This window comes from Enterobacter sp. 186315, assembly GCF_053290175.1.
Genome location: NZ_JBPTTK010000005.1, coordinates 55,702 through 171,044, shown reverse-complemented (window position 1 = coordinate 171,044; position 115,343 = coordinate 55,702). Strand labels below are relative to the sequence as shown.

The window sequence follows — 115,343 nt, the reverse complement described above, 5'->3', positions numbered from 1 at the left end:
GCCAATCAGGTCAGAGGCGTTCTGGGAATCTGCAAGCAAACGCGCGGCGGTACTGGTCGCCCCTTTCGTTGATAGTGCAAACACCGATGACCCGCTCGGCTGACGGCTGGTGAAGGCATCGGCGTGGATAGACACAAACAGGTCTGCGCGCTGTTTTTGCGCCTTCGCGACGCGCACCTTCAGCGGAATGAAGATATCTTCGTTACGCGTCATGTAGGCGCGCATATTGCCTTCTCTGTCGATAAGGGCCTTCAGGCGACGCGCGATTTGCAGCACCACGTCTTTTTCGCGCGTGTGGTACTTCCCGACCGCACCGGAGTCCTCCCCGCCGTGCCCGGGATCGAGCATGATCACGATTGGGCGATCGCGCCCGGCTTTGCCCGGCTTCGGGCCGCTTTGCGCTGGCGGAACCTGGCGCTGAAGATCCCCTTTGTTGTAATCCTCAAGCAGCGCCAGCAGCGGATCCTGAATATCCGTGGCGTTTGACGGATAGAGATCCATCACCAGACGCTCTTTAAACGTCGCGACGGGCGCAAGGGCGAACAGCTGCGGCTTAACGTTCTGCTTAAGCTCAAACACCATTCGCACGGTCTGCGGATCAAACTGCCCGACGCGGGCGGATTTGATAAAGGGATCGTCGCCACGGATCTGTGCGCTCATTCCCTTCAGGACGGAGTTCAGGTTAACACCTTCGAGATCGACCACGACGCGTTCCGGGTTACTCAGGGCAAATTGCTTATATTTCAGCACCCGATTGGATTCTACCGTCACGCGCGTATAGGTCGACGACGGCCAGACACGCACCGCGACCACCTGGCTGACGGCAGCGAATGCAACCTGACTGACGCTAAGCAACCACATTGCCCCGGCACCCTGTAACAGGCGGCGGCGGCTTATTGCTGATTTGGATCCCGACATGCTTCTCCCGAGCAAGAAATCAAATTGATATTCAAAAAGGCCAAATGACCGAAAACTTTAACGAATGACGCATAAACTGTCATCTATAAAAGGGTAAACATTCGCGGCTTAACGCACAGATAACTTATCTTTTTCTGTGCTTCGCAGAAAATTTAGGCTTGCACGCGCGGCGTTAATCGAATAAAAATACAGAAATTACGAATAAACATTCATTAAGGTTGTGTCATGGTGAAGGAACGTAGAACCGAACTGGTCCAGGGATTCCGCCATTCTGTTCCCTATATCAACGCCCATCGGGGAAAAACCTTTGTCATCATGCTGGGCGGTGAGGCCATCGAGCATGAAAACTTTTCCAGTATTGTCAACGACATAGGCCTGCTGCACAGCCTGGGCATTCGCCTGGTCGTGGTCTACGGCGCTCGTCCGCAAATCGATGCCAATCTGGAAGCGCATCACCATGAACCGATTTATCACAAAAATACCCGCGTAACCGATGCCAAAACGCTCGAACTGGTCAAGCAGGCCGCCGGGCTGTTGCAGCTGGATATTACCGCGCGCCTGTCAATGAGCCTCAACAACACCCCGCTTCAGGGGGCGCACATTAACGTGGTCAGCGGCAACTTCATTATCGCCCAGCCCCTCGGCGTGGACGACGGCGTGGACTATTGCCACAGCGGGCGTATTCGTCGTATCGATGAAGAGGCGATCCACCGCCAGCTGGACAGCGGCGCCATTGTGCTGATGGGGCCGGTGGCGGTTTCCGTAACGGGCGAAAGCTTTAACCTCACCTCCGAAGAGATCGCCACCCAGCTGGCAATCAAGCTTAAGGCGGAAAAGATGATTGGCTTTTGCTCCTCTCAGGGCGTGGTCAACGATGAAGGAGTGATCGTGCCGGAACTCTTCCCGAACGAGGCCCAGGCGCGAGTTGAAGCGCTCGAAGCCGAAGGCGATTACTACTCCGGTACGGTGCGTTTTCTGCGTGGGGCGGTAAAAGCCTGCCGCAGCGGCGTGCGCCGTAGCCACCTGATCAGTTACCAGGAAGACGGCGCGCTGTTGCAGGAATTATTCTCCCGCGACGGTATCGGCACGCAGATCGTGATGGAGAGCGCCGAGCAGATCCGTCGCGCTACCATCAACGATATTGGCGGCATTCTGGAGCTTATTCGTCCGCTGGAGCAGCAGGGCATTCTGGTTCGCCGCTCCCGCGAGCAGCTGGAAATGGAGATCGACAAATTCACCATCATTGAGCGCGACAACCTGACCATTGCCTGCGCCGCTCTGTATCCGTTCCCTGAAGAGAAGATCGGTGAAATGGCCTGCGTTGCCGTTCATCCGGACTATCGCAGCTCGTCGCGCGGTGAGATGCTGCTTGAGCGCGTGGCCGCCCAGGCGCGTCAGATTGGGCTTAGCAAGCTGTTCGTGCTCACCACGCGCAGCATTCACTGGTTCCAGGAACGCGGGTTTACGCCGGTGGACATTGATTCGCTGCCGGAAAGCAAAAAAGAGATGTACAACTATCAGCGCCGCTCAAAGGTGCTGATGGCCGACCTGGGATAATGTGCAGCCCTCACCTTTGCGTGAGGGCTGTTGCCTATTGCGCTTCGAAAATAGCGCTTAGTCCGCTGCGCCGCTCCGTTCGGGTGGCAATCGCCTGCACCAGAATACGTTCATCGGCGTACAGCGAGAGCCGCTGACGCGCGCGGGTAATGGCGGTGTAAATCAGTTCACGGGTGACGACCGGTGAAAGCTGCGTTGGCAGGATCAGCGCCGCATGGTTGAACTCAGAGCCCTGCGATTTATGCACCGTCATCGCCCACGCCGTATCGTGCTCCGGCAGACGGCTTGGCTGGACGGACTTCACGCTGCCATCCGGCATCAGGAACCACGCGCGCAGCCCCTGCCCCCTGTCGAGCGCGATACCAATATCACCGTTAAACAGCCCCAGCGCGCTATCGTTACGCGAGATCATCACCGGACGCCCCTCATACCAGCGGGCGTGCTGCGCACGGGTGATCCTGCGCTTTTGCAGCATAACCTGCTCAAGGCGTTCATTAAGGCCAGCCACCCCAAACGGGCCTTCTCTCAGGGCGCACAGAAGCTGATAGTCACCGAACGCGGCAATCACCTGCTCCGGCGCGCTTTGCTGCTGCACGCTCGTCAGAAAATGGTGATACCCCGCGAGGGCATCATCGAGCATGGCCTGATACTCTTCCCCGCTTTGCAGCGATTTTTTCTCGATATCGGCAAACGCGCCGCTAAACACGGTACGCGTCGCGTTGCGATCGCCCCGGTTAACGGCGGCGGCAAGCTGACCAATCCCGGAATCACTGCCAAAACGGTAGCTTTTTTGCAGCAGACAAAGGCTGTCGCGCAGCGCGCCCGCCAGGGGATTATCGTTGCCTTCCAGCGCGCATCCGGTCAGGCGCGCTAGCTCCTGCGCACGGCTTGCGGTGTAGCCCAGGCTTGCGTAGGTGCAGATATCCCCCAGCACCGCCCCGGCCTCAACGGAGGCGAGCTGATCGCGATCGCCCAGGAAGATTACGCGCGCATGGTCGGGCAGTGCCTCGATCAGGCGCGACATCATGGTGAGGTCGATCATTGACGCTTCGTCCACCACCAGCACGTCCAGATGCAGCGGATTACCGGCATGGTAGCGCAGGCGCTGGCTCCCGGGCTGTGCGCCAAGCAGGCGGTGTAGGGTGCTGGCTTCTTTCGGAAACAGCGCGAGCTGGGCGTCAGTGAGCGGCAGCTGCTGTATCGCGCCGCCTAAGGATTCGGTCAGACGCGCCGCAGCCTTTCCGGTCGGTGCCGCCAGGCGAATGCGGCAGCGCTGCTCACCTGAAAGCTGGATCAGCGCGGCGAGCAGTTTCGCCACCGTGGTTGTTTTTCCGGTGCCCGGTCCGCCCGAGATCACCGATATTCGCCGCGTCAGCGCCACGGCCGCCGCCACCTTTTGCCAGTCAACGGCCTCCTGCGAGGTAAACAGGCCGTCCAGCGTTTGCCGAACCCGCGTTTCATCGCAGGGGAGCGGCGCGTTGGCTTCGCTAAAATAGCGCGCCACGGTAAGCTCGTAGCGCCACAGACGGTTCAGGTAAAGCCGCCCGGCGGTCATAATCAGCGGCGTCGGGGTGCCGTCGTGGCTGACGGCGGGTGAATGCATGAAAACGGTATGCCAGTCCACCTCGCCCAGCAGATCAAAGCAGGGCTGAAGCGCAGACGGGGTTTTCTCATCGCAGACCAGACGCGAAAGCGGCAGGCAGACGTGCCCTTCTCCCGCATCCCTGCTGAGAATGGCCGCCGCAAGCATCACCGCGGGTTCTTCATTAGCAATCGTCAGCGCGAACTGCACGTCAATCTGGCGAAGCTGGCGCTGTTCGACGGCCTCAAGCAGCAGTTTCTGCATCGTCATACCGGCTCCTCCGTGCACATAGCAAATAGGTTATCCATTTTTTCAATCAGCGCCACGTCAGGGCGGGTGCTGAAAATACCCGACTGCGGATCGCTGGCATCCACGCCGCGCAGGAACAGGTAGATCACGCCGCCGAAATGGGTGTCATAGTCGTAGTCCGCAATGCGATGACGCAGGTAGCGGTGCAGCGCGAGAGTATAGAGCTGATACTGCAAATCGTAACGATGGGACTGCATCGCGCCAGCCATTGCCTGCTGCGTGTAGGCCTCGCTGGTTTCGCCCAGCCAGTTCGATTTGTAATCCAGCAGGTAGTAGCGCCCGTTATGGCGGAAGATAAGGTCGATAAAGCCCTTCAGCATCCCCTGAACCTGGCGGAAATTGAGCGGCGGCGCACCGGCAGAGAGCGGATCGTGGGCGCGGATAATGGCATCCAGCGCCTCCGCCTTAAGCGGGCTGGCGATGGGGAGGTAAAACTCCATCTCAACCTGCTTGTCTTTCGCCGTAAGCTGGTTCAGCGAGATGCCTTGCGGGGTCAGCGGCGCCTGCAAAATGGCGCTAATCCAGTCGGTCAGCACCGGCTGCCAGGACTCTTCGTAACCGCCCTTTTGCAGCATCTCCAGCACCCAGTCCGCCGAAACGGGCTGGGTAAAATCAAGCTCTTCGAACAGGCTGTGTAAAAACGTGCCGGGCGATGCCCCGCGCGGGAACTGGTGCGGCGTGAGCGCGGGTTCTGGCAGAATTTCACCCACCCCTGATGCATCGACGTCGAGCTTAGGCATCAGATCCAGCGCGATAGTCTGACCGTGCTGCTGCAAACCGGAATAGCTGGTGACGCGCCAGTCATCGACAAGGGTTCGGACGATCCTGCGCGCATCTAAATCCGGATCGCGCTGCTCGGGTATGTCCCAGCGCTGGCTATCCGGCTCGCCGGGGATGTGAAGCGCAACGTGCTCGCCGCACAGGGCATCCAGGCACTGGCGTAATCCGGCGGCGTCTTTCGGTTCGCCCTGCTGGATAAGCCGCCCCAGCGCGCTCAGGTGGAAGTCGGTCTCCCCGGCTTTTTCGCCCCGCCGACGGAACAGCGGCGCAACGCCCAGGCTGCAATGCCAGACGGAGCGGGTTAAGGCCACGTAGAGCAGACGCAAATCCTCCGCCAGACGCTCGGCTTCCGCCAGCTCCACGCTGGTATCGGCCTTACTGAGATCGAGCACCGCCTCGAAGGAGTCGCGATCGTGGTAAAACGCCTGGTCCTGCGCGCGGTAGTTGGCGATAAAGGGCAGCCAGACCAGCGGGTATTCCAGCCCTTTCGATTTGTGGATGGTGACAATCTGCACCAGGTGCTTGTCGCTCTCCAGGCGCATCTGCTGGCTTGATGAGTTGCTGTTCGGATCGGCAATGTGCTGCGCCAGCCAGCGCACCAGCGCGTGTTCACTCTCAAGCTGGGTGCCCGCCTCCTGCAACAGCTCGCTGATATGCAGAATATCGGTGATGCGCCGCTCCCCGCCTGGGGTTGCGAGCATATTTTCCGCAATACGCCGGTGGGCCATCAGCTCGCGCAGCATTGCCATCACGCCGCGTTTTTGCCAGCGCTCGCGATAATGGACAAACTCTTCAACCACCTTGTCCCAGGCGATCTCGTCATTATTAAGTAAATCGATATCCCGGGCGTTGAGCCCCAGCATCGAGCTTGCCAGCGCGCTGCGAAGCGTGCTTTCCCGCTCGGGTGATAGCACGGCCTGTAACAGCCAGAGCATCTCCTGGGCCTCCAGCGTGTCGAAAACGCTGTCGCGGTTCGACAGATAGACCGAGGGGATATTCAGCAAGGTCAGCGCATCGCGGATCAGCGCCGCTTCCTGACGGCTTCGCACCAGCACCGTGATATCCGAGGCCTTAACCGGGGAGGATTTATCCCCTTTCCACAGCAGCGCCTCACCGCGCGCACCGGCGCTAAGCCAGTCACGAATTTGCGCGGCGCAGTGCTGCGCCATCGCATTCTGGTAGTCGGCCACGCCGCAGCCTTCCCCTTCCAGCAGCCAGAAGCGCATGGCAGGCTGAAGCTCGCCGTTAAATTCAAAACGCAGATCGCTGTTTCGCGGCGCGGACTTCACCGGTAAAAAGGGAATCTCCCGGAACATAAAGGCGGCATCCATGCGCTCAAACAGCGCATTGACGCTGGCAACCATGCCGGGGGAGGAGCGCCAGTTGGTGTCGAGCGTGTAGTGCGCTTCAACCTCGCTGCGGGCCTTCATATAGGTGAAAATATCCGCGCCGCGGAAGGCGTAAATCGCCTGCTTCGGATCGCCAATCAGCAGTAGCGCCGTATCCGGCTGTTTGTGCCAGATGCGGCGGAAAATGCGGTATTGCTGGGGATCGGTATCCTGAAATTCGTCAATCATCGCCACCGGAAAACGGGTGCGGATAGCGCTTGCCAGGGCTTCACCGTTTTCACTGCGCAGCGCCGCGTCGAGGCGGCTCAGCATGTCGTCAAATCCCAGCTCGCCGCGACGGCGTTTTTCACGCGCCACGGTTTCGCGGATCTCCGCCATTGCGCGGGCGATCATCAGGTCGTTAAGCGTTAACGGCTCGTCCAGCAGGGCCTCGATGTCAACGAACAGCGGGTGCTCAGGAACAATCCCATCGGGTTTAGTTCGCTCGGTGAGGAAACGCTGGGAAAACTTCTCCAGCGCATCCGGCAGCTGATAGCCGCGAGTCTCTTCCTGCGCCCAGGCGCTGATCTTGTCGATCCACTTGCCCTGGTTGCCACGGTTGAATTTTTTCCTGTCGATGCCGGAGTTTTCGAGGATCGAGGCTATCTCGTCGACTGACGCGTTCCACTTTTGCTTCAGGGTCGCAATTTTGGCGACAATTTTTTCATGCCGCGAGGCGAGCGTTTCGTCAGCCGGAGGCGGTGATTTGATCGTCGGCGCTTCGCCCTGCAAATAGCGGTCAATCGCCCGCAGGAGATCTTCCGGGCCTTTCCATAACGCATGAACAGCTTCGGCAATATCGCGCGGCAGCGGGTAGCAATGGCGACGCCAGAAATCGGCGCAGGCCTGATAGCGCAGCTCGGATTCATCTTCGATGAGCTGGAGTTCAAACAGCATGCCGGATTCAAACGCGTTGAGGCTCAGCATTCGCTGGCAGAAACCGTGGATGGTGAAGACGGCGGCTTCATCCATCTGCCGTTCCGCCAGCAGCAGCCACTGGGCCGCCTGCTGTTTATCGGCAATTTCGTCAAGAAGGCGTGCGTAGAGAGGGTTATCCGTGCTCTGGCGCAGGCAGGCGATGCGCAGTTCATGGATATTGGCGCGAATACGGCCGCGCAGCTCGGCGGTGGCGGCTTCGGTGAAGGTCACCACCAGCAGCTCTTCCACGCTCAAGGGGCGTGAAAACGCCGCGTTTCCCCCCAGCCCCAGCAGCAGGCGAAGATAAAGCGCGGCAATGGTGAAGGTCTTTCCCGTTCCCGCTGAGGCTTCAATCAATCGTTCACCCTGTAACGGTAAACGTAAGGGATCAAGGGACTCAGCGGTATCGGTCATTCTTTCTTACTCCAGGGCATAGATTGCTGCAATGCACTGACGCTCTTCAAGACTTTCCAGCCGTTCGGATCGACGTATTCCGCTTTTCCGTTCTGGCTGCCGGAAACCTGCGACAGGATCGCGATCCCCTGCGGCTTAATTACCGCCTGATGGAAGAAATCGGCCACTTTCTGAGGCGTCAGCTGTTTTATTTCGGCCACTACTTTATCACGCGAATCGAAACGCATATTACCGCGATCGAAATCTTTGCTCAGCTGCGACGCCTCTTCACCCAGCGTCTGCGGCGCCTGCATAACCTGTGCGATAACGGCCTGCTGGATCTGGGCGAACTCTTCTGGCTTCATCGCGCGCAGTTTGGCTTCTGCCTGCGGGAAGAAGGCCTGATAGCGCTGCCAGAGATAGGCTGGCTGTTTGTCGCTGCTTTGCAGCAGGAAACCTAACCCCCACTGGCGCCCCACGTTCATCGAGAAGGCAAAGACCGCATAGCCAAGCTGCTCTTCGGTACGCAGCTGGTTATAGAACCACGGCTGGATAATCTGCCCGAGCACGGCGCTTTGGGCAGAGCTGGCAAATTCGTCGTACCCTGTCGGGACGAAGACAGCGGCCAGCGCGGAATCGGTGCTGGTGCCCGCCTTTTCAAAAATCACGTTCTGCTGTTTTTCCACCAGAACGTCCTGGTTACGACACCACTCATCTCCCTTTGAACCCAGCTGGGTACGCACGTTCTGCGCCAGCGTTTTGGCCTGTTCTTCATTCATATTCCCGACAATCAGGAACTCAGGGCGGGTGTTCGTTTTCAGTGAATTACGGTAGTCCAGCACCTCTTTCAGGGAAATTGACGGCAGAAGCGCGCGTCTGTCTTCACGCTGGAAATAGGGGATCTGCGACACCATTTGCGCAGGCATGATGGCCTGATCGTAGGCTTTGCCCTTCTCCGCCGAGTCCATCATCTGCGCGTACCAGGATTTGGCCTGCTCAAGCTGCTCTTCGGTTGGGGTGTAGCTGAAATAGCCCTCAAGCAGTGCCTGGAACAGCTGCGGCAGACGCTGGGTATAGCCGTTGGCGTTAACCATCAGCCCGTTATTGGCGTTGGTTGAGAAGCTAATGCCCCCGACTGCCGCCTGGTTGCTGAGCTGATCCAGCGCGATACCGGCCAGGTAGTCATTGAGCGCGAACAGCACCTGGTTTTTAGCGCTGTCCATCGCCTTAGGGTTGCGCAGCACAACGCTGACGTCCGCTTTTGGCTCGCTCGCAAAATAGCGGCTTGGGGCATAGACCACGCGCAGGGTGGGTTCATCCACAATAAGTTCCGGATGCGGATAGGCCTTTGCGGGCTTAATCAGCGAGAAATCATCCGGGATGTAGGGGTTCAGCTCTGGCAGCTTAAGGGCGATCTCGCCCGCTTTTTTCTGCCAGTCCGCGAAGGTTTGCTCGCTGATTTTATCGACCTGATACGGCGCGTCGACGAAGTAGGCCGTTTTGTTATGCGGCTCGTTCGGGCTGATGTACCAGACGCGCGCATTCTGCGGGGTCATCATCGCCAGACGCGCTTTTACCGCTTCGGCGTCGTAGTGGTCAGCGATATTGACCGCATCCAGGGTATGTTCCACCGGAACGCGGATCATGGTGTCGGCCAGCCACTCCACGTAGTCCATATCGCGGGTGATAGAGGGATAGCGGAAATCGAGATCCAGCACGTGCGCCAGCTCGTCGAAATAGCGTTTGTCGATGCCTTTGTCGCGCAGTAGCGACAGGTAGCTGAAGATGGCCGCGACCACTTCATCGCGGTGCGCCAGCCCTTTATCGGTCAGGGTGGCGGAAATCGCCAGCACGCCGCTGTTTCCGTTCACTACCGGGTCAGAGTCAGCGCGAATACCTTCCACCAGCCCCTGATTTTGCAGCCAGTCGGACAGCGTACCGGGACTGCGGTTACCGATAAGATAGGTGACCAGTTCATCGGTCTTGCTGCGGAACTGCGCCGTGTTGTTATCAATGCGGAATTCGACGCGCAATACTTTTCGCGGCAGAGCGGGCACGTAATGAATAACGATGCCTTTTTGCGCGTCGGTCACTACCGGCACGTCGATTTTCGGCACGGAAATGTTTTTATTCGGAACGCGGCCAAAGGTCTGCGCAGCCATGTTCGCCAGCTCTGGCAGCGGTTTGTTGCTGTAGATGACCGCTTTCATCAGGTTGGCCGAGTAGTATTTATCGCGAAACGCGTGCAGGGCATCCAGCACCGGGCTGTTGGGCTTGTCGCTCAGCGTTTCCAGATTACCGCCCGAGAAACGGGAGCCGGGGTGCGCCGGGTTGATGGTTTCAGCGCTGACCTGCGCCATACGCATTCCGTCACGGGTACGCGCCATCGTCAGCTCGGCGTTGACGGCGTTACGCTCGCGATCGGCATATTTTTTATCGAGAAGCGGTGCGGCGATGGCGTCCGCGAGGCGGTCAACCGCCCCTGCCAGCGCATCGTTTTCCACTTCAAGGTAAAACGCGGTGCGGTAAGGCGCGGTGCTGGCGTTGTGGCTGCCGCCGTGCATTTTCAGGAATTCGGACAGGCTATCCGGCTGCGGGTACTTTTTAGAACCCATCAGCGTCATATGTTCAAGATAGTGAGCAAGCCCCGGATGGGCTTCAGGATCTTCAAGCGACCCCACCGGCACCACCAGCGCGGAGAGCGATTTCACCGCCTGCGGATCGGAAACCAGCAGCACGGTCATCCCGTTATCCAGGCGAACGGCCTGATATTGGCGGGTATCTTTTTCGCTCTTACGGATAGTTTCCTGAATGGGTTGCCAACCGGAATCTGCCTGAGTGACGGGAGCCCAAAGGGCGACAAACAAAACTAACGCTTTGAAGAAGGTGCTGCCTGGCATTACGACCTCTTTATCACGGCTACATCATTAACAAAACTGTGTGCTGGACGCGCCAGCATCTCTTTCTTTGGTACATCAGTCCGTGATAAGCAGTGCATAATAATTGAACACCAAAATATGCGCAATTTTTATACAGACATCAGGACTGATTAAATCTGAACAACGGTAACAGGTAGCGTTGTGCTTCTACCGTGATAGCGGTGAAGTATTCTGGCTCAAGCGTTCGCCATAAACGTTGATACCAGACATCTTCCCCTTCGCCGCGCACTATCATGTTCCCTTCATAGGCCTGTACAAACTTGCTGCGCGCTTTTTGCAGCGTGGCGTCGTCAGTTAACATCGCATCATTCTGCGCGTCATAACAGGCTTTTATCCATGCCCCCCCACTTTCCGGGAGGAGCAGCAACGGTTTGTTCATCCCTTTCAGATAGCCATCAACGTAGAGTGACAGATATCCCCGCGCCTGTTCGGCATCCATCGACGGGAAGCGCCATTCGCCGTCTTTACGCACAAATAACCGGCTCTCCCCTTCGTTGCCGCCTGCACAGTAGACAAGGTGTTCGAGCCAGAGTTGCAAACCTTGTGAAACGCTGAGCATCGACGGTCGCCAGCGCAGCAGTCCATCTTCCTGCACCTGCGAAAGCCAGCCCGTCAGGTGGACACCGTTGCAGTCGAGATCGATCTCAATGCTTTTGCCCGGCTGACGGCATTCAATGACCCGCCCGGCAAGCGCCGTCATCTCCTGGCACTGCGCATCCCAGGTGATTTCGCCAAAGGCGCCATACGGCAGCAAGCCTGCCGCGCGATAGCGGCGGAAAAGCATACTGGCATCTTCCTGTTCAACCAGCGCGTTGAGCAGCTGCATATTGAGCTTGTAGCGTTCAAGCCCGTCCAGCGTAAACGGCTCTGAGTCAGGTATTTCGCTCTCTTCGGATCGGAAATTGACCTGTAGGCGCTGCTGGAAAAATGCCCGTACCGGATGTGCCCAAAAGCGCTGAAGCTGTTCAAAAGTCAGCGTATCGTAAGTGCGCGCCTCCAGCTCCTGCATAAAATCGGAGTGCGCGGCCCCCTCTTTCTTCGCCGCGGGCAGCCATTCACGGGCATAGCTTTGATGTTCGGTATCGGCATAGTTCACCGGGTCGAACGGCATTCGGGTGTGGCAGCAGGTGATATGGTCTTTAACCCGCTGCTCGGACTCATCGCAGTTAAGAAGCTCATCGCCGGGCAGATAGTGGCTCTGCCCGATATAGTCCACCAGCTCCTGCACCAGCACGGAGGGGAAGCGTTCGCTGTTGTCCTGAATAGAGCGACCGATATAGCTGATATAGAGCTTGCTCTGGGCTGAAATCAGCGCCTCCAGGAACAGATATCGGTCGTCATCACGACGGCTGCGATCCCCGCGTTTTGGCTGAGCGCTCATCAGGTCAAAACCAAGCGGTGCCAGCGCGCGCGGGTAAACGCCATCGTTCATGCCAAGCAGACAGACCACTTTGAACGGAATAGAACGCATGGGCATCAGGGTACAAATATTGACCGGCCCCGCGAGGAAGCGCTGGCTGATACGCTCCTGATCGAGTCTCAGGGTCAGTTCGTCGCGCAAAAGCGACAGCGGAACCTCGTCGGTATAGTGCGAGCCTACGCCTTCATCCACAATGGCCTGCCACTGCTTTTCAATCAGCGCCATCGCGGCTTCTGTTTCACTGTCCGGCAGGAAAAAGTCATTGAGCATTTCGCGGCAGACGGGCAGCCACGCCTCAAGCGGACGCGGCTGCATCAGCTCGCGCCGCCAGCGGTTAAGCTGCATGAGCAACGAGGCGAGATGGCCCACCAGTTCAGCAATTAAGCCGCTGGACTCGTCATAAGGCAGCACCTCATTCCATTCGCCCTGACTGCTTTCCATGGCGTAGCCCAGCAGCATACGCGTCAGGCCAAACTGCCAGGTGTGCTGCCCCGTAGGCGGAAGTTCGAACTCCTGCACGTTGTCGTCATCAATACCCCAGCGCACGCCGGACTCGTTAACCCACTGGCGCAGGTAGCGCAGCCCCTCTTCGTTGATATCAAATCGCGCGGCAAGGACCGGGACATCCAGCAGAGCCAGTACGTCTTCAGAGATAAAGCGGCTGTCCGGCAGGGAGAGCAGGCTGACAAAAGCCTGTAACGCCGGGTGAGACTGGCGTGCACGACGGTCGGAAATGGCATACGGCAGATAACGATCCCCCGTTGCGCTACCGAACACCGCCTGGATAAACGGGCTATAGCTGTCGATATCCGCAACCATCACCACAATATCGCGCGGCGTCAGGCCCGGATCGTCCTGCAACATCGCCAGCAGGCGGTCGTGGAGGATCTCAACCTCACGCTGCGGGCTGTGGCAGACGTGAATAATCACGCTGCGATCGTCCGGATCCAGCCTCCTTTTACCGTCGCTACATTCAAATTCTTTGGCCGTCACGCCCATCACCGCACGGTTTTCCAGATCCAGAATATCCAGCTGAATGTTGTGCAGCAGGCTGTCAGGCGTAATTTCGGCAAACGCGTCCACGTCCCCTTCGCCTGAGGAGGTGATATCCGAGAGCATATGGATATAGTCGCGCCCGAGCTTGCCCCAGGAGGCCAGCAGCGGGTTCGGCAGATCCTGGATCCCCTGTTCATCGAAAAGCTGCGCGGCGGTTTCGCTGTCTTTAAACAGCGGCACGGAGCGCTCTTCAAAGAGGCGTTTTCGCTGGCGCGTCACCAGCCGTGAAAGCCAGCGCGCATCCTGAATATCCCCCCAGTAATGTCGGCAGGGATTGGTAAAAAGAATGTGGATATCAATATGTTTGCCCAGCGCTTCCAGCGCCTTCAGGTAAACAGGGGGCAGCGCAGAGATGCCGCAGATAAAGACGCGCGGCGGCAACCCTGCCGGTGTTTCAGAGGCGGTTTCCAGAACAGAGATGAATTTGTCGTATAAGTTTGCACGGTGCCACTGCGGCTGCCCCAGCGCTTCGGTGTGCTCAACCAGCGCTTTCCACAGCGGCGCCTGCCAAATTTGCGCTTCCGGCAGGCCTTCAACAAGCTCGCCCGCCTCCCAGCGCGTTAGCCAGTCAGGCCGATAAACCAGATACTGGTCATAGAGATCGGCGGTACGTGACGCCAGCTGGAACAGCTTTCGTTTGTCGCTATCGTCATTTAGGTAGTGGCGCAGCATGGCGAACTCATCGCGCGGGAGCATACCCGGCAGCAGCGACATCAGCTTCCAGCTCATGCTCTGCTTGTTGAACGCGCTCTGCTTAGGAATGTCCGGCAGCACGCGCACAAACATGTCCCAGATAAAGCTCGCGGGCAGCGGGAACGCGATATTCGCTGCGATGCCAAACTTCTGCGACAGGGACATTTGCAGCCACTGCGCCATACCGGTACTTTGCACCAGCACCATTTCTGGCTCAAAAGGATCGCTAAGACGCTCTCGCTCAACGATAAATTCCATCAGCGCTTCCAGCACGTCCAGACGATTTGAGTGGTAGACCCGTAACATAAACGCTCCCGACTAGCGGCTAACCGGGCAGTGCAAACGAGCGATCTCGCCGCGCTGCCCCAGAGGAGAAATAATAATAACCGTGATGCTGACACATCCGGCCTGCATTGTCTGCACCCTGTTGACCTGCCAGCCCGCTGGCAATGACCCGGGGTCGAGCTGAGACTGATTCCACGCGTGGTGCCACAGCTGACGAGACTGGTTTAGCGTGGTGGAACGTAGCGCCAGCGCGCGGTAATAACCGGAAAGCGCCGTCACGATGGCCACCAGCAGCACCATCGCCAGCAGCACCTCCACCAGGCTAAACCCTTGTTCTCTTTTCACGGCAGCAGACATAACGCATTTTCCTTTAGCGGGCAGAAATCGCTCCAGCCATGGGGCGAGAAGTGAAGTTCCCCCTCGGTAATATGTCCCGTGCGCCACAGCAGCAGGTCGTTGCGCCCGGCTATCAGCAGCGCTTTTCCCTCTTCCAGCAGCCGTAGGCAGACCCGCGACAGCGGCGTGAATTGCCTGCACTGGATATTAGGCTTTAGCGACCAGCGCTGAACTTTGCCCCACTCCAGGGCGGACTGGACAGCGGCCTGTTCCACAATGGCGGAACGCTCGCTCCTGACCAGGGCGCTAAAGGTGTCGAGCTGCTGGTTAAGCCCGGTTAACAGCATACTGCCGAGCACCAGCAACAGCAGAACCATCGCGAGTGACGACATGCCGCGCTGCCGGTTCACAGGTTAAACCCCGTTACCGAATGGCGAGCCGCATAAGTGGCCGCACTCTCGGCATTGCGTGCGGCAGCCAGCTCGATGAACAGTTCCGGGGCAAAGCCCGGACGTTCTGATTTGCTCACAGCAAAGCGCTGCACAACAAGCCTGTCGGGATCGGTGAGTTTCTCCCACCCTTTTCCCTCGCAGGAGGTCGCCCCGCGCAGCAACTCCAGCGAGCCTGACGCCAGGCGAAGGCCGGTGCTGTCGTTTTCCGACGCCGATGCGTCCCACAGGCCATTGCTGTTTGCATCCCAACGTACTATTACGCAGCTTCCCTCTCTGCCAATCAGCAGTCCTTCTCCCTGGCAGCTACCTGCACAGTATCCGGCGCGCTGGAGCTGCTTACCCAGAGAGAAAAGGCGCTGCCAGACCTCCTCTTCCAGCTCCTGGTTTCCGGACAGCACGAGCACGGAGCGCTGCATCGCGGGCAAAAAGCGCGAGGTGCTTAGCAATAAAATGCTGCCAATCACCATAGCTATCAGCACCTCGATCAGCGAAAAACCCCTCTGTTTTAGCGGCACAGGTTACCTCCTGCGGTATTGCACACTCTGATACGTCCGGCGTTTGAAACCACCACCAGCCACTCTCCGGCGCGGCTATGCACCCGCACCCTGCCAGCCCATGCGGTATCCCGTAGCCCGTAAAATCCGAGCGACGGGGTGACATCACTGACGGTGACCTCTGGCCAAAGCGGTTTCATGACGAAACGGCTGTTCGCCCGACAGTTCAGCGCCGTAGAGCTAACAAGGCATCCCTCTTCCAGCCAGGCAATTTTATGGTCCCGGTTATGCCTGTTGGCATCGTTACGCAGGAACACCAGGTAATCGCGCACCTGGCAGGCGGTTTGCCGTAAACGCTGCTGCTGTTGCCAGCGGTTCCAGCTATACAGCCCTGTCGTGCCAAGAATGACTACCAGTGAAATAGCCACCAGCGTTTCAACGAGCGTAAAGCCTCTCTCTTTTTTCATGGCCGGAGTGTGACGAAGTGAAGCGGGGCTGGCGAGTCAGAAAACGACATCTTACGAGGCGCCTTCCAGTGAAAGTGCGTCGTTGCACAGCGTTGCAAAAATGCTGGAAACAGGCTCGATAAACGGAACGGAGGGCAAAAAAAACCGGCGCTAAGAAGCACCGGTTATGTCAGGATTTCGCGTATCAGATAGCGACTGGCGCTTTGATACCCGGATGCGGGTCGTAACCCTCGATCTCAAAATCGTCAAAACGATAATCGAAGATAGAGTCCGGTTTGCGTTTAATAACCAGCTTCGGCAAGGCGCGAGGTTCGCGGGTCAGCTGAAGGTGCGTCTGTTCCATGTGGTTGCTGTAAAGGTGGGTGTCGCCACCCGTCCAGACGAAATCGCCCACGTCCAGATCGCACTGCTGCGCCATCATATGTACCAGCAGCGCGTAGCTGGCGATGTTAAACGGCAGGCCCAGGAAGACATCGCAGGAACGCTGATAGAGCTGGCAGGAGAGTTTGCCGTCCGCAACGTAGAACTGGAAGAAGGCATGGCACGGCGCCAGCGCCATCTTATCCAGTTCACCGACGTTCCACGCTGAAACGATGATACGGCGAGAGTCCGGATCATTTTTCAGCTGGTTTACCACGGTCGTGATTTGATCGATATGACGACCGTCTGGCGTTGGCCACGCACGCCATTGCTTACCGTAAACCGGGCCCAGATTGCCGTTTTCATCTGCCCACTCGTCCCAGATAGAGACATTGTTTTCATGCAGATACGCGACGTTAGTATCACCTTGCAGGAACCAGAGCAGTTCATGAATGATCGAGCGCAAATGGCAGCGCTTTGTTGTCACCAGAGGGAAGCCTTCTTGCAGATTGAAGCGCATCTGGTGGCCAAAAATGGAGAGCGTACCCGTACCGGTACGGTCGTTTTTCGGCGTGCCCTCATCGAGCACTTTTTTCATCAGTTCAAGATACTGTTTCATGGTTCCTCAGGAAAGTTGTTGCTGTGGACGACGACGATACGCCCAAATCATCATAATGGCACCCGCGACAATCATCGGGATAGACAGGATCTGCCCCATGCTGATGTACTGAACCCACTCGCCGGTAAACTGCGCATCCGGCTGACGGAAGAACTCAACGATGATACGGAACGCACCGTAGCCGATCAGGAACAGACCGGATACCGCCCCCATTGGGCGTGGCTTGCGGATAAACAGATTCAGGATGATGAACAGCACGACGCCTTCCAGTGCCAGCTCATAAAGCTGGGACATGTGGCGCGGCAGTACGCCGTAGGTGTCGAAAATCGACTGCCATTCCGGGTGAGAAGGCAGCAGCGCCAGATCTTCCGCGCGGGAGCCTGGGAAGAGCATGGTAAATGACACGCTCGGATCAACGCGTCCCCACAGTTCGCCGTTGATAAAGTTACCCAGACGCCCGGCACCCAGCCCGAACGGGATCAGCGGCGCAATGAAATCAGCCACCTGGAAGAAGTTGCGTTTAGTGCGTTTGGCGAAAATCACCATCACCAGGATCACACCAATCAGGCCGCCGTGGAAGGACATGCCGCCGTCCCAGACGCGGAACAGATAGAGCGGATCGCTCAAGAAGACAGGGAAGTTGTAGAACAGCACGTAGCCAATACGACCGCCGAGGAATACGCCGAGGAAGCCTGCATACAGCAGGTTTTCCACTTCGTTCTTCGTCCAGCCGCTGCCAGGACGACTGGCACGACGACCAGCAAGCCACATGGCAAAGATGAAGCCCACCAGATACATCAAACCGTACCAGTGAAGCGCAACGGGTCCAATAGAGAAAATGACCGGATCAAATTCCGGAAAATGCAGATAACCACTGTTCATCTGTCACCACAAGATGTTGTTATTCCGCTGAAAGTGGACAGCGGGAGACATGCGTCCCTGCCGCTGGCAGGTGCTCCAAAGTTGCGAATCATAGCATAAGCCAGAAGCTGCGGGGGCGCCTGAGATGTAAAAGATGTGTATAAGGTTTTATGTGCGCGGATGCCCTCACCCCGGCCCTCTTCCAGAGAAAGAGGGCGAAAGGCGATTATCGACCACCGCGGATCAGGCCACCCATACCGCGTCGTTCCATAAACGCCGCGACCTGGTGACGAACCTCGGTTGCCAGCTGCGCCTCAAGACTTCGGGCCGCCAGCTCTCTGGCATCCTCAAAATCAATATGGCGCAACAGGTATTTAACACGCGCCACGGAGCGACCGTTCATCGACAGATGGCGGAATCCAAGACCGATAAGGATCGCAACGCACATGGAGTCCCCGGCCATTTCGCCGCACAGGCGGAGGTCTAAACCGTACTGGTCGGCTTCGCGGGCAATCATTGATAACGCGCGAAGCATGGCCGGATGCAGGCTGTCGTAGATGCTGGCGACGCGGGTGTTGTTGCGATCCACGGCCAGAATGTACTGCGTTAAATCGTTGGTGCCAACGGAGATAAAATCAACGCGATTCGCCAGCTGCGGCAGCATAAAGACCATCGACGGGACTTCGAGCATCACGCCGATACGCGGTTTAGGAATGGCGTAACCGATCATCTCTTCCACTTCGCGGCCCGCACGTTCAATCAGACGTCGCGCCTCATCGATCTCATCGATGCTGGTGACCATGGGCAGGAGAATGCTGAGGTTTCCGGTCGCCGCGTTGGCACGCAGCATAGCGCGAACCTGGATCAGGAAGATCTCAGGCTGATCGAGCGTAATGCGTATTCCACGCCAGCCGAGGCACGGATTCTCTTCGCTAATCGGCATATAGGGCAGCTGTTTGTCTGCCCCTACGTCCAGCGTGCGCAGCGTGACGGGCTTGTCGTTGAACATCTGCAACATGCCCTGATACTGGGCAACCTGCTCTTCCTCCGACGGGAAGCCGCTTTGCAGCATGAACGGAATTTCAGTGCGATAGAGGCCGATGCCGTCGATGCGGCTGCCGAGCTTTTCTTCGTGCTCGGGGCTTAAACCAGCGTTGAGCATCACTTTAACCCGCTCACCGCTTTTGAGCTGCGCGGGCAGATTAACGTCATCTTCCGCCAGCTTGCTGAGTTCATTCTCTTCGCTGATAAGACGCTGGTATTCCTGGAGCAATACCGGCTCCGGATCGACCAGCAGTTCACCGCGATAGCCGTCCACCACCAGAGTGCGGCGATGCAGCACCGACGGCTGGATATCCGCCCCCATAACCGTGGGGATCCCAAGCGCACGCACCATGATGGCGGCATGGGAGTTAGCCGCGCCGTCGCGCACCACCACACCGGCCAGTCTGTCCTGTGGAAGCTCTGCGAGCGTGGTTGCCGAAAGCTCATCGGCTACCAGCACAAAGCGTTTCGGCCAGGCGTTGGCCCCCTGAATGGTATCGTCGAGGTGGAACAGCAGACGCTGACCCAGCGCGCGAAGATCGCCTGCGCGCTCTTTCAGATAGCCATCGGTGAGCGCCGCAAACTGTTCGGCGAATTTTTCGATAACCTTTTTGACCGCCCATTCCGCTACCGCGCCTTTATCCACCTCTGCGAAGAGCTCACGGCGCAGACGCGCATCGGAGAGCAGGTGTGAATAGAGATCGAAAATGGCGGCAGTCTCTTTCTGCGCCCCCGCCGCGAAGCGCTTGCTGTAACGGCGAAACTCGTTTGCCGCCTCTTCCAGCGCAGCGGTAAGCCGCTCGCGCTCAAGCCCGGCATCCAGCGTTGAGGCTTCGTAGACTTGCTCCATCAGCGGCAGCGTGGCGTCCATCCAGCCCTCGGCGATGGCGACGCCCGGCGAGGCCGGAAGCGCGCGAATGCGCGTATGGCGATACTGACCAAACAGGGCGGCGAGCTGAGACTGCGAAAGGATGGCCGCCATCTGGGTTGCCAGCGTGACGAGGAAGGACTCTTCGCTTTCATCGAACTGGCGCAGCTCTCGCTGCTGGACGACCAGAACGCCTAAAAGCTGGCGGCGCTGAATAATCGGCACGCCGAGGAAGGCCCGGAAGCGCTCCTCTTTTACGTTAGGAATGTATTTAAAGCTGGGGTGTTTTTGCGCATCGGCAAGGTTGATAGGCTCGGCCAGCCGACCAACCAAGCCGACGATGCCTTCATCAAATGCGAGCGTTACGGTGCGTCCGCGTGGTTTTTTCAAACCACGGGTTGCCATCAGGTAATAGCAACGCCTGTCATGGTCGGCCAGATACACCGAGCAGACTTCGGTTTCCATCGCAAGACAGATGTCAGTCACCAGGATATTCAGCGCCTCGTTGAGGCGAGGCGCACTGGCTACTTTCTCGACTATTTCTCGCAAGCGGGTGAGCATGATTTGCGTTGCTTAACCTCTTTTACGTCGCCAGGCAGGTGCGCTTTGCGGCTTCGGAGGTGTTTCCTGAAGCGACATCACGACACTTGCGAACTCTTTCATCACCCTACGGTATACGTCGCGCTTAAACGACACGACCTGACGAACAGGATACCAATAGCTCACCCAGCGCCAGCCATCGAACTCAGGCGTACTGCTGGTTTGCATGTTGATATCTGAATCGTTGCCCACCAACTGCAACAGAAACCACTTCTGTTTCTGGCCGATACAAACCGGCTTTGTGTCCCAACGCACCAAACGTTTCGGTAACTTGTAACGCAACCAGTTGCGGGTTGAAGCCAGGATGCGAACATCTTTCCGGCTTAAACCGACCTCTTCAAACAGCTCCCGGTACATCGCTTGTTCTGGGGACTCTCCTGGATTGATCCCGCCTTGCGGGAACTGCCAGGAGTGCTGACCATATCGCCTGGCCCACATGACCTGACCTTGACGATTACAAATTACAATGCCGACGTTTGGGCGGTAGCCATCGTCATCTATCACCGGACTACCCCAAACTAAACCTTATATATGAATGATTGTTTCACACTCCAGGGAGGCGGTAAACCACTCTCTTACAGGCCTATAACCTAATAACATTTGAATAACTCACAAATATCAGTCGAGTTATAAACAGATGAGGGTCCGCAAAGGCAATTTTATTCACGTTTTCTGTGGATATAGTTGTGAAGAAGTGTGGAATTACCGATGAACAACCTTTGCGAGCGGTAAAATACCCTCGATAACACCAAAAAATAACTCTATATTAATCATAGCAATAATGCTGTTCGCACGACGTAAACTGCCAATAACGTGACGATCGTCACGCGAGAGATCGTCGAGCTGATGAAAGATCGAACAGCGTCGGTTTTATCCACAGATTGTGCCAATAAGTTAGACACAATTTGCGTAAAAATTCGATTTTCATCCCACGTCAAGGCTGTAAATTGAACCAGTAGTCGGGGTTATTCCCAGTTATCCCATTTTTCTGTGGATAACATGGTGTAAGATCCTGTTCATTGTCAGTGACCAGAATTGAACAACCTGGTTTTTACGGCATTTTGGATTCGATAAAAATGTTAAAATTACATATAAATCATATGGATGGAATATCTGTACAGAAATAGTTAAACTCTATCCACAGCGTATAAAAACTTAGCTCATTTTTTAACCAAAAGGTCATCTTCATGCATTCGCTTACGCCCCTGCTCTCTCCCCCATCCAGTGAGGAACAGCTGCTGCATCAGGCGCAGCGCCTGGCAGGTTATTCGCTGGGCGAGCTGGCGGCAATGGCTGGCCTGCCCATTCCGAACGATTTGAAACGCGATAAAGGCTGGATCGGCATGTTGCTGGAGCTGTGGTTAGGCGCGAGCGCGGGCAGTAAACCGGAGCAGGATTTCGCCGCGCTGGGCGTTGAGCTAAAAACGATCCCCATCGACAGCCAGGGTAAACCGCTGGAGACCACCTTTGTCTGCGTGGCACCGCTGACGGGCAATACCGGCGTGACCTGGGAAACCAGCCACGTGCGGCATAAGCTTAAGCGCGTGCTGTGGGTGCCGGTGGAGGGCGAGAGGCAGATCCCGCTGGCACAGCGCCGCGTGGGGGCACCGCTGCTCTGGAGTCCGGATGAAGAAGAGGATCGACAGCTTAGCCAGGACTGGGAAGAGTTAATGGATATGATTGTGCTGGGCCAGGTTGAACGTATTACCGCCCGCCACGGTGAAGTGTTGCAGATCCGCCCCAAAGCGGCCAACAGTAAGGCGCTGACGGAGGCCATTGGCGTGAAGGGTGAGCCAATCCTGACGCTGCCCCGTGGTTTTTACCTCAAAAAGAACTTTACCGGCGCCCTGCTGGCCCGACATTTCTTACTCAAAACCTAGTTTTTTAACCAAATTTGCGCAGTATCTAACATAATCACCTGGTTTTTAAGATTTTACCGCTTTCTCCTTTCGTTATAACAGGTTATTACTACACTATGATTGGATACGAGCCAGGTGAGGATGATAACGATGAAAAAATGGGCGGTGTTGATTTCTGCGGTCGGTTTAGCGTTTGCCGTGTCGGGCTGTAGTAGCGATTATGTCATGTCGACAAAGGATGGCAGGATGATCCTGACCGACGGCAAACCCGAAGTTGACGATGATACCGGGCTGGTAAGCTACCGCGACCAGCAGGGTAATAAAATGCAGATCAACCGCGACGAAGTTTCACAGATTATCGAACGATAAACAGATAAAGGTCAGTAGCTTGCTGGCCTTTTTGCTTTTTTCTCTTCCCCTTTTGCCTCCCCTCTGCCATGTTTATATTCCTTCGTCGGGGAGTTCCTGACGCCCATTGTAAAGGAAGCCGGCTATGCATTATCACCGTATCCCCCACAGCTCTCTGGAGATAAGCCAACTGGGGTTGGGCACGATGACATTTGGTGAACAAAACAGCGAAGCCGATGCCCATGCGCAACTCGATTACGCCGTCAGCCAGGGCATTAACCTGATTGACGTTGCAGAGATGTACCCTGTTCCGCCGCGCCCGGAGACACAAGGGTTAACCGAAACCTACGTCGGCAACTGGCTGGCGAAGCGCGGCAACCGTGAAAAGCTGATTGTTGCCTCGAAAGTCAGCGGCCCCGCGCGTAACAGCGACGCCGGGATCCGTCCGAACCAGGTGCTGGATCGTAAAAATATCCGCGCCGCGCTGGACGAGAGCCTCAAGCGACTGCAAACCGACTATCTCGACCTTTATCAGGTTCACTGGCCGCAGCGCCCGACCAACTGCTTCGGCAAGCTCGGCTACAGCTGGACGGATAGCGCCCCGGTGGTGACGCTGCTGGAAACGCTTGAAGCTCTGGCCGAGTGCCAGCGTGCGGGCAAAATTCGCTATATCGGCGTGTCGAACGAAACGGCGTTTGGCGTAATGCGCTATCTGCATCTGGCGGATAAGCACGATCTGCCGCGTATCGTCACCATTCAGAACCCTTACAGCCTGCTTAACCGCAGCTATGAAGTGGGCCTGGCAGAAGTGTCGCAGTATGAAGAGGTGGAATTACTGGCCTATTCCTGCCTGGGCTTTGGAACGCTGACCGGGAAATACCTGAACGGTGCGAAGCCTGCCGGCGCGCGCAACACGCTGTTCAGCCGCTTTACCCGCTACAGCGGCGAGCAGACGCAGAAGGCCGTTGCAGCCTATGTGGATATCGCGAAACGTCACGAGCTCGACCCTGCCCAGATGGCGCTGGCCTTTGTGCGCCGCCAGCCGTTCGTTGCCAGCACCCTGCTTGGCGCAACGACGATGGAACAGCTTAAGACCAACATCGAAAGCTTCCACCTGAACCTCAGCGAAGAGGTGCTGGCGGAGATTGAAGCGGTGCATCAGATTTATACTTATCCGGCACCATAATCGAGCATTGTTGCCCGGTGGCGCTGCGCTTACCGGGCCTACAGGTTCGAGAGGGCCGGGGTGAGGGCATCAGCCCGCACAGATCATCGCCGACGCTGCCAAATCCACAGCCCGGCGATCGCCAGCGCAAAGAGCGCGCCAAACCCCACGCCAATGCCCACGACCGGCACGCCCACTTTGACCGCCAGCGAGTAGAGCCCCAGCATCACCAGCATGGCGGTGTTCTCGCCCAGGTTTTGCACCGCGATGGCGTTCCCGGAGCCGACGGTCTGCTTGCCGCGATCCTGAAGCAGCGCGTTAAGCGGCACCACGAAGAATCCGCCGAGAATACCGATCAGGATCAGCAGCAAATAGGCCGGAAGCAGCGCGTGCTGCAAGGCGAAAAACAGCACCGCCACGCCAATCAAAATCCCCGCCGGCATGCAGCGCGCAATGGTGTCGAGCGTCACCAGCTTTGCCGCGGCCCCTGCGCCAGCGACAATCCCGATAGCGACCATCGCGTTAAGATAGGTTGGCGTGGCGTTATCGGTGATGCCGAGCGCGGTCGGCACCCACAGCACCAGCAGGAAACGCAGCGTCACGCCCGCCCCCCAGAACAGGCTGGTGCCCATCAGCGAAAAGCGGGTTTCCCCGTTGCGCCACAGCACGCGGCAGGCGTTGAAGAAGCTTCCGGTCATGGGGGTAAAGCGCCACGACTGCCCCGGGCGCGCCACGGCCAGCTTCGGAATAAACAGGTTGGCGATCACCGCCCCGCCGTACACCACGGCGCAAATGCCGAGCGCCGCCAGCACGTGCCAGTCGGCGAAAATGCCGCCCGCCACGGAGCCGAGCAGGATCGCCGCAATGGTGGATGACTCCATCAGGCCGTTGGCTTTGACCAGCTTATCCCCGGTGGTCAGCTCGCCCAGAATCCCGTACTTGGCCGGCGAGTAGGCCGCCGCGCCAATCCCCACCAGCGTATAGCCGATAAAGGGGTTAACGCCAAAGCAGATACTCGCCGCCCCCAGCAGCTTCAGGCTGTTGGCGAACATCATCACCCGGCCTTTCGGGAAACTGTCCGCCACCTGCCCGACGAAGGGGGCAAAAATGATGTAAGCGCCCACAAACACCATCTGGAGGATCGGCTGGCTCCAGTCGGGGTAGAACTCCGCTTTCAGCAGCGCCAGCGTGGCAAATAGCAGCGCGTTATCGCCAAACGCAGAGAGGAACTGGGCGGCAATCACCGCCATCATGCCTTTCGACCAGATTGAGGTGTTAGCGTGCGCTGACTTATGCATTTTTCTGTTCCGCCTCTTCGACCATGCTTTTCAGGGTAACGAAATCAGGTTTACCGCTGCCCAGCACCGGAAGCTGCTTCAGATAGCGAATATCGCGCGGCACGGCCAGCTCAGGAATGCCGTGCGAGCGCGCATGTTGCAATAGCTGCTCGCGCGTCAGCTCGCTGTCGGTAGTAAACAGCACCAGCGCTTCACCTTTGCTGGCGTCGCTTTTCACCGCCGTAGCGTGCATTTTCTCAGCAGATACCGCCGCGGCAAGCTGCTCGACCATCTCCAGCGACACCATCTCACCGGCAATCTTGGCGAAGCGTTTTGCGCGCCCCTGGATCTGCACAAAGCCCTGCTCGTCAAAGCGCACGATATCGCCCGTGTCGTACCAGCCGGTCTCGATTTCACCGTTAACGTTTTCAGCCGTTGGCGCTTCCAGCACGCCAGGGTGCTCCACGCGCAGATAGCCGTTCATCACGTTTGGCCCTTTGAGCTGCAAACGACCGCCCTCTTCGATGCCCGGCACCGCCATCAGGCGCGCGTCCATTCCCGGCAAAATACGGCCAACGGTGCCCGGTTTGGCCGCCATCGGCACGTTGATAGAGACCACCGGCGCACACTCCGTCACCCCGTAGCCTTCCAGAATGCGAATCCCAAACTTGTCCTGCCAGACCTGGCGGGTGCTGTCCTGAAGTTTTTCCGCGCCCGCGACCACGTAGCGCAGACGGTAGAAGTCATACGGGTTGGCGAAACGGGCATAGTGGCCGAGGAAGGTCGAGGTGCCGAACAGCACGGTGCAGTTACGGTCATAGACCAGCTCCGGCACCACGCGGTAGTGCAGCGGGCTTGGGTAGAGGAAAACCTCCGCGCCGGTCAGCAGCGGGGTAAACAGGCCAACGGTCAGGCCGAAGGAGTGGAACAGCGGCAGCGCGGACATAAAGCGATCGTTGGCCGTAAAGTCAGCGATAGTTTTGATCTGCTCGACGTTTGCCAGAATGCTCTTGTGGCTATGCACCACCCCTTTCGGGTTGCCTTCTGAACCGGAGGTAAAGAGGATAATCGCCGCATCTTCCGGCTGCTGTTTGACCTGCGCCAGACGCGGGGCCAGCAGGTGCGCGAAAATCCACAGCTTATCGGCGGCGGTCACGTCCGCTTTGAGATCTTCTAAAAATACCCAGCGCACCTGGGTCAGCTGTTCCGGCAGGTGCCACAGCTTGCCTTTATCGAGGAACTGGCGCGAGGTAAAGACGGTGTTGATTTGCGCGGCGGTGATGGCGCTGGTCAGCCCTTTGACGCCCGCCGTATAGTTCATCATCGCCGGAATACGCCCGCGCGACACGGCGCCGAAAATCACCGCCGCGCTGATCCCGGCGTTAGGCAACATCAGGCCAATCTTCTCGCCCTGCTTGCTGTACTTCTCAAGGATGCGCCCGACAAACAGCGTTTTGGTCAGCAGCTTGCGGTAGGTGTCCGGCGTGAAGTTGACGTCTTCAATGCAGTTTTTCTTCGCGCCGTAGCGGTACTGCGCCGACAGCAGCGATTCGTAGAGCGTTTCGCGCGGGCGGATCGCCATGCGCGCTTCCATCATGATCTGGTGCAGCATCTCCCCGGCGATTTTACGGCGATCGCGGGCGCGCGGCGCGTCCGGCATCGGCAGGGTCGTTGGCGGCAGAATATGCAGGGTAATTTTCGGGAACAGGCGCTGCTTCACCAGCCCCTTCAGGCGGCTGAAGTGGGTCAGCTCCGCCCCTTCAATGCGCAGGGGAACGACGGTGGCCTTTGATTTGGCGGCGACAAAGCCCGCGCCGTCGTAGATTTTCATCAGCGAGCCGGTCACCGAGATGCGCCCTTCCGGGAAGATCACCACCGGGCGCCCCTGCTCAATCAGGCGCACCAGATGCTTAATCATCATCGGTTTGGTCGGGTCGAGCGGCACAAAATCAATCAGCGGCGCCAGCCAGCGCATATACCACTGCTGGCTGATGGAGGTGTAGACCGCGAACACCGGACGCACGGGCAGAAACAGCGCCAGCAAAATGCCGTCTATAAAGGAAACGTGGTTCGGGGTGATAAGAACGCGTTCGCCGCTCAGGGCCCGGGTATCACCCGTGACGCGGATGCGAAAGAGAAGACGGAAAAGTGTACGGAAGAACCCAAAAAGCATTTCAACTCCCTTTGCCAGCCAGTGTGGGATAAACGTAAATGGTGGCAGATTACACGAGAAGTGCAGCAGGAGCGATAGCAAAAACCAGACGAAAAAAAACCTGCGCATCCGCGCAGGTTGGTGCAAGTGATGAGTACGAAATGCGTACTAAGAATTCTCACCAATCAATACCTCTGGGATCTTGATTGTGGCCGTTCGCTACAGGCTTCGCCAGCGGGAAAACGCAAGGGAATGAGCCGAAGTGCAACCAGGTGTGAATATTCTCTTTTGCTGTTACAGGTTGAACTTTAGGCAAAAAAAACCTGCGTATAAACGCAGGTTGGTGTAAATCGTGTTAATCAACCGGAGTTGATTTCACCTATCAATACCTCTGGGATCTCGACTCTATCAATCCCGCCCTTCTCTTCGCTATCGGACAATCGCAACAGCCTGAGGCAAAGTGTAACTAAAGGTTCGGATTGACATTATTCAGACACGCCTGAGCGTGTAACGATTACACGCGCGGGCCATGTGCTGCATCACGTTTGTCAGGTGTGAACAATCCCCGCCCCTTGAATGCGCGCTACTTTTCCGCAACACTAGTTCGTGTGTAAACGCTTACCCCCACTAAGAAGGTATTAAATGGCGACAATAAAGGATGTGGCTCGTCTGGCCGGTGTTTCCGTCGCGACGGTGTCGCGCGTGATTAACGACTCCCCTAAGGCCAGCGACGCATCACGCCAGGCAGTGCAAAGCGCCATGGAATCGCTCAATTACCACCCCAACGCCAACGCCCGCGCCCTCGCGCAGCAGTCGACCGAAACCGTGGGTCTGGTGGTGGGCGACGTGTCCGATCCCTTCTTCGGCGCGATGGTTAAAGCGGTGGAACAGGTGTCTTATCAGACCGGTAATTTCCTGCTGATCGGCAATGGCTATCATAACGAGCAAAAAGAGCGCCAGGCCATCGAACAGCTGATCCGCCACCGCTGCGCCGCGCTGGTGGTGCACGCCAAAATGCTGCCGGATGCCGAGCTTATCCATCTGATGAAGCAGATCCCCGGCATGGTGCTGATTAACCGCATTATTCCCGGCTACGAAAAGCGCTGCGTGGCGCTCGACGACCGCTACGGCGCGTGGCTTGCCACCCGTCACCTGATCCAGCAGGGCCATACCCGCATCGGCTACCTGTGCTCAAACCACCCGATTTCCGACGCCGAAGACCGTCTTCAGGGCTATTACGACGCGCTGCGGGAAAACAACCTGCCGTGCAACGATCGGCTAGTGGCCTACGGCGAGCCGGACGAAAGCGGCGGCGAGCAGGCCATGACCGAGCTGCTGGGACGCGGGCGCAATTTCACCGCCGTTGCCAGCTATAACGACTCGATGGCCGCCGGGGCAATGGGGGTGTTAAACGATAACGGGATTGAGGTGCCTGCGGAGATTTCGCTGATCGGTTTTGATGATGTGCTGGTGGCGCGCTACGTGCGCCCTCGCCTGACCACCGTGCGCTACCCTATCGTGACGATGGCCACCCAGGCGGCAGAGCTGGCGTTAGCGCTGGCGGATAAAAACCCGCCGCCGGACATTACGCACCTGTTCAGCCCGACGCTGGTGCGCCGTCACTCGGTGGTGCCACCCGCAGACGCCACCAGCGAATAACGGTACAGATGGACGGTTTTATCCGGGTATTCCAGCGCGTCGCCCACGTACTGCCAGCCGTAGCCTTCGTAGAAGTCGCGGCAGGCCGACCACAGATGCAGCTCGGTGTACCCGGCGCTTAGCGCATACGCCTGCACATGTTTTTGCAACTCCCCCGCCAGCCCTTTTCCGCGCGCGGCCTCATCGACGTACAGCGCCGCCAGCCACGGGCAGATGTCCTGACGCGAAATCAAATCACAGCGCCATAGCCCGACGGTGCCGAGCAGCCGGTCGCCCTTGACGGCAATAAAGGTGAGCGGCAGCGCGCCGGGCGTCTGGCTGTGGTCAACAATGCTCTGGAAAAAGGCGCGCGGCAGCCCGTCGCCAAAGGCCGTCCAGATCCAGTCAATAACCTTTTCCGCAAACTGCGGCGCGGCGTATAGCGGCAGGATGTTCACACCAGCTTCCCCTGAAAGACGGGAACGGACTCAAACAGATAACCGTCAAAGTCCGGCGCGTCTTCGTCGGACAGCTCAAGCAGGCTCTTTTTCACGTTTTCGAGATGCTGGAACATCGCCTGCCAGGCGCCCATCACGTCGCGACGACGCAGCGCGGCGAGAATGGTCTGGCGGTCGCCCAGCCATTTCAGGCGGTACGCGCGGCTGGCGATATGGACGTTAAACTGCTGCCACAGCGGGCTGCTGTCCATGTGGTGCCAGACGCTTTCGACGGTCGCCAGCAGCATCTGGTTTTGCGTAGCGCCCGCCAGCACCAGATGGAACATTTTGTTGTTGTCCTGGCTGTTGTCGTCGGCGGCAATCGCCCGCTGTTCCTGCTCGATGATGCGGCGCAGGTTGTCGATATCCGCGCGGGTCGCCATTTTGGCGGCAAAGGCGGCGATGTTGCTTTCCAGCAGCTGGCGCGCCTGCAAAATCTCAAACGGGCCCACGTCGCTGTTGAGAAAGCGCTCTTCCTCGTTTTCATGCTCTTCCGGGATGCGCATGACGTACACGCCCGATCCCTGACGGATATCCACCGTGCCCTGAAGCTCCAGCATCAGCAGCGCTTCACGCACGATGGTGCGGCTCACGCCGTAGGTTTCCGCGATGTTGCGCTCCGGCGGCAGGCGCGAGCCAACGGGATAATGTCCCTGGATAATTTGGGCGCGCAAATCCTCGCCAATTTCCTGGTACTGCTTCTTTTCCGGCAGGATGACAGCCTTATCCACGTTTTCACCTGTTTTTCAGTTAATGCGCAGGCCGGGGTCCTCCCGGCCAGTTTGTGCACTATTTTATCAGAAGGCTCACTTCCATTCATCGTCAACGCTGAGCGTCAGCACGCGTTCATCGCGCAGCTGCCTGAACCAGGCCGCCGATTTTTTGGGGCGTCGGGCGCGATTGTTTTCGAGATCGATCTCAATCAGCCCGTAGCGGTTTTTAAAAGCATTCATCGGCGATACGTTGTCGGTAAACGCCCACAGCATATAGCCGCGGCAGTTCGCCCCCTCCTCCCGCGCCAGCAGCGTGTAGTAGAGGTGCTCGCTGATAAAGTCGATGCGATAGGTGTCTTCAATCATCCCGTCGCGGTTGCGGAACTGCGCTTCGTTCTCGACGCCCATGCCGCTTTCCGCCACGAACCAGTCGATGTTGCGATAGTCGTTTTTAATCCGCATCGCCATGTCGTAGACGATGCGCGGGTAAATCTCCCAGCCGCGAGACTTATTCATCCGACGCCCCGGCAGTTCAAACGGCTCGTAGAAGTACGCCGGATGGAAAGGCGTGTCCGGGTGCCAGGCGCGGGACGGCGCTTTGACCCGGTGCGGGTAGTAAAGGTTGATCCCCAGCTCGTCGACGGTGTTGTCGGCGATCAGCGCCAGCTCGTCTTCGGTGTAGTCCCACTCAACCTGATGCTGCGCCAGCAGGGTAAACAGCTCCGGGGGATAGCGCCCGTGGACAAGCGGGTCGAGGAACACGCGGTTATAGAAGAGATCGTAAATTTCCGCCGCTTTGACGTCGTGCGGCGCGCGGGAGCGGGGATAGGTCACTTCCGGGTTGAGAATGCAGCCCACCGTTCCGCGATAGCCCTTCTCACGAAACAGCTTCACCAGCTTCGCGGTCGCCAGCACCTTGTGGTGGTTCCACTGCATCCAGGTGTGGGTGTTTTGCTCATACGGCCAGCGCAGCGCGTCCAGATAAACGCGGGTCTGCACCACAATCGGCTCGTTGAAGCTAAACCAGCGCGTCACCTTGCCGTGGTAGCGCTCGAAGACCTTTTCCGCGTAGCGCACGAACAGCTCGACCACGTGCTTCGACGCCCAGCCGCCGTAGGCGTCGAGCAGTACGCCCGGCAGCTCGTAGTGCTCCAGGCAGATCATCGGCTCGATGCCCTGACGGTGCATTTCGTCGAACAGGGCGTCGTAATAAGCGGCGTACTCTTCGTCCACCGTGACGTTTTCGTAGTCGGTTAAAAAGCGCGACCAGTTGATCGAGGTGCGGTAGTGGGTCAGCCCCGCCTGCTTCATCAGCGCCACGTCTTCCCGAAAGCGGTTGATGAAATCGGTCGCCACCGCCGGGCCGTAGCCCTCGTGCCATACGTGGCGGTCGTTTTTGTACCAGAGATCGAGCCACGAATCCTGCCCCGGCTTTTTGCCGCTCCAGCCTTCGGTCTGCCAGGCGGAGGCCGCCGCCCCCAGAATAAAATCGGGCGGAATGGTTATCTGCTTTGTGCTCATGAGTTCCTCACGCGTTGTTGGTGGCCTGTTGCAGCGCGGCCTGCTCTGCGCGGCGAGAAGCGATCTTCACAAACGGCAGATAGATAATGACCGAGGTGACGATACAGATTAGCTGCGTCACCACGGCGCCCATCGAACCGGCGGTGGAGAGCCAGGCGTTGATCAGCGGCGGCGTGGTCCAGGGCACCATCACGACCGCTTTGCCGGCGAACCCGGCGGCGGTAGCGAAGTAGCCGATGGAGCCGGTCACCAGCGGGGTGATAATGAACGGGATCGCCAGGATCGGGTTGAGCATGATCGGCATCCCAAATATCACCGGCTCGTTGATGTTAAACAGGCCCGGGCCGATGGAGAGCTTGGCGATTTCCTTCATCTCTTTGCGTTTGGTGGCGATCATCACCGCAATCAGCAGGCCGATGGTCAGCCCGGAACCGCCGATGCTCATGTACACGTCCCAGAACGGCATGGTGATGATGTTCGGCACCTCTTTGCCCTGCTCAAAGGCGCTCATGTTGACGGTAATCGCCCCCAGCAGCAGCGGCTCGCGGATAGGCTTGATCATCTGGTTGCCGTGAATACCGATCACCCAGAACAGCTGCGCCACGAACATCAGCAGCAGGATCCCCGGCAGGCTTTGCACCACGCGCTCCAGCGGCTGCTGCACCACCTGGTATACCGCATCGTAGAGGTACATCCCGGTTATCTGGTGGAAGACAAACCCGAAGGTGGCAATCACGGTGGTAGTGATGATCGCCGGGATCAGCGCCGAGAAGGACGCGGCCACGTTAGGCGGCACCGTGTCCGGCATTTTGATTTTCAGCCCCTTGCGGTTTTCCAGCCAGCAGTAAATCTCGACGGACAGAATGGCGATAAACATGCCGAGGAACAGGCTGCGGGTGTCGGAGAACTGGCGCAGCAGCACGTCTTTTACCACGTGCATTTCGCCGTCTACCAGCATCTCAACCGTGGTGGGGGTGACGCAGATAAAGCAGATCACCGCCAGCAGGCCGGGGAACAGCGACTTAATGCCGTTGATGCGCCCAAGCTCGATACCAATCAGGAACACCGCGCCGATGTTGAGAAAGTTAAGCGTGGCGTAGTTAATCGCGCTGGTTATTGGCTTTAGCGCGGCGAGGAAGGCCAGCGACTGAAAGCTCGCCAGCCCGTTTTTTGGATCCAGCACCATGTTGGAGATCAGCACCGAGAAGGCGCCCACGATGATGACCGGCATCAGAATAATAAAGGAGGACTTGATCGCCATGATGTAGCGATAGCTGTTGAATTTGGTGGCGAAACTGCCCAGAGCGTCGATCAGTTTTTCCTGCAATGCCATAGGGTAATACCTCAGTGAAGGGCTTTTATTGGAGTCGATCTACAGCCGCCTGTTATTGGCATACCAAAAATAGCTTTCAGATACAGATCGTTCTGTGATTAAGCTCCCAGTGTGGCAAGAGGTATTCCAAATCATGATTTATCACCACTTTGGTATGCCACTTGCTGCGTTTTATGCTGGTGCGCCGCACCGTTACCTGAAAGCGTGATCCTGATGGGGTTTTGCCCTCCCCGCTGCGCATAAGTGCCTGGATGTCTGTGATAAACTTCGAATGATTACGTTAAGCAGGAATTTCTAATGGCAACAATGCTGGATGTCTCATTACGCGCAGGGGTGTCGAAAGCCACCGTATCACGCGTGTTGAACGGCACAGGTCAGGTAAAAGAGAGCACGCGCAAGCAGGTGTTTAAGGCGATGGAAGAGCTGGGCTACCGGCCAAACTTTCTCGCGCGCTCGCTGGCGAACCAGACCAGCAACAGCATTGGTCTGGTGGTGTCGACGTTTGACGGTTTCTACTTTGGCCGCCTGTTGCAGCAGGCTTCCCGCCAGACGGAAACCCACGGCAAACAGCTGATCGTCACCGACGGACACGACGCCCCCGAGCAGGAAGAGATGGCGGTGCAGATGCTGGCCGACCGTAAATGCGACGCCATCGTGCTGTATACCCGCTACATGAGCGAAAAAACGATCATGAAGCTGATCCACTCCGTGCAAACCCCGCTGGTGATCATCAACCGCGAGGTGAGCCAGGCCGCGGATCGCTGCGTCTTTTTTGAACAGCAGGACGCCGCCTTCAAGGCCGTGGACTATCTGATTAGCCAGGGGCATCGGGAGATTGCCTGCATCACCGTGCCCATCCACACGCCGACCGGCAAGGCGCGCCTGATGGGCTACCGCAAGGCGCTGGAGAAGCACGGGATCGTCTGGGACGATCGCCGGGTGAAGTATGGCGACGCGGGCATGACGCGGGGTTATGAGCTGTGCCAGGAGTTTATCGCTGAAAAGGTGCCCTTCACCGCGCTGTTTGCCTGTAACGACGACATGGCGCTCGGGGCGTCGAAGGCGTTACATCAGGCCGGGCTGCGTATTCCGCAGGATATTTCGCTGTTTGGCTTTGACGATGCGCCCAGCGCGAAATGGCTGGAGCCGGGGCTCTCTTCCGTCTATTTGCCGATCGACAGCATGATCGTGACGGCTATCGATCAGGCGATCCGGCTGGCAAAAAACCAGCCGGTCGAAACGATCCCGCCCTTCACCGGCACGCTGGTATTGCGCGACTCGGTGACCACGGGGCCGTATTTCAACTCAAACTAGCTCCAGCGCGAGCAGCTCCTCGATGGTCTGGCGGCGGCGAATAAGCCGCGCCGCGCCGCGATCGAACAGCACTTCCGGCAGCAGCGGACGGCTGTTGTAGTTAGACGACATCGACGCCCCGTAGGCCCCGGTATCGTGCAGCACCAGATAATCACCCGGTTTCACCTCCGGCAGCGCGCGGGTTTCCACTTTGCCGCCCTCCTGCTGGGTGAACACGTCCCCGGATTCGCACAGCGGGCCTGCGACGACGGTCTCAATCAGCGGGGCGTGCGTCAGGTCGCGCCCGTCGCCCGCCAGCGCGCTAATGTGGTGATAGCTGCCGTACATGGCCGGGCGCATCAGATCGCTAAAGCCCGCGTCGATCAGCACAAAGTGGCGCGATCCCATCTCTTTTACGCTGCGCACCTGCGCCACCAGCACGCCGGATTCGGCGACCAGGAAGCGGCCCGGTTCGATCTCCAGCTTCACCGGATGCCCCAGATGGGCGGCGATTTTGTCGCGCGCGGCGCTCCACAGGCCGTAATAGTGATCGGTATCGATCGCCTCTTCCCCTTCGCGATACGGAACAGACAGCCCGCCACCGGCGGAGATCGCCTCCATATCCTGACCAAAGTCGATCACCTGACGCACCATCGCGCCGCACACCTGCTCCAGATGCCCGTAGTCCACGCCGGAGCCGATGTGCATATGAATGCCTACCAGCTTCAGGCTATAGCGCTGTAACACCTCAAGGGCGGCGGGCAGGTCGGCATACCAGATGCCATGCTTGCTGTTCTCACCGCCGGTATTGGTTTTTTGGCTGTGGCCGTGACCAAACCCGGGGTTAACGCGCAGCCAGACGCGGTGGCCCGGCGATACCTGGCCCAGCTGTTCCAGCATGTCCACGGAACCGGCGTTGACCGGAATATTCAGTTCGTGAACGCGCGCAAGCGTGGCGTCGTCAATCAGGTCGGCGGTAAAGACAATCGCATCGCTGTCGGCTTTGGGATCAAACCCGGCCACCAGCGCGCGTTCGATTTCCCCCAGAGACACGGAGTCCACCTTAACGCCCTGCTCGCGCATCAGGCGCAGGATATGAATATTCGAACACGCCTTCTGGGCAAAACGCACCACGTCAAACTGATGCAGCGCGGCGATCTTATCGCGAACGATCTGCGCGTCGTAAACCCACACCGGGCAGCCAAATTCGGCAGGCAGGCGCAGCAGGTTATCGGCGTTCAGGTCGGTGTCAGTCTGGTTCAGCGGGCGTGGCATGGTTTTCTCCGGGGCGTTAATTTTTTGATGATTACGCCACAGCCGCAGAAGAATAAAAAATATCGTTTTATGGCGAGTCTATGCAAAAATGATATGGCTTACTTTCACTGTCAGGTGCCCTATGCCCGCCGTTAACCTACGCCAGATCGAGATTTTTCACGCCGTGATGACTACCGGCAATCTCACCGAAGCCGCGAACATGCTGCACACCTCCCAGCCGACGGTGAGCCGCGAGCTGGCGCGTTTTGAAAAAGTGTTAGGGCTACGGCTGTTTGAAAGGGCCCGCGGCAGGCTGCACCCCACGGTGCAGGGGCTGCGCTTGTTCGAGGAGGTGCAGCGCTCCTGGTACGGCCTGGACCGGATCGTGAGCGCGGCGGAAAGCCTGCGGGAGTTTCGCCAGGGCGAGCTGTCCATCGTCTGCCTGCCGGTCTTTTCCCAGTCGTTCCTGCCGATGCTGCTCCAGCCTTTTCTGGCGCGCTATCCCGAGGTCAATCTCACCATCGTGCCGCAGGAGTCGCCGCTGCTGGAAGAGTGGCTCTCGGCGCAGCGCCACGATCTGGGGCTGACGGAAACCCTCGCCACGCCCGCCGGGACGACGCGTACGGAGCTGCTCTCGCTGGATGAAGTGTGCGTGTTGCCCGCCGGGCATCCGCTCGCCGCGAAAGCGGTGCTCACCCCGGCGGATTTCCACGGGGAAAATTACATCAGCCTGTCGCAGACCGACAGCTACCGTCAGCTGCTGGATTCACTCTTTGCCGAGCATCAGGTGAAACGCAGAATGGTGGTGGAAACCCACAGCGCTGCGTCCATTTGCGCGATGGTGCGCGCGGGCGTGGGCATTGCGGTGGTGAACCCGTTAACGGCGCTGGATTACGCCGAAAGCGGCATTGTTATCCGCCCTTTCAGCGTATCGGTTCCTTTCACCGTGAGCCTGATTCGCCCTCAGCATCGCCCGGCCTCAGCGCTGGTGGACGCCTTCAGCGAACATCTGCTGACCCACGCGCGTCAGGTGGCGCGGCGCTTGCCCGACCTGCAACAGCCTTTATGACAGCATAAACTCGACGGCGTCGGCGGCGTGAATGGCGGCGGTATCAAACACCGGGATCGGGCTGCGCTCAACGGGCACCAGCAAACCAATTTCCGTACAGCCGAAGATCACCCCTTCCGCCCCCTGCTGCGCGAGCTTCTCGATCACGCTGACGTACCAGGCGCGGGACGGCTCGCTGAAGGTGCCGAGACACAGCTCTTCAAAGATAATCTGGTTGATGCGCGCCCGGTCGGCTTCGTCCGGGATCAGGGTTTCAATGCCGAATTCGCTCGCCAGACGACCACGATAAAAGTCCTGCTCCATGGTGTAGCGGGTGCCGAGCAGCGCCACGCTTGACATGCCCGCCGCCGTAATCGCCCGCCCGGTGGCGTCGGCAATATGCAGGAAGGGTAACGCGCAGCGTGATTCAATGTGCGAGGCCACCTTGTGCATGGTGTTAGTACAGAGCAGAATGCCCTCCGCGCCAGCACGTTCCAGCCCGAGCGCGGCGTTCGCCAGTATCTCCCCGGCTTTATCCCACTCACCGCTTGCCTGGCAGGCTTCAATCTCGTGGAAGTCCACGCTGTGCAGCAGCAGGCTCGCGGAGTGCAGTCCACCGAGGCGGTGCTTTACCCCTTCGTTAATCAGGCGGTAATAAGGAATGGTTGATTCCCAGCTCATTCCACCCAACAGGCCAATCGTTTTCATGTTCTCTCCTTTACGTTTTCTCCAGTGAAGCAAACTTGTGATCCCGTTTCCAGTTCTTTGGCTCTGCGTTTCCTTTTATCCCGCCGTGATATAAATTAAATGAAACGTTGTTTTATTTAATAACAGGATCGGACTATGTTTATTTTTCACAAAGAGACCACGCTTGAGGATCTGGGCAATGGCGTGACGCGTCGCATTCTGGCGCATGACGGAAAGATGATGGCTGTTGAGGTGAATTTTGAACAAGGCGCTGTCGGCCCGCTGCATAACCATCCGCACGAGCAGCTGACCTACGTGCTGTCGGGCGAGTTTGAGTTCACCATTGGCGATGAGAAGCACGTCGTGACGGCGGGCGACACGCTGTACAAAGAGCCGCATGTCATGCACGGCTGCGTTTGCCTGAAGCCCGGTACGCTGCTTGATACCTTCACCCCGGTGCGGGAAGATTTCCTGAAATAAAAAAAGGGCGGTGCTACACCGCCCTTTTTATTTTTACTCCGTGACCGGTACCGGCAGCGGCTCGGTCAGAGGTTTGCGCATTTTCATTGCCTCGTTCAGCAACACGCCGCCGCAGGCAAACAGCCCGCCGACAATCAGCGCCAGCACCAGAATGAGTGCCTTAGACGGGCCGTCCTTTTTCACCGGCATTGACGGAGAAAGCTGGTACTTAAACGGCTCCAGCTTCACGTCCTGAACCGACAGCTTCTGAAGCTGCGCCAGGTGATACTGGCGGTTCTGGAAATCCGCATTCAGCTGCGCCACATCTTTAATCGATTTTTCAATTTGCAGCTTTTGCGCGATCCCGTCAGCGCCGAGCGCCACGGAGTAATCCGGATCGTCCTTCACCGCCTGGCCGTTGCTGTAGACCGGCTTTTTGATCCCGGCAGCGTTTGCCACCTCAAGGGAGTAATTCAGACGTTGCAGGTTGGTGTTGTGAATATTGGTGAGGCGAACCCTGTCCAGCTCCAGCTGCTGCTTTTCCATCTGCGTTTTCAGCGCCACCTGGTTGCGGATATTCTGCATGGTTTCCTGCTCAACCAGCGCCGAGATAAAGTGGATATACCCTTCCAGCACGGTCTGCGCGTCGGTAGCCGTCGGCGCCGTGAAGCTCAGCGTCCAGGAGGCGTACAGCGCCTTTTCCGCATCTTTCGCCGACGTGTTGTCCACGGCTTTCATCTGCTCGGCAATGTTGACCACCGCGCGATGCAGCTCCTGAGGATCAATATCCGCCTCTTTCAGCTGTTCCATCACGTACGGGGAGGAGGTCATGTACTCTTCCAGCAGCGACTGGGACTGGAATTTTTTGATAAACAGGTTAAAGACCTCAGGACGGGTAATTTTCACATCCACATCCAGCACCTGAAGCGCCACCATCATCTGGCGCAGCGGGTTCCACTGAGTCTGCTCCGCCGGGGTAATCACGGCTTTACTGGTCCACTTTTGCGGCAGGATAAAGGCAATCGCCAGCCCGGCAAGGCCAAAGGCGAGCATGGTGGCGAGAATGCGTTTTTTGGCCGCCAGCAGCGTATCCAGGATGCCAAGCAGGTCAATTTCTTTTAAGTCGTGTACCGGGGAGGAGTGACGGGAGAAATCCACATCCGTATTTTTTTTAAAATCCATGACTGACATAGCAATTCTTCTTTTTGGTCGCGCAGCTAATCTGCCTGAGAAATCCCTGAGGCCGTGATGATACAAGAAAGTAAGAATTATCTGAATGCCAAATACTTTGTTCTTTGGACTATCTATCAAATTTAGTAGTTAGCCAACCGGGTGCCGGGTTGATATTACTCCTCTGCACCACCCCGTTCTCCCCTGCTTTTTTGTGGTGCCAACTCCACGCAAGAAAGCCAAAACTGCCACCTTCCTCACCTTATTGAAACAGCGTTTCGACAGCGATCACATTTCCATCATTAAGCGAATGACGCGGAAACAAATCGCAATAAAATAAAATAAAACGATGTTTTAGTATTCAAGAACAACGGTTCGTGAGTTTTTAAAACCCGTAAAGCGCACGGCCATCAACCCAAAGGAAAAGAGAAATAAAACAAGAGTTAAGGATTAACTGCAACGCGTTTCATACCGAACACACCGCCTCTGGCCTTTGTAAAGGCGTGGGGTGACAGCACCACAATCGGATCCCGTTTTAAAAACCATTGATTGCCAGGTAGGTATGTATGAATGAAAACAAAATGCTGGGGCTAGCGTGGATATCACCCTACATAATCGGGTTGATAATCTTTACCGCGTTTCCCTTTGTCTCATCGTTCTTTCTCAGTTTTACCGATTACGATCTGATGAGCCCGCCGGTGTTTAACGGCATCGAAAACTATCGCTACATGTTTACAGAAGATTCTCTCTTCTGGAAATCAATGGGCGTGACCTTTGCCTACGTATTTTTGACCATTCCGTTGAAGCTCGCCTTTGCATTAGGCATTGCGTTTGTTCTGAACTTTAAATTACGCGGGATCGGCTTCTTCCGTACCGCCTACTATATTCCGTCCATCCTGGGCAGCTCGGTGGCCATTGCCGTTCTGTGGCGCGCGCTATTTGCCATTGATGGGCTGCTGAACAGCTTTATTGGCGTCTTCGGATTCGACCCGGTGAACTGGCTCGGTGAGCCTTCTCTGGCGCTGATGTCCGTGACGTTGCTGCGCGTCTGGCAGTTCGGTTCGGCGATGGTGATTTTCCTTGCCGCGCTGCAAAACGTGCCGCAGTCGCAGTATGAAGCGGCGATGATCGACGGCGCGTCCAAATGGCAGATGTTCATGAAGGTTACCGTTCCGCTGATCACCCCCGTTATCTTCTTTAACTTCATCATGCAGACCACGCAGGCGTTCCAGGAATTTACCGGCCCGTATGTCATTACCGGCGGCGGCCCGACCTATTCGACCTATCTGTTCTCGCTCTACATCTACGACACCGCGTTCAAATACTTTGATATGGGCTACGGCGCCGCGCTGGCCTGGGTTCTGTTCCTGGTCGTGGCCGTCTTCGCCGCCATCGCCTTTAAGTCTTCGAAATACTGGGTGTTCTACTCCGCCGATAAAGGAGGCAAAAATGGCTGATATCCAACAACTCTCCACGGCGAGAAGCGTTGCGGAGCGCGAAGTGGCCCGCACCCTGCGCAGAGAGAAAATCAACGCCAGCATCCGCTACGTGATTCTGCTGTTCGTGGGCCTGCTGATGCTCTATCCGCTGGTGTGGATGTTCTCGGCGTCGTTCAAACCGAACCACGAGATCTTCACCACCCTGAGCCTGTGGCCGGCACACGCTACCTGGGACGGCTTCGTGAACGGCTGGAAAACCGGGACCGAGTACAACTTCGGCCATTACATGTTGAACACCTTTAAGTATGTGATCCCGAAAGTGATCCTGACCATTATCTCCTCCACCATCGTGGCCTACGGCTTTGCCCGCTTCGAGATCCCGTGGAAGAAATTCTGGTTCGCGACGCTTATCACCACCATGCTGCTGCCAAGCACCGTCCTGCTGATCCCGCAGTACCTGATGTTCCGCGAAATGGGCATGTTGAACAGCTATATGCCGCTGTACCTGCCGCTGGCCTTCGCCACGCAGGGGTTCTTCGTCTTTATGCTGATCCAGTTCCTGCGCGGCGTCCCGCGTGACATGGAAGAGGCGGCGCAAATTGACGGCTGTAACTCCATTCAGGTGCTGTGGTACGTGGTGGTGCCGATCCTCAAACCGGCCATTATCTCCGTCGCCCTGTTCCAGTTTATGTGGTCGATGAACGACTTTATCGGGCCGCTGATTTACGTCTATAGCGTGGATAAATACCCGATTGCACTGGCTCTGAAAATGTCCATCGACGTCACCGAAGGTGCGCCGTGGAACGAAATTCTGGCAATGGCGAGCATCTCCATTCTGCCATCCATCATTGTCTTCTTCCTGGCACAGCGCTACTTCGTACAGGGCGTGACCAGCAGCGGAATTAAAGGTTAAGAGGGAAATATCATGGCTGAAGTTATTTTCAACAAACTGGAAAAGGTTTACTCCAACGGCTTCAAAGCGGTACATGCTATCGACCTGAAAATCGCTGAAGGGGAGTTCATGGTGATCGTCGGGCCATCCGGCTGCGCCAAATCCACCACCCTGCGTATGCTGGCGGGCCTGGAAACCATCAGCGGCGGCGAAGTGCGCATTGGCGACAAGATTGTGAACAACCTCGCGCCGAAAGAGCGCGGGATTGCAATGGTGTTCCAGAACTACGCGCTTTATCCGCACATGACCGTGCGTGAGAACCTGGCCTTCGGCCTGAAGCTGAGCAAGCTGCCGAAGGATCAGATTGAGTCCCAGGTGAACGAAGCGGCCAAAATTCTGGAGCTGGAAGAGCTGCTCGACCGCCTGCCGCGCCAGCTTTCCGGCGGCCAGGCGCAGCGTGTGGCGGTAGGCCGCGCGATTGTGAAAAAGCCCGACGTATTCCTGTTCGACGAACCGCTGTCCAACCTCGACGCCAAGCTGCGCGCCTCGATGCGTATTCGCATCTCGGATTTGCACAAGCAGCTGAAAAAATCCGGTAAACCGGCGACCACCGTTTACGTGACGCACGATCAGACCGAAGCGATGACCATGGGCGACCGCATCTGCGTGATGAAGCTCGGCCACATCATGCAGGTCGATACCCCGGACAACCTCTACCACAAGCCGAAGAACATGTTCGTGGCGGGCTTTATCGGCGCGCCGGAGATGAACATCCGCAAGTGTCGGCTGGTGGAAAACAACGGGCGTCTGCATATCGCCATCGGCAACGAGACCATGCCGTTAAACGCCGAAAAGCAGGAGAAAGTCGCAGCCTTTGCCGGGGAAGAGGTCTTCTACGGCGTGCGCCCGGAATTCGTATCGCTTTCCGATGAGCCGTTCGTGGACGGCGGCTGTAGCGGTGAGATGGTGCGCGTCGAAAACATGGGCCACGAGTTCTTTGTGTACCTGAAAGTCGCGGATTACGAACTGACCGCCCGAATTCCTTCCGACGAAGCTAAGCCAATGATTGATAAGGGCCTTCATCGTAAGGTGTACTTCAAGTTTGATATGAATAAGTGTCATATTTTTGACGCAAAAACTGAACAGAACATCTCTCTCTAATGGAGTTATAAAAATGAAAAAAGTGCTTTTAAGCGCAGCAATCTCCGCGACTCTGGCCCTTACCGCGTTGCCATCGATGGCGAAAGACGTTGATTTACGTATGTCCTGGTGGGGCGGCAACGGCCGCCATCAGGTGACCCTGAAAGCGCTGGAAGAGTTCCACAAGCAGAACCCGGATATCAACGTGAAGGCGGAGTACACCGGCTGGGACGGCCACCTCTCCCGTCTGACCACGCAGATTGCGGGCGGCACCGAGCCGGACGTGATGCAGACCAACTGGAACTGGCTGCCAATCTTCTCTAAAACCGGCGACGGCTTCTACGATCTGAACAAAATGAAGGACGTGATCGACTTAACCCAGTTCGATCCGAAAGAGCTGCAATCCACCACGGTGAACGGCAAGCTGAACGGGATCCCTATCTCCGTGACCGCCCGCGTCTTCTATTTTAACGACGAGACCTGGAAAAAAGCGGGCGTGGAATACCCGAAAACCTGGGACGACCTGATGGCCGCCGGGAAAACCTTCGAAAGCAAGCTCGGCAAGCAGTATTACCCGGTGGTGCTTGAGCACCAGGACACCCTGGCGCTGCTGAACTCGTACATGATCCAGAAGTACAACATCGCGGCGGTGGATGAAAAAACGAAGAAGTTCGCCTACTCCAAAGAGCAGTGGGTGGAGTTTTTCCAGACCTACAAAAAGCTGGTGGATAGCCACGTGATGCCTGATACCAAATACTATGCGTCCTTTGGTAAGAGCAACATGTACGAGATGAAGCCGTGGATCCAGGGTGAATGGGGCGGCACCTACATGTGGAACTCCACCATCAACAAGTATTCCGACAACCTGAAGCCACCGGCGAAGCTGGAGCTGGGCAACTACCCGATGCTGCCGGGCGCGACCGACGCGGGCCTGTTCTTCAAGCCGGCGCAGATGCTGTCGATTGGTAAATCCACCAAAAACCCGGAAGCGGCGGCGAAGCTGATTAACTTCCTGCTGAACAGCAAAGAGGGTGTTGATACGCTGGGCCTGGAGCGCGGCGTACCGCTGAGCAAGGCGGCGGTGCAGTTCCTGACCGAAGACGGCACCATCAAAGAGAACGATCCGTCCGTTGCGGGCCTGCGCCTGGCGCAGTCTCTGCCTGCCAAACTCTCCGTATCGCCATACTTTGACGACCCGCAGATTGTGGCGCAGTTCGGCACCTCCTTGCAGTACATCGACTACGGCCAGAAAACCGTGGAAGAGACCGCCGCCGACTTCCAGCGTCAGGCAGAGCGTATTTTGAAACGCGCGATGCGTTAACCCAAAAAGCCGGGTGGCGGCTGCGCCTTACCCGGCCTACTTGAGCCTGTGCGCCTGGTAATTATTTTGCGAGGCGCATTCCTGAATACTGAAAATGTTTCACCCTTACGCAATTAGCGCTGAACCCCGCTCGTAGAATCGAGAAAGGCCGAATGCCGACGATAGCGTCAGCGATTACAGTCACCCTCTCTTTTCTGATAGTGACGGATCGCTATGAAAGCCCGGACCAGCACAACACCGCATGATGCGGTCTTCAAACAGTTTCTCTGCCACCCCGAAACCGCCCGGGATTTTCTTGAGATACATCTCCCCTCTTCCCTGCGTTCGCTTTGCGATCTTCGGACATTAACGCTGGAATCAGGCAGCTTTATTGAGAAGGATTTGCGAGCCAGCTATTCAGATGTGCTCTGGTCACTGAAAACCACAAAAGGTGAAGGGTATATTTATATTGTGATTGAGCATCAAAGCTCACCGGACAGGCACATGGCCTTTAGGCTGATGCGATACGCGATGTCGGCTATGCAGCGTCATCTGGATGCCGGACATAAAAGGCTTCCTCTGGTCGTGCCAATGCTGTTTTATCATGGCCTGGAAAGTCCATACCCATACCCTCTGAGCTGGCTGGAGGAGTTTGACGATCCCGTTCAGGCGAGTCGGCTCTATATGGGATCGTTTCCGCTTGTCGATATCACGGTTTTCCCCGATGACGACATCATGCAGCACAGGCGAATAGCACTGCTGGAACTTATTCAAAAACACATCCGCAAGCGGGATTTGATGGAATTAATCGACCGACTCGGCGCATTAATGGTTACGGGTTGCGCTAATGACACCCAGCTCAAATCATTATTTAATTACATGATGCGATTCGGTGATGCGGCTGAATTTAGTCATTTTATTCGCCAGATTGCTGAACGTTGTTCCACACCACACAAGGAGAGGCTGATGACAATCGCGGAAAGATTAAGACTGGAAGCAAAACACCAGGAAGCGTTACGCATTGCGCAAAGCATGATTGCAGAAGGATTTGATCGCGAATGTGTGCTGAGACTGACCGGGCTTTCCGATGCTGAGCTTGTGGCTGAAAACAAGCCGGCAGCATAAAGGGTTGTTCGCACGCCCGAGAACCACGTTATCGGGCGTGCTGAACGTTACACCCCAATGTCGCGCAGCTTCTCCCCGCTCATCAACTTGCGTTCGATATGCTCCAGCGTCACGCCTTTGGTTTCCGGGATCAGCCAGAAGGTGATGCCGATAAAGGCGACGTTCAGCACCGTGTAGAGCCAGAAGGTGCCGGCTGCGCCGATGGCGTCCAGCAGGGTCAGGAAGGTGGCGCCGATGATCATGTTCGACACCCAGTTGGTGGTGGTCGAACAGGTGATGCCGAAGTCGCGGCATTTCAGCGGCTGAATTTCAGAGCACAGTATCCACACCACCGGGGCCGCGCTCATTGCGTATCCGGCGATACACATCATCGTCATCCCAACGGAGAGCCACGACAGCCCGCTCGACGCGGTGCCATTATCAAACTGCATCAGGCAGTAGCCGAGGATCAGCGTGCCGAGCGCCATTACGCTAAAGCCAATCTTCAGCGCCGGTTTGCGTCCGGCTTTATCTACGGTGAACACCGCAATAAAGGTGGCGAACATAAAGGTCAATCCGACCACGAGGGTGGCGATCATCTGCTGCTCGGTGGTGGTAAATCCGGCCATTTTGAAGATGCGCGGAGCGTAATACATGATGATGTTCATGCCCGTAAACTGCTGCATCGCCTGCAACAGCATGCCGAGGAACACCGCACGGCGCACGTTGCGGTTCACCTTAAACAGCGCCCAGCCGCCCTGCTTCAGCTTCAGGCTTTCGCGGATCTCGTTCAGCTCCTCGCGCGCTTTTTCGGAGGTATCGCGCAGCATTCGCAGTACCTCTTCCGCCTCCACATGACGTCCCTTTTGCGCCAGCCAGCGCGGGCTGTTCGGCAGGAAAATCACCAGCACGATCAGTACCAGCGCAGGCAGCGCCAGCACGCCGAGCATCGCCCGCCAGTTGCCGCTGTAGCTGAAGTACGTATCGGAGAGAAACGCCAGCACGATGCCGAGCGTCACCATCAGCTGATACATACTGATCATCTTGCCGCGCACGTTCTCGCTCGCCATTTCCGAGAGATACAGCGGCGCGGTGTACGACGCGATCCCTACCGCCACGCCAAGCAGCACGCGGGACAGCAACAGCACTTCAACGTTCGAGGCAAACGCCGAGCCAATGGAGCCGGCGACAAACAAAACCGCCCCAACCATCAGGCTGTATTTGCGCCCCAGACGGAACGAGAGCCAGCCGTTGAACAGCGCACCAATCGCCGCGCCGAGCATCATGCTGCTCACCACCCACTCCTGCAAGCGGCTGCTCAGCGTAAAGTGATCGGTGATAAACGGCAGCGCACCGGCGATCACGCCGATATCCAGCCCAAACAGCAAGCCGGCCACGGCGGCGGCGATAGAGACAAACTGGTTCATGCGTCGCGTATCGCGCAGCGCGTTGGGCATAAGGGAAGAGTCATTTATAGAGGTCATAGTTTCCTGCCTGAACAGCGAAATTCGTTCACTGAAAGTACGAGACAGGGAAAAAAAGTGTCAGGTCGTTAGGGGCGAAGATATGGATAATTTCGCTATGGCATAGCGTTATGTGATGGACATTACAATTTCAACTAACGGTAAATAATGCCCCGATTAAACTAATCACCTAATTTATAAGCATTAAATCTGTGATATGCGTCATTAATGGATTTTGAGTATGGATTTTTCATCTTATTGGATATGGATAATGGCTATTTCAGGGTAAAAAAAACCTCCGTCCGCAGACAGAGGTTCGTTAGAAACGGCAGGATTAACGCGCCAGCCAGCCGCCGTCAACCGCCACGGTGTAGCCGTTGATGTAGTCAGAAGCAGGGGACGCCAGGAACACGATCGGCCCCATCAGATCGCTCGGCAGGCCCCAGCGCCCGGCCGGGATACGGTCGAGAATTTCTGCGCTACGCTGTTCGTCCGCGCGCAGCTGCTGGGTGTTGTTGGTTGCCATGTAGCCCGGCGCAATCGCGTTGACGTTGATGTTGTGCTTCGCCCACTCGTTCGCCAGCAGACGGGTCACGCCCATCACCGCGCTTTTTGAGGCGGTGTAAGACGGGACGCGGATGCCGCCCTGGAAGGAGAGCATAGAGGCGATATTGATGATCTTGCCGCCGTTACCCTGGGCGATGAAATGCTTCGCCGCCGCCTGGGACATAAAGAAGACGCTCTTAATGTTCAGGTTCATCACGTCATCCCAGTCGCGCTCGCTGAAGTCGATCGCATCTTCACGGCGGATCAGACCCGCGTTGTTCACCAGAATATCGATATGACCGAACTCGGCTACCGCGCGCTCCAGCAGCTCGGGGATGGCGTCGATTTTACGCAGATCGGCGGTCAGGCTCAGGAAGCGGCGGCCCAGCGCGGTCACGCGCTCGATGGTTTCTGCCGGCTCAACGATGTTAATCCCGACAATATCGCATCCGGCTTCTGCCAGACCTAACGCCATGCCCTGACCCAGACCAGTGTCACAACCGGTCACCACGGCCACTTTACCTTGCAGCGAAAATGCATCCAGAATCATGTTTATTCCTTACTCTTTTCAGCCTGTCACTCACAGGCAGATAGTTGTTTAACTGCCCGCGACTAGCGCAGATCCTTAACGGCCACGTGGTCCATGTCATCAAAGACCTGGTTTTCGCCGACCATACCCCAGATAAAGGTATACGCACGGGTTCCCACGCCTGAGTGAATGGACCAGCTTGGTGAAATCACGGCCTGCTCGTTATGCATCACGATATGGCGCGTTTCCTGCGGCTGCCCCATCATGTGGAACACGCAGGCATCTTCTTCCATGTTGAAGTAGAAATAGACTTCCATGCGGCGCTCATGGGTATGGCACGGCATGGTGTTCCACAGGTTGCCCGGCTCAAGCTCGGTCAGCCCCATGCTGAGCTGGCAGGTTTCCAGCACGTCAGGAACGAAATATTTATTGATGGTGCGGCGGTTGCTGGTGAGGTTGTCGCCGAGCGTGACCGGAGCAACGTCAGCGGGCGTCACTTTTTTGGTCGGATAGGTGGTATGCGCCGGCGCGCAGTTGTAGTAGAACTTCGCGGGCTGGCTGCTGTCGATGCTGGCGAAAACGACCTCTTTCGCCCCCTTGCCGACGTACAGCGCATCGCGATGGCCAATTTCAAAACACTGGCCGTCTACGGTAATGGTGCCCGGCCCGCCGATGTTGATCGCGCCCAGCTCGCGGCGCTCCAGGAAGTAGCTCACGCCGAGCTGTTTACCCACTTCGCCTCCCACCGACACGGTTTTACTGACCGGCATAATGCCGCCCACGATGATGCGGTCGATGTGGCTGTAAACCATGGTGTAAGCGTCAGCCTCAAACACCTTCTCAACTAAAAACTCGTTGCGCAGCCCCTGAGTATCCAGCGTCTTTGCGTGCGCACTGTGGATGCTTTGTCTGATCTCCACACTACCCTCCAGAATTGATCCTGCCTTAAGGCAAAGTTGATTAACGAAACGACGTTCCGTTTTGTCGATGAGCACATAGTAGCCGCAGCAATGGGGGTTTTCAATTACATTTAAAACAGCGTTTCACTTTTTCTGGATATTAATCCCAGAAATGTAGTTTCGATCACGAATGTGGCGCATTGACGGGAGAATAACGGCGGATCCGGCGCGGAGGAAAAACAATATTCATCTTAGTAAACAAGAGATTATAAAACCTTTAAGTTTTGACCATGCAGAAAACATTCCGCGTTAAAAAACAAAGATGACATCACGCTAATCAATAAATCTTACAAATTGCGCCATCAGTCACACATATTGAAACGTTGTTTTGATAATTTAATACCCAGTTTTTAACTCATCTTTCTGGCAAACAAGGAGCACATTATGGCTAAAGGTATGCGGGTCAAGCTGAACTACGAGGTCAGCCGCGATCCGGATACGGGCGTGGAAGTGACCCGCCTGACCCCCCCGGAAGTAACCTGTCACCGCAATTACTTCTACCAGAAGTGCTTCTTTAACGACGGTAGCCATCTGCTGTTTGCCGGGGAGTTCGACGGCCACTGGAACTACTATCTGCTGGATCTGAAAAACGCCGAAGCCGTGCAGCTAACCGAAGGCGCGGGGGATAACACCTTTGGCGGCTTCCTCTCGCCGGACGACACCTCCTTCTACTATGTGAAGAACGATCGCTCGCTGCTTGAAGTGAATTTAAAGACGCTGGTCGAGCGCGAAGTGTATCGCGTGCCGGATGAGTGGGTCGGGTACGGCACATGGGTTGCCAACAGCGACTGCACCAAACTGGTGGGTATCGAAATCGCCAAAAGCGACTGGACGCCGCTCAATGACTGGAAGATATTCCACGACTTCTTCCACAAAGGGCCGCACTGCCGCCTGCTGCGCGTGGATCTGAAAACCGGCGAAAGCTCAACGATCCACGAGGAGAAAATTTGGCTCGGCCACCCGATTTACCGTCCGTTTGACGACAATACCGTCGCCTTCTGTCACGAAGGGCCGCACGACCTGGTGGACGCCCGCATGTGGCTGGTCAACGAAGACGGCAGCAACGTGCGTAAAGTGAAAGAACACGCGCCCGGCGAAAGCTGCACCCACGAGTTCTGGGTGCCGAACGGCTCCGCGCTGGTGTATGTTTCGTATCTGAAAGGCCAGCAGGGCCGCACCATCTCCCGCTACAATCCGGACACTGCGGTTAACGAAGAAGTGATGCAGATGCCAGCCTGTTCGCATCTGATGAGCAACTTTGACGGCACGATGCTGGTGGGTGACGGCTCCGGCACGCCGGTCGACGTGAAGGACACCGGCGGTTACACCATCGATAACGATCCTTATCTCTATGCCTTTGACGTGGCGAAGAAAGCGTATTTCCGCATCGCCCGTCACGATACCTCCTGGGCGACGGTGGCAAACAGCCGCCAGGTCACCCACCCGCATCCATCCTTTACCCCGGATGATACCGCGGTGCTGTTCAGTTCCGATAAAGACGGCAAGCCTGCGCTCTATATCGCGAAACTCCCCGAGCAACCTGAACTGTTGCATGCATGATTTGAGTTAGTGTTTCTGTAACTGGCCTTGCCCTCCCTCGTGGAGGGCTTTTTTTTTAGTACGGGCTTCTTAACACAAAAAAAACCGGCTCAAACGAGTCGGTTTTTTTCCCGGATGTACTGCTTATTATTTATCAGAATGAATATGCCACGCCTAAACGGAAACGGGTCTGGCGTTCGTCAGTCTCTTTCACGCCCACGTTACCCACCTCAACATACGGCGCCCAGTTTTTATCCCACTTGTACGCCAGCTTGGCATTATATTCGTTTGAGTAGTCTTTATTATTATTACGAATCATACCTTCTGAGCTTTTTGCGTAAACGTAGTTAAGCTCGGTGCGGAAATTACCCAATACCCAGCCAACCCATGCATCGCCACGGTTGACCTTGTCATCGTCTTTATTAGAGCTTGATGGATAACGGGTATATTCATAACGGTAACGCGCGGCAACGTAGAATCCATTATCGAAACTATATTGCAGATGCAAATTCGGTTTATAAATAGTACGGCTGTCATTACTCTCAATCGTAAAGGCTGGCGTCAGCGCGATATTATCCGTTGCTTTCCAGCGCCAGCTAATCTGGTCTTCATGACCGTTGCCTACCACGTCTGCGAAAGGCTGATCCGCCTTATCACCACCGGATTTCCACTTGGCTTCAACCGAAAAACCCAGCCCGTTATCAAAGCGATGGGAGACAGACACGCGGTCGGCGTTGGAGCCGCTATCGATATATTCGTGACGCAGATCGACGGTAACAGCCTGAACTGCAAAAGAGGCGCCCACCAGGGAAGCAATTGCCAGAGATTTCTTTAACATGAAAAAACCCTCAATTAAAATAACGTTTCGTTTTTATGGAACTGTAGTTTATTTTTTAAGTAACGTTATTTTAGTGACAAAGATCGTAATTATTTGTTTCATTTTTTTTGGCAAAGACGGACGTGACTTCCGTCAACAAAAACGGCAGTCAAAAGGTAAATTTCAGGAGAGAGATCACGTTAAAAGATCGCACTTAATATAATTAAGCGCGGAAGCATTCGCGTTTTGACGGAGATTTAACGTAAAAGCGTAAAGAGATCGTTCGACATGTGAAAAAAAACCTCCCGGAAGGAGGTTTTTTATTGATAAGGGGAGAAACGGTTATCGCTCGATGGCTAACGCCACCCCTTGCCCACCGCCGATACAGAGCGTCGCCAGCCCCTTGCGGGCGTTACGTTTCATCATTTCATGCACCAGCGAAACCAGAATACGACAGCCGGAGGCGCCAATAGGATGACCGAGCGCGATAGCCCCGCCGTTCACGTTCACCCGCAGCGGATCCCACTCCAGCATTTTGCCCACCGAGATCGCCTGCGCCGCAAAGGCTTCGTTCACTTCGATCAGATCGACCTCGTCAAGCTGCCAGCCTGCACGCTCCAGGCAGCGGCGGGTCGCATAGACCGGGGCGATGCCCATCAGCGCGGGATCAACCCCGACGCTGGCAAACGCCTTGATGCGCGCCAGCACGGGCAGATCCAGCTCTTCGGCTTTGCTTTCGCTCATCATCATCACGGCCGCAGCGCCGTCATTAATAGAAGAGGCGTTTCCGGCGGTGACCGAACCGAGGGTTTCAAACGCGGGATTGAGCATCGCCAGCCCTTCCGCGCTGGCATCGGTACGCGGCTGCTCGTCGGTATCGATCATCACCGAATCCCCGCTCTGACGGAGCGCGCTGACGGGGACGATTTCATCGCGGAAACGCCCGGAATCAATCGCCGCGCGGGCTTTTTGCTGCGAGCTGAGGGCGTAGGCGTCCTGCAACTCGCGGCTGATGCCATATTCACGCGCCAGGTTTTCCGCCGTCACGCCCATATGGTAATCGTTGAACGCATCCCACAGGCCGTCATGCACCAGGCTGTCGATCAGCTGGCTGTTGCCAAGCTGCGCCCCGGTGCGGCTGTCGGTCAGCACATGTGGGGCGCGGCTCATGTTTTCCTGCCCCCCGGCAATGACCACATCCGCTTCGCCGCACTGTATCGCCTGCGTGGCAAGATGCAGCGCCTTGAGGCCAGAGCCGCAGACGTCGTTGATGGTAATAGCGGACACGGTATTTGGCAGACCGCCTTTCAGCGCCGCCTGTCGCGCAGGGTTTTGCCCGGCACCCGCCGTCAGCACCTGGCCGAGGATCACCTCGTCGACTTCATGCGCGGCGATCCCGCTGCGTTCCACCAGCGCCTTCACCACCACGCTGCCTAAATCCACGGCAGAATGGCGGGATAACGCCCCCTGAAAACAGCCGATAGCCGTACGCAACGCACCCACTATAACGACATCTTTCATCACGACCTCTGGGTAAAATGACATGACGATAGTAGAGTATTGTTATCAACAATTGACGCAATTGTTTAAAAAAAGTGAGTCTTGTCACAGGATTAGCGCGCGTCCTGAAGATACTGCCGCAGCCAGCTTCCGGCGATGCCCGGCGGGGAGCGTTTATTCCATAACAGATCGATAGCAATCGATCGCGGCCATCCGGGGACGTTAAGCTGCACCAGCGATTTCGCCGCCGCAAACTCATCCACCAGCGCACAGGGCAGCGCGCACCAGCCAAAGCCCTGCACCGCCATACTCAAGAGTAACAGGTAATTCGGCGCTGACCACACCGGCCCCCGCGCCAGCGCAGGCTCGCGCTCAAGATAGGTGTTCAGCCGCAGCTCGCGCCAGCCGTGCAGTTCATCGGCTTCGGTGTGCGTTTGCCCCGCAAGGGGATGGGTCGTCGAGACATAGATCGCCATGCGGGTCTGCATGGGGAGCCGGATCGCGCCGATCCCCGTCGGGTAATTTTCGCGCGCCTCCGTCAGGCCTACCTGCGCCCTCTCCTTTTGCAGAAGATCGATCACATCCTCTTCTTCGCCAATCAGGCATTCGAATTCCGTATGGGGAAAACGCCTGTCGAACTGGTTCATGAGGTCTTCCAGCACGTCCGGGTTGAGGGTGTCGGACAGCACAAAGGTCAGCCGCGCTTCGGTTTGCGCGGTGAGCGAGACCGCCAGCTCGTCAAGGCGCGCGCTGGCGGCGAGGATCGACTGCACATAGCCCAGCACCTGCTCGCCCTGAGCGGTGAGCACCGGCTGGCGCGCCGAGCGGTCGAACAGCTCAAAGCCCAGATCGGCCTCAAGGTTGGCGACCGCCGTGCTGATGGTGGACTGACTTTTACGCAAACGCCGCGCGGCGGCAGAAAAGGATCCGGCCGCGACCGTTTCAACAAAGGCGGTGAGAGCTTCGGGAGAGTAGCGCATGATGTATCTACTTTATCGATGGATACCATCTTTTATATATCATCTTTTGCGATAAAAATAGGCCGCAACACCGCCCATTCTGGCGACTCACAGAGGTGACTATGCAACATCAGGATGCACTCCAGCGAAAACTCCCGGAGCGGATCTTCCATGCCGTCTGTTTTGAGGGCATCGCCACGGCGATTCTCGCCCCGACGGCCGCCTGGCTCATGCAACGTTCGGTGGTTGAAATGGGAGGATTGACCATTGTCCTCGCCACCACGGCGATGATCTGGAACATCATCTATAACTTCGGTTTCGACCGCTTCTGGCCCGTGCAGCGCGTCACCCGCACGGCAAAAGTCCGCGCCCTGCACGCGTTAGGATTTGAATGCGGCTTTATCGTGATTGGCGTAACCATCGTGGCCGCCGTTCTCGGCGTGACGCTGCTTCAGGCATTCACACTGGAAATAGGTTTCTTCCTGTTCTTCCTGCCCTACACCATGTTTTACAACTGGGCATACGACATGCTGCGCGCCAGAATCATCAAGCGCCGCCAGCAACGACGCGCCCTCGCAGGCTAACCCCGTCTGGCCGGACGCCCGTTCCGGCCACTCCCTCTCGAAGCAACTGCGCCCTCGACTCATAATTATGGTAAATTGCACTTCTTTTTGTTCGTTTTATAGTTGATACGTTGCTCTAATGTCGAAAATTTGGTCAAAAGAAGAGACTCTCTGGAGTTTCGCCCTCTATGGCACCGCCGTGGGCGCAGGAACCCTGTTCTTGCCCATTCAGCTCGGCTCCGCAGGCGCTATCGTCCTGTTTATTACCGCCCTTGTGGCTTATCCGCTTACCTACTGGCCGCACAAAGCGCTGGCGCAGTTTATCCTGTCCTCGAAAACCAAAGGCAACGAGGGGATCACCGGGGCCGTTACCCATTACTACGGCAAGAAGATCGGCAACCTGATCACCACGCTCTACTTTGTGGCGTTTTTTGTGGTGGTGCTGATCTACGCGGTGGCCATCACCAACTCGTTAACCGAGCAGCTGGCAAAGCGCATGACGGTCGACCTGAGCGTGCGGGTGATGGTGAGTTTTGGCGTGGTGCTGGCGCTAAACCTGATCTTCCTGATGGGCCGCCACATCACCATTAAGGTGATGGGATTCCTGGTGTTTCCGCTGATTGCCTATTTCCTGTTTGTCTCCCTGTATCTGACCGGAAGCTGGCAGCCGACGCTGTTGACCAGCCAGATGGCGTTCGATAGCCATACGCTGCACCAGGTGTGGGTGTCGATCCCGGTGATGGTTTTTGCTTTTAGCCATACCCCGATTATCTCGACGTTCGCCGTCGATCGTCGCGAGAAGTACGGTGACGCCGCGATGGGTAAATGCAAAAAAATCATGAAGGTGGCCTACCTGATCATCTGCCTGAGCGTGCTGTTCTTCGTCTTCAGCTGCCTGCTCTCGATCCCGCCGTCCTATATCGTGGCAGCAAAAGAGGAAGGGGTTACGATTCTGTCGGCGCTGTCGATGATGCCGTCATCCCCCGCCTGGCTGGGTATTTCCGGGATTGTGGTGGCGATTATCGCCATGTCGAAATCGTTCCTCGGCACCTATTTTGGCGTGATTGAAGGGGCGACCGAGATTGTGAAGTCGTCGCTGAATCAGGTTGGCGTGAAGAAAAGCCGCGCCTTTAACCGCGCGGTTTCGATTCTCGGGGTGTCGCTGATCACCTTTGCGGTGTGCTGCATCAACCCCAACGCAATCTCGATGATTTACGCCATCAGCGGACCGCTTATCGCGATGATTTTATTTATTATGCCCACGCTGTCGACGTTCCTGATCCCGTCGCTTAAGCAGTATCGTTCTATAGGGAATGTGCTGACGCTGATTGTGGGGGTGTTGTGCGTGTCGGTGATGTTTGTGGGTTGATTTGTTGAACGGGTGCGTAGTGGTTTTGTGGAATTGTTTCGTTCACCTGAGACCCGCATAAAATAATACGTTCTTTACCTGTGAACGAGATAAGGGGGCCACCGCGGCCCCCTTATCAATCCCCGCGGCCCCGCGAAAAATCGGTGCTTCGCACTGCGCTCACCTCCCGCCCTGCTGCCTGCGGTCGGCTCAACTCGACATCCTGTCTCGATTCGCCTCTGGCCGCCATCCCTGGCGTCCAGCCCTTGTCATCCGGTCTTCGGTTCGCCGATGTTGGCGGGGACTCCCCCCCACATCTCGGCATCATCATCGTCATTAAAAAAGCCGGGTGGCGGCTTTGCCTTACCCGGCCTACAAACTGCGGCGCTTTGCACACCTCGGCATCATCATCGTCATAAAAAAGCCGGGTGGCGGCTTTGCCTTACCCGGCCTACAAACTGCGGTGCTTTGCACACTTCGGCATCATCGTCGTCTTCGCCTTACCCGGCCTACAGAGGGCACGAACACGTAGGCCGGGTAAGCGTACGCGCCACCCGGCTTATGCAGGCCGCACGAAATTACCCCAGTCGCATCATGGAGCCCCCCCTCACGCCCGAATATCATCATATTCCCGCGTATTATCAAACTCGTGCTTCGCAAACGGGCACAGTGGAATAATCTTGCGGTTCTCACCGCGCATCTTCTCCACCACCTTCGCCACCAGCTGCTTGCCCACGCCCTGCCCCTTCAGGCTTGGGTCTACGTCGGTATGCTCAATAATGCTCAGATGCTCCCCGGTCGGGACAAACACAATCTCGGCAACCTGCGTGCCGTTCGCGTCGTTCACATAAAACTTGTTATGGCCTTCCAGAATTTCCATAGTTCCTCGCTTATTTTTGGCGATACTTCAGCGCACCGCTCGGGCAGGTATCAATAACACGAATAACCGTTTCGACATCCACTTCGTCCGGGATGATCCACGGCTTGCGTTTCAGGTTGAACAATTTAGCGCTGCCGCGCACGCAATTCCCTGAATGCTGGCAGATCCCGGTGTTGAAGTAGACGTCAATTTTTTCACCGGTATAGGCCCGGTATCCCGCGTCAAGTAGCTCTTTATCCATGACATTGCCTCTGTAGTTATTATGATGCTGAATGAATCATAGCCCTGTGGGATCCTGATGGCTATTGGCACAAAAAACGAAACGCCAGCTCACAACTCTGTTTTTGTCAGATTGCGCCCTACATTTCCCCATGTCAGGCTCCGCAAATATCTCTTTTATGTACTGCGCAGCAGGACTTATGAAACAAAGACTTCCTTTTCAGGTGAAGCTTTTTTTATCGCTGGTGTTCTTCTCCTGCCTGCTGCTGGCGCTGCTGGGGGCGATCCTGTTTCATTTTATCGACCGGCAGCTACACCACGATCTCGGCCAGCGCGCGCGGGTTCAGGCCAGTGAAATCGCGCTGATGCCGGGCCTGGCGGAAAACGTCGCCGCCAGAGATATCCCCGGGATCGCCCGATTAATTCAGCCGTTACGCAACGAGAGCGACGCCAGCTATATTGTGATCGGCGATACCCGTGAGCAGCACCTTTATCATTCAGAATCACCTGAACGGCTGAATTTACCGATGATTGGCGGGGATAACGCCGAGGTATTAAAAGGCAAAACCATTATTTCGGTGCGCAAAGGGGGAATTGGCGTTTCCCTGCGCAGCAAAGCGCCGATATTTAACGCACAGCATCAGGTGATCGGGATTGTCTCCGTCGGCTATCTCACCTCGTATATTGCCAATATTAACGCCCGCATTCTCTGGCAGGCCGGGTTATACGGCGCGGGTCTGTTGCTGCTGCTGTTTCTTTTCTCCTGGGTCTTCACCCGCAATCTTAAAAAACAGATGTTTCGCCTGGAGCCGAAAGATATTGCCCAGCTGGTGTTGCAGCAAAAAGCGCTGCTCGAAGCCATGTACGAGGGGATATTTGCGGTTAACGATGAAAAGCGCCTGATATTAATCAACCGCGCGGCGCGGGAGCTGCTGGATATTCACCAGAGCGAGAAAGCGCTTATCGGCAAACCGCTGGAAGAGGTTCTGCATACCCCTCCCGGCTTCTTTTCCCAGCGCTACGCCTCCGTCAGCAGCGGCAGTCACGATCAGATTGCGGTGCTGAACCACCGGGAAGTGATTGTTAACCGCGTGGCGATTGAGGTGGAGCCGGGCGTAGAAAGCGGCTGGGTCTACAGCTTCCGCGATAAAAACGACATCAACACCCTCAGCAGCCAGCTCAGCCAGATCAAGCGCTACGCCGATAACCTGCGCATCATGCGCCACGAACAGCTGAACTGGACGGCCACCCTCGTGGGGCTGTTGCAGATGAAACGTTACGACGACGCGATCCGCTATATTCAGGCCCAGTCCGACGGCGCGCAGCGGGTGCTGGACTTTGTCTCCGCCCGCTTTACCTCCCCGGCGCTGTGCGGCCTGCTGCTCGGCAAATACGTCAGCGCGCGGGAAAAAGGGGTCGAGCTGCTGTTCGACCCGGCCTGCCAGCTCAGCAAAATGCCGCTCGCCATTAACGAAACCGAGCTGATGTCGGTGATTGGCAACCTGCTGGATAACGCCGTAGATGCCACCCTGAAAGCCCCCGCCCCTGCCCCCGTTGAGCTCTATATTTCGGATCGAAATCAGGAATTACTGATTGAGATAGCCGACCGGGGCTGCGGCGTAGACGACGCCATGAAGCCGCATATTTTCAGGCAGGGGTTCACCAGTAAGCCCGACGCCGGAAATGAAATAACCGGGTCCGAGCACGGTATCGGTCTGTTTCTGGTGGCAGGATACGTTGATAAGGCGGGCGGCAGTATCGAGATTGCCGACAACGCGCCGCAAGGCACTATTTTCACCGTGTTTATTCCGTTCCAACCTTCCGTTCGACAGGGCTAAAAACATGACTACGACCCGGGCTATTGATGTCGTCATTGTTGAGGATGAGCCGCACCTCGCCGGACTGCATCGTGAGTATATTGAGCAAAACTTCCACCTGCGGGTGGTGGGGATTGCGCCGTCGCTGGAGAAGGCCCGCGAGCTGATAAGCCAGCATCGGCCGCGCCTGATCCTGCTGGATAACTATTTGCCCGACGGCAAAGGGGTGGATCTGATAGACAGCCCGCTGCTCAAGCAGTTTGAGTGCTCGGTTATCTTCATCACCGCCGCCAGCGACATGCAGACCTGTAGCCACGCCATGCGCAGCGGCGCGTTTGATTACCTGATCAAGCCGGTCTTTTTCCAGCGCCTGCACGCCTCTCTTGAGCGCTTTATGCGCTTCATTCATACCGTGCAGCAGGTGAAGGTGGTCGATCAGCACGCCCTGGATCGCCTGTTCAACCTGCCCGCGGCGGAGGCCTCTTCTGCGCCGTCGACAAAAGGGATAGACCCCAACACCCTGGAGCACATCAAACGCTTTTTCATCGACCATCCCGACAGCAACGTGTCGGTGGAAGAGGTGGTGGAACACGTGGGGATCAGCAAAACCACCGGGCGGCGCTATCTGGAATATTGCGTAGAAAGCGGATTTATCAGCATCGAAATGCTTTACGGCAATATTGGTCACCCAAGACGGCTCTACCGTAAGGTGCCGGAAAAGGGATAAGCCATTCTTCGCGGGCTAAGCGTCGCGGTTTTAATGGAGTTAATTGTCGAAATAACGCCGATTATCACACTTCCCGATCGGCGCCATTCCCACCCTATTGTCTGTTCTGACCCATCGGCTATGTTGACCATTAGTTCCTCAAATGTAACTAAAAGGTTAACTATAATGTCGAACACATTCCGAATTTCTCTGATTACCGCTACCGTACTGATCTCTTCTTCTGCAATGTCTGCTCTGCCGCAGGGGTATCCTGCGGAGTACCAAAAGGTTGTGGACGCCGCGACCAAAGAGGGCAAGGTGGTGATTTACTCCACCACCGATATCAAAGCCGCCGGGCCGCTGATCCAGGGCTTCGAAAAAACCTATCCGGGCATCAAGGTGGAATATAACGACATGAACAGCACCGAGCTGTACAACCGTTATATCAGCGAGCAGGCTTCCGGCAGCGGCAGCGGCGACGTGGTCTGGAGTTCGTCGATGGACACCGGCCTGAAGCTCGCCACCGACTATGCGATGGAGTACAAATCCCCTGAGCAAAGCCAGCTGCCAAAGTGGGCGGTGTGGAGCGATAAAGCCTACGGCACCACCTACGAGCCGGTGGTGTTTATCTACAACAAGCGCCTGATCCCGGCGGGCGACGTGCCGGACTCCCACGCGGCGCTGGCTAAGCTTATCGCCAGCCAGACCGATAAATTCAAAAACAAAGTCACGACCTACGACATCGAAAAATCCGGGCTGGGCTTTATGCTTTCCGTTGAGGATTACAAAGCCGATCCGAACTACTTCAAAACGCTGGCCGACGTCGCGAAGGGCGGCTTATCAGTGCAGTCCTCTACCGGCACCATGATGGAAAGGGTGTCGTCCGGCGAAAACCTGATCGGCTTTAACATTCTGGGCTCCTACGCCGAAGCCCGCGCGAAGACCGATCCGTCGCTCGGCATCGCCTATCCGAAGGATTACACCCTGGTGCTGTCGCGTGTCTCCTTCATCAGCCAGCAGTCGCAAAACAGCAACGCCGCGAAGCTGTGGCTGGACTATGTGCTGTCTGAAAAGGGACAAAGCATTCTGGCCAATCAGGCGGACATCCCCTCCATCCGTAACGATATCGAAGGCAAAAACGATATCGATGGCCTGACCAAAGTGCTCGGCAAGGCGCTGAAACCGATCCCGGTTGACGAGAGCCTGCTGGAATACCTGCAACCGAAAAAACGTCTGGACTACATCAAACAGTGGCGGGAAGCCGCAGGCAAATAACGCCCCGGCGCGGCGCACGCCGTCGCGCCTCTTTTCGCTGACCTGATTCTTATTCTGGGTTTCAACACCAGGGATATTCTATGAATGCAATACACAGAAAATGGCAAAGCCTGCCTCGCGCAGTGGTGGTGCTGATAACCGCTCTGGTTATCTACGTTCCCCTGTCGTTCATCGTGATCCAGAGCTTCTTGTCTGCTCCCTTTTTCGCCCCGTCTAAAGAGTGGAGCCTTGAATCATTTGGGTTCATTTTCACCGACCCTGATTTCTATAAAGCGCTCAAAAGCGGCTTTATCCTCGCCTTTGGCCTGGTGGCGATCGCCATTCCGCTGGGCGGCATTCTGGCGTTTCTGATGGTCCGTACCGACCTGCCCGGTCGCCGTCTTATTGAGCCGCTGATCCTGGTGCCCATCTTCGTGTCGCCGATGGTGCTCGGTTTTGGCTATGTGGTAGCCGCCGGGCCGGTGGGCTTTTTATCCCTGTGGGCGCAGTCGCTGATTGGCTTCGTGCCGTGGAATATCTACGACATGACCAGCATCGTGGTGATTGCCGGGTTGACCCACGTTCCGCACGCCTACCTTTATATCTCGTCGGCCCTGCGCAGCGTCGGCTCTGACGTTGAAGAGGCCGCGCGCACGGCGGGCGCCTCGCCGTTACAGGTGATGACCTCCGTCAGCCTGCCGATGGTTCGCCCGTCAATTCTGTATGCCCTGGTGCTGCTGTTCTTCCTCGGGCTGGAGGTGTTTGGCCTGATGCTGGTGCTCGGCGATCCCGAGGGCAACATGGTGCTGGCGACCTATCTGTACAAGCTCACCAACAAGCTCGGTACGCCGTCTTATCACCTGATGGCCGCCGTGGCGGTGGTGCTGATCTGTATCACCATCCCGCTGGTGATGCTCCAGCGCCGCCTGATGCGCACCGCCAACCGCTTTGTCACCGTAAAGGGCAAAGCTTCGCAGGCGCGCGCCCTGCCGCTCGGCAAATGGCGCTGGGTAGCCGGGGCGGTGGTCGCGTTCTGGCTGACAATCACCATTGGCGTTCCGCTGCTTGGCGTGGTGCTGCGCGCGTTTATCTCTAACTGGGGCGTCGGGGTGTCGGTATGGGACGAGCTCTCGCTTGATACCTTCCGCACCATCTGGGCGCAGCCCAACCTGCTGCGCGCCATCGTCAACTCGATGGCCATCGGGGTGTTTGGCGGCGCGCTGGCGGTGGTCTGCTACCTGTTCGTCGGCATTGCCATGCACCGCAAGCCGGACAACACCACCCGCTTCCTCGACTACAGCGTGCTGGTGCCGCGCGCCGTACCGGGGCTGCTCGCCGGGCTGGCGTTCCTGTGGGTCTTCCTGTTCCTGCCGATGTGGCTGGATAACGCCCTGAAATCGGGCTGGCTGTCCGGCTTCGCATGGTCTGACTGGATGCGCGAAAACCTGATTGTCTGGCTGCGCTCGTTACGCAGCACCATCTTCAGCGTCTGGCTGGCCTATACCGTGGTGTGGATGGCCTACGGCCTGCGCCTGATCTCCTCAACGCTGTTGCAGGTTGGGCCGGAGCTGGAAGAGGCCGCGCGCAGCACCGGCGCAACGCGCGGGCAGATCACCCGCCACGTCACCATTCCGCTGTCGCGTTATGGCCTGATCGGCTCGTGGCTGCTGATGTTCCTGATATTTGAACGTGAATATTCAACCGGCGTGTACCTGCTCTCTCCGGGTACGGAAACCATCGGCTCAATGCTGGTGTCGCTGTGGGCGGCAGGCGCCATTGATATCGTGGCTGCGCTCTCGTTTATTAACATCCTGCTGGTGGTGGTAGGTCTGGGAATTGCCCTTCGCTTTGGAGTCAAATTACATGATTGAATTAGCGGTCGAAAATCTGCACTTAACCTATGGCGACAACCCGGTGCTGAAAGGGGTGTCGATGAACCTGAAGCGCGGCGAAGTGGTCTCTTTACTGGGGCCATCGGGCAGCGGGAAAACCACGCTTTTGCGCGCGGTGGCGGGGCTGGAAAAACCGACGCAGGGTTCGATAGTCATCGGCAACAACCGCGTCTACGACGGCACGCCGCGCAGCGAGATCCCGGCGGAGGAGCGCAACCTGGGGCTGGTGTTCCAGTCCTACGCCCTGTGGCCGCACAAGACGGTGTTTGAAAACGTCGCCTACCCGCTCAAGCTGCGCAAAGTCCCGGCGAAAGAGATAACCGAGCGCGTGCAGGCGGTGCTCGACCAGCTGGGGCTGGGGCATCTGGGAAAACGCCATCCGTATCAGCTTTCCGGCGGACAGCAGCAGCGCGTGGCGATTGGTCGGGCGCTGGTCTACAACCCGCCGGTGATTTTGCTGGATGAACCGCTCTCCAACCTCGACGCCAAGCTGCGCGAAGAGGCACGCGTGTTCCTGCGCGAGCTGATTATCAAGCTCGGCCTGTCCGCGCTGATGGTTACCCACGATCAGAACGAGGCGATGTCCATCTCTGACCGTATTCTGCTGCTGAACAACGGCAAAATCGAACAGCAGGGCACGCCGCAGGAGATGTACGGCTCACCGAAAACGCTGTTTACCGCCGAGTTTATGGGCAGCAACAACCGCCTCCACGGCAAGGTCACGGAGATGCGCGACGGCAAAGCGCGTATCGAAGGGAAAGACTGGGTGCTCTGGGGACAGGCCGCTGAAGGGGTGCAAAACGGGCAGGAGGCCACGGTGGTGATCCGCGTTGAGCGCGTGCGCGTGGTGGACGGCCCCGGCGAGAACCAGCTTGAACTGCCGCTGCTGACCAGCATGTATCTCGGCGACCGCTGGGAATATCTGTTCCGCACGGCGGGGGATGATTTTGTCATCCGCGCCTACGGCCATGAGGTGCGCGACCCGCAGCACTGCCATCTGGCGCTGCCGGAAAAAGACGTCTGGATCTTCCCGAAAAACTAATAAAAAAGGCTGCAGATGCAGCCTTTTTTATGCCGGAAGCGGACTTATGGCGTCACGATATTGAACCAGAAATCAAAGGTATCCATATAGCTCAGCATCTCGTTGAGCTTCGCTTCGTTACCCGTAATCGTGGCCCCTCCGTTTTCCTGCGCCTGTTTAAGCGTGGTCTGCTTGAGGATGATGTTGTTCAGCGTGTCGCGGCTCAGCTTAATGGTCGCATCCGCCTCTTTTGCCTCCGCGTTGGCCGTGTGGTTCAGCACGCCATTTTCCAGCTCCAGCTTGTAGTGCCCTTCGCTGCCTAAATCGACGTTTAAGACCGCTTTGGCATTGGCGGCTCTGACGCCGTTGATATGTACGCCCAGGAAATCAAAGAACATTTCAGGCGACATCGCGCGCACCGTATCCGGGCTGGCGGTGTTTGGCGTCGGCAGCTTCTGCACGCCGTTTCGCAGCTCCTGCGCGCCGGTCAGGTAGAAGTTACGCCACGGGCCGGACTCCGCCTGATAGCCCAGCTGCTCCAGGGCATCGGCTTCAAGATTGCGCGCCGCTTTGTTGGAAGGATCGGCAAAGACCACGTTACTGACCACCTGTGCCACCCAGCGGTAGTTACCCTGCGCGTAATCCGCTTTCGCCTTCTCCAGAATGGCGCTGGCGCCGCCCATGTAGTGAACGTATTTCTTCGCCGCGTCCACCGGAGGCAGCTCGTCGAGCGTCGCCGGGTTGCCGTTGAACCAGCCGAGGTAGAACACATAGGTTGCCTTAACATCGTGGCTCACCGAGCCGTAATAGCCCCGGCTCGACCAGGACTTCGCCAACCCGTCCGGCAGCGCGAAGTTGGCGGCAATCTCGTCGCGGGTCAGCCCTTTGTTCGCCAGGCGCAGGGTCTGGTCATTGATATAGCGGTACATATCGCGCTGATTTTTCATCAGCTTCACCACGTTAGCGTTGCCCCACGTCGGCCAGTGGTGCTGGGCCATAATAATCTCGGCCTTATCGCCCCAGCGCTCAATCGCGCCGTTAATGTACTTAGACCAGGCCAGCGGATCGCGGATCTTCGCCCCGCGCAGGGAGTAGGTGTTGTGCAGCGTGTGGGTGACATCTTCCGCCGCCTCGATCATCTTCTTCTCTTCAACGTACCAGAGCATTTCGGACGGGGCTTCCGAGCCGGGTGCAAGCATGAAATCGTAGGTCAGGCCGTCAATCGTCTCTTTCTGTCCGTCCTCGGTGATGTAGTTGGTCGGCTCGATAAGCGTCACCGTCCCGGCCGAGGTGGTGGTTCCCAGCCCCGCGCCGACCTGACCCTTAGTATCCGGCTTTAACAGATTGCCGTACATGTAGCTGGCGCGGCGGCTCATGGCATTCCCCGCCATGATGTTTTCCGACACCGCTTCTTTCATAAATCCGGCGGGCGCATAGACTTTTACCTTGCCGGACTTCACGTCCGCTTCATCTACCACGCCGCGCACGCCGCCGTAGTGGTCAACGTGGCTGTGGGTATAAATCACCGCCACCACCGGGCGCTTGCCGCGGTTCTTATAGTAGAGATCCATCCCCACCTTCGCGGTTTCGGCAGAGACCAGCGGGTCGATCACCGTGATCCCCTCTTTACCCTCCATAATGGTCATGTTGGAGAGGTCGAGGTTACGGATCTGGTACACCCCGTCGGTCACTTCAAACAGGCCGCTGATGTTGATCAGCTGCGCCTGACGCCACAGGCTTGGGTTAACGGTCGCAGGGGCTTTCTGCCCCTCTTTGATGAAATCGTACTGCTGCGGATCCCAGATAACGTTGCCCTTCTCACCCTTGATGACGTCCTGCGGCAGAGCGGCGACAAAACCTTTATGGGCATTGCTAAAATCTGTTTTATCGAAGAAAGGCAGCTTACCGTAGAGTGCTTCATTGGCGGCTTTCGTTGAGGCGGTCGCCTCTTTTGCCACGTCCTGCGCCATCGCGGGCGAGGTGGATAACAGACCGGCCACGGTCATTGCGCTCACAATTAATTTCAGCTTCATAAAATCCTCTGCGGTAATAATCCCGCCGTGTGACGTATCAATACAGAAAGGTTATCACCCGCGTTTTCTCTCGCCCATTTTGATTACATTTAAAAATAAACAACTTTAATCTGAAGTCGCACTGGCGGTTACGGATAATGTTTATTCATTTTTTCTTACAGAGTAATTTTATGAACAGAATGCCTTTAAGCATCATGATATTCAGCTTATTAACATTAACCGCCTGTAGCACATCGCAACCCGATAAAGTCGAGCAGATAAACCACCTGAAAATCCCGTTGGTTTTACCGGGCGAAAAACCAACCCCGGTACAAACCTCGCACATAGCCGCACTTTATCAAACGAATAAACAGCAGATTGATAAGTTAACAACCATGGTTAAATCGGACTATTTGCAGGACGCTAACGCGAAGGAGATATTTATTCCAGACAGCCCCGTGCAGCGCGTCTATGCGTCGCTGAGCAAGCTTGAACAGCTGGATATGGTGAACCAGCAATATCTGAAGGATAAAAACAAAGCAGGACTGCAAAATATTAATATCGTATTGCAGCCGTTAATTGCGGGCTAACGTCAAAAAGCCTGACCACTCGCGCGGTCAGGCTTTTTAACAGCGGCACCATCAACGATTAATCGTGCTGGCCGAAGCGGTAGGTCAGGCCTGCGGTAACAGAACTTACGTCGCTGCTGACGCCAATCTGGTTGGCGTTACCCACGTTGCTCACCCACTGATACTCAAGACGACCCGCCCAGTTTTTGTTGAACGCATACTCCGTACCCACTGCCGCAAGCGGGCGCACGCCGGTCTCAAAACGATTGTGACCACTTACATCAGACTCTGCGCGATAGGCCATCGCCCCCGCACGACCGTAGAGATCCCAGCTGTCCGTCACCGCGTAGCTCGCCTTTAAGGACATTTGCAGACCCTGGCTCTTCATCTGCGCGCCCGCGCTGTGTTTGCCCTTGATCTGCATATTACCTAAATAATCATACCCGCCTTCAACGGCAAGCCACGGTGTTAACTGGTAGCCGGTATAAATACCGCCGCCGACGTTATCGTGATCGACATTATAGTCATTCGAACCGCCGTTGCGATCCTGTGCTTTTGATCCGGTGTTAGCATCAAAATAGTGAGACCAGCCGAATTTCGCGCCGCCGTACCAGGTGCCCGCGTCAGCGGCAGCAAAAGCCGTGGTCGCCGTGAAGGCATTAACAATAATTAATGCGACAAGTGTCTTTTTCATAGAAATACCGTTTGCTTAAATAATGAAATCACGCTGCAAACGATATCGACAAATGGTGCTAATGTTAACGCCAATCCTGTTTAATTTTAAATTTGCAATCAGAATGATTCAGGCAGATGCTTTATTTCAAGCAAATAGCCACCGCGTTTGAAGTCAATATACTCGCCCTGCTTAAGGGCAGAGAGAACGTTCAGAATACTGCTGCGGGATAATAGCGTCCGGTCCTGAATATACTCCAGAATAGTGGTACGCATTCGCGCCTCTTCCGGCAATAACATCATCTCCTGAAGATGGTTACGAATAACGGAGTAGGTTCGCTGCTGCACAACCTGGGCATCGCGATAGATCAGGTAGGCGGTATGATAGGACAACAGGGCCGCCACTTCCTCCCAGACGCCCTCCTCGGTAAACAGCGTTGCGGCACGATCCGCATCCACGCGCAGGATGGTCGATTCCGTTTCCGCCCGAAGAATATGGCCCTGCGTCGGCTGGATCATCTCCGCAATACCGAACAGATGAGGCTCATAGACCGTGACCAGCAGCAGCCCGTCCGACGCGCGCAGCAGGGAAAGCTCGCCCTGCACAAACATATACATCTGCTGGCGTCCCTTATGGGCCCAGGTGATACGCTTGCGCGGGATAAGCTTCACCTTTTCGGCAATGGGTTCGAGGATTGCAGTTAACCTTGCGATGGCCTGCTCCGGGCGGACGGGGGGCAAAATATGCATAGCGTTACCTGAATGGATAAGACACCTTCCAGTATAGATCGGATAAATAAGGCATTTGTGGGTTAAAACTGATAGCTGTAGTTCACGCTGGCAAACCACAGATGAGGCGAGTCATAGTGCCCGGCAAAGACCGCGGGCGCGTTGACGTAGGATGACTGCATGTGCAGGTACTCCACCGCCACCCCGATATTGCTCGCGGGTGTGATTTGGTACTGCGCGCCCGTCCCGAAGCGCCATTCATCCCCGGTGGGCAAGGTCATGGCCACGTCGTGCTGGTCGCGATACGGCGTGCTGTCAAACGCCACTCCGGCGTTCAGGCGCCACTTCTGCGTCGGGCGATACTGCACGCCAACAGCGCCGTGCCAGGTGTCCTTCATCCGGCTGGCGTTATCAAGCCGATGGCCTTCAACCTCAATCTGCGGCGCACCGAACTGGCTCCAGTCCTGCCAGCCCAGATCGCCCATCACCGACCACCGCGCGTTCACGTCGTGTACCACACTCAGCATAATTTGCTGAGGCGCCCGCACCTGGGCAGATATCGGCAGGCGATAGCTGCCGTGGGGCAGACGCGCTTTGCCGTCGATATCGAAATCGTAATCTGTCTGGCTGTTCCAGGTGATGCCCGCGCGGGTGCGATCGGTGAGCTGCATCAGCAGGCCCAGACGATAGCTCATGGCCCAGTCGCTGTCGCGCTGGGTGTGGTCTTCATCATTCGCATTACGGGTAAGCGAGAAAAATCCGTAGTTCAGATTCATCGACGCGCCGATGGAGAGCCGATCGTTGAGCCTGTAGGCCAGCGAGGGGCTGAGCGTCATCGCCGCCATGGTGCTCTTTTTAATCACCCCGTCACCCGCCCAGCTGCCGTAATCGATCCCCAGGCCGTAATTGCCGTACAGGCCAATTCCGGCATAAAGATTGTCGTTTACTTTCTGGCTGTAAAACGCGCTCGCGTTGGGGACGGTTTTCATCACATCCCCGGGACTTCTTTGGGCGTCATTATCTAACTGGTAATCGATAGAACCATCCATCACCTGCAAACCGCCCGTTACCATATGGTCCGGCAGACGCGTCATACCCGCGGGGTTCGTCATTATCGTCGAGGCATCCTGAGCGCGCGCGGCCTGCCCGGCTCCGGCCAGCGCGGTATCTTCAGTGCCTGTTTCATAAAAATAGAGCGCACTGGCGTGGGCATATGAGCTCGCGAGCATTCCAGCGCCTATCAGGATAACTTTTTTCATTTCTCGCCCGATAAACAAAGTTTGGGCGACAGGTATAACAGCGAAGAAATAATCCGTAAAAATAAAGAGGGTTTAATTTTAAATTTTGCAGAAGTCACCTATTAAAAATAAGAGTGAATTTAAGCTAAATATATCCTCCGTTTTGTCGATGATATCTGGAAGCATACTAATAAAAAGCAGGCGAAAGATGGCCAGTATCATCACTAACGTCAATACACTGGTAATTCAAAACACAGCATTAAAGAACAGCTCTGCGCTGCAACAGTCGATTGAACGCCTCTCCTCCGGGATGCGTATCAACAGCGCCAAAGACGATGCGGCCGGACAGGCAATTTCTAACCGCATGAACAGCCAGATAAAAGGCTTCATGCAGGCACAGCGCAACGCCAGCGACGGACGTTCAATGGCGGAAACGGCAGAAGGCGCGCTGAGCGAAATCAACCAGCGACTCCAGCGTATTCGTGAGCTGTCCGTACAGTCGTTGAGTGAGACCTATACCTTAGAAGATGCCGACAGCATTCAGGCTGAGATCAACAATAACCTGAAAGAGATCGCCCGGCTTAATTCCCAGACCACCTTTAATGGTAAAAACGTGCTCGACGGCAGCGCGGGCAACGTGCCGATTCAGGTCGGGGTAAACGACCAGGAAACGATGGGCCTCTACCTCGGTAAACCGGGTTTTAGCGTGGACGAGCTTGGGCTGACCGACCTGGTGATCCGCGGGATCAGCGGGAAAGTGACGCCAACCGACCAGCTCGTGGGCACCGCCAGCAATATCGCGCTGAACAGCCCGGGCACCACGCTGAGCTTTAACACCGCCGGCAACCCGCTGACCTCCGCCAAACTGGTGCGCAGCAGCAGCGGGATTATGTTTATTCAGGGCACCGACGCGCAGGGGAAAAACACCTACCTCACCGCGAGCTACGGGGCGTCTTACACCACGGCCACCAGCACGGCCCTGGTGAACGTTTCCGCGGTCACCGCGTCGCCGCTCTACGCGGATATCTCCACGCTGCCCTCTCGCACGGTGTCAGGACTTTCGTTTGTCGATGACAGCAACGCGCCGATGAGCGCGGACGCGCTGGTGAGCAGCAGCGGGAAATATTATATCCAGCAGGGAACGGACTATTTTGAGGCCGAACTCAGCTGGGGGCCGACCGGCACAATGCAGGCGAAAGTCACCAACCCTTCCGCGCAGACGGGGATTGCCTCACCAGCAAACGTGACCAGCACGCCTGACGTGGATTTAACGAGCATCACCCCGACCTTTCTCGACAGCAGCGGCAATGCGGCTTCTGGCGCAACCCGTCTGGTGAGAAACGGCAGTTCGTATTTCATGGAAGTGGACAATGGCGGCGGGGATTTCCGTTATTACGCGGCGTCGGTTTCCGTCAGCAGCGACGGCGGCACGCCTTCCGTCACCGTGCAGGCGAACAGCACCACGAGCAATGGATTTACCGACGTCACCACCGTCAGCGGCACGTCATACGTGACTATCGATCCGGATAAAATGCAGCTGAACTATACGGACAACGCCGGTCAGACCTTCCCGAACGTGCTCGCCCGCGACGCTGACGGTAACTATGTGATGAACCTCGGTGCCGACGGAAAAACCGCCACCCTGGTGAAGCAGACCGACGGCTCGATGCTGATCAAAACGCTGAACGGCAGCGGCGACGTGCAGATTTACTATCCCAACAGCTATACGGCTTCAACCGATGCCGCCACGGGCTGGACCACCATCAACCTGCGGGAAACCGACGAGGGGATCCGCCTGCGCAACCCGGATAATCCGCTGGCCGCCCTGGACGCCGCGATAGCCCGGGTCGATGCCCGTCGTAGCCAGCTGGGCGCGACGATGAACCGCCTGGAGTCCGCCCAGAACGTGCAGGCTGCAACGTCCACCGCGCTGAGCACCTCGCGGTCGCGTATTGAAGACGCCGACTACGCGGTAGAAGTGTCGAATATGTCTCGCGCACAGATTGTGCAGCAGGCCGGAAATTCGGTGCTGGCGAAATCGAACCATCTGCCGGATTCGGTGCTGTCGTTGTTGCAGGGGTAAATAAGAAGAGAAAACTGGAGCGGGCGAAGGGAATCGAACCCTCGTATAGAGCTTGGGAAGCTCTCGTTCTACCATTGAACTACGCCCGCTTAGGAGTGCGTAAGCATTATAGGCCTTACGCACGTTCGCACAAGCTACTTTGTGATTAACCGGCGATTAAATAACCACTTAGCACTTTGGTTTGCTCCCTTGCGCCGGGAGATAGCGCTGCGGATCGATAGCCGTCGCCTTATAGCGGATCTGGAAATGCAGCTTCACCGAGTCTGTCCCGGTGCTGCCCATCGTCGCAATCTTCTGCCCTGCCTTCACGTTCTGTCCGTTATTCACCATCATCGTGTCGTTATGCGCGTAGGCGGTGATGTAGTCCTCGCCGTGCTTGATCATGATCAGATTGCCATAACCACGCAGCTGGTTGCCGACGTAAACCACCTTTCCGGCGCCGGAGGCGTACACCGGCGTGCCGCGCGCGGCGGCGATATCGATGCCCTTATTGCCACCCTCGGAGGTGGAATACGGCACGACAACTTTACCGCTGGCAGGCCAGATCCAGCAGCGCTGTCCGACCGGCGGCCAGGAGGATTGCGGTACGGCGTAGGACGGCGTGACTTTAGCGGTTTTGCCTTTTGAGGAGGATTTTTTGCCTGAGGACGCGCCGCCGTTAATTTTCAGCTTCTGCCCCACCTCAATGGTATACGGAGGCGAAATGTTATTTAGCCGCGCCAGATCTTTCACGCTGGTGCCCGTCGTGCGGGAAATTCGATACAGCGTATCGCCGCGCTTCACGGTATAAACCGCCCCGGAATAGCTGCCCCCATCAGATGATTTGCTGCCAGAGCAGCCCGCCAGCAATAACGTTAGCGCCAGAAGGATTACGGCAGTGATGGGATTTCTCGTCAGGCTTCCTGCAAACAAAACAGATCCTCGGTCAGCGTGAATGGCGCACTATGATAGCAGCCTCAATCCTGATGCCCAACAGGAGAGGTTTACGGATAACGCCTTAAAGTCAACGGACTGTCAGTCGGGACTGTTGACGTTACGCCCTTTTCCGCTCCTGGAGCCAAACTGTTCGTATAAGAATACTGTATAATAGTACCCGTCTGCTGGCGCTGCATCCGCCCGTTTCATTCACTAAGGCAATGTACTTTGCGCCATCGGCATTCCAGGCACAGGAGCAGAGATGAGCATTCAAGAACACGTCATATTAGTCAGCAACGAGGGAAACGCGATTGGCACGCAGGAGAAATATGCCGCGCACACCACCAACACCCCGCTGCATCTCGCCTTCTCCTCCTGGCTATTCAACGACAACGGCGAATGCCTGGTTACCCGTCGGGCATTAAGCAAAAAAGCCTGGCCCGGCGTCTGGACCAACTCCGTTTGCGGACATCCGCAGTCGGGCGAAGAGATCGAACAGGCCATTATCCGCCGCTGCCGCTTTGAAGTGGGTGCAGAGATTGCCAACATCACGCCTGTCGCGCCTGAGTTTCGCTACCGCAAAACCGATCCCTCGGGGATTGTCGAAAACGAGATTTGCCCGGTTTTTGCCGCCCGCGTCAGCCAGCCGCTCGTCGTGAACAGCGATGAAGTGATGGAGTACCGCTGGATTGAACTGGAGGCGTTATTCCGCGCGCTGGACGCCACTCCGTGGGCCTTTAGCCCGTGGATGGTGATGGAAGCCACCGTCGCCCGCGACGCGCTCAGAGCCTTCGCGGCGCAATAAAAAAGCCCCTTTCGGGGCTTTTTTTACGTCTTATCGACTTACTTCACCGGACGCATCGCCGGGAACAGGATCACGTCGCGGATGGTATGGCTGTTGGTGAACAGCATGACCATACGGTCGATACCAATACCCAGACCCGCCGTTGGCGGCAGGCCGTGCTCCAGCGCGGTCACGTAGTCTTCGTCGAAGAACATCGCTTCGTCGTCGCCTGCGGCCTTCGCATCAACCTGATCCTGGAAGCGCTGCGCCTGGTCTTCTGCATCGTTCAGCTCGCTAAAGCCGTTACCGATTTCACGGCCGCCGATGAAGAATTCAAAGCGATCGGTGATTTCCGGGTTCACGTCATTACGACGCGCCAGCGGAGACACTTCTGCCGGGTATTCGGTGATGAAGGTTGGCTGAATCAGGTGCGCTTCGGCTACTTCTTCGAAGATCTCGGTCACGATACGGCCCAGACCCCAGCTCTTCTCAACTTTAATACCGATGCTTTCAGCAATAGCTTTCGCAGAGTCGAAGTTATCCAGATCCGCCATCTCGGTTTCCGGACGGTATTTCTTGATCGCTTCGCGCATGGTCAGCTTCACGAACGGCTTGCCGAAGTCGAAGACCTCTTCACCGTAAGGCACTTCGGTGGTGCCCAGAATGTCCTGCGCCAGAGTACGGAACAGGGATTCGGTCAGCTCGATCAGATCTTTGTAATCCGCGTAAGCCATATAGAGTTCCATCATGGTGAACTCTGGGTTATGACGAACGGAGATACCTTCGTTACGGAAGTTACGGTTGATTTCGAACACGCGGTCGAAACCACCGACCACCAGACGCTTCAGGTACAGTTCCGGCGCGATACGCAGGTACATGTCCAGGTCCAGGGCGTTGTGATGGGTGATGAACGGACGCGCGGATGCGCCGCCAGGGATCACCTGCATCATCGGGGTTTCTACTTCCATAAAATCGCGGTTCACCATGAACTGACGGATACCCGCCATAATCTGGGAGCGAATTTTGAAGGTCTTGCGGGATTCATCGTTAGAGATGAGATCCAGATAGCGCTGACGATAGCGCGCTTCCTGATCCTGCAAGCCGTGGAATTTGTCCGGCAGAGGGCGCAGCGCTTTGGTCAGCAGACGCAGTTCGGTACAGTGGATAGACAGCTCGCCGGTCTTGGTTTTGAACAGCTTGCCTTTGGCGCCCAGGATATCGCCCAGATCCCACTTCTTGAACTGCTCGTTGTAGATGCCTTCCGGCAGATCGTCACGAGAAACGTACAGCTGAATACGGCCGCCCACGTCCTGCAAGGTCACGAAGGAGGCTTTACCCATGATACGACGGGTCATCATACGGCCAGCAACGGACACTTCGATGTTCAGCGCTTCCAGCTCTTCGTTCTCTTTCGCGTCGAAGTCAGCGTGCAGTTGGTCTGAGGTGTGATCACGACGAAAATCGTTCGGGAACGGCACGCCCTGCTCACGCAGCGCTGCCAGCTTCTCGCGGCGGGTTTTCAGTTCGTTATTAAGATCGACTACCGCGTCAGCGCCCTGTGCTTGTTGTTCAGACATGTTGGTTCCTCATAACCCTGCTTTCAAACTTGCTTCGATAAATTGGTCCAGGCTGCCGTCCAGCACCGCCTGCGTGTTGCGGGTTTCAACCCCGGTACGCAGGTCTTTGATGCGGGAGTCATCAAGGACGTAAGAACGGATCTGGCTGCCCCAACCGATGTCAGATTTGTTGTCTTCCATCGCCTGTTTCTCAGCATTTTTCTTTTGCATTTCCAGCTCATAAAGCTTCGCTTTCATCTGCTTCATGGCCTGGTCTTTGTTCTTATGCTGGGAACGGTCGTTCTGGCATTGCGTAACCAGCCCGGTTGGAATGTGGGTAATACGCACCGCAGATTCCGTACGGTTAACGTGCTGACCACCCGCACCGGATGCGCGGTATACGTCGATACGCAGGTCCGCCGGGTTGATTTCGATATCGATATCATCGTCAACTTCCGGGTAGACAAACGCGGAACTGAAGGAGGTGTGACGACGGCCGCCGGAGTCGAACGGGCTCTTACGCACCAGGCGGTGAACGCCGGTTTCCGTGCGCAGCCAGCCGTAAGCGTAGTCGCCGATGATCTTGATGGTCACGGATTTCAGACCCGCGACTTCACCTTCAGACTCTTCGATGATTTCGGTTTTGAAGCCGCGCGCTTCAGCCCAACGCAGGTACATACGCGTCAGCATACTGGCCCAGTCCTGCGCTTCGGTGCCGCCAGAACCCGCCTGAATATCGAGATAGCAGTCAGCGCTATCGTATTCGCCGGAGAACATGCGACGGAATTCAAGCTGTGCCAGCTTCTCTTCCAGCCCGTCGAGTTCTGCTACGGCTTCGTTAAAGGTTTCTTCGTCTTCGGCTTCAACAGCCAGCTCCAGCAGACCGGAAACATCTTCCAGACCCTGAGCCATTTGATCCAGCGTGTCTACGATGGCTTCGAGAGAGGAACGCTCTTTACCCAGCGCCTGTGCGCGTTCAGGTTCGTTCCAGACGTCCGGCTGTTCCAGCTCGGCGTTTACTTCTTCAAGACGCTCTTTCTTGGCATCGTAGTCAAAGATACCCCCTAAGAACGTCGGAGCGCTCCGTGAGGTCCTGAATACGGTTTTTTACCGGATTAATTTCAAACATGGTCTGTTTTCTTTTATGGACTAGTCAAAATGCGGTGATAAGAGCGGGATTGTACCGAATCCACGCCCTTTTTTATAGAGATTACTGCCGCTAAATTGGCCAGATATTGTCGATGATGATTTGAAGGGAGCGGTTGCCGCGAAACTCGTTAATGTCCAGTTTGTACGCCAGTTCAACCTCGCGCACGCCGTTGTCCGGCCAGACTGCGGTATCAACGTTGAAGGCGATACCGTCAAGAAGCGGGCCGCCGCCGACCGGTTCCACCATCACTTTCAGATGGCGTTCACCCACAATGCGCTGTTGCAGCAGACGGAAACGCCCGTCGAACAGCGGCTCCGGGAACATCTGCCCCCACGGGCCGGCGTCGCGCAGCATCTGCGCCACTTCCATGGTCATCTCTTGCGGTGCGAGCGCGCCGTCGGACACCACTTCGCCCTGCAACAGCGCAGGGTCGATCCAGTCCGTGACCAGCTCGCCAAACAGACGCCGGAACTCGTCGAACTTCGCCTCTTCCAGCGACAGCCCCGCCGCCATCGCGTGGCCGCCGAACTTAATCATCAGGTTTGGATAGAGCGTGTCGAGGCGCTCCAGCGCGTCGCGCATGTGCAGCCCCTGAATCGAGCGGCCAGAGCCTTTCAGCGTGCCGTCGCCCGCAGGCGCAAACGCAATCACCGGACGGTGAAAACGCTCTTTGATGCGCGATGCCAGAATACCGACCACGCCCTGATGCCACTCGGGGTGATACATCGCCAGGCCGCCGGGCAGCGTGTCACCACTGCGCTCCAGCTTATCAAACAGGGTCAGGGCTTCGGCCTGCATCCCCTGTTCAATCTCTTTGCGGGTCTGGTTCAGGGCGTCCAGCTCGTTGGCCAGCACGCGCGCCTCACCGATGTTGTCGCACAGCAGCAGCGCCACGCCGACGGACATATCGTCGAGCCGCCCCGCCGCATTCAGGCGCGGGCCGAGCGCAAAGCCTAAATCGCTGGCGGCGAGCTTAAGCGGGTCGCGGTTGGCGATCTCCAGCAGCGCTTTGATGCCGGGACGGCATTTCCCGGCGCGAATGCGGCTAAGCCCCTGCCAGGTCAAAATGCGGTTGTTGGTATCGAGCGGCACCACGTCCGCCACGGTACCGAGCGCCACCAGATCGAGATACTCTGCCAGGTTCGGGATAGCAATCCCGCGCGCCTCAAACCAGCCTTTCTCCCGCAGCAGCGTGCGCAGCGCCAGCATCAGGTAAAACGCCACGCCCACGCCCGCCAGCGATTTCGACGGGAAGGCGCAGTCGCGCAGGTTCGGGTTAATGATGGCTTCAGCGGCAGGCAGGGTGTCGCCAGGCAGGTGGTGATCGGTCACCAGCACGGGGATCCCCAGCTCGTGCGCGCGATCGACGCCCGCATGGGATGAGATCCCGTTATCCACGGTCATGATCATCTGCGCGCCAAGCGCATGGGCCTGATCGACCACTTCCGGGCTCAGGCCGTAGCCGTCTTCGAAGCGGTTAGGCACCAGATACGCCACGTTATCGCAGCCCAGCGCCCGCAGGCTCAGGACGCTCAGCGCGGTGCTGGTCGCACCGTCGGCATCAAAATCGCCGACCACCACAATGCGCGTGCCTTCACGGAACGCGTTGTAGAGCATCTCGGTTGCTTTTTCGACGCCGCTCAGCTGTTGCCAGGGCAACATGCCTTTTACGCTGCGCTCAAGATCGGCAGGCGTTAACACGCCCCGGCTGGCATAAAGCCGACGCAACAGGGGCGACATATCCGCAGGAAGATCTGCGTTTTCATTGACTTCGCGACGACGGAGTTGGACTGGGGCTTTCACGCGTCTTATTTACCACCCAGCTGTTTCTGATGCGCGTCGAGGAACTCTTTCATCTCTTTCGGCCCCTGATAGCCCGGCACAACGTAGCCGTTGCTAAGCACGATAGCAGGGGTGCCGTTCACGCCAAACTGCACGCCCAGCGCGTAGTGATTGGCGATATCGATGTCGCAAGAGGCCGGCTTAACGCCTTTGCCGTTCATCGCATCATCAAAGGCCTGGTTACGGTCTTTCGCACACCAGATTGCCCTCATGTCTTTTTCAGGCTGGCTGTTCACACCCGCGCGCGGGAAGGCCAGGTAACGCACGGTGATCCCCAGCGCGTTGTAGTCTTTCATCTCTTCGTGCAGCTTGTGGCAGTAGCCGCAGGTGATGTCGGTGAAAACGGTAATAACGTGTTTTTCCTGCGCCGCTTTGTAGACGATCATCTCTTTGTCGAGCGCGTTCAGGTTTTTCATCAGCAGCTGGTTGGTGACGTTCACCGGCTGCGCGCCGCTCACGTCGTACAGTGGCCCCTGGAGGAAGTGTTTGCCATCTTCCGTGACGTAGAGCACACCGCTGTTGGTCATGACGGTTTTCATGCCCGCAACCGGGGAAGGCTGGATCTCGCTGCTGGTGACGCCGAGTTTTGCCAGCGACTGTTTGATCGCGGCATCGTCAGCATGGGCGAAACCGGTAAACGAGGCTGCCAGCAGGGTGAACAGCGCTAAAGACTTTTTCATATAGGATCCTGTTACAATTCGTCGGCACTCACGCGCGTGGGTGGTGCTGTTGGTGTAGCTGCCGCAAGCGTTCCGTCGCGACATGGGTATAAATTTGCGTCGTTGATAGATCGCTGTGTCCAAGCAGCATCTGCACCACGCGTAAATCGGCCCCGTGGTTTAACAGATGCGTCGCGAAGGCGTGACGCAAAACGTGCGGCGAAAGTTTTTCACTGTCGATACCGGCCAGTGTGGCGTAATGCTTAATGCGATGCCAGAACGTTTGTCGCGTCATCTGCTGCGCGCGCTGGCTGGGGAAAAGCACATCGATAGAAACGCCGTTTAACAGCCACGGACGACCGTGCTCCAGATACGTTTCCAGCCAGTAAACCGCCTCTTCACCCAGCGGTACCAGCCGTTCTTTGTTACCTTTACCTATCACACGCACCACGCCCTGACGCAGGCTGATATCACTCATCGTCAGCCCGACTAGCTCAGAAACACGCAGACCGGTAGCATACAATAGTTCAAGCATCGCTTTATCGCGTAACTCCAGCGGCAGGTCAACCGCGGGAGATTGTAATAATCTCTCAACTTGCGCTTCACTCAGATCTTTTGGCAGTCGCTGAGGGAGTTTCGGGGAGGCTAACAGGGCGCTGGGGTCGTCGGCGCGGATCTTTTCCCGATAGAGGTGCTGGAACAATCGCCGCATCGCGCTGAGCAACCGCGCCGAGCTGGTCGCCTTGTACCCGCCCTCTACGCGCTCTGCCAGCAATCCTTGCAGGTCGTCGCTTTGCGCGCTCTCAAGCGTCAGCCCCCGGCGCGCCAGCCACTCCACCAGCATGGTGAGGTCGCGTCGATAGGCGCTTAGCGTATTCTCCGCCAGGTTTTTCTCCAGCCAGAGCGCATCGAGAAACTGTTCAATGAGTGCGAGATCCTTTTCCACATCAGCCCCTTTGGTTCTGCAATCCGGCCATTATGCCTGATTGCCATACCTTTCTGGTACACTAGGCGCAAAGTCAAAGCAAGATTTGAGATATTTACGCGATGAATATTGGTCTTTTCTACGGTTCCAGCACCTGCTACACCGAAATGGCGGCAGAGAAAATTCGTGACATCATTGGCCCGGAACTGGTGACGTTGCACAACCTGAAAGATGACGCGGTCGCGCTCATGGAGCAGTACGACGTGTTGATCCTCGGCATTCCTACCTGGGATTTCGGTGAAATTCAGGAAGACTGGGAAGCCATCTGGGATCGGCTCGATGCCGTTAACCTCGACGGCAAAATCATTGCGATGTACGGAATGGGCGATCAGCTGGGTTACGGTGAATGGTTCCTGGACGCGCTTGGCATGCTGCACGACAAGCTCTTGCCGAAAGGGGCGTCCTTTATTGGATACTGGCCGACCGAAGGCTACGAGTTTACCAGCCCAAAACCGGTCATCGCCGACGGGCAGCTGTTTGTGGGCCTGGCGCTCGACGAAACCAACCAATACGATCTCAGCGACGAACGCCTGCAAACCTGGTGTGAACAGATCCTCGGCGAGATGGCTGAAAAGTTCAGCTAACCGCGCTTACTGCTGCGTCGGCTGTTGCAACATCATCCGACGCAGATCCCGCCACTCCGCAACATCCATGCTGTCTGCCGCCAGCCACAGGTGCTGTCGACGTCCGCCGTCTGCCCGGCGTAAACGGAGCATCATGCCTGAATTGAGCATCCAGGGCGCGCCGATAATCTCCCACTCTTTCCCCTGCCAGCGCAGGCGAGAATCCATCAGCAGTTTGATTTCACCCTGACGAGCGTTAATGCGGCGCTGGCTGCGCACGCTGTCAAACACCACGAATGAGAGCAACAGCAGCCACAGCGGGGTGTAGCTAAGCGGCCAGGGCATCAGCAAAACAAATGCCGCGACCAGCCCGTGGAGCAATAAAGACATCCACTGCGAGCGCCAGGATACGCGAAGATCAGATTGCCACAGGACCACGTTCCCGATTCCGTGTTTGAATTAATTGCACCATCCGCTGCAACTCGGTGTCGGCGGGCTTGCCGTGATTCATCAGCCAGTTGAATAAATCAGGATCGTCAGACTCAAGAAGGCGTACGAACAGGCGCTTATCGTCATCGCTTAAGCTGTCGTACTCATACTCGAAGAAAGGCATGATGGAAATATCAAGTTCACGCATACCGCGACGGCACGCCCAGTGAATACGGGCCTTGTTGTTAATATCCATGTTCTGTTTCCTGCATTACGTTTGGCACAGTGGTGTCCCGTTCGGTGTTCTTTATATCTGTCGGGAACTCTGGCTAGTGTAACGTGTTTTTGGCTGTTTCATTACTGGAATCTTGCAAACCACGAGCATGCTTCCAGAATAATCCTCAATAAGACAGGGGATTACACTATTTTGCGTGGCGCCACGCAGATCATCGTTATGGCACGAATGGCCTGCTGAAAGCGCTTGCAATGACACCAGTCTCTTTTACCATTAGGCATTATCAAAGCGTTGAGCAATTCAGGATACCACTATGGCTTTTACTCCATTTTCTCCTCGCCAGCCCGTCGCCTCCGCGCGACTGCCGCTGACGCTGATTACTCTTGATGACTGGGCGCTGGCGACACTCAAAGGTGCCGACGCCGAAAAATACCTGCAAGGCCAGGTCACCGCTGACGTCAGCCAGATGACCGAGCATCAGCACCTGCTCGCGGCGCACTGCGATCCTAAAGGCAAAATGTGGAGCAACCTGCGTCTGTTCCGCCGCCAGGACGGCTTTGCCTTAATTGAGCGCCGCAGCCTGCGTGACGCGCAGCTCACTGAACTGAAAAAGTATGCGGTGTTTTCTAAAGTCACGATTGCCGCAGACGACGAGCACGTCCTGCTGGGCGTGGCGGGTTTTCAGGCGCGTGCGGCGCTGGCGAATCTCTTCGCCGAGCTGCCGGATGCGGAGAAACAGCTGGTCAGCGAAGGCGAAACGTCCATCCTGTGGTTTGAGCATCCTGCGGAGCGTTTCCTGCTGGTGACCGATGTCGCCACCGCCGAGCGCGTTACCGAAGCGCTGCGCGGTGAAGCCCAGTTAAACAACAGCCAGCAGTGGCTGGCGCTGAACATCGAAGCTGGGCTTCCGGTGATTGACGCCGCGAACAGCGCGCAGTTCATCCCACAGGCCACCAACATCCAGGCGCTGGGCGGGATTAGCTTTAAGAAAGGCTGCTACACCGGGCAGGAGATGGTGGCGCGAGCCAAGTTCCGTGGGGCGAACAAACGCGCGCTGTGGACGCTGGCAGGCCACGCCAGCCGCGTGCCGGAAGCGGGTGAAGATCTCGAAATGAAGATGGGTGAAAACTGGCGCCGGACCGGCACCGTGCTCGCCGCCGTTCAGCTTGATGACGGCCGCCTGCTGGTGCAGGTAGTAATGAATAACGACATGGAAGCCGACAGCGTGTTCCGCGTGCGCGACGATGCCAACACCTTGAGCATTGAGCCGCTGCCGTATTCACTGGAAGAATAGTGCCGTAGATTTGTCCACCGTGCGGGCGGGTGCCCTCACCCCGCCCCTCTCCCATGGGGAGAGGGAGAAGACGGTAGGTCGGGTAAGGCGTAGGCGCCACCCGACTTAGATTTGACCCACGTACAGATAAATTGCCAGGAAATGGCACACGCTGCCGCCCAGCACAAAGCCGTGCCAGATAGCGTGGTTATAGGGGATACGCTTGCAGACGTAAAAAATCACGCCCAGCGAGTAGACCACGCCACCGACCGCCAGCAGCGTTACCCCACCCACCGAAAGCTTAATCGCCAGTTGGTACACCACAATCAGCGACAGCCAACCCATCGTCAGATAGGTCACCAGCGACAGCACCTTAAACCGGTGCGCGATGGTCAGCTTAAATAAAATGCCTATCAGCGCCAGGCTCCAGATCACGATCATAAGGCCACGCGACAGCGGTGAGTTTAACCCCACCAGCAAAAACGGCGTGTAGGTGCCTGCGATAAGAAGATAGATAGCGCAGTGGTCGAATTTCTTGAGCCAGATTTTAGCCCGCTGATGCGGGATGGCGTGATACAGGGTCGAGGCTAAAAACAGCAGGATCATACTCCCGCCGTACAGGCTGTAGCTGGTAATCGCCATCGCGCTGGCGTTGGTGTCCACCGCCTGTACCAGCAGCAAAACCAGCCCGACGATCCCAAACACCAGGCCGATGCCGTGGCTAATACTGTTGGCTATTTCCTCAGCCAGCGAATATCCCTGCGCCATTAATGGCTTACTTACCATAGGTTACTCCGGGGAAAACAGAAGATGATGATTCATCGTCTGACTATGCTAACTGAGAATGATTCCAGTGAACACATGTTAGCTAAAATAAAGTCACCGCGATTTTTCTGATTTACAATCAGCAACTTAGTTTTTCATTTCAGCTAACATTTGTTCCTTTTTACTTCAAAGACATTTAAAATCAATCACATAAAACTGGCGCTGGTCAGGATAGATTTCGGCTATCACCTGCTTGAGTTCGGCAAGCGACATATTCTCCTGATCTGCGTGTTTTTCCGTCAGCGTGTCCAGCGTAACGGTTGACGTACCGGTGACTTCGATAGTGCAAAAATAGCCGTCATCTTCATAACGGCCCACGCGCAGAACGTCCCCGCTTTTAAAGTGCGACTCGCTTTCGTCCCGAATGGTAATGGTTTTACGCCCGGCCAGAATGTCTTCCTGAAAGCGCTGAAAAAAAGTGATGTCGTTTGGCTGCATGTTATGATTCCTTCCAGGTAAAGTCTGACGAGTGAGTTTAGCCACTGTGAGTATGTTCTCCCATTCCGCCATTGCCAGCCTCAATAATCTGGAGATGATGGTCTATAACTATGTCATTAAAAACCGGGACAAAGTAACGTACATGACCATCCGTGAGCTGGCGGATGCGGCGGGAGTGTCGACCACCACTATCCTTCGGTTTTGCCGCAAACTCAACTGCGACGGCTACTCGGAATTTCGCGTGCGCTTTAAACTGTATTTAGAGCAAAACGAACCTCAGCAGGCTAATTTCGGCGCCAGCGAAATTATCAGCTTTTTTAAAAGCGTGAATAATGAAGAGTTCGATGCGTTATTAGATAGCGCGGTGGATATTATATTATCCTCAGAGCGTATTATCTTTGTGGGTGCAGGCACCTCTGGCTCGCTGGCAAAATATGGCGCGCGCTTCTTCTCGAATATTGGAAAATTCAGCAACCATATTGACGATCCCTATTTCCCGGTCACTAACGATATGGCAAAAAATGCGCTGGCCATCGTGCTTTCTGTTTCCGGTGAAACGGAAGAGATCCTGCGCTTCGCCAGCCAGTTCAGCCTGCACCACTGCAAGGTGCTCTCTATCACCAGCCACGAGCACTCCCGCCTTGCGAAGCTGGCGGACTTTAACCTTTCATGGCATGTTCCCCAAACCCGCATCGGCGGGGTCTACGATATTACCACGCAAATACCGGTTATCTATATTCTGGAGTCGCTCGGCAGAAAGCTGGCGAAGAAATTAACGGAATAAAACACCCTGTTTTTTTGATGTGACAAATTACATTTTCCGCAAATTGTTATATCGTGACATTTAAATTCGCTTTGCTAGACTCGACACCATCAGAAATACGTTGAGAATAGCAAAGATGAAAAAACTCACCTTACCAAAAGATTTTTTATGGGGTGGCGCTGTCGCCGCTCACCAGGTTGAAGGCGGCTGGAACAAAGGCGGCAAAGGGCCGAGCATTTGTGACGTGCTGACCGGCGGCGCGCACGGCGTACCGCGTGAAATCACCCAGGAGGTGATTGACGGGAAATACTACCCGAATCACGAAGCCATCGACTTTCACGGCCACTACAAAGAAGACATCAAGCTGTTTGCCGAGATGGGCTTCAAGTGCTTCCGTACCTCGATTGCCTGGACCCGCATCTTCCCGAAAGGCGACGAAACTCAGCCGAACGAAGAGGGGCTGAAGTTTTACGACGACATGTTCGACGAGCTGCTGAAGTACAACATCGAGCCGGTCATCACCCTCTCCCACTTTGAAATGCCGCTGCATCTGGTGCAGGAATACGGCGGCTGGACCAACCGCAAAGTGGTTGATTTCTTTGTGCGCTTCTCCGAAGTGGTCTTCGAGCGCTACAAAAACAAGGTCAAATACTGGATGACCTTCAACGAAATCAACAACCAGCGCAACTGGCGCGCGCCGCTGTTCGGCTACTGCTGCTCCGGCGTGGTCTACACCGAGCACGACAATCCAGAAGAAACGATGTACCAGGTGCTGCACCACCAATTTGTCGCCAGCGCCCTGGCGGTGAAGGCCGCGCGCCGCATCAACCCGGAGATGAAGGTCGGCTGTATGCTGGCGATGGTGGCGCTCTATCCGTTCTCCTGCAAACCCGAAGACGTGATGTTTGCTCAGGAATCCATGCGCGAGCGTTATGTCTTTACTGACGTCCAGCTGCGCGGCTACTACCCGTCTTACGTACTGAACGAGTGGGAGCGCCGCGGCTTCTCCATCAAAATGGAGGCAGGCGACGAGCAGATCCTGCGCGAAGGCACCTGCGACTATTTAGGCTTTAGCTACTACATGACCAACGCCGTGAAGGCGGAAGGCGGTACGGGCGATGCGATTTCCGGTTTCGAAGGCAGCGTGCCAAACCCGCACGTGAAGGCTTCGGACTGGGGCTGGCAGATTGACCCGGTTGGCCTGCGCTATTCCCTCTGCGAACTGTACGAACGTTACCAGAAGCCGCTGTTCATCGTCGAAAACGGCTTTGGCGCCTACGACAAAGTGGAAGAAGACGGCAGCATCAATGATGACTACCGCATCGACTACCTGCGCGCGCATGTGGAAGAGATGATGAAGGCGGTCACCTATGACGGCGTAGACCTGATGGGCTATACCCCGTGGGGCTGCATCGACTGCGTCTCCTTCACTACCGGTCAATACAGCAAGCGCTACGGCTTTATCTACGTGAACAAGCATGACGACGGCACGGGCGATATGTCCCGCTCCCGTAAGAAAAGCTTCGAGTGGTATAAAACCGTCATTGCCAGCAACGGCGAAACCCTGTGATATCCGGCCCTCTCCTGCAAAGGAGAGGGCAAATTCCTTTCCATCCAGACACTTCTTTACAGCTTTAGCGTTGCCAAAAAGCCCGCGCCCTATAAGATAAGCCTCGTGAATATATGAGGTAGTGATGATCAAACGACAACGCAAGGCGATTCTGCTGGTTGCCCTGGCCTGTCTGGTGGTGCTGATTTGCACCGCGCAGCGGATGGCCGGGATGCACGCGCTTGTTATGAATATCACCGCCTCCAGCCAGTCCGTTCAGCAGGAACAGGAAAACAGCGAAGCCCCGGTGACCCCGTGCGAACTCAGCGCCAAGTCGCTGATGGCGGTGCCGCCGATATTGTTTGAAGGTGCGCTGTTTGCCGTGACGCTGCTGCTGGCCCTGCTGGCAGCCAATCCGCCGCGCCGCGAGCGGCTGTGGCCCCCTCGCGTTATCTCCCCGCCCCGACTACGGGTGCATCTGCGACTATGCGTCTTCCGTGAGTGAGCATTCGCCTGACACACCAGGTTAATTCATCATTTACGGAGAAAATTTATGCTTACTGTATTCAGGCGACTGCTGGTCTGCCTGCTTTGGCTATGGCTGCCCCTCAGCCAGGCCGCCGACAGCGGCTGGCTACGCGCCGCCGATAACCCGCACGCCAGCGTCAGGCTGCGCGCGCAACCGCAAACCCCAGGCGAAACCCGCCTGCTGCTGGACGTTGCCCTTGAAAAAGGGTGGAAAACCTACTGGCGCTCGCCGGGAGAAGGCGGCGTGGCCCCCGCAATTAACTGGCATCAGCCGGTTGATGCCCTCTGGCACTGGCCCACGCCCGAACGCTTTGACGTCGCGGGGATCACCACCCAGGGCTATAGCGGCGATGTCAGTTTCCCCCTCATCCTGCGTGGCGAGGTGCCGGACACCCTGAGCGGCGTTCTGACGCTCTCCACCTGTAGCAACGTCTGCGTGTTAACCGACTACCCGTTCTCGCTGGATCTCACCGCCAGCACCGGCGGCTTTGACTACGACTACGGTCGGGCGATGGGCACGCTGCCGCTCAGCAGCGGCCTGACCTCAACCCTTAGCGCCAGCTACGCCCCCGGAAAGCTGACGGTGACGGCACAGCGCGACGCGGGCTGGCCGCAGCCTTCGCTGTTTATCGACAGCATGGACGATGTTGATTTCGGCAAACCGAGCTTCACGGTGCGCGGTGATTCGCTGGTGGCCAGCGTGCCGGTAACGGACAGCTGGGGCGAGGCCGCACCGGATCTCAGCGGAAAAAACCTGTCGCTGGTGCTGGCCGATAGCGGTCAGGCGCAGGTGTCCAGCCTGGTTATCGGGCGGGGCACGCAGGCGCCTGCGTTCTCGTTAGGCTGGGTGATATTTATGGCGCTGGCAGGCGGGCTGATCCTCAACGTGATGCCCTGCGTGCTGCCCGTGCTGGCGATGAAGCTCGGCACATTAGTGCAGAGCGAACGTCAGGGGCGCGGGCAGATTCGCAGGCAGTTTATCGCCTCGGTCGCCGGGATCGTGATGTCGTTCCTCGCGCTGGCGCTGATGATGACGGTGCTGCGTCTGGGAAATCAGGCGCTCGGCTGGGGGATCCAGTTCCAGAATCCGTGGTTTATCGCGGCGATGACGCTGGTGATGGTGCTGTTCAGCGCCAGCCTGCTGGGGTTATTTGAGTTTCGTCTTCCCTCTTCCGCCAGCACCTTCCTCGCCACGCGCGGCGGCAACGGCCTCGCGGGTCATTTCTGGCAAGGGGCGTTTGCCACCCTGCTGGCAACGCCCTGTACCGCGCCGTTCCTCGGCACGGCCGTGTCCGTTGCGCTGGCGGCGCCGTTGCCGCTGCTGTGGGGAATTTTCCTGGCGATGGGTATCGGCATGAGTCTTCCCTGGCTGCTGGTTGCGGCCTGGCCGGGGCTGGCGCAGAGGTTGCCGCGTCCGGGGCGGTGGATGAACGTCGTACGCGTCGCGCTGGGCCTGATGATGCTCGGCTCCTCCCTGTGGCTGCTCAGCCTGCTGGTGGTGCACATCGGCGCGCTGCCCGTTATCACGCTGGGCGTGATGGTCATCCTCACCCTGCTGCTGGTGACCGCCCGGCGCTACCGCTGGCAGACGGCGCTCCGGGCCGGGGCGCTCGCTATCGTCGTTGCCGCTGCGGCGGCGTTTGTAGCCTATCCCAACGACGAGAACGCCCGTCGCGATCGGGTGAACTGGCAGCCGCTCAGCGAACGGGCGATTGCCCAGGCGCTGGCAGACAACAAACGGGTCTTTGTTGACGTCACCGCCGACTGGTGCGTGACCTGTAAAGCCAATAAATACAACGTCCTGCTGCGAAGCGACGTGCAGGAGGCCCTGTCCGCACCGGATGTTGTCGCCCTGCGCGGCGACTGGAGCCGTCCTTCAGCCAGCATTAGCCAGTTCCTGACCGCGCGCGGCAGCGCTGCCGTGCCTTTTAACCAGATTTACGGACCGGGTTTACCGCAGGGCCACGTGCTGCCCGCGTTGTTAAGCCGCGAAGCGGTACTGTCCACCCTGTCCGATGCAAAAGGAAACTAATATGAGAGCCGTTATCGCCCTACTTTTGATCTCTTTATCGGCGTTCAGCTTTGCCGCACCGTCCGATGACGGATCCAGTGACCAGCTGGCTAAGCTGCTGTTTAGCGATCCCAACAGCCCAAGAACCGGCGCGAAAGAACCAAAGCTGACCATTGTCTCCTTCACGGACTATAACTGCCCCTACTGCAAGCAGTTTGACCCGATGCTGGAGAAAATCGTGCGGGAGAACCCGGACGTACAGCTCATCATTAAGCTGCTGCCCTTCAAGGGCGAAAGCTCGGTGAACGCGGCCAAAGCGGCGCTGTCGGTGTGGCAGCAGCAGCCGGATAAATTCTGGTCGCTGCATCAGCGCCTGATGATGAAAAAAGGCTATCACGATGACGCCAGCATCGCGGCCGCGCGGGTGAAGACCGGAACGGACAGCATTAAAACGGATGATAAAACGATGGACTCGCTGAAGATGAACCTGATCCTGTCGCAGGTGCTGAATATTCAGGGTACGCCGGCGACCATTATCGGCGACCAGATGGTGGCGGGCGCAATCCCTGAGGCAGATCTGGAGGCGCTGGTGAAAGAACAGCTGGCGAACGCCCGTGGTAAATAAGCTCCCGCGCCTGCTGCGCGAACTGGGCCTGTGGCTGTTAATCGGTATTGCCGTCAGCCTGGCGGTGGACTATTTCCGCCAGCCGGCGCTACCGCAGAATTTCGCCGCCGCCACGCTGCATACGCTGGACGGTCAGCCCGTCGATCTGATTGCCATGAGCGAAGAGCGCCCCCTGCTGGTTTACGTCTGGGCAACCTGGTGTGGCGTCTGCCGCTACACCACGCCATCGATAGCCGCCCTTGCCGAAGAGGGCGGCAACGTGATGTCGGTTGCGCTGCGCTCCGGCGATAGGGCGACGCTTGAGGCCTGGCTTGCGAAGAAAAAGATGGCGCTACCCACCATCAACGACGCCAGCGGAAGCCTGGCGCGTCAGTGGGACGTGCAGGTGACGCCGACGCTGGTGGTGCTCTCTCACGGAGAGGTGAAGTCGATCACCACCGGCTGGACCAGCGGCTGGGGCATGCGCCTGAGGCTCTGGCTGGCGTCGTAACGGTTATTTACCGCCCGCGAGCTCCAGGAAACTGCCGGTCACGTAGGACGCCTTGTCGCTCAGCAGCCAGACAATGGCCTGAGCGACCTCTTCCGGCTGGCCGCCGCGCTGCATGGGCAGCAGGGACTTCACCCGATCCACGCGGCCCGGCTCTCCGCCCGTTGCGTGCATCTCTGTATAGATAAATCCCGGCCGCACGCCGTTCACCCGAATGCCCTGCGCGGCAACCTCCAGCGATAGCCCGGTTGTCAGCGTATCGACCGCCCCTTTAGAGGCGGCGTAATCCACGTATTCCCCCGGCGAGCCCAGGCGCGACGCGGCGGAAGAGACGTTTACGATCGCCCCGCCCGCGCCGCCGTGCCTGTGCGACATGCGCTTAACCGCCTCGCGACAGCAGAGGAAATAGCCCGTCACGTTGGTGGCAAATACCCGGTTGATGCGCTCGGCGGACAGGTTTTCAATCGTGGATTGTTCAAACAAAATCCCGGCGTTGTTCACCAGCGCGGTAAGAGGCTCTCCTTCGCGGTCGATGCTGTCGAACATCGCCAGCACCTGCGCCTCATCGCTGATATCCGCCCGCACCGCAAAGGCCTTACCGCCCGCTTCGACGATCTGGTTGATAACCTCGGTCGCGGCCTTGATGTTGTGATGATAATTGACCGCCACGGTGTAGCCTTCGGCTGCCAGCTGTAGCGCGGTGGCTTTACCTATTCCGCGGCTAGCGCCGGTGATTAATGCGATACCCATGCTCCCTCCCAATAAAAAAGCCGGGCGGCAGCTTCGCCTAACCCGGCCTACGTTGTTACGCCAGAAAAATTACTGGTATTCGCTCATCGGCACGCAGGAGCAGAACAGGTTACGGTCGCCGTACACGTCATCAAGACGCTTCACGGTCGGCCAGTATTTGTTTGCCACACCGGCCGGGAAGACCGCCAGCTCGCGGCTGTAAGCGTGGTTCCACTCCGCCACCATTTCGTGCTGCGTGTGCGGCGCGTTCACCAGCGGGTTATCTTCCAGCGTCCACTCGCCGTTCAGAACGCGGTCGATCTCCATGCGGATCGCCAGCATCGCGTCGATAAAGCGGTCAAGCTCCACTTTGCTTTCAGACTCGGTTGGCTCCACCATCAGCGTACCCGCCACCGGGAAGGACATGGTTGGCGCGTGGAAGCCGTAATCGATCAGGCGCTTGGCAATATCCAGCTCGCTGATGCCCGTTTCCTCTTTCAGAGGACGGATATCGAGGATGCACTCGTGCGCCACGCGACCGTCGCGGCCGGTATAGAGCACCGGGAAGGCCGATTTCAGGCGCGTCGCAATGTAGTTAGCGTTGAGGATCGCCACCTGGCTTGCCTGCTTCAGCCCTTCCGCGCCCATCATGCGGATGTACATCCAGCTGATTGGCAGGATAGAGGCGCTGCCGAACGGGGCGGCAGAAACCGCGCCCTGACGGGTGAGCATTCCTTCAATCTGCACTACGCTGTGGCCCGGCACAAACGGAGCCAGGTGCGCCTTCACGCCGATAGGCCCCATGCCCGGGCCGCCGCCGCCGTGCGGGATGCAGAAGGTTTTGTGCAGGTTCAGGTGCGATACGTCCGCGCCGATAAAGCCCGGAGAGGTAATGCCCACCTGCGCGTTCATGTTCGCGCCGTCGAGGTAAACCTGACCGCCGAACTGATGCACCACTTCGCACACTTCGCGGATGGTCTCTTCGTACACGCCGTGGGTCGACGGGTAGGTGACCATGATGCAGGAGAGCTTATCGCCCGCCTGCTCCGCTTTCGCGCGCAGGTCGGCCAGATCGATGTTGCCGTTTTTATCGCAGGCCACCACCACCACTTCCATTCCCGCCATCTGGGCAGAGGCCGGGTTGGTGCCGTGCGCGGAGCTTGGGATCAGGCAGATATCGCGATGGCCTTCGTTGCGGCTCTCGTGATAGTGACGGATCGCCAGCAGGCCCGCGTATTCGCCCTGTGCGCCGGAGTTTGGCTGCATACAGAGCGCGTCGTAGCCGGTCAGCTTCACCAGCCAGTCGGAGAGCTGGTTGATCATCAGGTGATACCCTTCCGCCTGCTCTGCCGGGCAGAACGGGTGCAGCTCGGCAAATTCAGGCCAGGTAATCGGGATCATCTCTGCCGCGGCGTTCAGCTTCATGGTGCAGGAGCCCAGCGGGATCATCGCCTGGTTCAGCGCCAGATCTTTGCGCTCCAGAGAGTGCATATAGCGCATCATCTCGGTTTCGCTGTGATAGCGGTTGAACACCGGATGCGTCAGGATAGCGTCGTCGCGCAGCATGTTCGGCTGGATCGAGCGGCTGTCGTGCGCCACCTCTTTATCCAGCGCGTCAACGTCCAGACCGTGCGCATCGCCCAGCAGGACGTTAAGCAGGTTCAGGATATCGTCGCGGGTGGTGGATTCATCCAGCGTAATGCCCACGGCGTTGTGGATATCGCTGCGCAGGTTGATCTCTGCGGCATCCGCGCGCGCCAGCACGCTGGCTTTGTCTGCGACGTCAACGCACAGGGTATCGAAATAGTGTTCGTGGCGCAGCTTGAGGCCTTTCTGTTGCAGGCCGCAGGCCAGAATGTCCGCCAGACGGTGAATACGGCTGGCAATGCGCTTCAGGCCAACCGGACCGTGGAACACGGCGTACAGGCTGGCGATGTTGGCCAGCAGCACCTGAGAGGTGCAGATGTTGGAGTTCGCTTTCTCGCGGCGGATATGCTGCTCGCGCGTCTGCATCGCCATGCGCAGCGCGGTATTTCCGGCGGCATCTTTCGACACGCCAATAATACGGCCCGGCATGGAGCGTTTAAATTCATCTTTCGCCGCGAAGAACGCCGCGTGCGGGCCGCCGTAGCCCATCGGCACGCCGAAGCGCTGGGCGGAGCCAAACACAATGTCCGCGCCCTGCTTGCCCGGAGCGGTCAGCAGCACCAGCGCCATAAAGTCGGCGGCGACGCTGACGATCACCTTGCGGGATTTCAGCTCGGCAATCAGCGGGCTGTAGTCGTGAACTTCACCGGTTGTGCCAACCTGTTGCAGCAGCACGCCGAAGACGTCCTGGTGATCCAGCACCTTGTCGGCATCATCGACAATCACGTCGAAGCCGAAGGTTTCCGCACGGGTGCGCACCACGTCCAGCGTTTGCGGATGCACGTCCGCCGCCACGAAGAAGCGGTTAGCGTTTTTCAGCTTGCTGACGCGTTTTGCCATCGCCATTGCTTCGGCGGCGGCGGTCGCTTCGTCCAGCAGCGAGGCGGAGGCGATATCCAGCCCGGTCAGATCCAGCGTCACCTGCTGGAAGTTCAGCAGCGCCTCAAGACGACCCTGAGACACCTCTGGCTGATACGGCGTATACGCGGTGTACCAGCCCGGATTCTCCAGCATATTGCGCAGGATAACCGGCGGTAACTGCACGTTGGTGTAGCCCATGCCAATGTAAGACTTATAGCGCTTGTTCAGGCCCGCAATCGCCTTCAGCTCCGCCAGCGCGGCGAATTCGGTGGTGGCTTCACCCACCTGAGGCGGGGTGGCAAGCTGGATGTCTTTTGGCACTATCTGGCCGATCAGTGCGTTTAATGAATCCGCGCCAACCGTGTTCAGCATCTCCTGCTGTTGCTGAGCATCCGGCCCAATGTGACGTTCAATAAAAGCGCCACGGTTTTCAAGCTGGCTTAAAGTCTGTGTCATGAGCGATGGTTCCTGAAACGTGCAGTGAATTTTGAGTTCCCTCTCCCTCCGGGAGAGGGTTAGGGTGAGGGGAAGATGGGCACCCTCACCCCTGCCCTCTCCCAAAGGGAGAGGGGGATTAACAATTACTCGTCTTCCAGTAATGCTTCGTACGCGGTCGCATCCAGCAGCGCGGCAACCTGCGATTCGTCGCTGGCTTTGATTTTGAAGATCCAGCCTTCGCCGTAGGGCTCGCTGTTCACCAGCTCCGGGGAGTCGCTCAGCGCGTCGTTTACGGCAACAATTTCGCCGGTAATCGGTGCGTAGATGTCAGAAGCCGCCTTAACAGACTCCGCCACGGCACAGTCGTCGCCCGCGCTCACGGTCGCGCCCACTTCAGGCAGGTCAACAAACACCATGTCGCCCAGCAGCTCTTGCGCGTGCTCGGTGATCCCGACGGTGTAAGTGCCGTCCGCCTCTTTGCGCAGCCACTCGTGTTCTTTGCTGTATTTCAGTTCTGCTGGCACATTGCTCATTGAATTTCTCCTGATAAAAAATGATTAGGCGACCGGCTTACCGGCGCGAACAAAAATCGGTTTGGTCACGCGCACCGGCATTTCGCGATTGCGGATTTGCACCACCGCCGTATCGCCAATGCCCGCAGGAACGCGCGCCAGGGCAATACTGTAGCCCAGCGTCGGGGAGAACGTGCCGCTGGTGATCACGCCTTCGCGGTGATTACCGTCAGCATCGGTAAAACGTACCGGCAGCTCGCCGCGCAGCACGCCTTTCTCGATCATCACCAGCCCGACCAGCTGTTCGGTGCCCTTCTCACGCTGCATCTCCAGCGCTTCACGGCCAATAAAGTCACGGTCAGCCGGTTCCCACGCGATGGTCCAGCCCATATTCGCCGCCAGCGGGGAAACGCCCTCGTCCATCTCTTGTCCGTAGAGGTTCATGCCCGCTTCCAGACGCAGCGTATCGCGCGCGCCCAGGCCTGCTGGCTTGACGCCTGCTTCCACCAGCGCACGCCAGAAGTCGGCGGCCTTCTCGTTTGGCATCGCAATTTCATAGCCCGCTTCACCGGTGTAGCCGGTGGTGGCAATAAACAGATCGCCCGCCTGCACGCCGAAGAACGGCTTCATGCCCGCGGTGGCGCTACGCTGCTCGTCGTTGAACAGCGAAGCGGCTTTCTCCTGCGCGTTCGGCCCCTGTACGGCGATCAGCGACAGATCGTCACGCACGGTGATGTCGATGGCGAAAGGTTCAGCGTGTTGGGAAATCCAGGAGAGGTCTTTTTCGCGGGTGGCGGAGTTTACGACGAGGCGGAAGAAATCTTCGGTGAAGTAGTAGACGATGAGGTCGTCAATCACGCCGCCGGAGGCATTTAGCATCCCGGTATAGAGCGCTTTGCCCGGCGTCTTCAGTTTTGCGACGTCGTTTGCCAGCAGATAACGCAAAAACTCCCGGGTGCGGCTGCCGCGAAGGTCGACAATGGTCATGTGGGACACGTCGAACATACCGGCGTCGGTGCGTACCGCGTGATGCTCATCAATTTGCGAGCCGTAGTGCAGCGGCATCATCCAGCCGTGGAAGTCCACCATGCGGGCGCCGCATAACACGTGCTGGTCGTACAAAGGAGTCTGTTGAGCCATCTTTTCCTCGTTGAATAAGCGGGGCTGTCTTGCGTTTCATGGGCTTAAAAATCGCCACGAAACCCGGCGTCGGCATCACATCCTGACGTCGACGCAAACGTTCTCTTTTACCTGAACTTACCACCGAAACCGGCGGTTAACCATAAGGTAAAAAAGGTCATCACATTAGCTTATGACCAAAAAACGCTGAAAAGCCTACAGAGTTATTCACTGGATAAATGCGATTTACCCCGCATAAAATTAACATCATGTTCACAGAATTTAGCAGATGGTGATATTTCATCCGGAAAAACGGGCGGAATTTCCGTAACATCAAAAACGCCAGATTAGTTAATCTAATGCGAAAAATGGCGTGAAATTAGAATATTTCAAACGAGGAAAATTCCCCGGCGCAGAGGCCGGGAAATGATAGTGTGACGGGGGTCAATATTATTGCAGCCAGTCCGGGAGGTCGTTAAGACCCATCGCCTGACGAAGGAGCTGAGGTTTTACGCCCGGAAGCGTGTCGGCAAGCTTAAGACCAATATCGCGCAGCAGCTTTTTAGCCGGATTCGCCCCCGCGAACAGCTCGCGGAAGCCCTGCATTCCCGCCAGCATCACGGCGGCGCTGTGCTTACGGCTGCGCTCGTAGCGGCGCAGATAAAGATGCTGACCAATATCTTTGCCTTCGCGATGCAGACGACGCAGCTCGTCAACCAGCTCCGCCGCGTCCATAAAGCCGAGATTCACGCCCTGCCCGGCCAGCGGATGAATGGTGTGCGCCGCATCCCCCACCAGCGCCAGACGGTGCGCCGCAAACTGGCGCGCGTAGCGCCCGGTCAGCGGGAACACCAGACGGTCGCTCTCAAGTGAGCACAGCCCCAGACGATTATCAAAGGCAATGCACAGCGCCTGGTTAAAGGCCTCCGGCGTCGCCTCGTGCATCTGCTGCGCTTTCTCCGGCACTAAGGACCAGACGATAGAGCACAGGTGCGGATCGCTTAACGGCAGGAACGCCAGAATGCCGTCATTGTGGAAAATCTGCCGCGCCACGCCGCCGTGCGGCTCTTCGGTGCGGATCGTCGCGACCAGCGCGTGATGGCGATAATCCCAGTACGTCAGCGGAATATCCGCTTTGTTACGCAGCCAGGAGTTCGCGCCGTCTGCGCCAACCACCAGCCGCGCGGTGAGCATGTCGCCGCTTTGCAGGGTGATGAACGCTTCGTTTTCGCCCCACGCCACCTGCTGAATTTGCGCAGGGGCCACCAGGGTGATATCGCTACAGCTTTGCGCTTTTTGCCACAGCGCGTGGTGGATCACCGCGTTTTCAACGATATGGCCCAGATGGCTGTAGCCCATGCTTTCGTCGTCGAAGGCGATGTGGCCAAAGCTGTCTTTGTCCCACACTTCCATGCCGTGATAGCAGCTCGCGCGACGGGCAACGATATCGGACCACACGCCCAGGTGCGTCAGCAGCTTTTCGCTGGCGGCATTAATGGCCGACACGCGCAGCTCGGGCGGCGCATCCTGCGCAACGGGCTGAGGGACGTTTTGCTCAAGCACCGCCACGCGCAGGCCGCTGCCCTGTAAACCGCAGGCCAGTGCCAGCCCGACCATTCCGCCGCCGACAATGGCGACATCAACATTTTGCACGGTGTTAACTCCTTAACGCGCGACCCAACCGAGGGTCCGCTGCGCCAGCACGTCGCGTGCCGGAATGAATAATTCCATCGCCATCAGCCCGAGGTTGCGCCCCGCAACCAGCGGCGCCCAGCGGTTGGCAAACAGATGCACTAAACCATCGGTCACGCCGATGGTCGCCGCTTTATCGGCCTGACGGCGCGTCTGGTAGTGGCTCAGTACAGAATACGCGCCGCAATCCTGCTGAGTGCTCCACGCCTGCGCCAGCGATTCCGCCAGGCTCATCACGTCGCGTAGCCCCAGATTAAAGCCCTGTCCGGCAATCGGGTGCAGGGTCTGCGCGGCATTGCCCACCAGCGCCACGCGATGGGAAATCACCTGCGAGGCGGTGGTTAACGACAGGGGATACGCCGCCCGTTTGCCCGCATGGGTGATACGCCCAAGCCGCCAGCCGAAGGCTTTTTGCAGCTCAGAACAAAAACGTTCATCAGACCAGCTTAGCACGTCCTCGGCTTTATCCTGCGGATGGCACCACACCAGCGAACTGCGCCCCTGGGACATCGGCAGCATCGCCAGCGGACCGTGCTGCGTGAATCGCTCAAACGCCCGACCGTTGTGGTCGCCCGCGGTAGAAACGTTGGCAATCACCGCAACCTGCCCGTAAGGATGAGCGCGCCACTGAATGCCGCACTGGCTGCCAATCGTGGAGCGCGAGCCGTCTGCGGCAACCAGAAGCTGCCCCTCCAGAGTTGTGCCGTCTTCCAGCGTGACGCTGACCGCCTCTTCGTTGCGGGTGAAGCTTGCCACCCGCGCCGGACAGTGCAGGGTCACGCCCGGCGCGTCCTGAAGCTGTCGGAACAGGCGCAGGCCGACGTCATGCAGCTCGACAACCTGCCCGAGCGCGTCGATGCGGTAATCGTGCGCGTCGAGGGTGACAAAACCCGCATGACCGCGATCGCTGACGTGCACGGTATTAATTGGCGTGGCGCGATCGGCAATCGCCTGCCAGATGCCAATGCGCGACAGCTGCTGGCAGGTGCCCTGTGCGAGCGCGATGGCGCGGGCATCAAAGCCGGGATGATCGGTGGCATTTGGCGCGACCGCTTCGATCAGATGAACCGGAAGCTGCCCACGGGTTAAATGCGAGATAGCCAGAGCAAGCGTGGCTCCGGTCATGCCGCCGCCAACGATGATCACGCTCATGCGCGTGCCGCTGCCATCAGCGCCTCGATATCGTCCGCGTTTTTCACGACGCTCGCGGTCAGGTTTTCATTACCGGTTTCGGTAATCACGATGTCGTCTTCGATACGAATGCCGATCCCGCGATACTCCTCCGGCACGTCCGCATCCGGCGCGATATAGAGCCCCGGCTCCACGGTCAGGACCATCCCCGGCTCCAGCGGACGTGAACGATCCGGGCCATAAGCCCCGACGTCATGCACGTCCAGCCCCAGCCAGTGGCTCAGGCCATGCATAAAGAACGGACGATGCGCGTTTTCCGTAATCAGGGTATCGATATCCCCTTTCAGGATGCCCAGCTTCACCAGGCCGCTAATCATAATGCGCACCACCTCGCCGGTAACGTCCTGAATAGACGTGCCCGGACGGTAAAGCTTCAGCGAGGTTTCCAGTGATTCCAGCACGATGTCGTAAATCGCGCGCTGCGCGGGGGTGAATTTGCCGTTCACCGGGAAGGTACGGGTGATATCCCCCGCATAGCCCAGGTATTCACACCCGGCGTCGATCAGCACCAGATCGCCATCGCGCAGTTCACTTTCGTTTTCCGTGTAGTGGAGGATGCAGCCGTTCACGCCGCCGCCCACGATGGTGTTGTAGGAAGGATAGCGCGCGCCGTGACGGTTGAACTCGTGGTGAATTTCGCCTTCGAGCTGATACTCAAACATTCCGGGACGGCATTTTTCCATCGCGCGGGTATGCGCCAGCGCGCTGATCTCACCCGCGCGGCGCATCACCGCAAGCTCTTCTTCGGATTTGAACAGGCGCATTTCATGCACCACGGGACGCCAGTCGGTGAGGGTCGCCGGGGCGGTTAAATTCTGACGCGAGCCTTTGCGCAGCTTGTCGAGCGCGGTGAAGACGATCTCATCAGCGTAAGCGTATTCGCCCTGCGCGTGGTAGAGCACGTCCAGACCGTTGAGCAGCTGATACAGCTGCTGGTTGATTTCGCTAAACGCCAGGGCGCGGTCGACGCCGAGCTTTTCCGGCGCGGCCTCTTGCCCCAGGCGGCGACCAAACCAGATTTCGGCTGTGAGATCGCGCACGCGGTTGAAGATGACGCTGTGGTTGTGGGTGTCATTGCTCTTAATCAGCACCAGTACCGCTTCCGGCTCGTTAAAGCCGGTGAAGTACCAGAAATCGCTGCTTTGACGATAAGGATATTCGCTGTCGGCGCTGCGCGTGACTTCGGGCGCGGCGAAGATCAGCGCGGCGCTTCCTGGCTGCATCTGCTCCAGCAGCGCCTGACGACGGCGAGAATACTCAAGCGTAGAAATAACCATGACATCCCCTGTGCGTTGTTGTTTTTAATGTAAGGTCGGTTTTTGGACTTCCGGTGCGGTTGGCTGCGAGCGCGTGAAGGTGTCGTGGCACAGCAGTGCGGCAACACGGACGTACTCAATGATCTCTTCGAGGGACATCTCCAGCTCTTCCTGGTCTTCGTCCTCGTCGTAGCCAAGCTGCGCGATATTACGCAGATCGTCGATAGCTTCACCCGCTTCGCCGGTCACTTTATCCAGTTTAGGCTGTGATACGCCAAGCCCCAGCAGATAGTGGTTTACCCAACCCGCGAGCGCGTCGGCGCGATCGAACACGCTGACGTCATCGCCATCAGGCAGATAAAGCTGAAAAAGGAAGCCATCGTCTTCAAGCGAGTCGCTGGTCGCGGAGTGCATTTTACGCAGCGCTTCAGCAAGCTCGTGGCCAAAGGCCAGACCTTCGTTGGTCAGGTCGTGAACCAGCGGCTGCCATGAGCTGTCGCTGTTTCCGCCACACAGTATCCCACTGATCAGACCGTGCATTTCGGCAGGGGTTAATCCGACTCCCTGCTGGTTCAGGAACTGGCTGACTTCGGTGTAACCAGGCATTTCGTTCTGTATAGACATACGCATTCGTCATCAAAGGGAGGATATTCATGATATGCTACCACTTTGGACCCTGGTGATACCAGAAAAGGGCTTGTATCTTCACATCAGGGTAGCTATAGTGTCGCCCCTTCGCAGCCCCCGGGGCTGTAAGCGAAGGCAGCGCAGTCAATCAGCAGGAAGGTGGCATGTCTGCACAACCCGTCGATCTCCAGATTTTTGGCCGTTCACTGCGAGTGAATTGTCCACCTGAACAAAGGGATGCTTTGAATCAGGCTGCGGACGATTTGAATCAGCGGTTGCAAGATCTAAAAGAACGCACTAGAGTCACAAATACTGAGCAGTTGGTGTTTATCGCCGCGTTGAACATCAGCTATGAACTGACTCAGGAAAAAGCGAAGACCCGCGACTACGCGGCGAGCATGGAGCAACGTATTAAAATGCTCCAACAGACCATTGAACAGGCATTGCTTGATCAGGGTCGCAATCCCGAAAGACCGGGACCTAAGTTTGAATAACACTTCGCAGTTGACTATGGTAGAGTAACTGTGAAGACAAAATTTCTCTGAGATGTTCGCAAGCGGGCCAGTCCCCTGAGCCGATATTTCATACCACAAGAATGTGGCGCTCCATGGTTGGTGAGCATGCTCGGTTCGTCCGAGAAGCCTTAAAACTATGACGACACATTCACCTTGAACCAAGGGTTCAAGGGTTACAGCCTGCGGCGGCATCTCGGAGATTCCCTCTCTCTTCATCTACCAGCTACCATGACTCAATTTCCTGAAGTTTCTGCATCGCGACAAGAAATCCGTCAGTTAATCCGCAAACGCCGTCGCGCGTTAACCTCTGAACAGCAAACGCATTTCGCCCAACAGGCCGCTGCACGCATGATGGCCTATCCGCCCGTGGTGCTGGCCCACACTGTCGCGTTGTTTCTCTCGTTTGATGGCGAGCTTGATACCCAGCCGCTGATTGACCAACTCTGGCGTGCCGGAAAGCAGGTTTATCTCCCCGTTCTGCATCCCTTTAGCGAGGGCAATCTGTTGTTCCTGAACTACCATCCGCACAGCGAGCTGGTGGTAAATCGTCTGAAAATCACCGAGCCGAAACTCGACGTGCGCGACGTGCTTCCGCTTTCACAGCTGGATGTGCTGATCGCGCCGCTGGTGGCGTTTGATAATCAAGGCCAGCGCTTGGGCATGGGCGGCGGGTTTTATGACCGGACGCTGCAAAACTGGCAGCAGTACGGCGTGCAGCCGGTGGGCTATGCGCATGATTGTCAGCAGGTGGATATGCTGCCGGTGGAGAAATGGGATGTGCCGCTGCCTGCGGTGGTGACGCCGTCGAAGCTGTGGGAGTGGTGAAACAGGCGTGCAGCCTGATGCCCTCACCCCAGCCCTCTCCCACAGGGAGAGGGTGAAAACATAAAAAACGGTAACTACCGTTACCGTTTTGCATCTACCTCGCACAATCAGTACAGCAGACGCGCGCGAATCGTTCCTGGAATGGCCTTCATGCTTTGCAGCGCTTTCTCGGCAACCTCTTCCGTCGCTTCGATATCAATCACCACGTAACCCATCTGCGAGTTCGTTTGCAGATACTGCGCGGCAATGTTGACGCCCTGCTCGGCAAAAATCTGGTTAATGGCGGTCAGCACGCCCGGACGGTTTTCGTGGATGTGCAGCAGACGACGGCCACCGTGCAGCGGCAGAGAGACTTCCGGGAAGTTAACCGCAGAGAGCGTCGAGCCGTTGTCGGAATACTTGCTCAGTTTGCCCGCCACTTCCAGACCGATGTTCTCCTGCGCTTCCTGCGTTGAGCCGCCGATGTGCGGCGTCAGGATCACGTTGTCGAACTCGCACAGCGGAGAGGTGAACGGATCGCTGTTGGTTGCAGGCTCCGTCGGGAATACGTCGATGGCCGCGCCCGCCAGATGCTTACGCTTGAGCGCATCGCACAGCGCCGGAATGTCGACAACCGTACCGCGCGCGGCGTTGATCAGCAGTGAACCCGGCTTCATCAGCGCCAGCTCTTCTGCACCCATCATGTTTTTGGTAGAGGCATTTTCCGGCACGTGCAGGCTCACTACGTCGCTCATGTTCAGCAGGTCAGACAAATGCTGAACCTGCGTCGCATTACCCAGCGGCAGCTTGCTTTCAATATCGTAGAAGAAGACGTGCATCCCGAGAGATTCAGCCAGAATACCGAGCTGTGTGCCGATATGACCGTAGCCGATAATCCCCAGCTTTTTGCCGCGCGCTTCGAAAGAGCCAGAGGCGAGCTTGTTCCACACGCCGCGGTGCGCTTTGGCGTTGGCTTCTGGAATACCGCGGAGCAGAAGCAGCAGTTCGCCGATCACCAGCTCCGCTACGGAACGGGTGTTAGAGAACGGGGCGTTAAAGACAGGAATACCGCGTTTCGCCGCCGCATTCAGATCAACCTGGTTGGTGCCGATGCAGAAACAGCCAATCGCAACCAGCTTTTCTGCCGCAGCGATAACCTCTTCAGTCAGGTGAGTACGGGATCGCAGGCCAATGAAGTGGGCATCACGGATGGACGCTTTCAGCTCTTCAGTATCCAGCGCGCCTTTATGAAATTCGATGTTGGTGTACCCTGCCGCACGAAGGCTATCGAGCGCTTTCTGATGCACGCCTTCGACCAGCAGGAATTTAATCTTGTCTTTCTCCAGTGATACCTTTGCCATTTACCCGACCCTGTTTTTTGTCTGAACTGATGTTGTGCTGGATGTAAATCCGCTCCCGTCAACATATCAAAAAAAACTATTGCGGCAATATGAACGTTTGCGTCGGCACTCTGAAGAAAAGTCATACAGAGCGAAATGGCAGAGGAATATGCTGCGTAAAATTACGAAAGCGGCAGGATCGGCAAATGAGGCGCAAAAGCGTGACACAAGTCACCGAATTTGGCATTTCAAAATATTTTTAGCGGGGGGAGAGCTCCCCCCGTCAGATCATTTTACGATGGTTTTCACGCCGTCGGCGGTGCCAATCAGCGCCACATCCGCGCCACGGTTGGCGAATAACCCTACGGTGACTACGCCCGGAATGGCGTTAATCGCATTTTCCATCGCCACCGCGTCCAGAATCTCCAGGCCGTGTACGTCGAGGATCACGTTACCGTTATCGGTCACCACGCCCTGACGATATTCAGGACGACCGCCCAGCTTCACCAGCTGACGAGCAACGGCGCTGCGCGCCATAGGGATCACTTCCACCGGCAGCGGGAAATTACCCAGAATATCAACCTGCTTGGACGCATCCGCGATACAGATGAACTTGTCCGCAACGGAGGCGATGATCTTCTCACGCGTCAGCGCCGCGCCGCCGCCTTTGATCATCTGCATATGGCCGTTGATTTCATCCGCGCCGTCCACGTAAATCCCCAGGCGATCGACTTCGTTAAGATCGAAAACGGTAATGCCGAGGCTTTTCAGCTTTTCCGTGGAGGCATCAGAGCTGGAAACCGCGCCCTCGATCTGTCCTTTCATCGTGCCCAGTGCATCAATAAAGTGTGCCGCTGTCGAACCGGTACCTACACCAACAATGGTTCCCGGTTGCACGTACTGGAGAGCGGCCCATCCTACTGCTTTTTTCAGTTCATCCTGCGTCATGATCGTTTTGCCTGTGGTGTGAAAACTCAGGCGGCATTATAGAACACGCGAGGTGGAATTCGTCTGCCACGAAGGGAAAATTGTGTCATAGTGCAGATTAAGCAAAATTTAGGAGCCAGCCAGAGCAATGAAACGTCCGGACTACAGAACACTACAGGCACTTGATGCGGTTATTCGTGAACGAGGTTTTGAGCGCGCGGCGCAGAAGCTGTGCATTACTCAATCCGCGGTTTCACAGCGTATCAAACAGCTTGAAAACATGTTCGGGCAGCCGCTGCTGGTGCGTACCGTGCCGCCTCGTCCAACGGAGCAAGGCCAGAAGCTGCTCGCACTGCTGCGCCAGGTGGAGCTACTGGAAGATGAGTGGCTGGGCGATGAACAGACCGGCTCCACGCCGCTGCTGCTGTCGCTTGCGGTAAACGCCGACAGTCTGGCAACCTGGCTGTTACCGGCCCTTGCGCCAGTGCTGGCCGACTCCCCTATCCGTCTGAATTTACAGGTTGAAGATGAAACCCGCACCCAGGAGCGTCTGCGCCGTGGCGAAGTGGTTGGGGCGGTAAGTATCCAGCCTCAGGCGCTGCCAAGCTGCCTGGTAGATCAGCTGGGCGCGCTTGATTACCTGTTTGTCGGTTCAAAAGCCTTCGCCGAGCGCTACTTCCCGAACGGCGTAACCCGCGCCGCGCTGCTGAAAGCCCCTGCCGTAGCGTTCGATCATCTGGACGATATGCATCAGGCCTTTTTACAGCAAAACTTCGACCTGCCGCCGGGCAGCGTGCCGTGCCATATCGTGAACTCGTCGGAAGCCTTCGTGCAGCTCGCGCGTCAGGGCACCACCTGCTGCATGATCCCGCATCTGCAAATTGAGAAAGAGTTGAAAAGCGGCGAGCTGATTGATTTAACGCCGGGGCTGTATCAGCGTCGGATGCTCTACTGGCATCGCTTTGCGCCGGAAAGCCGCATGATGCGCAACGTCACCGACGCGCTGCTGGCGTTTGGTCATAAGGTGTTGAGACAGGACTAAGAAAAAAGCCGGGTGGCGAATCCGCCCTACCCGGCCTGAAGGTTATTGCGCAGGTTTAGGCTCTTCTGCTGGCGCAGGCTTTGGCTGTTCCGGAGCCGGTTTAGGCTGTTCGGCCGCTGCCGGTTTCGGCTGCTCTGCCGTTGTAGGTTCCAGCTGGAACACCACATCCACCTGATCGTCGAACTGAATCGTCGGCTGCTCGTAAGTTTCCTGAGCAGAAACCGGTGCAGCGTCGGCCTTCATCATCCGCACCATCGGGCTTGGCTGGTAGTTAGAGACATGGTAGCGCACGCTATATACCGGGCCGAGCTTGCTCTTAAAGCCAGACGCCAGCTGCTCTGCCTGATGGATCGCATCATCAATAGCCGCTTTACGCGCTTCGTCTTTGTACTTCTCCGGTTGCGCAACGCCCAGTGAGACAGAACGGATTTCGTTCAGACCCGCCTTCAGCGCGCCATCCAGCAGAGAGTTAAGCTTATCAAGCTGGCGCAGCGTCACTTCCACGGTACGTACCGCACGGTAGCCTTTCAGAATGCTTTTGCCGTTCTGATAGTCGTAATCCGGCTGAGTGCGCAGGTTCGCAGAGTTGATATCCTTTTTCGCTATGCCGTTTTGTTCGAGGAAAGAGAGATATTGCGCAACACGATTGTCTGCCTGCTTCTTGGCAGAGGCGGCGTCTTTTGCAGCCACGTTGACTTCGATTGCGAGGGTTGCCACATCCGGTACGGCGTCTACGCTGGCCGTACCTGAGGTCACAATGTGCGGGCCAGCAGGCAATTCATTTGCCTGAGCGGACACCCCACCAAAACTTACTAATGCCGCCAGGGCCATCACTTTAAACTTCACTGTCATTCCTCCATGTTGCGAAGAGTGCCCCATCAACAGGGCGCATGGCAGCAAGCTTAGCGCGTCCTGCACAATTGTCCATAAGACAAGGCTTAGTTGAGCAAACCCTGTACGTGGGAAATGCCGTCTTTCGCGAGCTGGAAAGCAATAAACCACATCACCAGGCCGACCAGCGTATTAATGATGCGCTGCGCTTTCGCGGTTCGCAAACGCGGGGCCAGCCAGGCCGCCAGAATGGCTAACCCGAAGAACCACAGGAAGGAGGCGCTCACCGTCCCCAGCGCGAACCAGCGTTTCGGCTCGACGTCCAGCTGTCCGCCAAGGCTGCCCAGCACCACGAAGGTATCAAGATACACGTGCGGGTTAAGCCAGGTAACCGCCAGCATGGTGACGATAATCTTCCAGCGCCCCTGCTTCATCACCTCGGCGCTCGCCAGCTCAATATTGCTGCTCATCGCCGTTTTCAGTGCGCCAAAGCCATACCAGAGCAGGAACGCCACGCCGCCCCAGGTCACCAGCGCCAGCAGCCACGGGGACTGCATCAGCAGCGCGCTGCCGCCGAATATTCCGGCGCAAATAAGCAGTAAATCGCTGACCGCGCACAGCAGCGCAATCATCAGATGATACTGGCGGCGAATGCCCTGATTCATAACAAACGCGTTCTGCGGGCCGAGGGGAAGGATCATGGCCGCGCCTAGGGCAAGACCTTGAAAATAATAGGATAACATCACGTCACTCTCACAAAATTGTCCTGGGCGCTGACTATACTGCGGGAACGACATTAGAGGAAATGGATAATTTTAATTGGGGATTAGCAATACTTATAAAAACAAAGCCCGGTGGCGCTAGCGCTTACCGGGCCTACGTGAAAGCAAATTATTCGGCTGCTTTCTCGCGCTTGAGATTTACGTCCATCTGCGGATACGGGAAGCTGATGCCGTTCGCGTCGAACTCACGCTTGATGCGCTCCAGCACGTCCCAGTAAACGTTTTGCAGGTCGCCGCTTTTACTCCAGATGCGCACCACAAAGTTAATGGACGACGCGCCAAGCTCGTTCAGGCGTACGGTCATTTCGCGATCTTTAAGGATACGCTCGTCGGACTGAATAATGTCGGTGATCAGCTTTTTAACCAGCTCGGTATCGGAATCATAACCGACGCCAATAATCAGCTCGTTACGACGCACCGGCTCGCGGGAAAAGTTAGTGATATTGCCGTCGATGACCTTTTTGTTAGGCACAATAACAATTTTGCCGTCCGCTGAGCGCAGCGTGGTGGAGAAAATCTGCACGTTAAGAACCGTACCGGCGGTACCGCCCAAATCAACGTATTCACCCGCGCGGAAAGGACGGAACGTGACCAGCAGTACGCCAGCCGCAAGGTTTGCCAGCGAACCCTGGAGCGCCAGACCCACGGCCAGACCGGCGGCACCGAGTACCGCGATCACCGAGGCGGTCTGCACGCCTACGCGACCCAGCGCCGCAATCAGGGTGAAGGCAATGATCCCGTAGCGTACCAGCGCTGAAAGAAAATCGGCCACCGTCGCATCAATATGACGGGAGAGCATGACGCGGTTGATGCCTCTGGATACGGTACGGGCAACAATCATACCCACTACGATGATCGCGATTGCTGCGGCAATATTCACTGCATAGCTAATCAGCAATGCCTGGTTGCGAACCAGCCAGTTACCCGCGTTATTAATGCCATCTACTACACCAAGATCTTCCATTCATCCTTCCTTATGCAAAACCAAAACACAAAAATCCATCCCCTGTGGAGACAGGCAGGTCAGTAAAGGGTAAACAAAAAGTGCCGATATTGCCAAAGAGATCACATTCTCTGGAGAGAACAGCTGATTGAAAAACCATAAAAAAAGGCCCGCATTTGCGGGCCTTATGATGCTGTCAGCAGCTCAAATTACAGAACGTCAACCGCGTTCAGCTCTTTGAATGCCTGCTCCAGACGAGTCACCATGGAAGTCTGCGCTGCGCGCAGCCATACGCGTGGATCGTAGTATTTCTTGTTCGGCTGGTCTTCGCCTTTCGGGTTGCCCAGCTGGCCTTGCAGGTAAGCTTCATTGGTTTTGTAGTATTGCAGGATACCGTCCCAGGTCGCCCATTGGGTGTCGGTATCGATGTTCATTTTCACTACGCCGTAGCTTACGGAGTCTTTGATTTCCTGAGCAGAAGAACCGGAACCGCCGTGGAAGACGAAGTTCAGGCTGTTGTGCGGCAGGTTGTGTTTCTTGGAAACGTATTCCTGAGAATCACGCAGGATAGTTGGGGTCAGAACCACGTTACCTGGTTTGTAAACGCCGTGTACGTTACCGAAGGACGCTGCAATGGTGAAGCGTGGGCTAATTTTGCTCAGCTCGGTGTAAGCGTAATCAACGTCTTCTGGCTGGGTGTACAGTGCAGAAGCGTCCATGTGGCTGTTGTCCACGCCGTCTTCTTCACCGCCGGTGCAACCCAGTTCGATTTCCAGGGTCATGTCCATTTTGGCCATGCGCGCCAGGTATTTAGAGCAGATTTCGATGTTTTCGTGCAGTGACTCTTCAGACAGGTCGATCATGTGAGAAGAGAACAGTGGCTTACCGGTTGCCGCGAAGTGTTTTTCACCCGCGTCCAGCAGACCGTCGATCCACGGCAGCAGTTTCTTCGCGCAGTGGTCAGTGTGCAGGATAACTGGAACACCGTAGTGTTCAGCCATCTGGTGTACGTGGTGCGCACCAGAGATAGCACCCAGGATTGCAGCACCCTGAGGAACGTCGGTTTTCACGCCTTTACCCGCGATGAACGCAGCGCCGCCGTTGGAGAACTGTACGATGACCGGAGCTTTAACTTTTGCAGCGGTTTCCAGTACGGCGTTAATGGAGTCAGTACCCACGCAGTTTACTGCTGGCAGGGCAAAGTTGTTCTCTTTAGCTACCTGGAACACTTTCTGAACGTCATCACCAGTGATCACGCCAGGTTTTACGAAATCAAAAATTTTAGACATGTTACGAGTCCTGTATCTTCGGCCTTGGAAAGGGGTGCGTGCCCTAAAGCGCGCTGAAAATTGGGCAGGTTACCCTGCCCTTAAATGGCTTACTTCTTAGCGCGCTCTTCGAGCATTGCTACTGCTGGCAGAACTTTGCCTTCCACGAATTCGAGGAACGCGCCGCCACCAGTGGAGATGTAGGAGATTTTGTCAGCGATACCGAACAGGTCGATAGCTGCCAGGGTGTCGCCGCCGCCTGCGATAGAGAATGCTTCGCTGTCTGCGATGGCGTTAGCAACGATTTCAGTACCTTTACGGAAGTTCGGGAATTCGAACACGCCAACCGGACCGTTCCACAGAATGGTTTTCGCATTCTTCAGGATGCCAGCCAGTTTCTCGGCAGACACGTCGCCCAGGTCCAGAATCTGCTCTTCATCTTTGATGTCGTTTACAGATTTCAGGGTTGCAGTGGCGGTTTCAGAGAACTCGGTTGCAACGCGAACGTCAGTTGGAACAGGGATATCGCAGGTGCTCAGCAGGCGCTTAGCTTCGTCAACCAGGTCTGCTTCGTACAGGGATTTACCCACGTTGTGGCCTTGAGCAGCAACGAAGGTGTTCGCGATACCACCGCCAACGATCAGCTGGTCAGCGATTTTAGACAGGGAATCCAGAACGGTCAGTTTGGTAGACACTTTAGAACCGCCAACGATAGCGACCATTGGACGTGCTGGTTCTTTCAGTGCTTTACCCAGTGCTTCCAGTTCGTCAGCCAGCAGAGGACCTGCACAAGCGACGTCTGCGAATTTACCGATACCATGGGTAGACGCCTGAGCACGGTGAGCCGTACCGAACGCATCCATTACGAACACGTCACACAGCGCAGCGTATTTTTTGGACAGGGTTTCGTCGTCTTTCTTTTCGCCTTTGTTGAAGCGAACGTTTTCCAGAACAACCAGCTCACCTTCAGCAACGTCAACGCCGTCGAGGTAATCTTTGACCAGGCGAACCGGGTTAGACAGTTTGTCTTTCAGGTAATTAACAACCGGCAGCAGAGAGAACTCTTCGTTGTATTCGCCTTCAGTCGGACGACCCAGGTGGGAGGTGACCATCACTTTTGCACCTTGCTTCAGCGCCAGTTCGATGGTTGGCAGGGAAGCACGGATACGTGCGTCGCTGGTCACTTTGCCATCTTTAACTGGTACGTTCAGATCGGCACGGATGAAAACGCGTTTACCAGCCAGATCCAGATCGGTCATCTTAATTACAGACATGGTGAATCCTCTCGTTGATTCTAAAAGTTTTGCAAGCGCAACATGCGCTCTACCTGAAACCTTTCGCGGCCATTGCTAACGTCGTGTCGATCATTCGGTTAGCAAAGCCCCATTCGTTATCACACCAGACCAGCGTCTTGATAAGGTGTGCGCCACTGACGCGCGTTTGTGTGCCATCAACAATGGCGCTGTGCGGGTCGTGGTTAAAATCCACTGAGACCAACGGTAATTCCGTATAGTCAACTATACCATGAAATGCACCCTGTGCCGCTTTTTGCAGCAACAGGTTGACTTCACAGGCTTTTACCGGTTTTTTCACCGTCACGCTAAGATCGATTGCGGTGACGTTGATGGTCGGTACGCGAACCGCAATGGCCTCAAAACGGTCGTTAAACTGGGGGAAAATTCGGGTGATCCCCGCAGCCAGTTTAGTATCAACCGGGATTATGGACTGGCTCGCTGCGCGAGTGCGTCGTAAATCAGGATGATACGCGTCGATAACCTGCTGATCGTGCATGGCGGAGTGAATCGTGGTCACGGTGCCTGATTCAATGCCGTACGCATCGTCTAGCAGTTTAATGACCGGAATAATGCAGTTGGTGGTGCAGGAGGCGTTGGAGACAATGCGGTGTTCGGCCTGTAGCTCGTGCTGGTTTACGCCGAAGACGATGGTTGCGTCGAGATCGTTACTGCCGGGATGGGAGAAGAGGACCTTTTTCGCCCCCGCTACCAGATGCGCTTCACCGTGTTCACGGTTGCCGTACACGCCGGTACAGTCGAGCACCACATCCACACCCAGTTCACGCCACGGTAGCGCCTCGATGGTGCGCTCATGCAGTACGCGAATCACATCGTCGCCGACGAAGAGCTGATCTCTTTCCTGGCGAACGTCCCAGGCAAAGCGGCCATGGCTGGTGTCATATTTCAATAAATGCGCCATGCCCGTAGCATCCGCCAGTTCATTGATTGCCACCACGGTGATTTCCGCACGACGCCCGGATTCATATAAAGCACGAACCACGTTGCGCCCGATGCGACCGAAGCCATTAATCGCTACGCGTACGGTCATAGATCTCCTGCAAAGCTATCCCTGGGTTTGAGGTGGCTGAAAGAGTAATCCAGCTACGCCCGAAGGGGAATCCTTGCTGTCACAAACTGCGATTGATTGGTCAATTGTCGAACATTTAATCGACTGAAACGCTTCAGCAAGAATAAGCGAATCGGTGAATAAAAGGAATGTCTGTCCAGATGAATAAGCTAGCTATATGACTTGCGTCACATTTTGGATGGAATAATGCCGACAAAAAAGCCGGGTGACGCGCTAGCGCTTACCCGGCCTACTTTCGTGCCATTTGTAGGCCCGGTAAGCGTAGCGCCACCGGGCAAAACAGCAATTACAGCAGTTCTTTCGCTTTCGCGACAACGTTCTCAACGGTGAAGCCGAACTCTTCGAACAGCAGCTCTGCCGGAGCAGATTCACCGAAGGTGGTCATGCCGACGATGGCGCCGTTCAGGCCCACGTATTTGAACCAGTAGTCAGCGATACCCGCTTCCACCGCCACGCGAGCGGAAACCGCTTTAGGCAGTACGGATTCACGGTAAGCCGCGTCCTGCTTGTCGAACGCATCGGTAGACGGCATGGACACCACGCGCGCCTTCACGCCTTCTGCGGTCAGTTTTTCCCATGCAGCAACGGCCAGTTCAACTTCGGAACCGGTCGCAATGAAGATGAGTTCCGGCTGGCCCGCGCAGTCTTTCAGCACGTAACCACCGCGAGCGATGTTTGCCAGCTGCTCTTCAGTACGCTCCTGCTGTGCCAGGTTCTGACGGGAGAGGATCAGCGCGGTCGGGCCGTCGTGACGCTCAACGCCGTATTTCCACGCTACCGCGGATTCAACCTGGTCACACGGACGCCATGTGCTCATGTTTGGCGTAACGCGCAGAGATGCCACCTGCTCAACCGGCTGGTGAGTCGGGCCATCTTCGCCCAGACCGATGGAGTCGTGGGTGTAGACCATCACCTGACGCTGTTTCATCAGCGCAGCCATACGCACGGCGTTGCGCGCGTACTCAACGAACATTAGGAAGGTAGAGGTGTACGGCAGGAAACCACCGTGCAGCGCGATACCGTTCGCGATAGCCGTCATACCAAATTCACGTACACCGTAATGGATGTAGTTACCGGCAGCATCTTCGTTGATTGGCTTAGAACCAGACCACAGGGTCAGGTTAGATGGCGCCAGGTCAGCGGAGCCGCCGAGGAATTCTGGCAGCAGAGGACCAAAGGCTTCGATCGCATTCTGGGACGCTTTACGGCTGGCGATTTTGGATGGGTTCGCTTGCAGTTTGGCGATGAATTCGTTCGCTTTCGCGTCGAAGTCAGACGGCATGTCGCCCTTCATACGACGGGTAAATTCAGCGGCTTCCTGCGGGAAGGCTTTCGCGTAAGCGGCAAACTTCTCGTTCCACGCAGACTCTTTCGCCTGGCCCACTTCTTTTGCATCCCACTGGGCATAGATTTCAGATGGGATTTCGAATGCAGGGTATTTCCAGCCAAGCTGCTCGCGAGTCAGCGCGATTTCCGCGTCGCCCAGCGGCGCACCGTGGGAGTCGTGTGTACCCGCTTTGTTTGGCGAGCCGAAACCGATGATGGTTTTGCACATCAGCAGGGACGGTTTGTCAGTGACGGAACGCGCTTCTTCTACTGCACGTTTAATCGAGTCAGCATCGTGGCCATCAACGCCGCGCACAACGTGCCAGCCGTAGGCTTCGAAACGCGCTGCGGTATCGTCGGTGAACCAGCCTTCAACGTGACCGTCAATGGAGATGCCGTTGTCGTCATAGAACGCAACCAGTTTGCCCAGCTTCAGGGTACCTGCCAGGGAGCACACTTCGTGAGAAATGCCTTCCATCATGCAGCCGTCGCCCATGAACGCATAGGTGAAGTGGTCAACGATGTCGTGACCCGGACGGTTGAACTGCGCAGCCAGCGTTTTTTCTGCAATCGCGAAACCAACGGCGTTAGCAATACCCTGACCCAGCGGGCCGGTGGTGGTTTCAACGCCCGCGGTGTAACCCACTTCCGGGTGACCTGGCGTTTTAGAGTGCAGCTGACGGAAGTTTTTCAGTTCTTCGATTGGCAGGTCGTAGCCAGTGAGGTGCAGCAGGCTGTAGATCAGCATAGAGCCGTGGCCGTTAGACAGGACGAAACGGTCGCGGTCAGCCCATGATGGGTTCTGCGGGTTGTGGTTCAGGAAATCACGCCACAGGACTTCGGCAATGTCAGCCATGCCCATAGGGGCGCCCGGGTGACCGGATTTGGCTTTCTGTACTGCGTCCATGCTCAGCGCACGAATAGCATTAGCAAGCTCTTTACGTGAGGACATTTTAACTCCAGATCGGACTGTTAAAGGCCATGCCCTTGACGACAGCGCGTTTTGGGCTACGCCGGAAAAAAGTGCCAACAATGTAACCCAAGCGACAAAGCATGTACATGGACCATTCTTTTGCCGCTTAAGAAATCTCTGGATCATGCTCGCAGGTTGCGCAATCTACTCGCCCGGCCTCGTGCATATTCCTTATACTTAGCCGACGCCGCCCCCTGAGCGGTGCATATTTCGGATAAAATTCAGACTAACGAGTACGGAAGCAACCTCATGAAAATGCGTGCAATAGTGCTGGCCCTGGGTACAACGCTCCTGCTGAGCGGCTGTCAGAATATGGACTCTAACGGCCTGATGACCTCCGGCGCGGAAGCTTTTCAGGCCTACTCCCTGAGCGATGCTCAGGTGAAGGCGTTGAGCGACCAGGCCTGTACAGAGATGGACGGCAAGGCGACCATCGCGCCTGCCAGCAGCACTTACGCGCAGCGTCTGAATAAGATTGCTTCCGCGCTGGGCGACAACATCAACGGTCAGGCGGTGAACTACAAGGTTTACATGGCGAAAGACGTCAACGCCTTCGCGATGGCTAACGGCTGTATCCGCGTTTACAGCGGCCTGATGGACATGATGACCGACAACGAAGTGGAAGCCGTTATCGGACACGAAATGGGCCACGTCGCGCTCGGCCACGTGAAGAAAGGGATGCAGGTGGCGCTGGGCACCAACGCGGTTCGCGCGGCGGCGGCCTCTGCCGGCGGCATCGTGGGCAGCCTGTCCCAGTCTCAGCTTGGCGACATGGGTGAAAAACTGGTCAACTCCCAGTTCTCCCAGCGTCAGGAATCCGAGGCGGATGACTACTCTTACGATCTGTTGCGCAAACGCGGCATTAATCCGGTCGGCTTAGCCACCAGCTTCGAAAAGCTGGCGAAACAGGAAGCGGGACGTCAAAGCTCGATGTTTGACGATCACCCGGCCTCTGAAGCGCGCGCACAACATATTCGCGACCGCATGACGGCAGACGGAATTAAATAATTTTGGAAGGAGGCAATTTTGCCTCCTTTTTATTTCGCATGAATTGTTAACTTAACCGCACGTATCGATAACACCTCTGCAAGCCGCGCCGCATCAGCATTTCCTTCAGAAATAATTGGTCACATAATTATTGCAATCGGTAAACTTTCCGGTAATTATTTCCCGCGCGTCATTCAAATAAATCTATTAATACAGAGATGTTCCCTCCGTGAAAAAACAATTATCGTTCGTTGCATTAAGTTTATTTGCTGCATTGCCTGCCGTTGCAAGCCAGCAATCTGACAGCCAGGGTTTTGTTAACGACAGCCATTTAGATCTGTTTTTACGTAACGCCTATATCAGCCGCGACTATCATCAGGGCCAGCAGGATAAAGCCGAATGGGGTCAGGGTATCGTTGCGACCTTTGAATCCGGCTATACCGAAGGGCTGGTCGGCTTTGGCGTGGACGGCATTGCCCAGTACGGCGTGCGTCTGGACGGCGGCCGCGGCAAGAGCGGTGCGGGCGGGATCGACTTCTTTAAACAGGAAGACGATGGCCGCGCGAAGTCCGATCTGGCGAAGTTTGGCGCTACCGCCAAAATGCGTTTCTCCAACACCGTGCTGAGCTACGGTAATCAGCGCCCCGAGCTGCCGATTATCAACGCCGACAACTCCCGCCTGCTGTTTGAAAGCTATACCGGGACGATGCTGACCTCCAAAGAGATCGACGGCCTGGAAGTAAACGCCGGTTACTTCACCGACGAACAGCGTAAAAGCGACGACCGCCACGACAGCGGCCTGAAGAGCCTCTCCTTCGGCGGCGCGAGCTACCAGTTTAACGACCAGTTCAGCGGCGCGCTGTACGCCTCTCATAACGAAGAGGTGATGAACAAGCAGTATCTGGGCATGAACTTCAAACAGCCGTTCAGCACCGGGCAGCAGCTGGTGCTCGACTTTAACGGCTACAACTCCCGTCTGGACCAGGGTTACGCCGACAGCCTCGATACCGGTCGTAGCAACACCATCTGGAGCCTGGCGGCAAGCTACATCTGGGACATTCACACGTTCAAAGTGGCGTACCAGCAGAGCAGCGGCAGCACCGGCTATAACTACGGCGGCTATCGCGATCGTGGCGGCGTGGGTGACGGCGGCAACACCATCTGGCTGGCGAACTCCTACTGGTCTGATTTTAACGGCGAAGACGAGCGCTCATGGCAGGCCTCCTACGGACTGGACTTTGGCGGGCTGGGCCTGCCGGGCCTGAGCTGGACCACCGCCTACGTGCGCGGCGACAACATCAAAACCTCTGAAACCAGCAACGGTAAAGAGCACGAGTGGTTTAACCAGGTTCAGTACCAGGTGCAGGACGGCCCGGCGAAAGATCTGAAGCTGAAGCTGCGTTATTCGGTGCTGCGCGTTTCCAGCAACGCCAGCGATTACAACGTGGACGGGGACGAGATCCGCGTGTACGTGGAATATCCGTTTAACGTGTTCTAAGTTTTTCCCCTCACCCTAACCCTCTCCCGCAGGGAGAGGGAAATTAAAACACCCTCTCCCTGTGGGAGAGGGCTGGGGTGAGGGCATCAGACCGCACTACACAGCTAGTAAAGCGTCTTCTGCGGCGGCCCGGCGAACTTCAGGGCGCCAATCTGCCCCATCCGCACTTCCACCACCGACGGCCCCGGCATCGCCAGCGCTTCGGTCATGACCGCATCGAAATCCTCCGCCCGCTCCACGCTCCACGCCTGTAAACCGATGGCCTGCGCCAGCAGGGTAAAGTCCGGCGTGTGCAGTTCGTTGTAATACTGACGCCCGCCGAAGTACTTGTCCTGGATGCCGCGCATCACCCCGTAACCGCCGTCGTTCATCACCAGCAGCGTCACGTTGGCTTTCTCCTGCGCCAGCGTCGCCAGCTCGCCCAGATTCAGGCTGAGGCCGCCGTCGCCCACCAGCCCCACCACTTTGCGCTGCGGATTGGCAATCGCGGTGCCGATCGCCATCGGCAGCCCCATGCCAATCGCCCCCGCCAGAGAGTGAATGTTCATCAGCGGGCCGCTGGCGCGGAACAGTCGGCTGCCCCACAGGCTGCCGGAAACGGTAATATCGCGCACCAGCAGGCCATCGTCCGGCAGCGCCTTCGCAATCGCATCGTTAAGCGTCGCGTAGGCCCCGCACTGCTCGCGCAGCCCCTGCTCTGCCTGATGCACCGCCTCTTTTACCTCACCGTCCCACTGCGCGTTACCCCATTCCCGCCCCTGCGCTTTTTCAGCCAGCGCGTCGAGCAGGGCAGAACAGTCCGCGATCAGGGTGTTATCCATCAGATAGTTACGGCTCGCCGCCGCCGGATCGATATCGATCTGCACGCGCGGGTGCGGCAGCTCAAGCGTCCAGGAGCGGGTTTCGTTGCTGCGCAGGCGCGAGCCCGCCACCAGCGTGAAATCACAGCGCGAAATAAGCGCCTCCACCGACGGCGAGTTATGAAACGCCCGCAGGCTGGCGCGATGGGCGTCCGGCAGCACGCCGCGCGCGTGGGTGCTGGAGATAACGGTGATGCCCGCGTCCGCCAGCTTTTTCACCGCGCTAACGCTGCCGAGCGCGCCGCCGCCGAGCCACAGCAGCGGCTGTTTCGCCTGCTTAAGCTGCGCCCACAGGGTATCGACCACCGTGGGATCAACGCCGCACGCCGCCGCGGGTTTGACGGGCGCCGTCACCAGCGAGTGCGGGATTTTCGCGCCCTGAATATCAATCGGAATTTCCACGGAGACCGGCCCGCACGGCGGGGTTTGCGCCTCCTGAATGGCTTTGTGCAGGATCGCTATCGCCTGGCTGGCGTTGCTGATGCGGTACGCCCGTTTTGAGCTGGCCTTCAGGAAGGTCAGCTGGTCGCGGGTTTCATGGATAAACCCGGTGTCGGCATCGAGCCAGGCTTTTTCCACCTGCCCGGTTAAGTGCAGCAGCGGCGTGCAGGCGTTCATCGCCTCCACCAGCGCCCCCACGGCGTTACCCGCCCCTGCCCCGGTGCTGGTCAGCGCCACGCCGAGGCCGGAAAAACGCCCGTGGGCATCGGCCATGGTGACGGAACCGGCTTCACCGCGCGCGGGCACGAAGCGGATGTTGCCGCGCTGCCCGACCGCGTCGGCGATCGGCAGGTTGTGAATAGAGATGACGCCGTAGATGGCCTCAACCTGATACTGCTCCAGCGTTCTGGCGATGGCGTCGCCGACGGTTATCATTTCGCTCATTGCTCACCCTTTCTCAGTCGCACCAGTGGTTGACGCTGTTACCCGTCGCCAGATAAATGCTCTTTTGCTGCATCCAGGCCTTCAGCCCCTGAATGCCCTTTTCGCGGCCCAGACCGCTCTCTTTAAAGCCCCCGAACGGGGTCGAAATCGCAAACACTTTGTAGGTATTGATCCATACCGTGCCCGCCTCAAGCTGCTCGCTCAGGCGCAGCGCGCGTCCGGTGTCGCGCGTCCAGATCCCCGCCGCCAGGCCGTAGACCGAGTCGTTCGCCTCGCTGATCAATGCCGCTTCATCGCAAAACGGCATTGCGACCAGCACCGGGCCGAAGATCTCCTCCTGGCAGGCGC

The 115,343-nt window shown here is 57.0% G+C and carries 100 protein-coding genes, 1 tRNA gene, 1 other RNA gene and 1 pseudogene (2 of these 103 only partly in view); 39 read left to right on the top strand and 64 right to left on the bottom strand.

Annotated elements, in window-relative coordinates:
• Positions 1–918 carry the 5' portion of an N-acetylmuramoyl-L-alanine amidase AmiC gene (gene amiC / locus ACSVHP_RS08130; protein ID WP_234671014.1) on the bottom strand. The gene continues 336 nt to the left of window position 1, outside the view, so only the first 918 of its 1,254 coding nucleotides appear in the window; the start codon lies at positions 916–918; its stop codon lies beyond the left edge, outside the window.
• 225 nt (positions 919–1,143) lie between these two features.
• Between amiC and argA the strand changes: the two genes are divergently transcribed.
• Entirely contained in the window at positions 1,144–2,475 is a 1,332-nt protein-coding gene (gene argA / locus ACSVHP_RS08125) for an amino-acid N-acetyltransferase (protein ID WP_447551590.1), read from the top strand.
• Between the two features lie 34 nt (positions 2,476–2,509).
• On the opposite strand, the gene recD is transcribed toward argA, so the two are convergent.
• The 12 genes from recD to rppH all read right to left on the bottom strand — a co-directional run bounded on the left by recD (position 2,510) and on the right by rppH (position 20,843).
• The gene (gene recD / locus ACSVHP_RS08120) at positions 2,510–4,327 is read right to left on the bottom strand and encodes an exodeoxyribonuclease V subunit alpha (RefSeq protein ID WP_447551588.1); all 1,818 of its coding nucleotides are present in this window, start codon (positions 4,325–4,327) and stop codon (positions 2,510–2,512) included.
• Positions 4,324–7,866, bottom strand: coding sequence for an exodeoxyribonuclease V subunit beta (gene recB / locus ACSVHP_RS08115; protein ID WP_447551587.1), 3,543 nt, complete (start codon positions 7,864–7,866; stop codon positions 4,324–4,326). The genes recD and recB overlap by 4 nt, the downstream gene beginning before the upstream one ends.
• Positions 7,863–10,745, bottom strand: a complete 2,883-nt coding sequence (gene ptrA / locus ACSVHP_RS08110; RefSeq protein ID WP_447551585.1) for a pitrilysin — start codon at positions 10,743–10,745, stop codon at positions 7,863–7,865. Before ptrA ends, recB begins: the two co-directional genes overlap by 4 nt.
• Positions 10,746–10,884: 139 nt before the next feature.
• Positions 10,885–14,259, bottom strand: coding sequence for an exodeoxyribonuclease V subunit gamma (gene recC, locus ACSVHP_RS08105; RefSeq protein WP_447551583.1), 3,375 nt, complete (start codon positions 14,257–14,259; stop codon positions 10,885–10,887).
• Positions 14,260–14,271: 12 nt separating this feature from the next.
• Positions 14,272–14,595 (bottom strand): prepilin-type N-terminal cleavage/methylation domain-containing protein, encoded by a 324-nt coding sequence (locus tag ACSVHP_RS08100; RefSeq protein ID WP_447551581.1) that lies wholly within the window; start codon positions 14,593–14,595, stop codon positions 14,272–14,274.
• Positions 14,580–14,984 carry a DUF2509 family protein gene (locus ACSVHP_RS08095; RefSeq protein WP_447551580.1) on the bottom strand — a complete coding sequence of 135 codons (405 nt, stop codon included), beginning with the start codon at positions 14,982–14,984 and terminating at the stop codon, positions 14,580–14,582. Before ACSVHP_RS08095 ends, ACSVHP_RS08100 begins: the two co-directional genes overlap by 16 nt.
• A complete protein-coding gene (locus ACSVHP_RS08090) occupies positions 14,981–15,541 on the bottom strand; it encodes a prepilin peptidase-dependent protein (protein WP_447551579.1) in 561 nt (186 codons plus the stop codon). The genes ACSVHP_RS08095 and ACSVHP_RS08090 overlap by 4 nt, the downstream gene beginning before the upstream one ends.
• Entirely contained in the window at positions 15,532–15,987 is a 456-nt protein-coding gene (locus ACSVHP_RS08085) for a prepilin peptidase-dependent protein (protein WP_447551578.1), read from the bottom strand. The genes ACSVHP_RS08090 and ACSVHP_RS08085 overlap by 10 nt, the downstream gene beginning before the upstream one ends.
• Before the next feature lie 184 nt (positions 15,988–16,171).
• The gene (gene thyA / locus ACSVHP_RS08080) at positions 16,172–16,966 is read right to left on the bottom strand and encodes a thymidylate synthase (protein WP_234670993.1); all 795 of its coding nucleotides are present in this window, start codon (positions 16,964–16,966) and stop codon (positions 16,172–16,174) included.
• A gap of 6 nt (positions 16,967–16,972) precedes the next feature.
• Entirely contained in the window at positions 16,973–17,848 is an 876-nt protein-coding gene (gene lgt, locus ACSVHP_RS08075) for a prolipoprotein diacylglyceryl transferase (protein ID WP_234670992.1), read from the bottom strand.
• Positions 17,849–18,053: 205 nt separating this feature from the next.
• Positions 18,054–20,300, bottom strand: a complete 2,247-nt coding sequence (gene ptsP, locus ACSVHP_RS08070; RefSeq protein WP_234670989.1) for a phosphoenolpyruvate--protein phosphotransferase — start codon at positions 20,298–20,300, stop codon at positions 18,054–18,056.
• Positions 20,301–20,312: 12 nt separating this feature from the next.
• Positions 20,313–20,843 (bottom strand): RNA pyrophosphohydrolase, encoded by a 531-nt coding sequence (gene rppH / locus ACSVHP_RS08065; RefSeq protein ID WP_014071600.1) that lies wholly within the window; start codon positions 20,841–20,843, stop codon positions 20,313–20,315.
• Between the two features lie 442 nt (positions 20,844–21,285).
• Here rppH and ACSVHP_RS08060 point away from each other — a divergent pair.
• From ACSVHP_RS08060 to ACSVHP_RS08045, 4 genes and pseudogenes are all read left to right on the top strand, one after another.
• Positions 21,286–21,372, top strand: a pseudogene (locus tag ACSVHP_RS08060) (hypothetical protein); the annotation flags it as partial.
• A 154-nt stretch (positions 21,373–21,526) separates the two neighbouring features.
• Positions 21,527–22,219 (top strand): DNA mismatch repair endonuclease MutH, encoded by a 693-nt coding sequence (mutH, locus tag ACSVHP_RS08055; RefSeq protein WP_234670987.1) that lies wholly within the window; start codon positions 21,527–21,529, stop codon positions 22,217–22,219.
• 129 nt (positions 22,220–22,348) lie between these two features.
• Positions 22,349–22,567 carry a YgdI/YgdR family lipoprotein gene (locus tag ACSVHP_RS08050; RefSeq protein ID WP_234670985.1) on the top strand — a complete coding sequence of 73 codons (219 nt, stop codon included), beginning with the start codon at positions 22,349–22,351 and terminating at the stop codon, positions 22,565–22,567.
• A 124-nt stretch (positions 22,568–22,691) separates the two neighbouring features.
• On the top strand, positions 22,692–23,732 hold the full coding sequence (locus tag ACSVHP_RS08045; RefSeq protein ID WP_447551577.1) for an NADP(H)-dependent aldo-keto reductase: 1,041 nt from the start codon (positions 22,692–22,694) through the stop codon (positions 23,730–23,732).
• Positions 23,733–23,815: 83 nt separating this feature from the next.
• Here ACSVHP_RS08045 and lplT read toward each other — a convergent pair whose 3' ends face one another.
• Entirely contained in the window at positions 23,816–25,009 is a 1,194-nt protein-coding gene (gene lplT / locus ACSVHP_RS08040) for a lysophospholipid transporter LplT (RefSeq protein ID WP_447551576.1), read from the bottom strand.
• On the bottom strand, positions 25,002–27,161 hold the full coding sequence (gene aas, locus ACSVHP_RS08035) for a bifunctional acyl-ACP--phospholipid O-acyltransferase/long-chain-fatty-acid--ACP ligase (protein ID WP_447551575.1): 2,160 nt from the start codon (positions 27,159–27,161) through the stop codon (positions 25,002–25,004). The genes lplT and aas overlap by 8 nt, the downstream gene beginning before the upstream one ends.
• A gap of 621 nt (positions 27,162–27,782) precedes the next feature.
• On the opposite strand from aas, the gene galR reads away from it, so the two are divergent.
• Positions 27,783–28,799, top strand: a complete 1,017-nt coding sequence (gene galR / locus ACSVHP_RS08030; RefSeq protein WP_234670943.1) for an HTH-type transcriptional regulator GalR — start codon at positions 27,783–27,785, stop codon at positions 28,797–28,799.
• Here the strand turns inward: galR and ACSVHP_RS08025 are convergent.
• The 4 genes from ACSVHP_RS08025 to ACSVHP_RS08010 all read right to left on the bottom strand — a co-directional run bounded on the left by ACSVHP_RS08025 (position 28,760) and on the right by ACSVHP_RS08010 (position 32,842).
• On the bottom strand, positions 28,760–29,236 hold the full coding sequence (locus ACSVHP_RS08025) for a GNAT family N-acetyltransferase (protein ID WP_447551573.1): 477 nt from the start codon (positions 29,234–29,236) through the stop codon (positions 28,760–28,762). The two genes, galR and ACSVHP_RS08025, sit on opposite strands and share 40 nt — an antisense overlap.
• Positions 29,233–30,006 (bottom strand): GntR family transcriptional regulator, encoded by a 774-nt coding sequence (locus ACSVHP_RS08020; RefSeq protein ID WP_234670939.1) that lies wholly within the window; start codon positions 30,004–30,006, stop codon positions 29,233–29,235. The genes ACSVHP_RS08025 and ACSVHP_RS08020 overlap by 4 nt, the downstream gene beginning before the upstream one ends.
• Before the next feature lie 75 nt (positions 30,007–30,081).
• The gene (locus ACSVHP_RS08015) at positions 30,082–31,509 is read right to left on the bottom strand and encodes a glycoside hydrolase family 1 protein (protein WP_447551571.1); all 1,428 of its coding nucleotides are present in this window, start codon (positions 31,507–31,509) and stop codon (positions 30,082–30,084) included.
• Positions 31,510–31,516: 7 nt separating this feature from the next.
• On the bottom strand, positions 31,517–32,842 hold the full coding sequence (locus ACSVHP_RS08010) for a PTS sugar transporter subunit IIC (protein WP_447551569.1): 1,326 nt from the start codon (positions 32,840–32,842) through the stop codon (positions 31,517–31,519).
• 297 nt (positions 32,843–33,139) lie between these two features.
• Here ACSVHP_RS08010 and ACSVHP_RS08005 point away from each other — a divergent pair, with 297 nt between their 5' ends.
• The gene (locus tag ACSVHP_RS08005) at positions 33,140–34,156 is read left to right on the top strand and encodes a LacI family DNA-binding transcriptional regulator (protein WP_234670925.1); all 1,017 of its coding nucleotides are present in this window, start codon (positions 33,140–33,142) and stop codon (positions 34,154–34,156) included.
• Here the strand turns inward: ACSVHP_RS08005 and lysA are convergent.
• Positions 34,148–35,410 carry a diaminopimelate decarboxylase gene (gene lysA / locus ACSVHP_RS08000; RefSeq protein ID WP_417314194.1) on the bottom strand — a complete coding sequence of 421 codons (1,263 nt, stop codon included), beginning with the start codon at positions 35,408–35,410 and terminating at the stop codon, positions 34,148–34,150. The two genes, ACSVHP_RS08005 and lysA, sit on opposite strands and share 9 nt — an antisense overlap.
• A 121-nt stretch (positions 35,411–35,531) precedes the next feature.
• On the opposite strand from lysA, the gene ACSVHP_RS07995 reads away from it, so the two are divergent.
• Positions 35,532–36,458 carry a LysR family transcriptional regulator gene (locus ACSVHP_RS07995; RefSeq protein WP_234670920.1) on the top strand — a complete coding sequence of 309 codons (927 nt, stop codon included), beginning with the start codon at positions 35,532–35,534 and terminating at the stop codon, positions 36,456–36,458.
• Here ACSVHP_RS07995 and ACSVHP_RS07990 read toward each other — a convergent pair.
• Positions 36,453–37,145 (bottom strand): aspartate/glutamate racemase, encoded by a 693-nt coding sequence (locus tag ACSVHP_RS07990; protein WP_447551567.1) that lies wholly within the window; start codon positions 37,143–37,145, stop codon positions 36,453–36,455. The genes ACSVHP_RS07995 and ACSVHP_RS07990 overlap by 6 nt on opposite strands.
• A gap of 135 nt (positions 37,146–37,280) precedes the next feature.
• Here ACSVHP_RS07990 and ACSVHP_RS07985 point away from each other — a divergent pair, with 135 nt between their 5' ends.
• Entirely contained in the window at positions 37,281–37,604 is a 324-nt protein-coding gene (locus ACSVHP_RS07985; RefSeq protein WP_234670915.1) for a cupin domain-containing protein, read from the top strand.
• Positions 37,605–37,637: 33 nt separating this feature from the next.
• On the opposite strand, the gene wzz(fepE) is transcribed toward ACSVHP_RS07985, so the two are convergent.
• Positions 37,638–38,774, bottom strand: a complete 1,137-nt coding sequence (wzz(fepE), locus tag ACSVHP_RS07980) for an LPS O-antigen length regulator Wzz(fepE) (RefSeq protein ID WP_417314188.1) — start codon at positions 38,772–38,774, stop codon at positions 37,638–37,640.
• A 545-nt stretch (positions 38,775–39,319) separates the two neighbouring features.
• On the opposite strand from wzz(fepE), the gene ACSVHP_RS07975 reads away from it, so the two are divergent.
• The 5 genes from ACSVHP_RS07975 (at position 39,320) to ACSVHP_RS07955 (ending at position 44,649) form a co-directional block, all read left to right on the top strand.
• Positions 39,320–40,210: a carbohydrate ABC transporter permease gene (locus ACSVHP_RS07975; protein ID WP_234670903.1), complete on the top strand. Its 891-nt coding sequence runs from the start codon at positions 39,320–39,322 to the stop codon at positions 40,208–40,210.
• Positions 40,203–41,105, top strand: a complete 903-nt coding sequence (locus tag ACSVHP_RS07970; protein ID WP_234670902.1) for a carbohydrate ABC transporter permease — start codon at positions 40,203–40,205, stop codon at positions 41,103–41,105. Before ACSVHP_RS07975 ends, ACSVHP_RS07970 begins: the two co-directional genes overlap by 8 nt.
• A gap of 12 nt (positions 41,106–41,117) precedes the next feature.
• Positions 41,118–42,245, top strand: coding sequence for an ABC transporter ATP-binding protein (locus tag ACSVHP_RS07965; protein ID WP_447551566.1), 1,128 nt, complete (start codon positions 41,118–41,120; stop codon positions 42,243–42,245).
• 13 nt (positions 42,246–42,258) lie between these two features.
• Positions 42,259–43,545, top strand: coding sequence for an ABC transporter substrate-binding protein (locus ACSVHP_RS07960; RefSeq protein ID WP_234670890.1), 1,287 nt, complete (start codon positions 42,259–42,261; stop codon positions 43,543–43,545).
• Positions 43,546–43,758: 213 nt separating this feature from the next.
• On the top strand, positions 43,759–44,649 hold the full coding sequence (locus ACSVHP_RS07955; RefSeq protein WP_447551565.1) for an Rpn family recombination-promoting nuclease/putative transposase: 891 nt from the start codon (positions 43,759–43,761) through the stop codon (positions 44,647–44,649).
• Between the two features lie 47 nt (positions 44,650–44,696).
• Here ACSVHP_RS07955 and araE read toward each other — a convergent pair whose 3' ends face one another.
• From araE to kduI, 3 genes are all read right to left on the bottom strand, one after another.
• The gene (araE, locus tag ACSVHP_RS07950) at positions 44,697–46,130 is read right to left on the bottom strand and encodes an arabinose-proton symporter AraE (protein WP_447551656.1); all 1,434 of its coding nucleotides are present in this window, start codon (positions 46,128–46,130) and stop codon (positions 44,697–44,699) included.
• Positions 46,131–46,425: 295 nt separating this feature from the next.
• On the bottom strand, positions 46,426–47,187 hold the full coding sequence (gene kduD, locus ACSVHP_RS07945) for a 2-dehydro-3-deoxy-D-gluconate 5-dehydrogenase KduD (protein WP_234670874.1): 762 nt from the start codon (positions 47,185–47,187) through the stop codon (positions 46,426–46,428).
• Between the two features lie 62 nt (positions 47,188–47,249).
• Complete coding sequence (kduI, locus tag ACSVHP_RS07940; protein WP_447551563.1) at positions 47,250–48,086, bottom strand: 5-dehydro-4-deoxy-D-glucuronate isomerase; 837 nt, start codon at positions 48,084–48,086, stop codon at positions 47,250–47,252.
• Between the two features lie 423 nt (positions 48,087–48,509).
• On the opposite strand from kduI, the gene ACSVHP_RS07935 reads away from it, so the two are divergent.
• On the top strand, positions 48,510–49,685 hold the full coding sequence (locus ACSVHP_RS07935; protein WP_234670870.1) for an oligogalacturonate lyase family protein: 1,176 nt from the start codon (positions 48,510–48,512) through the stop codon (positions 49,683–49,685).
• A gap of 133 nt (positions 49,686–49,818) precedes the next feature.
• On the opposite strand, the gene ACSVHP_RS07930 is transcribed toward ACSVHP_RS07935, so the two are convergent.
• From ACSVHP_RS07930 to ACSVHP_RS07920, 3 genes are all read right to left on the bottom strand, one after another.
• Positions 49,819–50,502: an oligogalacturonate-specific porin KdgM family protein gene (locus ACSVHP_RS07930; protein ID WP_447551562.1), complete on the bottom strand. Its 684-nt coding sequence runs from the start codon at positions 50,500–50,502 to the stop codon at positions 49,819–49,821.
• A 321-nt stretch (positions 50,503–50,823) separates the two neighbouring features.
• Positions 50,824–52,002, bottom strand: coding sequence for an acetyl-CoA C-acetyltransferase (locus ACSVHP_RS07925; RefSeq protein ID WP_234670866.1), 1,179 nt, complete (start codon positions 52,000–52,002; stop codon positions 50,824–50,826).
• A 92-nt stretch (positions 52,003–52,094) separates the two neighbouring features.
• On the bottom strand, positions 52,095–52,961 hold the full coding sequence (locus ACSVHP_RS07920; RefSeq protein ID WP_234670864.1) for a LysR family transcriptional regulator: 867 nt from the start codon (positions 52,959–52,961) through the stop codon (positions 52,095–52,097).
• Positions 52,962–53,062: 101 nt separating this feature from the next.
• Here ACSVHP_RS07920 and ACSVHP_RS07915 point away from each other — a divergent pair, with 101 nt between their 5' ends.
• Positions 53,063–53,524: a multidrug/biocide efflux PACE transporter gene (locus ACSVHP_RS07915; protein ID WP_234670862.1), complete on the top strand. Its 462-nt coding sequence runs from the start codon at positions 53,063–53,065 to the stop codon at positions 53,522–53,524.
• Between the two features lie 118 nt (positions 53,525–53,642).
• A complete protein-coding gene (locus tag ACSVHP_RS07910) occupies positions 53,643–54,872 on the top strand; it encodes an amino acid permease (protein ID WP_447551561.1) in 1,230 nt (409 codons plus the stop codon).
• Between the two features lie 586 nt (positions 54,873–55,458).
• On the opposite strand, the gene ACSVHP_RS07905 is transcribed toward ACSVHP_RS07910, so the two are convergent.
• Both ACSVHP_RS07905 and yjdI read right to left on the bottom strand, forming a co-directional pair.
• Positions 55,459–55,731 carry a GNAT family N-acetyltransferase gene (locus tag ACSVHP_RS07905; RefSeq protein ID WP_234670857.1) on the bottom strand — a complete coding sequence of 91 codons (273 nt, stop codon included), beginning with the start codon at positions 55,729–55,731 and terminating at the stop codon, positions 55,459–55,461.
• Positions 55,732–55,741: 10 nt separating this feature from the next.
• Complete coding sequence (gene yjdI / locus ACSVHP_RS07900) at positions 55,742–55,972, bottom strand: 4Fe-4S mono-cluster protein YjdI (protein WP_234670856.1); 231 nt, start codon at positions 55,970–55,972, stop codon at positions 55,742–55,744.
• 178 nt (positions 55,973–56,150) lie between these two features.
• On the opposite strand from yjdI, the gene ACSVHP_RS07895 reads away from it, so the two are divergent.
• From ACSVHP_RS07895 to ACSVHP_RS07875, 5 genes are all read left to right on the top strand, one after another.
• Positions 56,151–57,788 carry an ATP-binding protein gene (locus tag ACSVHP_RS07895; protein ID WP_447551560.1) on the top strand — a complete coding sequence of 546 codons (1,638 nt, stop codon included), beginning with the start codon at positions 56,151–56,153 and terminating at the stop codon, positions 57,786–57,788.
• A 4-nt stretch (positions 57,789–57,792) separates the two neighbouring features.
• Positions 57,793–58,494 carry a response regulator gene (locus ACSVHP_RS07890; RefSeq protein WP_447551559.1) on the top strand — a complete coding sequence of 234 codons (702 nt, stop codon included), beginning with the start codon at positions 57,793–57,795 and terminating at the stop codon, positions 58,492–58,494.
• A gap of 165 nt (positions 58,495–58,659) precedes the next feature.
• On the top strand, positions 58,660–59,748 hold the full coding sequence (locus tag ACSVHP_RS07885; protein WP_447551558.1) for an ABC transporter substrate-binding protein: 1,089 nt from the start codon (positions 58,660–58,662) through the stop codon (positions 59,746–59,748).
• 80 nt (positions 59,749–59,828) lie between these two features.
• Positions 59,829–61,598 carry an ABC transporter permease gene (locus ACSVHP_RS07880; RefSeq protein WP_447551557.1) on the top strand — a complete coding sequence of 590 codons (1,770 nt, stop codon included), beginning with the start codon at positions 59,829–59,831 and terminating at the stop codon, positions 61,596–61,598.
• A complete protein-coding gene (locus ACSVHP_RS07875; RefSeq protein WP_417313511.1) occupies positions 61,591–62,661 on the top strand; it encodes an ABC transporter ATP-binding protein in 1,071 nt (356 codons plus the stop codon). The genes ACSVHP_RS07880 and ACSVHP_RS07875 overlap by 8 nt, the downstream gene beginning before the upstream one ends.
• 44 nt (positions 62,662–62,705) lie before the next feature.
• Here ACSVHP_RS07875 and ACSVHP_RS07870 read toward each other — a convergent pair whose 3' ends face one another.
• A complete protein-coding gene (locus ACSVHP_RS07870; protein ID WP_447551555.1) occupies positions 62,706–64,673 on the bottom strand; it encodes an alkyl/aryl-sulfatase in 1,968 nt (655 codons plus the stop codon).
• Positions 64,674–64,843: 170 nt separating this feature from the next.
• On the opposite strand from ACSVHP_RS07870, the gene ACSVHP_RS07865 reads away from it, so the two are divergent.
• Positions 64,844–65,242 carry a hypothetical protein gene (locus ACSVHP_RS07865; RefSeq protein ID WP_447551553.1) on the top strand — a complete coding sequence of 133 codons (399 nt, stop codon included), beginning with the start codon at positions 64,844–64,846 and terminating at the stop codon, positions 65,240–65,242.
• A 58-nt stretch (positions 65,243–65,300) separates the two neighbouring features.
• Here ACSVHP_RS07865 and ACSVHP_RS07860 read toward each other — a convergent pair whose 3' ends face one another.
• The 3 genes from ACSVHP_RS07860 to ACSVHP_RS07850 all read right to left on the bottom strand — a co-directional run bounded on the left by ACSVHP_RS07860 (position 65,301) and on the right by ACSVHP_RS07850 (position 67,881).
• Positions 65,301–65,915 (bottom strand): outer membrane beta-barrel protein, encoded by a 615-nt coding sequence (locus ACSVHP_RS07860; RefSeq protein WP_417313399.1) that lies wholly within the window; start codon positions 65,913–65,915, stop codon positions 65,301–65,303.
• Positions 65,916–66,013: 98 nt separating this feature from the next.
• Complete coding sequence (locus ACSVHP_RS07855) at positions 66,014–66,643, bottom strand: winged helix-turn-helix transcriptional regulator (protein WP_234670821.1); 630 nt, start codon at positions 66,641–66,643, stop codon at positions 66,014–66,016.
• 62 nt (positions 66,644–66,705) lie between these two features.
• Positions 66,706–67,881, bottom strand: a complete 1,176-nt coding sequence (locus tag ACSVHP_RS07850; RefSeq protein ID WP_447551550.1) for an OmpP1/FadL family transporter — start codon at positions 67,879–67,881, stop codon at positions 66,706–66,708.
• A gap of 187 nt (positions 67,882–68,068) precedes the next feature.
• On the opposite strand from ACSVHP_RS07850, the gene ACSVHP_RS07845 reads away from it, so the two are divergent.
• Positions 68,069–69,943, top strand: a complete 1,875-nt coding sequence (locus ACSVHP_RS07845) for a flagellin N-terminal helical domain-containing protein (RefSeq protein ID WP_447551549.1) — start codon at positions 68,069–68,071, stop codon at positions 69,941–69,943.
• Between the two features lie 15 nt (positions 69,944–69,958).
• Here the strand turns inward: ACSVHP_RS07845 and ACSVHP_RS07840 are convergent.
• Positions 69,959–70,032 (bottom strand) — tRNA-Gly (locus tag ACSVHP_RS07840).
• Between the two features lie 79 nt (positions 70,033–70,111).
• On the bottom strand, positions 70,112–70,855 hold the full coding sequence (gene actS / locus ACSVHP_RS07835) for an amidase activator ActS (protein ID WP_234670813.1): 744 nt from the start codon (positions 70,853–70,855) through the stop codon (positions 70,112–70,114).
• A 265-nt stretch (positions 70,856–71,120) separates the two neighbouring features.
• Between actS and idi the strand changes: the two genes are divergently transcribed.
• On the top strand, positions 71,121–71,663 hold the full coding sequence (gene idi / locus ACSVHP_RS07830) for an isopentenyl-diphosphate Delta-isomerase (RefSeq protein ID WP_234670811.1): 543 nt from the start codon (positions 71,121–71,123) through the stop codon (positions 71,661–71,663).
• Positions 71,664–71,701: 38 nt separating this feature from the next.
• On the opposite strand, the gene lysS is transcribed toward idi, so the two are convergent.
• The 5 genes from lysS to xerD all read right to left on the bottom strand — a co-directional run bounded on the left by lysS (position 71,702) and on the right by xerD (position 77,795).
• Positions 71,702–73,219 (bottom strand): lysine--tRNA ligase, encoded by a 1,518-nt coding sequence (gene lysS, locus ACSVHP_RS07825; RefSeq protein ID WP_417313403.1) that lies wholly within the window; start codon positions 73,217–73,219, stop codon positions 71,702–71,704.
• 9 nt (positions 73,220–73,228) lie between these two features.
• Positions 73,229–74,327, bottom strand: a protein-coding gene (gene prfB / locus ACSVHP_RS07820) for a peptide chain release factor 2 (protein WP_234670807.1) whose coding sequence is annotated in 2 segments (ribosomal slippage) — positions 73,229–74,251 and positions 74,253–74,327 — 1,098 coding nt in all. Because the reading frame shifts where the segments join, the coding sequence is not laid out codon by codon here.
• 90 nt (positions 74,328–74,417) lie between these two features.
• A complete protein-coding gene (gene recJ, locus ACSVHP_RS07815; protein ID WP_417313404.1) occupies positions 74,418–76,151 on the bottom strand; it encodes a single-stranded-DNA-specific exonuclease RecJ in 1,734 nt (577 codons plus the stop codon).
• 5 nt (positions 76,152–76,156) lie between these two features.
• Positions 76,157–76,870: a bifunctional protein-disulfide isomerase/oxidoreductase DsbC gene (dsbC, locus tag ACSVHP_RS07810; RefSeq protein WP_447551547.1), complete on the bottom strand. Its 714-nt coding sequence runs from the start codon at positions 76,868–76,870 to the stop codon at positions 76,157–76,159.
• A gap of 28 nt (positions 76,871–76,898) precedes the next feature.
• Positions 76,899–77,795, bottom strand: a complete 897-nt coding sequence (xerD, locus tag ACSVHP_RS07805) for a site-specific tyrosine recombinase XerD (RefSeq protein ID WP_234670801.1) — start codon at positions 77,793–77,795, stop codon at positions 76,899–76,901.
• Positions 77,796–77,896: 101 nt separating this feature from the next.
• On the opposite strand from xerD, the gene fldB reads away from it, so the two are divergent.
• Positions 77,897–78,418, top strand: coding sequence for a flavodoxin FldB (gene fldB, locus ACSVHP_RS07800; protein ID WP_447551545.1), 522 nt, complete (start codon positions 77,897–77,899; stop codon positions 78,416–78,418).
• Between the two features lie 6 nt (positions 78,419–78,424).
• Here fldB and ACSVHP_RS07795 read toward each other — a convergent pair whose 3' ends face one another.
• Both ACSVHP_RS07795 and sdhE read right to left on the bottom strand, forming a co-directional pair.
• Positions 78,425–78,835, bottom strand: coding sequence for a protein YgfX (locus tag ACSVHP_RS07795; RefSeq protein WP_234670796.1), 411 nt, complete (start codon positions 78,833–78,835; stop codon positions 78,425–78,427).
• Positions 78,816–79,082 carry an FAD assembly factor SdhE gene (gene sdhE / locus ACSVHP_RS07790; RefSeq protein WP_010435322.1) on the bottom strand — a complete coding sequence of 89 codons (267 nt, stop codon included), beginning with the start codon at positions 79,080–79,082 and terminating at the stop codon, positions 78,816–78,818. Before sdhE ends, ACSVHP_RS07795 begins: the two co-directional genes overlap by 20 nt.
• A gap of 292 nt (positions 79,083–79,374) precedes the next feature.
• On the opposite strand from sdhE, the gene ygfZ reads away from it, so the two are divergent.
• Complete coding sequence (gene ygfZ / locus ACSVHP_RS07785; RefSeq protein ID WP_447551543.1) at positions 79,375–80,355, top strand: tRNA-modifying protein YgfZ; 981 nt, start codon at positions 79,375–79,377, stop codon at positions 80,353–80,355.
• 105 nt (positions 80,356–80,460) lie between these two features.
• Here ygfZ and trhA read toward each other — a convergent pair whose 3' ends face one another.
• Positions 80,461–81,120: a PAQR family membrane homeostasis protein TrhA gene (gene trhA / locus ACSVHP_RS07780; protein WP_234670792.1), complete on the bottom strand. Its 660-nt coding sequence runs from the start codon at positions 81,118–81,120 to the stop codon at positions 80,461–80,463.
• Between the two features lie 165 nt (positions 81,121–81,285).
• Entirely contained in the window at positions 81,286–81,597 is a 312-nt protein-coding gene (yqfB, locus tag ACSVHP_RS07775; protein ID WP_447551542.1) for a N(4)-acetylcytidine aminohydrolase, read from the bottom strand.
• Between the two features lie 52 nt (positions 81,598–81,649).
• Here yqfB and ACSVHP_RS07770 point away from each other — a divergent pair, with 52 nt between their 5' ends.
• The 6 genes from ACSVHP_RS07770 to ACSVHP_RS07745 all read left to right on the top strand — a co-directional run bounded on the left by ACSVHP_RS07770 (position 81,650) and on the right by ACSVHP_RS07745 (position 87,563).
• Positions 81,650–82,381: a MurR/RpiR family transcriptional regulator gene (locus ACSVHP_RS07770; RefSeq protein WP_234670788.1), complete on the top strand. Its 732-nt coding sequence runs from the start codon at positions 81,650–81,652 to the stop codon at positions 82,379–82,381.
• A gap of 115 nt (positions 82,382–82,496) precedes the next feature.
• Positions 82,497–83,930 carry a 6-phospho-beta-glucosidase BglA gene (bglA, locus tag ACSVHP_RS07765; protein WP_417313897.1) on the top strand — a complete coding sequence of 478 codons (1,434 nt, stop codon included), beginning with the start codon at positions 82,497–82,499 and terminating at the stop codon, positions 83,928–83,930.
• 124 nt (positions 83,931–84,054) lie between these two features.
• Positions 84,055–84,414, top strand: coding sequence for a copper resistance protein (locus ACSVHP_RS07760; protein ID WP_234670784.1), 360 nt, complete (start codon positions 84,055–84,057; stop codon positions 84,412–84,414).
• A gap of 48 nt (positions 84,415–84,462) precedes the next feature.
• Positions 84,463–86,469, top strand: a complete 2,007-nt coding sequence (locus tag ACSVHP_RS07755; protein WP_447551539.1) for a protein-disulfide reductase DsbD family protein — start codon at positions 84,463–84,465, stop codon at positions 86,467–86,469.
• A 1-nt stretch (position 86,470) separates the two neighbouring features.
• Positions 86,471–87,073, top strand: a complete 603-nt coding sequence (locus ACSVHP_RS07750; protein WP_447551538.1) for a DsbA family protein — start codon at positions 86,471–86,473, stop codon at positions 87,071–87,073.
• Positions 87,063–87,563 (top strand): protein disulfide oxidoreductase, encoded by a 501-nt coding sequence (locus ACSVHP_RS07745; protein ID WP_447551536.1) that lies wholly within the window; start codon positions 87,063–87,065, stop codon positions 87,561–87,563. Before ACSVHP_RS07750 ends, ACSVHP_RS07745 begins: the two co-directional genes overlap by 11 nt.
• A gap of 3 nt (positions 87,564–87,566) precedes the next feature.
• Here ACSVHP_RS07745 and ACSVHP_RS07740 read toward each other — a convergent pair whose 3' ends face one another.
• From ACSVHP_RS07740 to ACSVHP_RS07705, 8 genes are all read right to left on the bottom strand, one after another.
• A complete protein-coding gene (locus ACSVHP_RS07740) occupies positions 87,567–88,310 on the bottom strand; it encodes an SDR family oxidoreductase (protein ID WP_447551535.1) in 744 nt (247 codons plus the stop codon).
• A 69-nt stretch (positions 88,311–88,379) separates the two neighbouring features.
• A complete protein-coding gene (gcvP, locus tag ACSVHP_RS07735; protein ID WP_447551534.1) occupies positions 88,380–91,253 on the bottom strand; it encodes an aminomethyl-transferring glycine dehydrogenase in 2,874 nt (957 codons plus the stop codon).
• Positions 91,254–91,378: 125 nt separating this feature from the next.
• On the bottom strand, positions 91,379–91,768 hold the full coding sequence (gene gcvH / locus ACSVHP_RS07730) for a glycine cleavage system protein GcvH (RefSeq protein WP_447551533.1): 390 nt from the start codon (positions 91,766–91,768) through the stop codon (positions 91,379–91,381).
• Positions 91,769–91,792: 24 nt separating this feature from the next.
• Positions 91,793–92,887, bottom strand: coding sequence for a glycine cleavage system aminomethyltransferase GcvT (gene gcvT / locus ACSVHP_RS07725; RefSeq protein ID WP_447551531.1), 1,095 nt, complete (start codon positions 92,885–92,887; stop codon positions 91,793–91,795).
• Positions 92,888–93,316: 429 nt separating this feature from the next.
• Positions 93,317–94,519: an FAD-dependent 2-octaprenylphenol hydroxylase gene (gene ubiI / locus ACSVHP_RS07720; protein ID WP_447551530.1), complete on the bottom strand. Its 1,203-nt coding sequence runs from the start codon at positions 94,517–94,519 to the stop codon at positions 93,317–93,319.
• Between the two features lie 12 nt (positions 94,520–94,531).
• Entirely contained in the window at positions 94,532–95,710 is a 1,179-nt protein-coding gene (gene ubiH, locus ACSVHP_RS07715) for a 2-octaprenyl-6-methoxyphenyl hydroxylase (RefSeq protein ID WP_447551528.1), read from the bottom strand.
• Positions 95,707–97,026, bottom strand: a complete 1,320-nt coding sequence (pepP, locus tag ACSVHP_RS07710) for a Xaa-Pro aminopeptidase (RefSeq protein WP_447551526.1) — start codon at positions 97,024–97,026, stop codon at positions 95,707–95,709. The genes ubiH and pepP overlap by 4 nt, the downstream gene beginning before the upstream one ends.
• A gap of 24 nt (positions 97,027–97,050) precedes the next feature.
• Positions 97,051–97,629 carry a YecA/YgfB family protein gene (locus ACSVHP_RS07705; RefSeq protein WP_234670757.1) on the bottom strand — a complete coding sequence of 193 codons (579 nt, stop codon included), beginning with the start codon at positions 97,627–97,629 and terminating at the stop codon, positions 97,051–97,053.
• A gap of 167 nt (positions 97,630–97,796) precedes the next feature.
• On the opposite strand from ACSVHP_RS07705, the gene zapA reads away from it, so the two are divergent.
• From zapA to ACSVHP_RS07690, 3 genes are all read left to right on the top strand, one after another.
• Positions 97,797–98,126 (top strand): cell division protein ZapA, encoded by a 330-nt coding sequence (gene zapA / locus ACSVHP_RS07700; protein ID WP_006811891.1) that lies wholly within the window; start codon positions 97,797–97,799, stop codon positions 98,124–98,126.
• Positions 98,127–98,167: 41 nt separating this feature from the next.
• Positions 98,168–98,351, top strand: a non-coding RNA gene (ssrS, locus tag ACSVHP_RS07695) — 6S RNA.
• A 24-nt stretch (positions 98,352–98,375) separates the two neighbouring features.
• Positions 98,376–98,972 carry a 5-formyltetrahydrofolate cyclo-ligase gene (locus ACSVHP_RS07690; protein ID WP_447551525.1) on the top strand — a complete coding sequence of 199 codons (597 nt, stop codon included), beginning with the start codon at positions 98,376–98,378 and terminating at the stop codon, positions 98,970–98,972.
• A gap of 107 nt (positions 98,973–99,079) precedes the next feature.
• Here ACSVHP_RS07690 and serA read toward each other — a convergent pair whose 3' ends face one another.
• Both serA and rpiA read right to left on the bottom strand, forming a co-directional pair.
• On the bottom strand, positions 99,080–100,312 hold the full coding sequence (serA, locus tag ACSVHP_RS07685; RefSeq protein ID WP_234670752.1) for a phosphoglycerate dehydrogenase: 1,233 nt from the start codon (positions 100,310–100,312) through the stop codon (positions 99,080–99,082).
• Between the two features lie 267 nt (positions 100,313–100,579).
• Positions 100,580–101,239 carry a ribose-5-phosphate isomerase RpiA gene (rpiA, locus tag ACSVHP_RS07680; protein WP_181620687.1) on the bottom strand — a complete coding sequence of 220 codons (660 nt, stop codon included), beginning with the start codon at positions 101,237–101,239 and terminating at the stop codon, positions 100,580–100,582.
• Positions 101,240–101,366: 127 nt separating this feature from the next.
• Here rpiA and argP point away from each other — a divergent pair, with 127 nt between their 5' ends.
• On the top strand, positions 101,367–102,260 hold the full coding sequence (gene argP, locus ACSVHP_RS07675) for a DNA-binding transcriptional regulator ArgP (protein WP_003860089.1): 894 nt from the start codon (positions 101,367–101,369) through the stop codon (positions 102,258–102,260).
• Between the two features lie 42 nt (positions 102,261–102,302).
• Here the strand turns inward: argP and ACSVHP_RS07670 are convergent, their stop codons facing one another.
• The 7 genes from ACSVHP_RS07670 to tkt all read right to left on the bottom strand — a co-directional run bounded on the left by ACSVHP_RS07670 (position 102,303) and on the right by tkt (position 110,744).
• Positions 102,303–103,106 (bottom strand): oxidative stress defense protein, encoded by an 804-nt coding sequence (locus ACSVHP_RS07670; protein ID WP_447551655.1) that lies wholly within the window; start codon positions 103,104–103,106, stop codon positions 102,303–102,305.
• A 92-nt stretch (positions 103,107–103,198) separates the two neighbouring features.
• Positions 103,199–103,834 (bottom strand): arginine exporter ArgO, encoded by a 636-nt coding sequence (gene argO / locus ACSVHP_RS07665; protein WP_234670750.1) that lies wholly within the window; start codon positions 103,832–103,834, stop codon positions 103,199–103,201.
• 148 nt (positions 103,835–103,982) lie between these two features.
• Positions 103,983–104,837, bottom strand: coding sequence for a small-conductance mechanosensitive channel MscS (gene mscS, locus ACSVHP_RS07660; protein ID WP_234670747.1), 855 nt, complete (start codon positions 104,835–104,837; stop codon positions 103,983–103,985).
• A 188-nt stretch (positions 104,838–105,025) separates the two neighbouring features.
• Entirely contained in the window at positions 105,026–106,105 is a 1,080-nt protein-coding gene (fbaA, locus tag ACSVHP_RS07655) for a class II fructose-bisphosphate aldolase (protein WP_234670745.1), read from the bottom strand.
• Between the two features lie 89 nt (positions 106,106–106,194).
• Positions 106,195–107,358, bottom strand: coding sequence for a phosphoglycerate kinase (gene pgk, locus ACSVHP_RS07650; RefSeq protein WP_447551522.1), 1,164 nt, complete (start codon positions 107,356–107,358; stop codon positions 106,195–106,197).
• 49 nt (positions 107,359–107,407) lie between these two features.
• Entirely contained in the window at positions 107,408–108,427 is a 1,020-nt protein-coding gene (epd, locus tag ACSVHP_RS07645) for an erythrose-4-phosphate dehydrogenase (RefSeq protein WP_447551520.1), read from the bottom strand.
• A gap of 325 nt (positions 108,428–108,752) precedes the next feature.
• On the bottom strand, positions 108,753–110,744 hold the full coding sequence (gene tkt / locus ACSVHP_RS07640; protein ID WP_447551518.1) for a transketolase: 1,992 nt from the start codon (positions 110,742–110,744) through the stop codon (positions 108,753–108,755).
• A 270-nt stretch (positions 110,745–111,014) separates the two neighbouring features.
• Here tkt and loiP point away from each other — a divergent pair, with 270 nt between their 5' ends.
• Together loiP and ACSVHP_RS07630 are read left to right on the top strand one after the other, a co-directional pair.
• Positions 111,015–111,773 (top strand): metalloprotease LoiP, encoded by a 759-nt coding sequence (loiP, locus tag ACSVHP_RS07635; protein WP_234670727.1) that lies wholly within the window; start codon positions 111,015–111,017, stop codon positions 111,771–111,773.
• Between the two features lie 208 nt (positions 111,774–111,981).
• The gene (locus tag ACSVHP_RS07630; protein WP_447551515.1) at positions 111,982–113,250 is read left to right on the top strand and encodes an OprD family outer membrane porin; all 1,269 of its coding nucleotides are present in this window, start codon (positions 111,982–111,984) and stop codon (positions 113,248–113,250) included.
• Between the two features lie 104 nt (positions 113,251–113,354).
• Here the strand turns inward: ACSVHP_RS07630 and ACSVHP_RS07625 are convergent, their stop codons facing one another.
• Positions 113,355–114,995 carry a thiamine pyrophosphate-binding protein gene (locus ACSVHP_RS07625; protein WP_447551514.1) on the bottom strand — a complete coding sequence of 547 codons (1,641 nt, stop codon included), beginning with the start codon at positions 114,993–114,995 and terminating at the stop codon, positions 113,355–113,357.
• A gap of 13 nt (positions 114,996–115,008) precedes the next feature.
• A protein-coding gene (locus ACSVHP_RS07620; RefSeq protein ID WP_447551512.1) for an aldehyde dehydrogenase crosses the window boundary here: on the bottom strand, positions 115,009–115,343 show its 3' end. 1,135 nt of this gene lie beyond the right edge of the window; the window shows 335 of its 1,470 coding nt (coding positions 1,136–1,470); the start codon falls outside the window, past its right edge — the gene reads right to left on this strand; it ends in the stop codon at positions 115,009–115,011.

What these genes read in the sequence shown, in the direction of transcription:
- argA (WP_447551590.1), top strand. Translation starts at nt 1,144, where the DNA reads ATGGTGAAGGAACGTAGAACCGAACTGGTCCAGGGATTCCGCCATTCT.
- recD (WP_447551588.1), bottom strand. Translation starts at nt 4,327, where the DNA reads ATGACGATGCAGAAACTGCTGCTTGAGGCCGTCGAACAGCGCCAGCTT.
- recB (WP_447551587.1), bottom strand. Translation starts at nt 7,866, where the DNA reads ATGACCGATACCGCTGAGTCCCTTGATCCCTTACGTTTACCGTTACAG.
- ptrA (WP_447551585.1), bottom strand. Translation starts at nt 10,745, where the DNA reads ATGCCAGGCAGCACCTTCTTCAAAGCGTTAGTTTTGTTTGTCGCCCTT.
- recC (WP_447551583.1), bottom strand. Translation starts at nt 14,259, where the DNA reads ATGTTACGGGTCTACCACTCAAATCGTCTGGACGTGCTGGAAGCGCTG.
- ACSVHP_RS08100 (WP_447551581.1), bottom strand. Translation starts at nt 14,595, where the DNA reads ATGTCTGCTGCCGTGAAAAGAGAACAAGGGTTTAGCCTGGTGGAGGTG.
- ACSVHP_RS08085 (WP_447551578.1), bottom strand. Translation starts at nt 15,987, where the DNA reads ATGAAAAAAGAGAGAGGCTTTACGCTCGTTGAAACGCTGGTGGCTATT.
- thyA (WP_234670993.1), bottom strand. Translation starts at nt 16,966, where the DNA reads ATGAAACAGTATCTTGAACTGATGAAAAAAGTGCTCGATGAGGGCACG.
- lgt (WP_234670992.1), bottom strand. Translation starts at nt 17,848, where the DNA reads ATGAACAGTGGTTATCTGCATTTTCCGGAATTTGATCCGGTCATTTTC.
- ptsP (WP_234670989.1), bottom strand. Translation starts at nt 20,300, where the DNA reads ATGCTCACCCGCTTGCGAGAAATAGTCGAGAAAGTAGCCAGTGCGCCT.
- mutH (WP_234670987.1), top strand. Translation starts at nt 21,527, where the DNA reads ATGCATTCGCTTACGCCCCTGCTCTCTCCCCCATCCAGTGAGGAACAG.
- ACSVHP_RS08050 (WP_234670985.1), top strand. Translation starts at nt 22,349, where the DNA reads ATGAAAAAATGGGCGGTGTTGATTTCTGCGGTCGGTTTAGCGTTTGCC.
- ACSVHP_RS08045 (WP_447551577.1), top strand. Translation starts at nt 22,692, where the DNA reads ATGCATTATCACCGTATCCCCCACAGCTCTCTGGAGATAAGCCAACTG.
- lplT (WP_447551576.1), bottom strand. Translation starts at nt 25,009, where the DNA reads ATGCATAAGTCAGCGCACGCTAACACCTCAATCTGGTCGAAAGGCATG.
- aas (WP_447551575.1), bottom strand. Translation starts at nt 27,161, where the DNA reads ATGCTTTTTGGGTTCTTCCGTACACTTTTCCGTCTTCTCTTTCGCATC.
- galR (WP_234670943.1), top strand. Translation starts at nt 27,783, where the DNA reads ATGGCGACAATAAAGGATGTGGCTCGTCTGGCCGGTGTTTCCGTCGCG.
- ACSVHP_RS08015 (WP_447551571.1), bottom strand. Translation starts at nt 31,509, where the DNA reads ATGAGCACAAAGCAGATAACCATTCCGCCCGATTTTATTCTGGGGGCG.
- ACSVHP_RS08010 (WP_447551569.1), bottom strand. Translation starts at nt 32,842, where the DNA reads ATGGCATTGCAGGAAAAACTGATCGACGCTCTGGGCAGTTTCGCCACC.
- ACSVHP_RS08005 (WP_234670925.1), top strand. Translation starts at nt 33,140, where the DNA reads ATGGCAACAATGCTGGATGTCTCATTACGCGCAGGGGTGTCGAAAGCC.
- lysA (WP_417314194.1), bottom strand. Translation starts at nt 35,410, where the DNA reads ATGCCACGCCCGCTGAACCAGACTGACACCGACCTGAACGCCGATAAC.
- ACSVHP_RS07995 (WP_234670920.1), top strand. Translation starts at nt 35,532, where the DNA reads ATGCCCGCCGTTAACCTACGCCAGATCGAGATTTTTCACGCCGTGATG.
- ACSVHP_RS07990 (WP_447551567.1), bottom strand. Translation starts at nt 37,145, where the DNA reads ATGAAAACGATTGGCCTGTTGGGTGGAATGAGCTGGGAATCAACCATT.
- ACSVHP_RS07985 (WP_234670915.1), top strand. Translation starts at nt 37,281, where the DNA reads ATGTTTATTTTTCACAAAGAGACCACGCTTGAGGATCTGGGCAATGGC.
- ACSVHP_RS07975 (WP_234670903.1), top strand. Translation starts at nt 39,320, where the DNA reads ATGAATGAAAACAAAATGCTGGGGCTAGCGTGGATATCACCCTACATA.
- ACSVHP_RS07970 (WP_234670902.1), top strand. Translation starts at nt 40,203, where the DNA reads ATGGCTGATATCCAACAACTCTCCACGGCGAGAAGCGTTGCGGAGCGC.
- ACSVHP_RS07965 (WP_447551566.1), top strand. Translation starts at nt 41,118, where the DNA reads ATGGCTGAAGTTATTTTCAACAAACTGGAAAAGGTTTACTCCAACGGC.
- ACSVHP_RS07960 (WP_234670890.1), top strand. Translation starts at nt 42,259, where the DNA reads ATGAAAAAAGTGCTTTTAAGCGCAGCAATCTCCGCGACTCTGGCCCTT.
- ACSVHP_RS07955 (WP_447551565.1), top strand. Translation starts at nt 43,759, where the DNA reads ATGAAAGCCCGGACCAGCACAACACCGCATGATGCGGTCTTCAAACAG.
- kduD (WP_234670874.1), bottom strand. Translation starts at nt 47,187, where the DNA reads ATGATTCTGGATGCATTTTCGCTGCAAGGTAAAGTGGCCGTGGTGACC.
- ACSVHP_RS07935 (WP_234670870.1), top strand. Translation starts at nt 48,510, where the DNA reads ATGGCTAAAGGTATGCGGGTCAAGCTGAACTACGAGGTCAGCCGCGAT.
- ACSVHP_RS07930 (WP_447551562.1), bottom strand. Translation starts at nt 50,502, where the DNA reads ATGTTAAAGAAATCTCTGGCAATTGCTTCCCTGGTGGGCGCCTCTTTT.
- ACSVHP_RS07925 (WP_234670866.1), bottom strand. Translation starts at nt 52,002, where the DNA reads ATGAAAGATGTCGTTATAGTGGGTGCGTTGCGTACGGCTATCGGCTGT.
- ACSVHP_RS07920 (WP_234670864.1), bottom strand. Translation starts at nt 52,961, where the DNA reads ATGCGCTACTCTCCCGAAGCTCTCACCGCCTTTGTTGAAACGGTCGCG.
- ACSVHP_RS07915 (WP_234670862.1), top strand. Translation starts at nt 53,063, where the DNA reads ATGCAACATCAGGATGCACTCCAGCGAAAACTCCCGGAGCGGATCTTC.
- ACSVHP_RS07910 (WP_447551561.1), top strand. Translation starts at nt 53,643, where the DNA reads ATGTCGAAAATTTGGTCAAAAGAAGAGACTCTCTGGAGTTTCGCCCTC.
- ACSVHP_RS07905 (WP_234670857.1), bottom strand. Translation starts at nt 55,731, where the DNA reads ATGGAAATTCTGGAAGGCCATAACAAGTTTTATGTGAACGACGCGAAC.
- yjdI (WP_234670856.1), bottom strand. Translation starts at nt 55,972, where the DNA reads ATGGATAAAGAGCTACTTGACGCGGGATACCGGGCCTATACCGGTGAA.
- ACSVHP_RS07895 (WP_447551560.1), top strand. Translation starts at nt 56,151, where the DNA reads ATGAAACAAAGACTTCCTTTTCAGGTGAAGCTTTTTTTATCGCTGGTG.
- ACSVHP_RS07890 (WP_447551559.1), top strand. Translation starts at nt 57,793, where the DNA reads ATGACTACGACCCGGGCTATTGATGTCGTCATTGTTGAGGATGAGCCG.
- ACSVHP_RS07885 (WP_447551558.1), top strand. Translation starts at nt 58,660, where the DNA reads ATGTCGAACACATTCCGAATTTCTCTGATTACCGCTACCGTACTGATC.
- ACSVHP_RS07880 (WP_447551557.1), top strand. Translation starts at nt 59,829, where the DNA reads ATGAATGCAATACACAGAAAATGGCAAAGCCTGCCTCGCGCAGTGGTG.
- ACSVHP_RS07875 (WP_417313511.1), top strand. Translation starts at nt 61,591, where the DNA reads ATGATTGAATTAGCGGTCGAAAATCTGCACTTAACCTATGGCGACAAC.
- ACSVHP_RS07870 (WP_447551555.1), bottom strand. Translation starts at nt 64,673, where the DNA reads ATGAAGCTGAAATTAATTGTGAGCGCAATGACCGTGGCCGGTCTGTTA.
- ACSVHP_RS07865 (WP_447551553.1), top strand. Translation starts at nt 64,844, where the DNA reads ATGAACAGAATGCCTTTAAGCATCATGATATTCAGCTTATTAACATTA.
- ACSVHP_RS07860 (WP_417313399.1), bottom strand. Translation starts at nt 65,915, where the DNA reads ATGAAAAAGACACTTGTCGCATTAATTATTGTTAATGCCTTCACGGCG.
- ACSVHP_RS07855 (WP_234670821.1), bottom strand. Translation starts at nt 66,643, where the DNA reads ATGCATATTTTGCCCCCCGTCCGCCCGGAGCAGGCCATCGCAAGGTTA.
- ACSVHP_RS07850 (WP_447551550.1), bottom strand. Translation starts at nt 67,881, where the DNA reads ATGAAAAAAGTTATCCTGATAGGCGCTGGAATGCTCGCGAGCTCATAT.
- ACSVHP_RS07845 (WP_447551549.1), top strand. Translation starts at nt 68,069, where the DNA reads ATGGCCAGTATCATCACTAACGTCAATACACTGGTAATTCAAAACACA.
- idi (WP_234670811.1), top strand. Translation starts at nt 71,121, where the DNA reads ATGAGCATTCAAGAACACGTCATATTAGTCAGCAACGAGGGAAACGCG.
- lysS (WP_417313403.1), bottom strand. Translation starts at nt 73,219, where the DNA reads ATGTCTGAACAACAAGCACAGGGCGCTGACGCGGTAGTCGATCTTAAT.
- dsbC (WP_447551547.1), bottom strand. Translation starts at nt 76,870, where the DNA reads ATGAAAAAGTCTTTAGCGCTGTTCACCCTGCTGGCAGCCTCGTTTACC.
- fldB (WP_447551545.1), top strand. Translation starts at nt 77,897, where the DNA reads ATGAATATTGGTCTTTTCTACGGTTCCAGCACCTGCTACACCGAAATG.
- sdhE (WP_010435322.1), bottom strand. Translation starts at nt 79,082, where the DNA reads ATGGATATTAACAACAAGGCCCGTATTCACTGGGCGTGCCGTCGCGGT.
- ygfZ (WP_447551543.1), top strand. Translation starts at nt 79,375, where the DNA reads ATGGCTTTTACTCCATTTTCTCCTCGCCAGCCCGTCGCCTCCGCGCGA.
- trhA (WP_234670792.1), bottom strand. Translation starts at nt 81,120, where the DNA reads ATGGTAAGTAAGCCATTAATGGCGCAGGGATATTCGCTGGCTGAGGAA.
- yqfB (WP_447551542.1), bottom strand. Translation starts at nt 81,597, where the DNA reads ATGCAGCCAAACGACATCACTTTTTTTCAGCGCTTTCAGGAAGACATT.
- ACSVHP_RS07770 (WP_234670788.1), top strand. Translation starts at nt 81,650, where the DNA reads ATGTTCTCCCATTCCGCCATTGCCAGCCTCAATAATCTGGAGATGATG.
- bglA (WP_417313897.1), top strand. Translation starts at nt 82,497, where the DNA reads ATGAAAAAACTCACCTTACCAAAAGATTTTTTATGGGGTGGCGCTGTC.
- ACSVHP_RS07760 (WP_234670784.1), top strand. Translation starts at nt 84,055, where the DNA reads ATGATCAAACGACAACGCAAGGCGATTCTGCTGGTTGCCCTGGCCTGT.
- ACSVHP_RS07755 (WP_447551539.1), top strand. Translation starts at nt 84,463, where the DNA reads ATGCTTACTGTATTCAGGCGACTGCTGGTCTGCCTGCTTTGGCTATGG.
- ACSVHP_RS07750 (WP_447551538.1), top strand. Translation starts at nt 86,471, where the DNA reads ATGAGAGCCGTTATCGCCCTACTTTTGATCTCTTTATCGGCGTTCAGC.
- ACSVHP_RS07740 (WP_447551535.1), bottom strand. Translation starts at nt 88,310, where the DNA reads ATGGGTATCGCATTAATCACCGGCGCTAGCCGCGGAATAGGTAAAGCC.
- gcvP (WP_447551534.1), bottom strand. Translation starts at nt 91,253, where the DNA reads ATGACACAGACTTTAAGCCAGCTTGAAAACCGTGGCGCTTTTATTGAA.
- gcvH (WP_447551533.1), bottom strand. Translation starts at nt 91,768, where the DNA reads ATGAGCAATGTGCCAGCAGAACTGAAATACAGCAAAGAACACGAGTGG.
- gcvT (WP_447551531.1), bottom strand. Translation starts at nt 92,887, where the DNA reads ATGGCTCAACAGACTCCTTTGTACGACCAGCACGTGTTATGCGGCGCC.
- ubiH (WP_447551528.1), bottom strand. Translation starts at nt 95,710, where the DNA reads ATGAGCGTGATCATCGTTGGCGGCGGCATGACCGGAGCCACGCTTGCT.
- pepP (WP_447551526.1), bottom strand. Translation starts at nt 97,026, where the DNA reads ATGGTTATTTCTACGCTTGAGTATTCTCGCCGTCGTCAGGCGCTGCTG.
- ACSVHP_RS07705 (WP_234670757.1), bottom strand. Translation starts at nt 97,629, where the DNA reads ATGTCTATACAGAACGAAATGCCTGGTTACACCGAAGTCAGCCAGTTC.
- zapA (WP_006811891.1), top strand. Translation starts at nt 97,797, where the DNA reads ATGTCTGCACAACCCGTCGATCTCCAGATTTTTGGCCGTTCACTGCGA.
- ACSVHP_RS07690 (WP_447551525.1), top strand. Translation starts at nt 98,376, where the DNA reads ATGACTCAATTTCCTGAAGTTTCTGCATCGCGACAAGAAATCCGTCAG.
- serA (WP_234670752.1), bottom strand. Translation starts at nt 100,312, where the DNA reads ATGGCAAAGGTATCACTGGAGAAAGACAAGATTAAATTCCTGCTGGTC.
- rpiA (WP_181620687.1), bottom strand. Translation starts at nt 101,239, where the DNA reads ATGACGCAGGATGAACTGAAAAAAGCAGTAGGATGGGCCGCTCTCCAG.
- argP (WP_003860089.1), top strand. Translation starts at nt 101,367, where the DNA reads ATGAAACGTCCGGACTACAGAACACTACAGGCACTTGATGCGGTTATT.
- argO (WP_234670750.1), bottom strand. Translation starts at nt 103,834, where the DNA reads ATGTTATCCTATTATTTTCAAGGTCTTGCCCTAGGCGCGGCCATGATC.
- mscS (WP_234670747.1), bottom strand. Translation starts at nt 104,837, where the DNA reads ATGGAAGATCTTGGTGTAGTAGATGGCATTAATAACGCGGGTAACTGG.
- fbaA (WP_234670745.1), bottom strand. Translation starts at nt 106,105, where the DNA reads ATGTCTAAAATTTTTGATTTCGTAAAACCTGGCGTGATCACTGGTGAT.
- pgk (WP_447551522.1), bottom strand. Translation starts at nt 107,358, where the DNA reads ATGTCTGTAATTAAGATGACCGATCTGGATCTGGCTGGTAAACGCGTT.
- epd (WP_447551520.1), bottom strand. Translation starts at nt 108,427, where the DNA reads ATGACCGTACGCGTAGCGATTAATGGCTTCGGTCGCATCGGGCGCAAC.
- tkt (WP_447551518.1), bottom strand. Translation starts at nt 110,744, where the DNA reads ATGTCCTCACGTAAAGAGCTTGCTAATGCTATTCGTGCGCTGAGCATG.
- loiP (WP_234670727.1), top strand. Translation starts at nt 111,015, where the DNA reads ATGAAAATGCGTGCAATAGTGCTGGCCCTGGGTACAACGCTCCTGCTG.
- ACSVHP_RS07625 (WP_447551514.1), bottom strand. Translation starts at nt 114,995, where the DNA reads ATGAGCGAAATGATAACCGTCGGCGACGCCATCGCCAGAACGCTGGAG.